This window comes from Paenibacillus sp. FSL A5-0031, from assembly GCF_001956295.1.
Classification (GTDB): domain Bacteria; phylum Bacillota; class Bacilli; order Paenibacillales; family Paenibacillaceae; genus Pristimantibacillus.
In genome coordinates, this window is record NZ_MRTD01000019.1 from 1 (window position 1) to 115,343 (window position 115,343).

105 protein-coding genes and 1 pseudogene (1 of these 106 running past the window's edge) are annotated in these 115,343 nt (G+C 41.4%); 20 read left to right on the forward strand and 86 right to left on the reverse strand.

Annotation, left to right across the window (positions count from 1 at the left end; genetic code table 11):
- Window positions 1–90 precede the first annotated feature (90 nt).
- On the reverse strand, window positions 91–459 hold the full coding sequence (locus BK120_RS26605) for a DUF4180 domain-containing protein (RefSeq protein WP_076270542.1): 369 nt from the start codon (window positions 457–459) through the stop codon (window positions 91–93).
- A gap of 231 nt (window positions 460–690) precedes the next feature.
- On the opposite strand from BK120_RS26605, the gene BK120_RS26610 reads away from it, so the two are divergent.
- Window positions 691–3,729 (forward strand): family 43 glycosylhydrolase, encoded by a 3,039-nt coding sequence (locus BK120_RS26610; protein ID WP_179089901.1) that lies wholly within the window; start codon window positions 691–693, stop codon window positions 3,727–3,729.
- Between the two features lie 84 nt (window positions 3,730–3,813).
- Here BK120_RS26610 and BK120_RS26615 read toward each other — a convergent pair whose 3' ends face one another.
- A complete protein-coding gene (locus tag BK120_RS26615; RefSeq protein ID WP_076270544.1) occupies window positions 3,814–4,122 on the reverse strand; it encodes a hypothetical protein in 309 nt (102 codons plus the stop codon).
- A 105-nt stretch (window positions 4,123–4,227) separates the two neighbouring features.
- On the reverse strand, window positions 4,228–5,106 hold the full coding sequence (locus tag BK120_RS26620) for a helix-turn-helix domain-containing protein (RefSeq protein WP_076270545.1): 879 nt from the start codon (window positions 5,104–5,106) through the stop codon (window positions 4,228–4,230).
- Window positions 5,107–5,222: 116 nt separating this feature from the next.
- Between BK120_RS26620 and BK120_RS26625 the strand changes: the two genes are divergently transcribed.
- Window positions 5,223–6,005 (forward strand): phytanoyl-CoA dioxygenase family protein, encoded by a 783-nt coding sequence (locus tag BK120_RS26625; protein ID WP_076270546.1) that lies wholly within the window; start codon window positions 5,223–5,225, stop codon window positions 6,003–6,005.
- Window positions 6,006–6,092: 87 nt separating this feature from the next.
- Here the strand turns inward: BK120_RS26625 and BK120_RS26630 are convergent, their stop codons facing one another.
- From BK120_RS26630 to BK120_RS26650, 5 genes are all read right to left on the reverse strand, one after another.
- Window positions 6,093–7,535 (reverse strand): serine hydrolase domain-containing protein, encoded by a 1,443-nt coding sequence (locus tag BK120_RS26630; protein ID WP_076270547.1) that lies wholly within the window; start codon window positions 7,533–7,535, stop codon window positions 6,093–6,095.
- Window positions 7,536–7,660: 125 nt separating this feature from the next.
- A complete protein-coding gene (gene coaW / locus BK120_RS26635; RefSeq protein WP_076270548.1) occupies window positions 7,661–8,470 on the reverse strand; it encodes a type II pantothenate kinase in 810 nt (269 codons plus the stop codon).
- A 48-nt stretch (window positions 8,471–8,518) separates the two neighbouring features.
- Entirely contained in the window at window positions 8,519–9,238 is a 720-nt protein-coding gene (locus tag BK120_RS26640; protein ID WP_076270549.1) for an SDR family NAD(P)-dependent oxidoreductase, read from the reverse strand.
- 235 nt (window positions 9,239–9,473) lie between these two features.
- Complete coding sequence (locus BK120_RS26645) at window positions 9,474–10,292, reverse strand: alpha/beta hydrolase (RefSeq protein WP_076270550.1); 819 nt, start codon at window positions 10,290–10,292, stop codon at window positions 9,474–9,476.
- A gap of 44 nt (window positions 10,293–10,336) precedes the next feature.
- Window positions 10,337–11,944 carry an ADP-ribosylglycohydrolase family protein gene (locus tag BK120_RS26650; protein WP_076270551.1) on the reverse strand — a complete coding sequence of 536 codons (1,608 nt, stop codon included), beginning with the start codon at window positions 11,942–11,944 and terminating at the stop codon, window positions 10,337–10,339.
- Between the two features lie 222 nt (window positions 11,945–12,166).
- Between BK120_RS26650 and BK120_RS26655 the strand changes: the two genes are divergently transcribed.
- Window positions 12,167–13,057, forward strand: coding sequence for an AraC family transcriptional regulator (locus BK120_RS26655; RefSeq protein ID WP_076270552.1), 891 nt, complete (start codon window positions 12,167–12,169; stop codon window positions 13,055–13,057).
- A 65-nt stretch (window positions 13,058–13,122) separates the two neighbouring features.
- On the opposite strand, the gene BK120_RS26660 is transcribed toward BK120_RS26655, so the two are convergent.
- The 6 genes from BK120_RS26660 to BK120_RS26685 all read right to left on the reverse strand — a co-directional run bounded on the left by BK120_RS26660 (window position 13,123) and on the right by BK120_RS26685 (window position 22,325).
- Window positions 13,123–15,096, reverse strand: a complete 1,974-nt coding sequence (locus BK120_RS26660; protein ID WP_076270553.1) for a glycosyl hydrolase family 28 protein — start codon at window positions 15,094–15,096, stop codon at window positions 13,123–13,125.
- A 44-nt stretch (window positions 15,097–15,140) separates the two neighbouring features.
- Window positions 15,141–16,037 carry a carbohydrate ABC transporter permease gene (locus BK120_RS26665; protein ID WP_076270554.1) on the reverse strand — a complete coding sequence of 299 codons (897 nt, stop codon included), beginning with the start codon at window positions 16,035–16,037 and terminating at the stop codon, window positions 15,141–15,143.
- Window positions 16,038–16,054: 17 nt separating this feature from the next.
- Entirely contained in the window at window positions 16,055–16,975 is a 921-nt protein-coding gene (locus BK120_RS26670; protein WP_076270555.1) for an ABC transporter permease, read from the reverse strand.
- A gap of 73 nt (window positions 16,976–17,048) precedes the next feature.
- A complete protein-coding gene (locus tag BK120_RS26675; protein WP_076270556.1) occupies window positions 17,049–18,773 on the reverse strand; it encodes an extracellular solute-binding protein in 1,725 nt (574 codons plus the stop codon).
- Window positions 18,774–18,919: 146 nt separating this feature from the next.
- The gene (locus tag BK120_RS26680) at window positions 18,920–20,536 is read right to left on the reverse strand and encodes a response regulator (RefSeq protein WP_076270557.1); all 1,617 of its coding nucleotides are present in this window, start codon (window positions 20,534–20,536) and stop codon (window positions 18,920–18,922) included.
- The gene (locus BK120_RS26685; protein WP_076270558.1) at window positions 20,529–22,325 is read right to left on the reverse strand and encodes a sensor histidine kinase; all 1,797 of its coding nucleotides are present in this window, start codon (window positions 22,323–22,325) and stop codon (window positions 20,529–20,531) included. Before BK120_RS26685 ends, BK120_RS26680 begins: the two co-directional genes overlap by 8 nt.
- A gap of 272 nt (window positions 22,326–22,597) precedes the next feature.
- Here BK120_RS26685 and BK120_RS26690 point away from each other — a divergent pair, with 272 nt between their 5' ends.
- On the forward strand, window positions 22,598–23,176 hold the full coding sequence (locus BK120_RS26690; protein ID WP_076270559.1) for an SGNH/GDSL hydrolase family protein: 579 nt from the start codon (window positions 22,598–22,600) through the stop codon (window positions 23,174–23,176).
- A gap of 99 nt (window positions 23,177–23,275) precedes the next feature.
- Here the strand turns inward: BK120_RS26690 and BK120_RS35550 are convergent, their stop codons facing one another.
- Window positions 23,276–23,428, reverse strand: a complete 153-nt coding sequence (locus BK120_RS35550; protein WP_179089903.1) for a hypothetical protein — start codon at window positions 23,426–23,428, stop codon at window positions 23,276–23,278.
- Between the two features lie 178 nt (window positions 23,429–23,606).
- On the opposite strand from BK120_RS35550, the gene BK120_RS26695 reads away from it, so the two are divergent.
- Entirely contained in the window at window positions 23,607–24,086 is a 480-nt protein-coding gene (locus BK120_RS26695; protein WP_076270560.1) for a GAF domain-containing protein, read from the forward strand.
- Between the two features lie 127 nt (window positions 24,087–24,213).
- On the opposite strand, the gene def is transcribed toward BK120_RS26695, so the two are convergent.
- From def to BK120_RS26725, 6 genes are all read right to left on the reverse strand, one after another.
- The gene (gene def / locus BK120_RS26700; protein WP_076270561.1) at window positions 24,214–24,732 is read right to left on the reverse strand and encodes a peptide deformylase; all 519 of its coding nucleotides are present in this window, start codon (window positions 24,730–24,732) and stop codon (window positions 24,214–24,216) included.
- A gap of 3 nt (window positions 24,733–24,735) precedes the next feature.
- On the reverse strand, window positions 24,736–24,978 hold the full coding sequence (locus tag BK120_RS26705; protein WP_076270562.1) for a helix-turn-helix domain-containing protein: 243 nt from the start codon (window positions 24,976–24,978) through the stop codon (window positions 24,736–24,738).
- A 226-nt stretch (window positions 24,979–25,204) separates the two neighbouring features.
- Window positions 25,205–25,861, reverse strand: coding sequence for a GNAT family N-acetyltransferase (locus tag BK120_RS26710; RefSeq protein ID WP_076270563.1), 657 nt, complete (start codon window positions 25,859–25,861; stop codon window positions 25,205–25,207).
- Between the two features lie 172 nt (window positions 25,862–26,033).
- Window positions 26,034–26,519 (reverse strand): nitroreductase family protein, encoded by a 486-nt coding sequence (locus tag BK120_RS26715; protein ID WP_076270564.1) that lies wholly within the window; start codon window positions 26,517–26,519, stop codon window positions 26,034–26,036.
- A complete protein-coding gene (locus BK120_RS26720; RefSeq protein ID WP_083682507.1) occupies window positions 26,506–26,868 on the reverse strand; it encodes a hypothetical protein in 363 nt (120 codons plus the stop codon). Before BK120_RS26720 ends, BK120_RS26715 begins: the two co-directional genes overlap by 14 nt.
- 127 nt (window positions 26,869–26,995) lie before the next feature.
- Entirely contained in the window at window positions 26,996–27,580 is a 585-nt protein-coding gene (locus BK120_RS26725; protein ID WP_076270565.1) for a GNAT family N-acetyltransferase, read from the reverse strand.
- Between the two features lie 176 nt (window positions 27,581–27,756).
- On the opposite strand from BK120_RS26725, the gene pdxR reads away from it, so the two are divergent.
- Complete coding sequence (gene pdxR, locus BK120_RS35555; RefSeq protein WP_076270566.1) at window positions 27,757–29,262, forward strand: MocR-like pyridoxine biosynthesis transcription factor PdxR; 1,506 nt, start codon at window positions 27,757–27,759, stop codon at window positions 29,260–29,262.
- Window positions 29,263–29,455: 193 nt separating this feature from the next.
- Window positions 29,456–30,802: a VWA domain-containing protein gene (locus tag BK120_RS26735; protein WP_076270567.1), complete on the forward strand. Its 1,347-nt coding sequence runs from the start codon at window positions 29,456–29,458 to the stop codon at window positions 30,800–30,802.
- 52 nt (window positions 30,803–30,854) lie between these two features.
- Here the strand turns inward: BK120_RS26735 and BK120_RS26740 are convergent, their stop codons facing one another.
- The 4 genes from BK120_RS26740 to BK120_RS26755 form a co-directional block, all read right to left on the reverse strand.
- On the reverse strand, window positions 30,855–32,000 hold the full coding sequence (locus tag BK120_RS26740) for a low temperature requirement protein A (RefSeq protein WP_076270568.1): 1,146 nt from the start codon (window positions 31,998–32,000) through the stop codon (window positions 30,855–30,857).
- Between the two features lie 167 nt (window positions 32,001–32,167).
- Window positions 32,168–32,629 (reverse strand): GNAT family N-acetyltransferase, encoded by a 462-nt coding sequence (locus BK120_RS26745; protein WP_076270569.1) that lies wholly within the window; start codon window positions 32,627–32,629, stop codon window positions 32,168–32,170.
- 133 nt (window positions 32,630–32,762) lie between these two features.
- The gene (locus BK120_RS26750; protein ID WP_076270570.1) at window positions 32,763–34,892 is read right to left on the reverse strand and encodes a GMC family oxidoreductase; all 2,130 of its coding nucleotides are present in this window, start codon (window positions 34,890–34,892) and stop codon (window positions 32,763–32,765) included.
- A gap of 472 nt (window positions 34,893–35,364) precedes the next feature.
- Complete coding sequence (locus BK120_RS26755; protein WP_076270571.1) at window positions 35,365–37,959, reverse strand: GH116 family glycosyl-hydrolase; 2,595 nt, start codon at window positions 37,957–37,959, stop codon at window positions 35,365–35,367.
- A 143-nt stretch (window positions 37,960–38,102) separates the two neighbouring features.
- Here BK120_RS26755 and BK120_RS26760 point away from each other — a divergent pair, with 143 nt between their 5' ends.
- Window positions 38,103–38,978, forward strand: coding sequence for an AraC family transcriptional regulator (locus BK120_RS26760; protein WP_076270572.1), 876 nt, complete (start codon window positions 38,103–38,105; stop codon window positions 38,976–38,978).
- Between the two features lie 5 nt (window positions 38,979–38,983).
- Here BK120_RS26760 and BK120_RS26765 read toward each other — a convergent pair whose 3' ends face one another.
- The gene (locus tag BK120_RS26765) at window positions 38,984–39,223 is read right to left on the reverse strand and encodes a hypothetical protein (protein WP_076270573.1); all 240 of its coding nucleotides are present in this window, start codon (window positions 39,221–39,223) and stop codon (window positions 38,984–38,986) included.
- A 37-nt stretch (window positions 39,224–39,260) separates the two neighbouring features.
- Complete coding sequence (locus BK120_RS26770; protein ID WP_076270574.1) at window positions 39,261–39,509, reverse strand: hypothetical protein; 249 nt, start codon at window positions 39,507–39,509, stop codon at window positions 39,261–39,263.
- Between the two features lie 187 nt (window positions 39,510–39,696).
- On the opposite strand from BK120_RS26770, the gene BK120_RS26775 reads away from it, so the two are divergent.
- The 6 genes from BK120_RS26775 (at window position 39,697) to BK120_RS26800 (ending at window position 47,362) form a co-directional block, all read left to right on the forward strand.
- Entirely contained in the window at window positions 39,697–40,653 is a 957-nt protein-coding gene (locus tag BK120_RS26775; protein ID WP_076270575.1) for an ABC transporter permease, read from the forward strand.
- A gap of 12 nt (window positions 40,654–40,665) precedes the next feature.
- Window positions 40,666–41,595, forward strand: coding sequence for a carbohydrate ABC transporter permease (locus BK120_RS26780; protein WP_076270576.1), 930 nt, complete (start codon window positions 40,666–40,668; stop codon window positions 41,593–41,595).
- A gap of 87 nt (window positions 41,596–41,682) precedes the next feature.
- Window positions 41,683–43,176: an ABC transporter substrate-binding protein gene (locus BK120_RS26785; RefSeq protein ID WP_076270577.1), complete on the forward strand. Its 1,494-nt coding sequence runs from the start codon at window positions 41,683–41,685 to the stop codon at window positions 43,174–43,176.
- Between the two features lie 136 nt (window positions 43,177–43,312).
- Window positions 43,313–45,076 (forward strand): sensor histidine kinase, encoded by a 1,764-nt coding sequence (locus tag BK120_RS26790; protein WP_076270666.1) that lies wholly within the window; start codon window positions 43,313–43,315, stop codon window positions 45,074–45,076.
- Entirely contained in the window at window positions 45,051–45,812 is a 762-nt protein-coding gene (locus tag BK120_RS26795) for a response regulator transcription factor (RefSeq protein WP_076270578.1), read from the forward strand. Before BK120_RS26790 ends, BK120_RS26795 begins: the two co-directional genes overlap by 26 nt.
- Before the next feature lie 29 nt (window positions 45,813–45,841).
- Entirely contained in the window at window positions 45,842–47,362 is a 1,521-nt protein-coding gene (locus BK120_RS26800) for an ABC transporter substrate-binding protein (protein ID WP_076270579.1), read from the forward strand.
- 105 nt (window positions 47,363–47,467) lie between these two features.
- Here the strand turns inward: BK120_RS26800 and BK120_RS26805 are convergent, their stop codons facing one another.
- The 15 genes from BK120_RS26805 to BK120_RS26880 form a co-directional block, all read right to left on the reverse strand.
- Complete coding sequence (locus tag BK120_RS26805; RefSeq protein WP_076270580.1) at window positions 47,468–48,469, reverse strand: NADP-dependent oxidoreductase; 1,002 nt, start codon at window positions 48,467–48,469, stop codon at window positions 47,468–47,470.
- Between the two features lie 64 nt (window positions 48,470–48,533).
- Window positions 48,534–48,872: an ArsR/SmtB family transcription factor gene (locus BK120_RS26810; protein WP_076270581.1), complete on the reverse strand. Its 339-nt coding sequence runs from the start codon at window positions 48,870–48,872 to the stop codon at window positions 48,534–48,536.
- Between the two features lie 250 nt (window positions 48,873–49,122).
- Complete coding sequence (locus tag BK120_RS35560; RefSeq protein WP_179089904.1) at window positions 49,123–49,272, reverse strand: hypothetical protein; 150 nt, start codon at window positions 49,270–49,272, stop codon at window positions 49,123–49,125.
- 29 nt (window positions 49,273–49,301) lie between these two features.
- Complete coding sequence (locus BK120_RS26815) at window positions 49,302–49,715, reverse strand: hypothetical protein (protein ID WP_076270582.1); 414 nt, start codon at window positions 49,713–49,715, stop codon at window positions 49,302–49,304.
- A gap of 123 nt (window positions 49,716–49,838) precedes the next feature.
- A complete protein-coding gene (locus tag BK120_RS26820) occupies window positions 49,839–50,432 on the reverse strand; it encodes a YdeI/OmpD-associated family protein (protein WP_076270583.1) in 594 nt (197 codons plus the stop codon).
- Window positions 50,433–51,092: 660 nt separating this feature from the next.
- On the reverse strand, window positions 51,093–51,494 hold the full coding sequence (locus tag BK120_RS26825) for a hypothetical protein (protein ID WP_076270584.1): 402 nt from the start codon (window positions 51,492–51,494) through the stop codon (window positions 51,093–51,095).
- A 661-nt stretch (window positions 51,495–52,155) separates the two neighbouring features.
- Window positions 52,156–52,932, reverse strand: coding sequence for an AraC family transcriptional regulator (locus BK120_RS26835; protein ID WP_076270586.1), 777 nt, complete (start codon window positions 52,930–52,932; stop codon window positions 52,156–52,158).
- 24 nt (window positions 52,933–52,956) lie between these two features.
- Complete coding sequence (locus BK120_RS26840; RefSeq protein ID WP_076270587.1) at window positions 52,957–53,532, reverse strand: LysE family translocator; 576 nt, start codon at window positions 53,530–53,532, stop codon at window positions 52,957–52,959.
- A 96-nt stretch (window positions 53,533–53,628) separates the two neighbouring features.
- Window positions 53,629–54,105 (reverse strand): WapI family immunity protein, encoded by a 477-nt coding sequence (locus BK120_RS26845; RefSeq protein WP_076270588.1) that lies wholly within the window; start codon window positions 54,103–54,105, stop codon window positions 53,629–53,631.
- A gap of 21 nt (window positions 54,106–54,126) precedes the next feature.
- Entirely contained in the window at window positions 54,127–54,717 is a 591-nt protein-coding gene (locus tag BK120_RS26850; RefSeq protein ID WP_076270589.1) for a DUF3885 domain-containing protein, read from the reverse strand.
- 28 nt (window positions 54,718–54,745) lie between these two features.
- Window positions 54,746–55,876 carry a hypothetical protein gene (locus BK120_RS26855; protein WP_076270590.1) on the reverse strand — a complete coding sequence of 377 codons (1,131 nt, stop codon included), beginning with the start codon at window positions 55,874–55,876 and terminating at the stop codon, window positions 54,746–54,748.
- A 153-nt stretch (window positions 55,877–56,029) separates the two neighbouring features.
- A complete protein-coding gene (locus tag BK120_RS26860) occupies window positions 56,030–56,380 on the reverse strand; it encodes a hypothetical protein (protein ID WP_076270591.1) in 351 nt (116 codons plus the stop codon).
- A 587-nt stretch (window positions 56,381–56,967) separates the two neighbouring features.
- Window positions 56,968–57,573 carry a CatB-related O-acetyltransferase gene (locus BK120_RS26870; RefSeq protein ID WP_076270667.1) on the reverse strand — a complete coding sequence of 202 codons (606 nt, stop codon included), beginning with the start codon at window positions 57,571–57,573 and terminating at the stop codon, window positions 56,968–56,970.
- A gap of 140 nt (window positions 57,574–57,713) precedes the next feature.
- Window positions 57,714–58,256 carry a GrpB family protein gene (locus tag BK120_RS26875; RefSeq protein WP_076270593.1) on the reverse strand — a complete coding sequence of 181 codons (543 nt, stop codon included), beginning with the start codon at window positions 58,254–58,256 and terminating at the stop codon, window positions 57,714–57,716.
- A gap of 161 nt (window positions 58,257–58,417) precedes the next feature.
- Complete coding sequence (locus BK120_RS26880) at window positions 58,418–59,311, reverse strand: AraC family transcriptional regulator (protein ID WP_076270594.1); 894 nt, start codon at window positions 59,309–59,311, stop codon at window positions 58,418–58,420.
- A 233-nt stretch (window positions 59,312–59,544) separates the two neighbouring features.
- Between BK120_RS26880 and BK120_RS26885 the strand changes: the two genes are divergently transcribed.
- Together BK120_RS26885 and BK120_RS26890 are read left to right on the forward strand one after the other, a co-directional pair.
- On the forward strand, window positions 59,545–60,396 hold the full coding sequence (locus BK120_RS26885; RefSeq protein WP_076270595.1) for an aldo/keto reductase: 852 nt from the start codon (window positions 59,545–59,547) through the stop codon (window positions 60,394–60,396).
- A gap of 33 nt (window positions 60,397–60,429) precedes the next feature.
- Window positions 60,430–61,638, forward strand: a complete 1,209-nt coding sequence (locus tag BK120_RS26890) for a sugar efflux transporter (RefSeq protein ID WP_076270596.1) — start codon at window positions 60,430–60,432, stop codon at window positions 61,636–61,638.
- A gap of 184 nt (window positions 61,639–61,822) precedes the next feature.
- Here BK120_RS26890 and BK120_RS26895 read toward each other — a convergent pair whose 3' ends face one another.
- The 15 genes from BK120_RS26895 to BK120_RS26970 form a co-directional block, all read right to left on the reverse strand.
- Window positions 61,823–62,716 carry an aminoglycoside phosphotransferase family protein gene (locus tag BK120_RS26895; protein ID WP_076270597.1) on the reverse strand — a complete coding sequence of 298 codons (894 nt, stop codon included), beginning with the start codon at window positions 62,714–62,716 and terminating at the stop codon, window positions 61,823–61,825.
- A 30-nt stretch (window positions 62,717–62,746) separates the two neighbouring features.
- Window positions 62,747–63,334, reverse strand: coding sequence for a GNAT family N-acetyltransferase (locus BK120_RS26900; protein WP_076270598.1), 588 nt, complete (start codon window positions 63,332–63,334; stop codon window positions 62,747–62,749).
- A 192-nt stretch (window positions 63,335–63,526) separates the two neighbouring features.
- Window positions 63,527–63,826: a hypothetical protein gene (locus BK120_RS26905; RefSeq protein WP_076270599.1), complete on the reverse strand. Its 300-nt coding sequence runs from the start codon at window positions 63,824–63,826 to the stop codon at window positions 63,527–63,529.
- 192 nt (window positions 63,827–64,018) lie between these two features.
- On the reverse strand, window positions 64,019–64,816 hold the full coding sequence (locus tag BK120_RS26910) for a GNAT family N-acetyltransferase (RefSeq protein ID WP_076270600.1): 798 nt from the start codon (window positions 64,814–64,816) through the stop codon (window positions 64,019–64,021).
- A gap of 132 nt (window positions 64,817–64,948) precedes the next feature.
- Entirely contained in the window at window positions 64,949–65,407 is a 459-nt protein-coding gene (locus BK120_RS26915) for a hypothetical protein (RefSeq protein ID WP_076270601.1), read from the reverse strand.
- Window positions 65,408–65,890: 483 nt separating this feature from the next.
- On the reverse strand, window positions 65,891–66,412 hold the full coding sequence (locus tag BK120_RS26925) for a hypothetical protein (RefSeq protein ID WP_076270603.1): 522 nt from the start codon (window positions 66,410–66,412) through the stop codon (window positions 65,891–65,893).
- A gap of 104 nt (window positions 66,413–66,516) precedes the next feature.
- Complete coding sequence (locus BK120_RS26930; RefSeq protein ID WP_076270604.1) at window positions 66,517–66,738, reverse strand: DUF7660 family protein; 222 nt, start codon at window positions 66,736–66,738, stop codon at window positions 66,517–66,519.
- 197 nt (window positions 66,739–66,935) lie between these two features.
- Complete coding sequence (locus BK120_RS26935) at window positions 66,936–67,763, reverse strand: NmrA family NAD(P)-binding protein (protein ID WP_076270605.1); 828 nt, start codon at window positions 67,761–67,763, stop codon at window positions 66,936–66,938.
- Between the two features lie 3 nt (window positions 67,764–67,766).
- Window positions 67,767–68,162 (reverse strand): MerR family transcriptional regulator, encoded by a 396-nt coding sequence (locus tag BK120_RS26940; RefSeq protein WP_256711035.1) that lies wholly within the window; start codon window positions 68,160–68,162, stop codon window positions 67,767–67,769.
- A 201-nt stretch (window positions 68,163–68,363) separates the two neighbouring features.
- Window positions 68,364–68,606 (reverse strand): hypothetical protein, encoded by a 243-nt coding sequence (locus BK120_RS26945; protein WP_076270606.1) that lies wholly within the window; start codon window positions 68,604–68,606, stop codon window positions 68,364–68,366.
- Window positions 68,607–69,157: 551 nt separating this feature from the next.
- Window positions 69,158–70,129 (reverse strand): alpha/beta hydrolase fold domain-containing protein, encoded by a 972-nt coding sequence (locus tag BK120_RS26950; protein ID WP_076270607.1) that lies wholly within the window; start codon window positions 70,127–70,129, stop codon window positions 69,158–69,160.
- Between the two features lie 250 nt (window positions 70,130–70,379).
- The gene (locus BK120_RS26955) at window positions 70,380–70,649 is read right to left on the reverse strand and encodes a CD3324 family protein (RefSeq protein ID WP_076270608.1); all 270 of its coding nucleotides are present in this window, start codon (window positions 70,647–70,649) and stop codon (window positions 70,380–70,382) included.
- Between the two features lie 282 nt (window positions 70,650–70,931).
- On the reverse strand, window positions 70,932–71,768 hold the full coding sequence (gene mle / locus BK120_RS26960) for an alpha/beta fold macrolide esterase (RefSeq protein ID WP_076270609.1): 837 nt from the start codon (window positions 71,766–71,768) through the stop codon (window positions 70,932–70,934).
- 993 nt (window positions 71,769–72,761) lie between these two features.
- Window positions 72,762–73,220, reverse strand: coding sequence for a hypothetical protein (locus BK120_RS26965; protein WP_076270610.1), 459 nt, complete (start codon window positions 73,218–73,220; stop codon window positions 72,762–72,764).
- A gap of 168 nt (window positions 73,221–73,388) precedes the next feature.
- Window positions 73,389–73,877, reverse strand: a complete 489-nt coding sequence (locus BK120_RS26970) for an AAA family ATPase (protein ID WP_076270611.1) — start codon at window positions 73,875–73,877, stop codon at window positions 73,389–73,391.
- Between the two features lie 479 nt (window positions 73,878–74,356).
- On the opposite strand from BK120_RS26970, the gene BK120_RS26975 reads away from it, so the two are divergent.
- Both BK120_RS26975 and BK120_RS26980 read left to right on the forward strand, forming a co-directional pair.
- Window positions 74,357–75,277 (forward strand): ABC transporter ATP-binding protein, encoded by a 921-nt coding sequence (locus tag BK120_RS26975; RefSeq protein WP_076270612.1) that lies wholly within the window; start codon window positions 74,357–74,359, stop codon window positions 75,275–75,277.
- Window positions 75,270–76,226: an ABC transporter permease gene (locus BK120_RS26980; protein ID WP_083682513.1), complete on the forward strand. Its 957-nt coding sequence runs from the start codon at window positions 75,270–75,272 to the stop codon at window positions 76,224–76,226. The genes BK120_RS26975 and BK120_RS26980 overlap by 8 nt, the downstream gene beginning before the upstream one ends.
- A 174-nt stretch (window positions 76,227–76,400) precedes the next feature.
- Here BK120_RS26980 and BK120_RS26985 read toward each other — a convergent pair whose 3' ends face one another.
- Together BK120_RS26985 and BK120_RS26990 are read right to left on the reverse strand one after the other, a co-directional pair.
- Window positions 76,401–77,576 (reverse strand): DUF6688 domain-containing protein, encoded by a 1,176-nt coding sequence (locus BK120_RS26985; RefSeq protein ID WP_076270613.1) that lies wholly within the window; start codon window positions 77,574–77,576, stop codon window positions 76,401–76,403.
- A gap of 475 nt (window positions 77,577–78,051) precedes the next feature.
- Complete coding sequence (locus tag BK120_RS26990) at window positions 78,052–79,554, reverse strand: alpha/beta hydrolase family protein (protein WP_076270614.1); 1,503 nt, start codon at window positions 79,552–79,554, stop codon at window positions 78,052–78,054.
- 411 nt (window positions 79,555–79,965) lie between these two features.
- Between BK120_RS26990 and spoVB the strand changes: the two genes are divergently transcribed.
- Window positions 79,966–81,516 carry a stage V sporulation protein B gene (gene spoVB, locus BK120_RS26995; protein ID WP_076270615.1) on the forward strand — a complete coding sequence of 517 codons (1,551 nt, stop codon included), beginning with the start codon at window positions 79,966–79,968 and terminating at the stop codon, window positions 81,514–81,516.
- Window positions 81,517–82,483: 967 nt separating this feature from the next.
- Here spoVB and BK120_RS27000 read toward each other — a convergent pair.
- The 18 genes from BK120_RS27000 to BK120_RS27090 all read right to left on the reverse strand — a co-directional run bounded on the left by BK120_RS27000 (window position 82,484) and on the right by BK120_RS27090 (window position 104,628).
- Window positions 82,484–82,936, reverse strand: coding sequence for an oxidoreductase (locus BK120_RS27000; RefSeq protein WP_076270616.1), 453 nt, complete (start codon window positions 82,934–82,936; stop codon window positions 82,484–82,486).
- A 221-nt stretch (window positions 82,937–83,157) separates the two neighbouring features.
- Window positions 83,158–83,817: a hypothetical protein gene (locus BK120_RS27005; protein ID WP_076270617.1), complete on the reverse strand. Its 660-nt coding sequence runs from the start codon at window positions 83,815–83,817 to the stop codon at window positions 83,158–83,160.
- Between the two features lie 282 nt (window positions 83,818–84,099).
- Window positions 84,100–84,528, reverse strand: coding sequence for a hypothetical protein (locus BK120_RS27010; RefSeq protein ID WP_179089905.1), 429 nt, complete (start codon window positions 84,526–84,528; stop codon window positions 84,100–84,102).
- 1,036 nt (window positions 84,529–85,564) lie between these two features.
- Entirely contained in the window at window positions 85,565–85,687 is a 123-nt protein-coding gene (locus BK120_RS36115; protein WP_256711036.1) for a hypothetical protein, read from the reverse strand.
- 392 nt (window positions 85,688–86,079) lie between these two features.
- Window positions 86,080–86,652 (reverse strand): YdcF family protein, encoded by a 573-nt coding sequence (locus tag BK120_RS27015; protein WP_083682515.1) that lies wholly within the window; start codon window positions 86,650–86,652, stop codon window positions 86,080–86,082.
- A gap of 127 nt (window positions 86,653–86,779) precedes the next feature.
- A complete protein-coding gene (locus BK120_RS27020) occupies window positions 86,780–87,676 on the reverse strand; it encodes an RCC1 domain-containing protein (protein WP_076270619.1) in 897 nt (298 codons plus the stop codon).
- Between the two features lie 649 nt (window positions 87,677–88,325).
- Window positions 88,326–89,195, reverse strand: coding sequence for an AraC family transcriptional regulator (locus BK120_RS27030; RefSeq protein WP_076270621.1), 870 nt, complete (start codon window positions 89,193–89,195; stop codon window positions 88,326–88,328).
- A gap of 374 nt (window positions 89,196–89,569) precedes the next feature.
- The gene (locus BK120_RS27035) at window positions 89,570–90,058 is read right to left on the reverse strand and encodes a GNAT family N-acetyltransferase (RefSeq protein WP_076270622.1); all 489 of its coding nucleotides are present in this window, start codon (window positions 90,056–90,058) and stop codon (window positions 89,570–89,572) included.
- A 1,093-nt stretch (window positions 90,059–91,151) separates the two neighbouring features.
- Window positions 91,152–92,291 carry a glycoside hydrolase family 88 protein gene (locus BK120_RS27045; protein WP_076270624.1) on the reverse strand — a complete coding sequence of 380 codons (1,140 nt, stop codon included), beginning with the start codon at window positions 92,289–92,291 and terminating at the stop codon, window positions 91,152–91,154.
- A 47-nt stretch (window positions 92,292–92,338) separates the two neighbouring features.
- Window positions 92,339–94,288 (reverse strand): alginate lyase family protein, encoded by a 1,950-nt coding sequence (locus BK120_RS27050; protein WP_076270625.1) that lies wholly within the window; start codon window positions 94,286–94,288, stop codon window positions 92,339–92,341.
- A gap of 126 nt (window positions 94,289–94,414) precedes the next feature.
- The gene (locus BK120_RS27055; protein ID WP_179089906.1) at window positions 94,415–96,037 is read right to left on the reverse strand and encodes an extracellular solute-binding protein; all 1,623 of its coding nucleotides are present in this window, start codon (window positions 96,035–96,037) and stop codon (window positions 94,415–94,417) included.
- A 58-nt stretch (window positions 96,038–96,095) separates the two neighbouring features.
- The gene (locus BK120_RS27060; protein ID WP_076270626.1) at window positions 96,096–96,956 is read right to left on the reverse strand and encodes a carbohydrate ABC transporter permease; all 861 of its coding nucleotides are present in this window, start codon (window positions 96,954–96,956) and stop codon (window positions 96,096–96,098) included.
- A 10-nt stretch (window positions 96,957–96,966) separates the two neighbouring features.
- On the reverse strand, window positions 96,967–97,887 hold the full coding sequence (locus BK120_RS27065; protein WP_076270627.1) for an ABC transporter permease: 921 nt from the start codon (window positions 97,885–97,887) through the stop codon (window positions 96,967–96,969).
- A gap of 287 nt (window positions 97,888–98,174) precedes the next feature.
- Window positions 98,175–100,436: a helix-turn-helix domain-containing protein gene (locus BK120_RS27070; RefSeq protein ID WP_076270628.1), complete on the reverse strand. Its 2,262-nt coding sequence runs from the start codon at window positions 100,434–100,436 to the stop codon at window positions 98,175–98,177.
- A gap of 478 nt (window positions 100,437–100,914) precedes the next feature.
- Complete coding sequence (locus BK120_RS27075; RefSeq protein WP_076270629.1) at window positions 100,915–101,358, reverse strand: cell wall hydrolase; 444 nt, start codon at window positions 101,356–101,358, stop codon at window positions 100,915–100,917.
- Window positions 101,359–101,568: 210 nt separating this feature from the next.
- Entirely contained in the window at window positions 101,569–102,165 is a 597-nt protein-coding gene (locus tag BK120_RS27080) for a hypothetical protein (protein ID WP_076270630.1), read from the reverse strand.
- 143 nt (window positions 102,166–102,308) lie between these two features.
- On the reverse strand, window positions 102,309–103,163 hold the full coding sequence (locus BK120_RS27085; protein WP_076270631.1) for a copper amine oxidase N-terminal domain-containing protein: 855 nt from the start codon (window positions 103,161–103,163) through the stop codon (window positions 102,309–102,311).
- Window positions 103,164–104,199: 1,036 nt separating this feature from the next.
- Window positions 104,200–104,628, reverse strand: coding sequence for an NUDIX hydrolase (locus BK120_RS27090; RefSeq protein ID WP_076270632.1), 429 nt, complete (start codon window positions 104,626–104,628; stop codon window positions 104,200–104,202).
- 352 nt (window positions 104,629–104,980) lie between these two features.
- Here BK120_RS27090 and BK120_RS27095 point away from each other — a divergent pair, with 352 nt between their 5' ends.
- The gene (locus tag BK120_RS27095) at window positions 104,981–106,717 is read left to right on the forward strand and encodes an Imm51 family immunity protein (protein WP_076270633.1); all 1,737 of its coding nucleotides are present in this window, start codon (window positions 104,981–104,983) and stop codon (window positions 106,715–106,717) included.
- A 294-nt stretch (window positions 106,718–107,011) separates the two neighbouring features.
- On the opposite strand, the gene BK120_RS27100 is transcribed toward BK120_RS27095, so the two are convergent.
- The 9 genes and pseudogenes from BK120_RS27100 to BK120_RS27150 all read right to left on the reverse strand — a co-directional run.
- Window positions 107,012–108,061: a hypothetical protein gene (locus BK120_RS27100; protein WP_076270634.1), complete on the reverse strand. Its 1,050-nt coding sequence runs from the start codon at window positions 108,059–108,061 to the stop codon at window positions 107,012–107,014.
- A 187-nt stretch (window positions 108,062–108,248) separates the two neighbouring features.
- Window positions 108,249–108,731, reverse strand: a complete 483-nt coding sequence (locus tag BK120_RS27105; RefSeq protein ID WP_144376871.1) for a hypothetical protein — start codon at window positions 108,729–108,731, stop codon at window positions 108,249–108,251.
- Window positions 108,732–108,895: 164 nt separating this feature from the next.
- Window positions 108,896–109,279: a hypothetical protein gene (locus BK120_RS27110; protein ID WP_076270636.1), complete on the reverse strand. Its 384-nt coding sequence runs from the start codon at window positions 109,277–109,279 to the stop codon at window positions 108,896–108,898.
- 524 nt (window positions 109,280–109,803) lie between these two features.
- Window positions 109,804–111,090: an IS110 family RNA-guided transposase gene (locus BK120_RS27115; RefSeq protein WP_076270637.1), complete on the reverse strand. Its 1,287-nt coding sequence runs from the start codon at window positions 111,088–111,090 to the stop codon at window positions 109,804–109,806.
- Window positions 111,091–111,914: 824 nt separating this feature from the next.
- Window positions 111,915–112,316 carry a hypothetical protein gene (locus tag BK120_RS27125; RefSeq protein ID WP_076270639.1) on the reverse strand — a complete coding sequence of 134 codons (402 nt, stop codon included), beginning with the start codon at window positions 112,314–112,316 and terminating at the stop codon, window positions 111,915–111,917.
- Window positions 112,317–112,602: 286 nt separating this feature from the next.
- Complete coding sequence (locus BK120_RS27130) at window positions 112,603–112,866, reverse strand: hypothetical protein (RefSeq protein ID WP_144376872.1); 264 nt, start codon at window positions 112,864–112,866, stop codon at window positions 112,603–112,605.
- A 1,013-nt stretch (window positions 112,867–113,879) separates the two neighbouring features.
- Window positions 113,880–114,293: pseudogene (locus tag BK120_RS27140) on the reverse strand (ankyrin repeat domain-containing protein).
- 89 nt (window positions 114,294–114,382) lie between these two features.
- Complete coding sequence (locus BK120_RS27145) at window positions 114,383–114,940, reverse strand: AAA family ATPase (protein ID WP_076270642.1); 558 nt, start codon at window positions 114,938–114,940, stop codon at window positions 114,383–114,385.
- 207 nt (window positions 114,941–115,147) lie between these two features.
- A protein-coding gene (locus BK120_RS27150; protein ID WP_076270643.1) for a MerR family transcriptional regulator crosses the window boundary here: on the reverse strand, window positions 115,148–115,343 show its final stretch. The gene runs 311 nt beyond the window's last position; only the last 196 of its 507 coding nucleotides appear in the window; its start codon lies beyond the right edge, outside the window — the gene reads right to left on this strand; its stop codon occupies window positions 115,148–115,150.

The window sequence follows — 115,343 nt, forward strand, 5'->3', positions numbered from 1 at the left end:
GAGGTCCTTTTTCTCGATGAAAATAAGTTCTAAGTAGTGCTCAAAAAATCGCAAAATGACTTTTGAGACAGCCCCTTTTTCTTTATAGCATTAATTGACATTGTGCAGTGCGTCGAGTGCAGCTTGTTTATCTTTTAGAAAGAAAACCTGCTTGCCTTTATTGCATTCATAAATAAAATCCTTCAAGCTTTTGCTTTCATAACCATCAAAATCTCCAACGATTGCGATTTTGACTTGATAATTCGTGTACTTCTGCAAAATCTCCCCGGCAAGCTTTGTTTTTAAATCAAAAAATTCCTCTGTTATATTCGCTTTATGGATCAATAGTTTATGGCAGCCATCTGTATAATTCACAGTTGCCATCAAGTCCAGTGCCCCTTGCACGTCGCTTACTACAATTTCTGTGCTCTCTATAATCGCAACTTTGGAATTTCCCTTCTGATCAATCTCTATTTCCATTATTACTCCACCTTTCGCTAATATTCCATACTTTAACACAAACCCTCCATCTGATAAATAAAAGGACAGAAAAACGCAAAAAAAGCCCGTATTTTACAAATCTATAATCGATAAAAAATGGTAAATTTGAAGCAAACAATAGGACGAGAAAAGGAGGTAATTTGAGAAGCAGCTATGGAGCAATACTTCCCTACTTTGCATGATAAGAATGAGAAATCAGGAGGCTTAACGATGAAAAGAGTACTAGGAATACTTTTGGCCATGTTTGTTTTTGCAGGCACGATTGTTATACCCGCAAATGCTCGTGCTGCTGATGCAGCAGTGGACGGTCATGGATTGCTGGGCGAGTTTTTTAAATGTGAAAAGAACCCTAACAATCGTGAAGATATTACTATTTTTAATTTTAATGATTTTCGAGGAGAAAGAGCGGTCTCCAATCTAAACGGCGATTCTTTTGCAAGCATTTTCAATCAGCTCTCAGGAACCCCCGATTTTAATACAGCACGTTTTACAGGTACAATCGTTCCAAAATATTCAGAAGACTACACCTTCCATATGGTTGGTGATGATGGTTTCAGACTATGGGTTAATGGAGCATTGATCATTGACTTCTGGCAGCAAGCATGGGAAAAACCACAAGTTAGCACCTCTATTTCATTAGAAGAAGGCAAGCATTACGATATTAAAGTTGAATACTTGCAAGGCTGGGGAGGCACTTGGCTTAAGATGGAATGGGAAAGCGCTAGCCAAAGCAGAGAGGTCGTGCCAGAATCAGCACTTTATTTGCCTACAGATCGTGTACTCACGACTAAGAAAGCTGATTTGACCGCAGAAATTCAAAAGGTAGATTACTTAACAGAAAACTTTGCAGACAAAGTAGCAGAAAGCGTAGTAAACAACTTAAACGCTGCTAAAATAACTGCGACAGAGCTTCTTACCACTATTGATGACAAAGAAATTAGTGATTTAGATAAGGTTGCTTTGCTCGATGATGCCATTAAGAGCGTATCGATTGCCCGTTCTGACTTTATGAAAGAAATGGGAGTTACTAGCTCCTCCGTATCTGATAAATTTAACAACCCGCTGTATCAAGGACAGGACCCTTTTGTCACGTACAAAGATGGTTTTTATTACTTTGTTTCTTCAAGCAATTTAGACTCCAACAATAAAGTTTATGTATCCAAGTCTCGTACCCTGTTAGACCAAGGCGAAAAAATTATGGTATTCGATTCCCAAGGAACACAAACTCGGATTTTTGCACCTGAACTCTTCTTCTTTGATGGCAAATGGTATATCTATTATTGCGCTGACTTAAAAGAGTTTGATTACAAGCATATGGCAACGGTTTTGGAATCTGTGACTGACGACCCGCAAGGAGCGTACGTAGATAAAGGCGCCATATATGCAGGTGAAAACGGCGTTTATAAACAAGCCAATGATTTCACGGTCTTCGACTACAAAGGACAATTGTATGCGGTTTGGGGCACTTTAGGCTCCGGCGAACCTATTGGCCCGGCAATTGCGCCAATGGATAACCCCTATACAATTACAGCAGACCGCTCCTTCCTGCCAGGCGGCGGAGGTGAAGGCCCTCGTGTATTGCAAAAGGATGGGAAAGTGTTTATTACTATGTCCGAAGGTGATTATGCATCAAATGGTTATCGTTTATCTTATTTTATGAATACCGATGGCGATTTTTTGAACCCGGATTCTTGGACGCGCACAAATGATGTTTTCGTTGCTACAGATGATGTATCCGGCCCTGCCAGAGCAGGTTTTGTCAAATCGGCAGATGGCAAGGAAGATTGGATGATTTATCATTCGCGCGTATATCAAGATACTGGGCGCAACTGGTGGCGTCAGGTCAATATTCAAAAATTTGATTGGAATGCAGATGGAACACCTCATTTCGGTATACCTGTATCGCCATATGAATGGCAAGACTTGCCTTCTGGTGATTTAGGACTCGGAGAAATGTATCAAGCTGAAGATGCTATTCTTTATGGTGATATTACGAAAGACAACAGCCATGTAAATTATCAAGGAACGGGTTATATTAACCTGCCAAAAAAAGCTGGTGCAGAAGCTAGTTTTGTAGTGAATGCGGCTGAAGATGGTGATTACATCGTGGGTGTTAGATACGCATATGGTGTGCAAGTCGATGGGGAATCCACAAATAATCCTACGACACAGTTGCCGGCAAGAGCAAACATCAATGTATATGTAAATGGCATACAAGTAAAAACGATTGGCCCAGATAAAACGGCGATCAGCTGGGATGAATGGTTTACCGCTTCTGAGCGTTTACGCTTAAAGGCTGGCAAAAATGTGATCAGCTATCGTATTGATAATGGTTCGATTGGCAATGTGAATTTGGACTATTTGACGATGTATAAGGCCGATGTTCCTAACCTCAATCCCCCTGCTGAAGACGAATTAACAGGGACACTTGCAGGTGCTTCTCAAAAATCATTAGGTAAAAGCTTCGAAGTAAATTACGGGTTAACGTATGTGTCAACTAAATCGGAAGATGCCATTTATGCTCAGGATCTCACATTTGATTATGATGCCGACAAGCTCGCATTTGTTTCGGCGGAGTCCATAAAGAATGGTCTTATCGTTATTGATTCTAAAACGGACGTCCCCGGACAGATTCGGATTTTGCTTGCTAGTCAAGGTGCAGACCATGCTGTCATCGCCGATGGAGAATTGCTTAAATTAAACTGGAAAGCGATTAAAGAGTCACCTAATACGAGTATTACACTCTCGCAAGCAAAGCTTGCCAATTCAGCAGGCGTGGAGACGACACTTGCTCATGTCACGCATAATGTTAAAATCACGAGCACGAATGAACTGAACAAAGAAGCATTGAATGCCTTAATTGCACAATCAGAGGCAGCTGTTCAAGCAGCTGTAGAAGGCAGTTCGCCAGGACAATACCCTGTTGGTTCCAAAGCAGCTTTGCAAGCAGCCATTAACGCAGCCAAAGCAGCAGCCGATAAAGCTGTTAACCAAGCGGAAATTGATCAAGCGGTTACCGCCTTGAATCAAGCACTGCAAGCATTTAAAAACGCAGTCCATGTCCCAACATCAGGAGACACGAATTCAGACGGAAAAGTGACCGTTGGCGATCTTGGCATTGCAGCAGCCAGCTATGGCAAAAATTCATCTAGCCCTGATTGGAATGCGATCAAAAAAGCAGATATCAACCATGATGGCATTATCGATATTGTTGATCTAGCCTTTATTGCAAAAACGATTGTACAATAAAGTTATCAAATCAATCATCAATTCAAAAAGCCTCCTGCCAGTAAAATTACTTTACTGACCGGAGGCTTTTTTTCATATTGCTTCTTACCCTTCCACCACGTCCGCACCCAATTCGCTCGCAACCTCAATCATCTTAGGGATCACGGCTTCATTCGTTCCGGACACATATATATCTCCCTGATAATGCCTGAACGGGATTGTGATATCGCCATAGCTCCACATAAAAAAATCACCATCAATAGACATCGTGGTTTCCCCTTTTACAGTGAAAACGGATGTATACGAAAAATCAGGTTTGGCAGCAAAATAACTTTTGCACTCTTCCAAAGATATGTTTTGCTCCGAATGGTTCTGCTCTTGCATTGTCCTTGTAATTCTATAGCGTTGACTCATAAAGTTACCTCCACTATTGTTCTTATGCTGATCAGCCAGTTAGTCCAGCATCATTAACCTTACACGCTTGCTTCCAGATATTCAACCAATTCCGCCATAATAACGCTACAAGCCATTGCGGAATTGTCTTGGCGTCATACTCATGTGTTTGCGAAAAATCCGATTGAAGAAGCTGACATCTTGAAATCCAGAACTATATGCGACATGTACAACCTTGTTGCGATGATCCTTCAACAATTCGCAAGCATGCCTGATTTGAAGAGAATGCTTGTAGTCCATGAGGCTCATGCCTGTCGCTTTCTTAAATTTTGCCGTGAAGGATGATACGCTCATGCCGCAGGTTTGGGATAGCTGATTCAACGATAACGGCTGTCGATAATTTTGTTCTACGAAATGCAAAATAGAACTCATCCATTCCTCTTTCGGCAGCGGACTATTATTATTGTTCTCGTTGTTATCCTGATAACGACTTAACAATACCAAACACTCGATCCAATTTGTTTTTATGACGAGCTGATAACCTACCGGCTTTTCATAAAACTCCTTATGAATTTTTTGGAGAAGAAATTCCAAGTGCCCCCGCTGATGCTCGTTCAATGATATATACGGTACAAAAGAGGCGTTTTTCCTTAGAAAAGGAGCGAGATAAAAGAAGTTGATGAAGGCGGGTATTTGCAGCAGGACACCCAATTCCTTCTGAAGCAGTTGCTTCTCAAATAGGAGATTGTATACGATCGTTTCTTCCCCATCGGTGTTAAAGTAGCCATGATAGGTTTGCGGCTCGATGACGAATACATCACCGGTTGCAAGCGGATACCGTTGATCGGCCATTTCATGCAGCGCTCCGCCCTTAACCACATACACAAGCTCAACAAAATCATGTGTATGCGCAGGAATGACCTCACCTTTTTTTATTTGATAGCGCTGTATAAAAAAAGGAAACTCTCTGTCCTCGAAAAAAGCATTTCCATTTAGAATAGACATTTCAAGTCCATCCTCCTTAGCAGATCGTCCTACTTTTTTTGTAGATCATCCAAGAATTCGAACAGCTCCCTGTCGTAAAGTAAACCTAAGAACTTTATATAAAAGGGAGAATGGTTATGTTGAATGATAAGAGGGTTTTAACTGAAAAGCAAATCATTTTTTATCGGGAAAACGGTTTTGTTCAAGTGGATAATGTACTTTCCGAGGACGAGCTGCAAGAACTGAGGACGTATTTGGAAGAAGCAATGCGTGATACTACAGGGCGTTCCATTCAGACGGACCAAGCTGGCGGCTCTTACTTCAAAGTGCTGAATCAGCGTGTAAACACATGGAGAGATCATGGCGGGATGGCCCGGTTCGTGTTAGGCAATCGTTTTGCAGATATGGGCAAGCAGCTTACTGGATTCGAAGGGATCCGTTTATTTCATGATCATGCCCTCTTGAAGATGCCGTATGATTCCAAGCCAACGCCTTGGCATCAAGATTGGCCATATTGGCCGATGCAGGAAAGCGGAGCATTCTCTATTTGGATCGCGCTGGATGATGTGGATGAGAATAACGGCTGTATGATGTTTGTTCCAAAATCGCAAAAAATAAAAAATTTAAAAAGCATCGACTTAGTTGCTCCAAGTGATATATTTGCCGATGCAGGAGCTCAAGACGTGGATAGAAACACTGCGGTGGTCGTGCGTATGAAAGCCGGAAGCTGTACCTTTCATGACGGGTTGACGTTCCATTATGCGAATGCCAATCATACCGATAAACCGCGGCGCGCGCTTGCTATTATTTTCATGCCGGATGGCACCATATTTAGCGGAAAGCCGCACAGCTGTACGGAAGGTTTGGGTCTAGCAGCTGGGGACCGCATACAAGGCGGATTGTTCCCGAAACTAGCATAAAAGATAAATTTCAAACAACTTATCAATAATGTTAAGTTAATCACAGTTATCTCAAAAAAAAAAAGCCGCATTCCATGCGGCTTTTAACTATTTCACTTCCGTTTTCCGTCCACGAATTTCAGACTTTTCAGCTAATACATTTGAGTTTTGACTTAATACAATGTTGTCCCCATCAAATAAAATGTGGACATGAATAGAGAAAGGCGTTTCGATTAACCTCAAGGTCAACTGAAGCGTGTTTTCCTGCTCCCAGGCAAAGCTGCCAACGAAGCGCTGATATTCTCTCTGAAAGAGAGGCGTCGTTCCCTCTACCCAGGCACCTCGACCAAGCTTAATCGTATATTCAATATCCTCCTTGCTCAGAAGGACAACGGCTGTATTAGCCTCGAAGGATATAGAAATGCTTTTCCAAAGCGGTTCGTTTTGTTCGAGCGTATATTCAAAGCCGTCAATGATGGCTTCCAATGGAGAATCCGGCGGCAGCTGCGGCAGCGGTAGCGCTAGCTGCTGCAATTCATACGCAAGCTTCGAATGTGCATCCTGATTTGCAGGAAGTGACGATGATTCCATTGCTGGGAGCAAGTGATCCCATACCGCATCCAGGACACCTTGCAAATCATTTGTACCGCTTGTCATTGCCAGCACCGCATTTTGCTCCGGCATTACGATACAAAATTGACCGAATGCACCGTCACCGCGGTACACTCCGTGCCGACATCGCCAGAACTGGTAGCCATAACCTTGCGCCCAGTCGCTCACTCCACCGTCTCCGTTGGATATTTGTGCTGACTTTGCTTCATCAACCCAATCCTCCTGCAGCAGACGCTGTTCATTCCACACGCCTTTCTGCAAATATAGCTGGCCAAACTTAGCGATATCCTCCGTGGTGACGTTTAGTCCCCAGCCGCCAACATTAATTCCCCGAGGACAAGATTCCCATGTCGCCCCTTCAATGCCAAGCGGTTCAAACAACCGCGGCTGCAAATATGCAAGCAGCGTTTGACCAGTCACCTTCTGCAGTATGGCTGCCAGCATATATGTAGCTCCGCTGTTATAGACAAAATGTGTACCCGGTGCATGCTCAACAGGAGCATCCAGAAACGCCTTGACCCAATTTCCATCTTCACACTGCTGCAGCTTACTTGTTGTGTCCTGATCATGCCCTGTTCCCATCATCAGCAAATGACGGATTTCCATTGCAGCTAAATTAGAATTTATCTCAGCTGGAACATCTTCCGGAAAAAACGATACAACCGCATCGTTTAACGACAATTTCCCTTCTGCAGCTGCGAGACCCATTGCGGTTGAGGTAAAGCTTTTGCTAAGCGAGAACAGCATATGAGGAATATCTGATGCATAAGGCTTCCACCATCCCTCTACTACTACCTGTCCATGTCTAAGCAGCATAAGGCTATGCAGTTCCAGCTTTTTTTCTTTTACAGTATTTAAAAAGGCAATTACAGCAGCGGAGGGTATTCCTTGTGCTTCCGGCTGACTTCTGGGTAAATGAAGAGTTGTCCGTTCCATCATTTCATTCCTCCTTTATACTACTAACTTACTGCAACTTCAGAGGACTGGCAAGCATTTTTGTTAGCGCTATCATAGATGTCTCGTTGAACTATCATTTCCTTGAATACTCTACTTGCTAGCTGCGTTTATTTACTCACATGCAGCAAAGCGCCGATGGCACCTGAATACTCCCCATTTTCGAGAAATATAGGATTTGCCCCTCTAAGCCTCGTATAGCTTTGTACCACTTCTTTAAGAAATTCATTTCGAATAAACGACGAGCCGATGAATACGACAGAGGATACGCCGTATTGTCCAGCCGCAAGAACACTAACGGTCGCCACCGTTTCCCCTACCATTCCAATGACAGAAGCTAGCAGTTCTTCTTTTTCCAAATCAGTTCTAGATACCATGGGGTCAACATTCCCGAAGTTGCTGGCTGTTAAATCTCCTGGTATAGGGGGCACTGTCCCCTTATAAATTTGACTTACCTTCAAATCTATACGATCTCGTATACCTTTAGCTGCTAAAGGTACAATGCTGTCATAGTCAGTTATTCCTGTAAGCAGCTGTGATAGCCCCATCATGGTGCCGCCGCCGACCCCGGTACCGCCGACGCGCTGCTGCTCGCTTTTGTTTATATGGTGAATTGAAGTTCCGGTACCAACATTCGTTAATATGTATGACTCCTCCGTTATTCCACACGTTGCAAGAAGATATCGCACACCACTCGATGTTGCTTCAAATTCAACGATTTGTTCCGCTTTTTGACTTAATAACGATTTCAAAAAAGTAGCTTTACCGCCTGTCGTACAGATCTTAATGTTATCTAATCCGTTTATCCAAGAAGCCACTTGCTCCAAATCAGCAATAGGAAACTTTTCAAATTCGAGCAGGTCATTTTTCATATAGGCGACTTTGATAAGTGTCCCGCCAGCATCAATTCCAATATTCATCTTGATTTGTCATCTCTTTTCTCCCATTACCATGCTTTGTCCGTGCAATCATACACTCGTGCCGAGCATGGCTGGAATATTTATTTCTTTCACACAGGAAGCCCTTGAGAGATTCATCACACATTTAACCAAGGATACAATATCCTGAAGGGGGATCTGTGTCCCATTATAAGCCGATAAAACCTTCTCTATTCCATCTTCATATGGGATCTGAGTTGCAATTTCGCCTGGGTTTATACACGTAACACCTATTCCGTACTTCTTCACATGCTCCCGCAAGGAATTGCTTATTCCACGCAATCCGAATTTCGAGGCAACAAATGAAATTTGTGTACTGTCATTATTTTCAAGACCTGATGTAGATCCGATGAAGAAAATTTTTGCGTTGTTTGATTTTTTTAAATTCGGCAGCAGCTTCTGGACACAAGTGATTGCAGAGGTCACATTTACATTTATAATTTTAACAATTTCGTTAGGATCATCCTTCTCAAAATCGTAGTCATCCATAAATCCTTTGCTTTCCCATATCCCAACATTATATATGAATACGTCTATGACGACATCACGTAATCTACTCGCAATTTTATCGCTTGCTTCTGCTAATGCCAGATCAGCTTCAATCCAATAGCGATGAACACCATCGTTAAGTTCCATACGATTCGGACAGCTTCTAGAAACTATCCATACGTTATCTCCCGCTTCCGGTAATCCTTTAACGAATGCTTCACCGAGTCCTTTACTCGCTCCAAAAATAATAAAGTTTTTCATATGATCCTCCCATGGTTTTATTTCATTATCACTATTATATTCATATACTTTATATATAACAATGTTTAATTAGTGAGAAAATCAAGTCTATAAAAGTAGGCGGTGCGTTCTACAACACCATGATCCTTTTCAAGCTCGGCCACCCTCTATTTGAAATCAACTAAAAACAAGCAACAGCTCCTTATCATCATTCGATAGGAGCTGTTGCTTGTTTTCAACGTTGTAAAAATATTATTTATGGAGCTTTTCCCTCTACGACTCTCCAGCCTCGTTTTTTCAACCATTCCCTGCACAGTAATGTCCACGTTCCGACACTTGCATCGTTCTCGGCTAATCCCATACCATGCGGACCACTCTCGAACATATGCAGTTCACAAGGAACATGATGCCTATTTAATGCCTGTGCGAAGAGAAGGCTGTTCTCCACCGAAACGGCCTCATCGTCTGCCGTATGCCACAAAAAGGCAGGCGGAGTATCCGCGGTGACTTGCAGCTCATTAGATAAGTCGTGTCTCTGCTCCTCCGAAGGAAATTCTCCTAGCAAATTTATCATTGAATGATGATGACGGAACTCACCAAAACTGATAACGGGATAACATAAGATTAGCAAGTCGGGGCGACTGCTTTCCCTCTCAATTGGATCAAGATCCACCATACGCCCTCTGTCGTAATGTGTTCCAACTGTGGACACAAGATGACCTCCTGCGGAAAAACCTATCACACCTACTCGTTCCGCATCAATATTCCAGTCTTTTGCATGATGACGCACATATCGAATGGCACGTTGAGCGTCAAGCATTGGAACAGGATATTTATAGGGCGCGAACCGATACTTCAGCACGAAAGCAGAAATGCCTATACTGTTAAACCAGTGGGCGATCGGCTCACCTTCATGATCTGCCAGCATGCCATAGGCACCGCCTGGACATACAATAATAGCTGCTGTAGGAACAGCACTTTCAACCAAATAAGGAGTTAATGTTGGGTCTCCTTGCGGTTCTCCACTAATAATATGAGGTGCACCTTTTGGCCAAATCACTGTCGGAGTTGTCATTTGTTTAGCCTCCAAGCTGTTTTGGTTATGTTTTAGCAGCTAGATTAAATAACTGACCGGATCATGTGGGCGGCAGGAGCCTTTGAACGATCCTCCACAAGAGATACAATTTCTTCTACGGCAGTTTGAGGCACATTCAATAGAACGATGGGAATTAGCCCCTTCGTAGGCCGTCCAGCCGATGTGATCTCGACGATCAGATCATACCGCGGCTCCTTTAATGCATTAGGCGTTAACTCGAAGAAAAGCTCATTATAGCCAACATTGCAGTGATACTGCTCAAGCGGTACGCTAATATTCGGTCCAGGAGACACGGTCCAACCCTCCGGCAAATGCCATTTGACGTTTAACCACTGCTGTATAAACAGCTGATTGTCCAAGACAAGGCGGAACCGTTTTGGCTGAGCCTCCGATACAAAGGGTTCATTCCGATAATCCAAATAGACCGAAAAGATTTGAAAGTCATAGTGGACCATAAATGGGCTTTGCTTGAATAAATCGGAAGTTTCGCGATAAACCCAGCAGTTTACTCTTTTCGGATGATTATATAAATCCTTATCCTCTTTAGTCTCGATCGTATAACCGCGTTCTGCATTTACATAGTCACAATACTCGCTTCCAAGAAAAATCGGTGTCAGCTTTAAGATCCGATCCGTAAGTTCCGTCACCGTCTTCGGGATCTTTAAGCCTTGATCTCCCAGATTGATGCATAAGGTTTTGATCTCGTCTCCAATAGGCTCCAGCCATTCCGACGGCACACGCTCAGGCTCGCCAATAATCCCCATAATGGCGCCAAGTGTTGCCGCTGTACAATCGGTATCTTCACCGCAATTATTCGCGATACAAATGCTTTTGCCAAAGTCGCCTTCTCCGTAAAGCCAGCCGATGATTGTAATTCCAACGTTGCTTGGCGCATCCCAGCCCATGTCCCCGACAGGAACTTCATCCGTCAACAGTTCCGGAGTCATCCCGATAATACCGAAGCTGCCAGGAAGCTCAGTCAGCACACGAATTCGAGCTTCTTGCCAGCTCATACCCGAACGATAACATTCTATAACTGTCCGAACCGCTTTTGCAGATCCGCAATCATCTGGAAGATATGAAAGTCCGATGTCGATTAACTTATACGTATCGCTCTCTACGAAAGCGGCGCTTTGGATGGCTGCGAAGAACACTTCCGCATAGACACCCTCGTGACTGTGATCGACAACCGCATCTTCAAAAGCATATTTCACAGCGATATCCGGATGGCCGGGTGCGAGACATGCCCATATCTCCGAGCGAATAAAAGCCCCATTGCTGTCACGGAATTTATTGTTTACATAACCGGATAACGGCGGCACGATTCCCATCCGCATATTGTTTTTCCCTGCACCGTATTCGGCCCAGTTAGGAACGATATAAGACAGCCAATATTCGCCCAATATTCGTGAATTAATCATTTTCCCGTGTTTCTCAGCTGCATTTAACCACACCAATTGCAAATCCAAATCATCGTTAGGAAGAACTCCTTGCGTCAGATCATGGGTGTAATAAGTGACATCGAGCACCCCGCGTTTGCATTCAAATGGCGCTCCGAGCGTCCCTCCGACATTTTTCCCGATCCAACATCCGCGCACTTTGTTCTTATACTGGTCTAATGAAATTTTCATCGTTGCACCTCTTATTCTCATAGTGGTTACATCAATGAGTTTATCAACGAAACAGTACGAGAAACATCGACATTGTTAAGGTTTTAAAATAAATAATGTTAAAAAAAACCGTTCCATTTCATCGATTCTATCGGTTCATATCCGTATGCTCATAGTGTTGTCAGAGGTACCATAATCTCCTATAATTAATTGATCATATTTAATAGGTACGGGAGGGATTTCATGTCTTTTTTTACGATGTCGAGGCTCGCGAGCCTTGATGTGAGATGGGCTGGCATACAACAGGGCAATGATAACCTCTATATGATGGAGCATTCCAATCCTTTTTTTGAACTGATGGTCGTTGCCGAAGGGCCCATTTACCTGCAAGTGGAATCCGAACAGCTGGAGCTGAACTCTGGGGACATTTTCATTTTAAAACCGTGGGAGCGGCATTACAGCTGGAAAAAAACGAACCCCAAAGCGAATTTCTTCTGGGTTCAATTTTCCTGCACGCCTTCTCTGAAGGAAGTCGGAGACTTGGCATCTGGCATCGATTATTCGCTGCTGGAGCACCAGGATTTACGTACCTTTGAATATGAGCATGTCGATGAATTGATCCTGCCTAGGCATTTTCAATCCCCCCGTCCCTACGAGCTTCTTTCCCAATTCGAAAAGCTGCTGGAGACCTTCTCTAAGCCAGAGGTATACTTTCGTTTTCGCTCAACGCTGCAATTTGCGCAAATTTTGGAATCCATTGCTTTATCTATTTTAGTCGAATCCAAAAATCAGCGTTACATTCCCGAATCCTTTATCGTTTATCGGAAATTGGTTCGTCTATTAGATGAAGCATACACCGACAACCTATCAAAAGAAGAAATAGAACGCAGCATGGATCGTACGTATGAATATTTGTGTCAAATCTTCAAGAAATATTCAGGTACAAACATCATCAAATATACGAACATGTTAAAAATTCAAAAAGCAAAGTTTTTATTAAAAAGTACAAATCGATCGGTACAAGAAATCTCTCAAGAAGTCGGAATCTCGGACACCTTTTATTTCAGTAAATTATTTAAGCAATATGAGAAAATCAGCCCTACCGCTTTCCGTGAACGCATGCATCCTTCCTGATAGCAAACACAAAAAAACCTGCCCATAACAGGCAGGTCAGCAGCTTATTTTCCGTTTTTTTGATGCTATTTAAATTTTATATCCGAATACTTCCCCTTAAATTCGATAAACTGTTTCATGTTAGTAGAAGACAATAACGTATTGTTTATTTTAAAACGGTTAAATACGATCCCGCTCACATTATGGCTATCGTCAACGCCGCTAATAAGAGATTTTCGCGGAAGCTTGCCGCGGTAGATAATGTTGTTAAAGGAGACGTTGCTCACAGAACCAGGCGCAATTCCAGCAGCCATCTCATCTGTCTTGATTTGAAAAAGCATAGAGTCCCCCGGAGCTTCGAACTCATCGATATGAATATTTTTAAAGGCAATATTGCTTATCTTGTTCCCTCCTGTTGCCCAAATTTGAATCGCACCATTATATTTATTCAGATCCCATACGCCTCGTTGATTCAAAATATAGATATTCTCAAAGTTAACCTTATCGATCGTCGCATTTGGCGTATCTCCCAAGCCTAGCAAAATAGGACGAGCATTATCTGCCCAGAATATAGAATCCTTTACCGTTATATTTGAACTCTCACCATAATGATAAATGACAAAATTATCGTCTGTCGTTCTTATGAATACGCCTGAAACCTGCGCATTTTTGCTGCCTGAGAGGTGAATGCCATCAGCATTAACCATCGAACCGAAAAAATTTATATTTTTAATCGACGTTTGATCCGTAAAGTTCATAACGACTGACCACATCGGATAATCGATCAGTGTAATGCCTTCTACCTTTGAATTAGTGCTTCTCGTAATCCATATCGCCCCGCTTCGTCCCTCAGCGTAATTTCTAGGCCGCAAAAGATCACCACCGTACATGATACCTCGGCCTTTAATTGTAATGTTGCTCAGATCATCTGCAGAAATTGACCCTTTGACAAGCGAGCCTGGTGCCAAATAAACACTCGTATCGCTCTGACTGATATAAAACGCTTCTCCTGCATGCCAATTGCCATAACCGGTAGACGATATATAATGAGTAGAATCATTGCCGTCAGTCATATTAGAGTAACTGGGGAATGCCCCATTTACCGCTTTTCCCTTTGCAATATTTGTAGAATCGTCTCCCTTTTTATAAAGCTTAAATTCGCTTGCCAATGATGTCATTACATAATGACTTGATCCGGTATTACCTAGTAGGACAAGCTTTACATATCTCGCGTTCACATTACTCAATAAATCGGTGACTGTTCCTTCCTTATTATTCTCATACCCATCGTATACTTTTACATACGGGTCGTCTTTTCTCTCCTTGGCCTCAATCACAAATCGTTGGGGTCCTTTTGCAAACCACTGGGAGTCGGTTAGCTGCTGCACCAAATCAAATTTTTCCAGTTGAACGGTTTCCTCGAGATCAAGCTCAACCCACATCCCTTTTGGCAGCTCGTGCTCGCCCGGCTTAAAATAATACGTATCTTTTCCCGTTGGCAAATAAAGCGGGAACGGGTCGCCAGGATTTATAACATAAACGTTTGCGGCATTCTGTGAAGGCGCATCATTCTCAGGCGTGTTTGAAAGGATATGCAAGTTGCCCTCACTCCAGCTGCCATTCACCATAATGGTGGGCTTTAATGGAGCTTTATTATTTTGCGTGAGCGAAAAGGTTAATGTTTTCCCTTCTGTTTTTTTAGCATTAATTCCATAAGCTGAAGGGCGTATTTCATAATCTTTGATTTTTTCCTTGTTATACGTTACCTTAAACTCTGCTGTACCTGAAAAGTCAACGTTAACCATGGCTGCATCCGTTGGCACATCTTGCTCCTTCTGCTCACCGTTTTTTACGTTATAAACATAAAGCTCTTTCCACGTTTTCTGGCCGCTCTCTCTTATCCAAACCGAAAAACTATTGTTTTTTTGCTGCCAAGCAGGCGTATCCCAAGTAACGATTTTTGAAGTGCTCTGCTTATTTTCCTGATTCACAGCATGCGCCTCCCCAACATTCAAAAAAGTTGCTATTAAAAAGAGCACAAGCAACAGCTTCATCTTCATCACAAACCATTCCTCCCGATATGAAGTCATGATAATTCTTGAATCTATCCTTTCACGCTGCCAAGTACGATGCCTTTCATGAAATACTTTTGCAAAAAAGGATAGAGAACAAGCACAGGCAGTGCTGCAAGAAAAATTTGCGAGGCTTTGGTTGTACGGTCTGATACCTCAGCAAGCGCCTTCATATCTTCCGCTGTCAGGTTTCCCCCTGCCGTAAATAATTCCGTACTTACAACAAGTGTCTGCAGATACGTCTGCAACGGATAATTCATAGGCGAGTTCATATAGATCAGTCCATCGAACCAAGAATTCCACTGTCCTACACATGTAAACAACAGAATTGTCGCAAGTGCAGGAATCGATATCGGAACCATCATTTTCCAAAGCAGCTGCCAATGGGTACATCCGTCAACAAGTGCAGCCTCTTGAATTTCTTTTGGTGTACCGCGAAAGAAATTCAGCAGCAGCACGATGTTGAACACCGCCACAGCGCCTGGAAGTATAAGTGCCCAGATCGTATCAAGCATATGGTAATTTCGAATGACCATATAGGTTGGAATTAATCCTCCGCTAAACAGGATTGTGACAAAGAAGAACCACACATAGAAGGTTCGCATCGGAAACTCCGTCCGTTCCTTCGACAACGGATACGCGGAAATAACAACCACCAATAAACTGATAATCGTACCAAGGACAACCCGCACAATAGAAACAAAAAGCGACTGTAAAAATTCCGGTTTGGACAGTGCGTACTTATAGGAGCTCAGCGTAAAATCAACTGGCCATAGCTTGACCGCCCCAGCCGTCGCCGCCGAGCTTGAGCTAAACGACAGAGCCAATATATTAATGAGAGGAAGCAAACAAACAACAGCTAACGTAATAAGGAAAACATTATTGCAGATAAGAAAAACTTTTCTTCCCAGTGAATCATTGAAGTCCATAACGGTCTCTCCTTTCCTTAAAAAATACGGTAACCAGCAATACGATAAGCAAGCCAGTACGATGCTCCTACAAAAATCAAAGAGACCACCGATTTGAACAAGCCGACAGCTGTCGCAACCGCATATTGAGCATCTATAAGACCTAGTCGATACACAAAAGTGTCCAGAATATCTCCCGTACGATAGACAAGCGGGTTATACAAATTGAATACTTGATCGAAGCCAGCATTCAGCACGCCCCCAAGCCCCAGTGTCGCGAGCAGCACGATGATGGGAAGCATCCCTGGCAATGTCACATGAATCGTTTGTTTCCATCTGCCTGCCCCATCCATAATGGCGGCTTCGTATAATGTAGGATTAATGCTTGTAAGCGCAGCGAGATAAACAATCGTGCCAAACCCGAATTCCTTCCACACATCCGTGACAACGAGCACATAAGGAAACAGCTTATCATTGCCAAGAAAAAATAGCGGTTCCATTCCAAACCAGCTAATCACTTCATTCAGTAGTCCCTGTGATGGTGAGAGAATATCGATTAGAATGCCGCCAAGAATGACCCACGATAGGAAATGAGGTAAATAAATAAGAGTCTGCACCGATCTCTTGATCGAAGATTTCCGCACTTCATTAAGCAGCAATGCCGTCACAATAGGGGCAACTTGCCCGAAGATGATTTTCAGAAAAGCAATAAAAATGGTGTTCCACAATACTTGACCAATCCCAGGCATTTGAAGCATAAACTCGAAATTGTTCCAACCCACCCATTTGGAATCGAAGAAGCCTTTAGCAGGAATGAAATTCTGGAAGGCTATGACGATTCCTGCCATAGGGATATAATGAAACATGATTAACAATAGAATTCCGGGCACCAGCATAAGATGCAGAGGTAGATGCTTCTTCCAAGATCGTCTTCTGTTGACGGTCGCCGCTTGCAACATGATCATTCCTTTCTAAGCTGATAGAGTAAGAAAGGAAGCAAGCCATTCGAGCTGCTTCCTCTCCCTTCTCAGGTTATTGTTTAGCTTTATACCATTCGTTTACTTCAGCCGTAATTGCATCTCCGCCAAATTTCTTCCAATCCGCTACAAACTTATCGAACTCGCTTACATCCGATTGCCCCATAATAATTTTCGTGAACACTTCCAGCTTCATTTTATCCAACGTGCTTTTCTTGGCTGTCATCGTCGGCGTGCTCGGTCCCGAATATTCATCGACCAGGTACTTGTTTTCCTTCACATAGTCGCTGACTACATTCATACCGCCACCAGGTCCAGCCCATTTGTAGGATGACCATGCTTGCCCTTCCTCGTTGCTGTCTTTAAATTTGCCCGACAACCACAGCTTGTAGAGGTCATAATGATGTTTTACATCCGCAATCGGATTATCTACATACTTCCCTGCATCCTCCGATGCCTGAACACCTCGGTGAATATTAATGAGCTCCAATGGATCACTAATAATGACTGCTGCAAATGCTGATACATTAATTTCCTTGTTTTCTCCGCCGTACCAATAGGCATCTAGACGACCTTCTGGTCCATACTGCTTCTCTACCGCAAAATTAAGCAGCTTCACGAGCGCTTCCGGATGCTTGAAGCCTTTGCGTACGACATAATAGTTCCCAACCGGAATGCCGCCCGAGGTGCTGGCTGGCTGTTCGTCAAAGGATATAAGCGGATACGGCTTCCAATCCGATTTTTCCTTCTTATAGTGATCCGTAAGCGGCCACCACACGGCGCCTTCGCCTGCATAGAACATGCCCGTTTTGTTGGCGGCAATCAGCTCGTATGCTTTAGCCTGATCTTTGACCGCAAACTCTGGATCGATCAGACCTGCTTTGAACAGATCCTGCAGCTTCTGCAGCGCTGGCTTGAGGCCAGGTTGAATGTCACCGTAGATTAGCTGTCCAGAATCATCTTTGACCCACCGTCCCGGATAAGCATGAAAGCTTTCGAAGAAACCCATTAAGGAGTTCAGATCCTTATGGATTCCGCCCAGCCCTATCGTGTCCTTCTGGTTGTTGCCATCAGGATCTTGATTTGCAAACGCCTCGGCAATGCGATATACGTCTTCCATCGATTTAGGCTCTGGCAAATTAAGCTTCTTCAGCCAATCCTGCCTAATCCATAACATCTGAGCCCCGGTTCCTGTGAAGGTAACACCAGGCAGGGCAAGCAATTTGCCTTCGAAAGTAGAGGCCTTCATTCCGTTGCCTCCATCATTACTAATAACTTGCTTCGTTTTCTCCGAAGCGTATTTCTCAAATACTTCCGTCATGTCCTCGACCATATCGGCATCGACAAGGCGCTTCAGCTCATTAGCTGACACCGTCAAAATATCAGGAATATCGCCAGATGCGATAGTCACATTCATTTTTTGCTGCCACTGTGTCTGTGGAACGCTCCACTTATTGATCAGCTTAATACCCAGCTCATCTTCATAAGAGCGATACCAAATATTGTTGTCTATGCTGTCACCCTTCTCAAACTTGATAGAAGGCGGCAGCCACCTCACCGTTGTTACTTCAATCGCAGGCTCATATTTGCCAACCGGATCAGCGTGAACTGGTTTATTATCCGTATTCCCTGTTCCTTTGCTCTCACCTGTATTTGCACTGTTTTCTTGCTTGCCCTTGTTTCCACTCGCACCGTTATTCGTTGTGCTGCATGCTGATGTTAAGAGAAGCATGACTGCTGTAGCGAGAATTAAATATCGCTTCAAGCTTTTGTGTTGCATGTTCAATCCCCCTTTTGTTGTAAACGCTATCACTTGCATGAATAAAGTATAAGCCCGCTACATCGACTTACGTAACAGGCCATTTCTTTACTTCTGCTTATCTATTTTTTACCTTTGTGCAAAAATTTGCCGAGCAAGCCCATCCATCATCGTTCTTCCAGCGATCGGTAATCCTGTGGGGTATAACCGCTTGCTTTCTTGAAGAATCGTGTAAAATGGGGCGGTGAAATAAAGCCAAGCGCGGCACTTATTTCATGAATTTTCAGATCTGGTTGAAGCAGCATCCGCATCGCTTCTTTCAGCTTAGCCTCATGGATATAAGTGAGCACGTTTGTACCTGTCACCTTTTTGAATGCTCTGGATAAATAAGACGGATTCCATTGTACAATCTCGGATAAACGCACCAAAGATAGATCCTCTCCTAGGTGATTGTGAATATAGCCCTTCACAAGATCAATGGTTCGGTCGCGGCGTTCAGCCTGGTCCTGCTGCTGCATCTCAAAAATCGTCATGGCAAGCCGATAATAATAATCCATATATGATGCCAGATTCACTTGATCAGCTGCCGGCTGCATTAAAACCGACAAATCAATGCGTACCGATAGGCGCTCCTGCAAATTAAATCGATGAATATGGCGCAGGAAAACAAGCGATAGCGCAGAGTAAACCGATTCCATTCGCATGGGCTCAGCTTTGAAGCGATCCCAGGCCGAATCGAATGCTTCGGCTTGGCCGTTTGCTAAATATTCGCCAAACAAATCCGTTTTGCGCAGCATCTTCGTAAGGTAAAGCTCGGTCTCGTCAAATTCAACTTGAACAACACCGTTTCGATCACCGGATTGACGATGATACTCATGCTCCAGCATCGCCCATCGGTCCGCAATGTCATCCCATTCGCAAGGAGACCTGTCCAGCAGAAAAAATAGTGAAATATGGAAAGAGAGCTGAAAGGCAGCCTCTGCATTCTCCGCATATTCCCGAACCGCTAGTCGAGTGTCGCTCCACAAAGCAGAATGTTCAATCGGTTCGTTTAGATGACTGGCTGACGGTTGTATGAACCAGACCATTGTTTCCTTGTCCACAAATATATACTTCATATGCAGGTGGGAATAACCATACTGCTCCTCAATTACCTTCATCCCTGCATGCAGCTGCGCCTTTCCAGCCTGCCGCGATCCAGAATCCAATCCGATCATTTTAGCCATCATGAGGAGGACTGGACGCTTCGGATCGAGCAGAATACCCAGCTCCTCGAATTGATTGAACTTGCTGTGCCTATCAAAGGATTCATCATAGAGCAGTTCGCTTAACAGCTCGTTTTGAAGCAGCGGCAGCGTTTGCTCCATCTGCTGCATCGCTTTGCCCATAAGACCTTCAATCTGCTGTTCTCCGGCGATATCCTCTGCCAGCTTGCCAATCGTATCCAAAATTTTCTCATGGCCCTCCGTCTTAAGAAGATAGCTGGTATTGTCATAATGAATAGCCTCGTATACATAATCGAATTCGCTATGCCCGGTCAAAAAAACAACTTTGCATCTAGGCCATAACCTGCGAATATGCTTGTGAAGCTCCAGACCGCTTAGAACAGGCATTCGAATATCGGTCATTACGATGTCAAATTTGCCCCTCCTTAACCATTCGAGTGCGCTCTTTCCAGAATAAGCCTTATATAATTCGAATTCGATCGGAAAACGTTCCTGCAGAAGCGTATAGAGACCGTCCGCAATATCGGGCTCGTCATCAACAATTAACAATCTAAGCATACTCCTGGTCCTCCTTCCATATGGTCAAACGAACTTCCAATCCTCCAAGGCGGCTGCGCCCCACAACGATTCCGCCTCGCTCCCCGTATTTCATCCGCAACCTTCGGTGTATGTTTAGAAGGCCGGTCGTTTCAATCGTACTTTCATCCGTTCTCAGCAGCTTCTCTAGCGTCTCCAGCCGTTCCTGATCCAATAATAGGCCATTGTCTTCCACACGAATCAACAAACAATCCTCTGCTTCTTCGAAAGTGATTGACAGAAGTCCGCCTTCCTCCACATGATCAAAAACATGCTCGAAAGCGTTTTCGATTAAGGGCTGAAGAATAAGGCGCGGTACCTTAACCTCACGATAAGCGGTTGGAACTTCGCCGCACTTGGCCTTCATCCGCAGACGAAAGCGCCTGCCCTGAATTTCAGCATAAATTGTGGCATGCTTGGCCTCCTCGAAAAGCGGTACTTCATCTGAGGAATTGCGGGTAATGTACTGCAAATAGCTGCCCATCTGGGAAGCGAACTGCTTGGCACTGTCATGATCTTCTACCGCAATCATGTTATACAGCGTGAAATAGCTGTTATATAGAAAATGCGGATTAATTTGTGATTGCAGATGCTTCAGCTCAGCTCGTTGAACTAATATTTTGTGCGTATATACTTGTTCAATCAAATCCCGCATATAACGGGACATTTTATTAAAGCCCTGGAGCAAATATCCGAACTCGCTTCGGCTGTTCTCGGTAATCGTTACGTCCAATTCGCCCTTCTCCATCTTCCTAAATGCGCGCAGAAGCGCAAGCAACGGCCGATGGATCATACGGTACAAGGAAAGACACAAAACAATAATAAAGAAGAGGAATACGGCAATTAACACCCAGAACAGCTGCTGGTAACGATGTAAATTATTGAACAAATGTTTCTCAGGCACAAAATGAATGAGCGAGAACCCGAGAAGCTCAGAGAACCGAGAGGATACGAGCACTCTATCATCTCCCTCGCCGACACTCCTAATATTCTCGTATTCATTCGGTGCACCCGATTTATATTGATCGATGTACTGATCCAAATAGGGATTCTCATAATGATGAGTGCGAATAATAAAATCGCCGTTCGGATCGCTTAAAACGGAGCCGCTATTCTCACTGCTCTCTAAAGAGGAAAGCGATTTGCTTAGCTCATTCGGTGAGAGCTCCACAATAATGGAATACATCGCATTTTCCGCTTCGTACAAACCACGCACCTCGTGAACAAGTACAATATACGGAATATGATTAAGGAAATAAATCGCTTTTCCCGGACTCTTTCTAGCCAGCTCACTAGTAGCATTAAATTGTTCATACATCATTTCGCCCGTTCCCTGCATAGCGGATATCGTACGGTTAAGGGAGGGAATATGTACGGACACATCCGATATATATACGCTGCTGTTTTTTAGTGCAAACAGCCTGTCCTGTACCATTAATATGGCTTGGCTTTTGTCATATTGATTCATGTAGTCTGGAATAACCGCCAACTTGTTCAGCGATTCGTCGTTAATTAATTCAAACTGCAGCAGTTGAATCCGTTCGACTTCCTTCTCCATCGCACGTATATTCGCATCAACCCTCGACTCCATCGAGTTGGATATTTCCCTTCGCAGCAGCTCCCTGCCTCCAGAATAAAAGTTGTTCCCGATCAAGACAATCGGGATCAGCAACAAAGCCAGCAATAAGGCGAAGCGAAGCAACAGTGAGCTTTTTATTCTGCTAAACCCTGTACGGATATGTACCGCCTCCATTTTTGCTAAGATTGCCATGAATCAGCAGCTTAGTCTTGTTTTTTGTTTCCACTTGCAAATGATGCGGCTTCACCGTATACACTTTTTCATTATTTAGAAGATTGTGCTCAAAAGCAATACAAACACTAGTTTAATGTTAAGCGATTTCATGTGCTTTCAACATTGACGTTTTTAACATTTGGACAGAAAAAAGACTAGATAAATCAATAGTTTGATTCATCTAGTCTTCGACTCCATTACATCGGTGTCTTATACTATAGGTATACATAAAATAGAAAGAGGTGCCCGATATGTGGAAACACTTTGTAGCCATAGGTGATAGCTTTACGGAAGGTATTGGTGATGAAGTAGAGGAGACCCCATTAAAGAGCTGGGTACATCACTTCGCCGAGCTGCATGAGCCCACATTAAAATACACCAATTTGGCTAAACGTGGATTGATAACCAAAGAAATTCGCTTAAAGCAGCTGGAAGAGGCTCTAGCACTAGAGCCCGACTTAGTCAGCCTAATCGCAGGCGCAAATGATATTTTAAAAGGACGCTGGAACTTCAATGAGTATAAATCGGAAATGGAGCTCATGATAGATGCGTTAAGCAAGTCAGGTGCTGCTGTTATAATCGGAAATCTTCCCGACTTTACAGCTAGATTGCCTTTGCCTGATGAAAAAAAACGAGTAATAAAAGAACAGCTGCTGCAAGCAAATGAAGTCGTTCGTTCACTTAGCAGCGAGTACAAATTAATGCCTATCGATTTCTGGAATCATCCAATAGCTGAAGACGACACCTTTTGGTCTAAGGATTTGATTCACCCCAACTCCATAGGATACAGAAAAATTGGTGAAATTATATTTAATCGTTGCTCAATTTGAATGATTTTTATGACCGATGACCATCGGTGTAAACAGCAAAAAAAGTCCCTAAAGATAGGGACTTTTTTTCTTCCTGATTTAAATATACGTGCTATTAAATCATTTTTCCGAAAGTTCAATCTCTTGCTTTGTTGCTTCGTCAGCTGGTTGGTCGTTTTTCACATATTCATCTTGGTCACTGCCCCAAACATAATCGTAATTCGTAATGTCTGGCTTGTAGTCTTTTTTCGAATTGTCTTTATTATTTTCCATAACCATCACTCCTTTTTTGTTAGTATGCGTTCTCCCATTGAAAATTAATCCATTTGATTTCCGCTGCTTCATATCCTGGTTATCTCGAAATGTTTAAATCTTATTAGGGAGTATGCTAAAATGTGATGTACAACAAAAAATAATAAACTAATCCCGTTTAAGATAAAGGAGTCGAACGATGTTTCATCCAGAACAATACGAAGGATCAAAGGAGCAAAAATACGATTTGGCCATCCGGCAGCTTCAAGCTTTGCTGGAGGGTGAATCTGATGTAATTGCCAATCTGTCCAATGTATCGGCCTTGCTTAATCAATTTTTAGATCGTATTAATTGGGTTGGATTTTACGTGTATCGGGGCGAAGAACTAGTCCTAGGACCTTTTCAAGGATTACCCGCTTGCGTCCGCATTCCTCTGCATCGAGGCGTTTGCGGGAAAGCTGCCAGCCAAAGAGTAACTGTCAGAGTTGGAAATGTGCATGAGTTCCCGGGACATATCGCATGTGATGCCGCATCCCAATCCGAAATTGTTATTCCAATCATTATAAACGACGAGTTGTTCGGCGTTCTCGACATAGATAGCCCTGAGCTTGATCGTTTTGACGAGGTTGACCAGCTTTACTTGGAAAAGCTCGTTAAGCAACTGATTCAGCACTTGTAATACCAAATAGCCTGTCTTAACGATAACTCGCAACTTGAAGGTCATATCCAAAAAAATAACGAGCCCTAGAATCGCTTCTAGTGGCTCGTTTTAGGTTAAGATAATATTGAATTTTAACAATCCTCTATTACAAATTTGTATAGGATAACTTGCATGCCTCGATAAGATCTGCCCGTTCATTCGTCCCCTCTACAAAAAAAGAATTCTCTTGGATAAGATCAATATAAAGCGTACCATTTAAGTGGTCTACCTCATGTTGTATGCATCTGGCCAGAAAACCCTCTGCTTCAATAACAAGCTCTTCACCTGATCTAGTTAACGTTTTCACTTTCACATGTTGTGACCTTTTAACTATGCCATAATATCCAGGAAGAGATAAACACCCTTCAGAGCCAACTTGTTCACCGCTTTGATATACGATCTCCGGGTTAATCAGTTCAATAAGCCCATCGCCACAATCCATGACAATCACTCTTCTTAGAATGCCTATTTGAGGAGCAGCTAGACCAGCACCATCATTCGAATTATAGAGTGTTTCAGCCAAATCATCCAAAAGCTTTATAATTTTCGGAGTAATGCTTTCAATTGGCTTAGCTTTCTTTCGAAGAACAGGATCACCAAAGGGCAGAATTGCTTTTATAGCCACAAACTAAGCCTCCTTTACTTGTAAAGTTGGGGTATGTACCCATAGATCATTAGGTTTACATTCTAATGCCGTACAAAGTGCATCTAACGTTTCAGCCTTCATTTGCTTCGGTTTACCTGATATTAGAGCACTGATTGAAGGAGCAGAAAGGTTATAGTTAGCCTTATCCTCCAGCAAGCGAGCCAGTGCTGCACCCGTCCATATTCCTCGATCAGCCATCATTTTTCTGAGCATCCATTCAAGCAAGTTAAACACCCCTCGACACCACATTAGGCAGTAACTAAAATAATTAGGTACTGCCTAAATTTAGAGTATCATTAAATGTAAATTTTCTCAACAAATGAACTCACTCTTTTTGTTCAACGCTCTTGACTACATAAAACACAAAAAACCTCTACACCGTGTATCTTCACGCTAGAGAGGTTATATTTTAAAAAATCACTTTTCAATTGAAGATCATTGGAAATGGCCCCTAACGATTTGTGCCTCTTTGAAGACGTTCTTGAAGATTGGCTCGCACCGCTGGCCATTCCTCGGCAAGTATCGAATAATAAGCTGTATCTCTAATACCCCCATCGCTTGCAGGAACATGTGCCCTTCGAATACCTTCAAAAGCAGCACCAAGCCGTAATATCGCTGAACGAGAACGTAAATTGCGAGCATCTGTTTTGAGCGAAACTCTAGTCGCCTTCCACGTTTCAAACGCATGGGTAAGCAGAAGAAGCTTAGACTCTGTATTAACTCCTGAACGAATAACTGAGGCTGCATACCAAGTGCTGCCGATTTCGGCCACGGTTGGCGGTTTCTCATCCGAAGGCGATGGTCCACTCGCAACCCCTGGAGGCCATGGAGGCGGCCATGAGAAAACCTCTAAATCCAGAAATCTTGTGGTTCCAACAATACGCCCTGTTTTAATATGACGGACCACAAATGGCACTGCACGGCCTTTCTCGTAGGACATTAATGCACCCTCTATGTATCGTTCGGTATCCACCCGCCCATTTGGCACATTCGTATACGTATAAAGTGACCGATCTTCCGAGGCGGCGGAGCAGAGAGCATCGACGTGGTCCATCGTCATTGGTTCGAGATGGACTAGATCCCCTCGAAGGGTGACTGGCGTTAGCATGGAATCACAACCTTTATATATTAATTATTTGTTGTTTGAGATTCAATTTGAGGAATTGCTATAAATATAACGTTACGAATTGGTTAGTCAAAGTGAATGATTCTTGCTTTAGATCATTCACTAATGACAAAAAAACTCCCCACAGCCAATCAATCTGTAGAGAGGTTCATTTTTAAGAGAGATACGTAATCTTGGAAGCAATTGATGTTCTTGGCTTAGCATTTGGAAGTTCTGCTGGATAACCAATTCCAAATACACCAATAACATCGTAATCTTCCGGCACATCCAGAATGGTGCGGTTATGAGCCAAAGCCCCCAGAGATGCCCAATACACACCAACACCTGCTTCATGAGCAGCTAATAAGAAGTTCTGTACAAAACATGAGACAGCCATAACATTCTCGTCGCGTTCAAATGAAGTCGAACCTGGTTTAGACAATACTCCAATAACGACAGGCGCTTTGCCAAAGTCCGTTTTATGACTTAATTTGATTCTTGTTTCTGGTCCAATAAACAGGAGCTCCCAAGGTTCATTAAAGCGATGGTTAGGCGCATAGCTGGCAGTCTCTAGCCAAGAAATCAAATCACTTTCGAAAATGGGCTGAGAACTGAATGATTTAATACTTCTACGGGTTCTTATTGCTTCAGTTACTGTCATTTTTCTCATCTTCTCCAATCCTGTTATTGTCGCTTTCAGGAGCTGCTTCGCGAAGCTCAAACGACTGGATAAACTCCTGAATAATCGCATCCGTTGCTTTTAATTCACCACTTATAACTAGTTTGATGGCGTCGTATTCTGGCTGATTGAGTTGATGCAGTAAAGTTGAGCGCTTCGTTTGAAGTCTCTCAAGGAACGCAATCGCTCTTCCTCGGCGAAAGGTTTGAGCGCTTGAAGAACGCTCATGTTTTCTACCGTCGTGTTCATGTCCCCGATCTCTGTGTCCTCTGTGCTCATGATGCCCTATGTGTCCGTGTTGCCCTATATGTCCGTGTCTTCCCTCGCGCATCGTTACTCCCCCTCAAGGTGTATACAATTGTATACAAGTGATTTATGTATACAAATGTATACCGACTCAAGGTGAGCTGTCAAGAAATTATTTGTTTATCTACGAATGAAAAGGTCTAACCCCATTCCTATTCAGAAAGATAAGACTCCAGCCTTGCCTTAACCGACGGCCATTCCTGATTCGTAATGCTGTACATTACTGTATCGCGAATATAGCCGTCACTTAACACACGATGGTTGCGCAGCACCCCTTCTCGAATACCGCCGATGCGCTCAATCGCTGCCTGTGACCTCGTATTACGAAGATCCGCTTTAAGCTGTACTCTGATCATGTTGTGATTCTCGAATGCTTCGCGCAGCAGCAAATATTTGCATTCGGTATTCACCCTTGTCCGCCAAACACTGGGGTTCATCCAGGTATAGCCGATTTCCAAACCGCGATGTTCTGCTGAAATATCGAAAAATCGGGTACTCCCAACGATTTTTTTCTGTACCTGATCCCATATAACAAAAGGAATGCAGGTTCCTGCCGCCTCTTCTTTTTTGGCTAGCCCAATATACTGCTCGACGTCAGCTAACGAAGAAATCCCTTTCAAAGTCACACCCCAAATCGGTGTGTCCTTTGCCGCTTCCAGCAGCATGCCAGCATGATGCTCCTCCAACAAGGTCAGCTTTGCGCGCGTTCCTTGCAATGTGTTTTTTTCTTTATTCATTACCCGTGACCTCCGATTTTATATAAGAATAGTATCTCTGCTATGGTATGGATTCCGTATTGCTTGTTTACTGGAAATGTGAGATTGTTGTCATTATATGATGCATATCGGATTAGTAATAGATCCATTTTCGATTAATTTCATTAGACCACTTTAGAAACGGCAGGTAAGCAAACATGACTATTTATTTAGCTTTAGAGCCGTATAAGGAACGTTACACCACCAAATATGAGATGTTGTACCATGCGCTGCGGGATGCTTTGATGGAAGGCAAGCTTGTCCATGGGGATAAGCTTCCTTCTAGCCGAGAACTAGCGAGGATGTATGGATTTTCACGCGGTACAGTTTCGAATGTACTTGAGGCACTCGCAGCTGAAGGGTATGTGGCTCCCTTGGCCGGCAGCGGAACATACGTTAGTTATCAGACAACGAACCTTTCGTTGCTCCCTTTTGCCAAGAGAGAAATACAATTGTCTGAATGGGGTGAGCGGATTGCAGGCATGGCAGTTCCTATCAGGGAAACAGATACCCACATTCATGGGGCGGATAGCCATCAGACATTAGTAAATGATGGTTCAGAGCATTCAAAATGTTCCGAGAAAATATCCTTTCAACTAGGAATAACCGACATGAGCTCGTTTTCGAAGGAAGACTGGAATCGGTGCCTGTATGATGAAACAAGGAAAATGACAGAAAAAGCTAATATCGATGCACACAAGCCGCTTGGTGTGGAAACTTTGCGCGAAGCCATCGCTAAGCATCTTCAGCGCTATCGGGGTATTGTTGCTGATTCGGCGCAAATTGCGATCGTAAACGGATCAATGCAGGCAATTGCCTTGCTGACACAGCTTTTAGCAGGCTCTGGGGATGCCGTTGTAGCCGAAAGCCCAGGTTATTACGGGATTCGGAAAGCTGTGCTTGCTTCAGAAGCAGTGTTAATTGAAGGTGAAGTTGACGATCAGGGACTAGTTCCGCAACCTTGGAATGCCCAGCTGCTTTTTGTTACACCGAATCGCCAATACCCAACGGGGGCTGTGTTGAACATGGAGCGAAGGCAGCAGCTACTCCAATGGGCCGCTGATCAAAATGCATTTATCGTTGAGGATGAATATGACAGTGAATTCCGCCACCGAGGCAAACCAATTGAGACGCTCAAAAGTTTGGATACTTCAGCTGATCTCGTCATATACACAGGTACATTTTCCAAAACGATGATGACGGATATAAGGCTTGGTTTTGTTGTCCTGCCGAGAGTTTTGGTCGTGCCCTTCGCTAGAGCAAAGGCTTTATATGAGCCGCATCCAAGCGCGATTCTTGAGCAGCGGGCGCTCGCCTCGTTCATGAACAGCGGGCTGTATGAACGGCATTTGAGACGAATGAAGCGAATATACAGCCACAAATTCACTCTTTTGCGCGACGCTTTGAAACGATTGACCATTCCAATTCGCTGGGTTGAGGGAGATGCAGGTTTGCATATTTTCGGTTGGTGGACAGGAGCGCAGGAGGATTATGATGCTTTTGAGAAGGCTTGCCGGGAAGCAGGCGTCGAGTGGGCGAAAGATCGAACGAACCTTAATCGGATTGGCATAAGCCTCGGCTTTTCGCATCTCACAGACGATGATTTGTCAGTCGGGATAGAAAGAATGAGCAAAGCTTGGAAGCTCGTAGAATCAACATCTTAAATTCCAACAGCCAATCCCATTCCACTGCTAAGCAGATTGATTCATAAGCATGGATAATCTATTAAATTACACCCATCTATTAAAATAGTTCTCTATTCAATCCTATGATATAATTCAACCATTACAGTGTAAGGTTTCCATAATATGCAGGTTATCCCTCACATTCTCAGTACGAGACAAGGAGAGTGAACGTATGAGTACTTCTACGATTAAATTAATAACAGGCGCCAATGCTCCACTTGGCGACGCGACCTCGGTGAAGGTTGCCATTTCCTGCAAGCATTCGCCAGCAGAGCTCGATGTCAGCTGCTTTATGGTAGGCTCTGACGGTAAAGTTTCATCCGATGATTATTTCGTATTTTATAACCAGCCTGCCGATCCCGGGCGCATCGTGCAATTCACTCCACAAGACAAATGGAATAGTGAATTTATCATTAATCTTACTGCCCTCCAATCATCGAAGGTTCAAAAATGCGTATTTGCGATCACCCTTGATGGACCGGGAACGTTCGCAGATGTAAAGGGATGCCAAATCACTACCGAAACCTCGTTGAATAAAATTGTATATGAAATAACAGAAGGAAATGCTGAAACCTCGCTAGTGCTCGCCGAGCTGTACCTGCATTCAAGCGGCTTTAAGCTTCGCGCGGTTGGCAAAGGTTTCCACGGTGGTTTGAAACCGCTCGCGGAAGCTCATGGCGTAAACGTTGCTGAGGAAGCAGATACAAGCAGTCCCCCATCCCCAGCAGCTCCGACGATTCAAGCCGATCAGGCACGCTCAAAAGCTGTATCCGAAATCAAAGCTGCACGCTCAGGCGCAGCGAGTTCCTCGGCAAGTACTGCGCCATCTAAAATTAATTTGAACAAAATTGATTTGTTGAAACAAAAAGTGGCCATATCGCTTCGCAAAAAAAATATCGATCAGCAAAAAGCGCGCGTAGCTGTTATATTCGACGCTTCCGGCTCCATGTATGCTCTCTACGAAAAAGGCGTCGTGCAGCGAGCATTTGAGCGGGTACTTGCAGTTGCCGCCAGTATGGATGACGATGGCATGATGGATGTCTGGTTCTTTGCCTCGAAAAGTCAACGAATGAAGAGCGTAAACGAAAATGAATACGAAAATTACGTTAAAAATACATATCCAGCCCCTCGCCTATTTGGTGGCCTCGGTGCTGGTAATAATGAACCTCTCGTTATGGCCGATATAATCAAGAAGTATACGCAAGAAGAGCCTTCAAAAATGCCAACCTATATAGTCTTCTTCAGTGATGGAGGCATCTATGAAACGAAGAAAATTTCGAAGCTGCTTATTGATAGCTCCGGTCAAAATATATTTTGGCAATTTGTCGGCCTCGGTAATGCCGACTTCGGCGTGCTGCGCAAGCTCGATGATTTGAGAGGGCGAGTACTCGATAACGCCGATTTTTTTGCGCTGGATGATTTGGATCAAGTAAGTGACGAAGATCTGTATGATCGACTATTCAATGAATACCCGCAGTGGCTGAAAGACGCACGGGCCAAAGGTATCATCAGCCCGTAGCAAGCAGCAGACAAGTCGATAGTCATGAGCACCGTTCAGCAATGATCCGTGTTCATGGCTTTTTCACGTTTTGAGTTGTTAATTTTGCATATACAACAAAAAACACCATCACTTCTCCGATGATTATGTAATTGGGAAGTACTAGAAACAAATCCACTGTAAAAAAAGCGATCAGCAGCCCTAAGAAAAGCGCTAAATGTGAGATGCCCAATCTTTGATGTTCATGTCTATACTTATGGAAAACTAATGAGGTTGAAAAAAAGTAGAGCAATACAGATCCAAACATATAACCTAACATAAATAAATAATCTAATTGCTTCAAAAATAACAACTGGATCGAAGCTGCGATCATACACATTGATAAATAAATGAATAAATGCCCATAAATGATCGTTTGTCCTGCAGTCTCTATTGATTTGTTTACTTTCTTCTCGACGTTATCAAAATATTGCCACCACATAGCGATGATTAACACAAAAGTAATTAACGCAAATAAGATAGATTGCCACGTCCAGTTGCTGGACTGCAATACGGCTAGTATGCTGATTACGGATTCACCAAGCAGAATAAGGGTAAACAAAGAGAAGCGTTCTAATAAATGATGAGTATTTACCGGGCTTTTCACTAAATATTTTCGACCGATTAAAGGCAGCAATATGTCTACTGCTATTCCTGCATACAAAACGGCATAACGTATCCACGAGTCAAAAAATAATGATGATGCAGATATGACCAAACCAATCCAAAAGCGACTCCCTAAATACTGAGCAGTGATTTTTTTATGTGCTTCTTCTTTCTTATGTACCGCTAAATATTGAATAGCCGTCATAGCTCTTAAACCAATATAGCCTATTAAAAATGAAACATAATATTGATCAAAATCAACCGATAAGCTGGCGGTCATGATTAATACAAAAAATAATTGTAATATCAGAAATATTCTGTGAGACAAGACATCTTGTCCGAAGCGATTTACAAAAAGCGACTGCCCCACCCAAGCCCACCAGATCGGAACAAAAATTAGAACGAATTTCCCTAAGTATTCTACTGGAATGGAGCCATTCTCGACATGCAGCAGCACATGAGCTGCTTTTGAAACTGCCGCTACAAAAAGCAAATCATAAAACAATTCCAGCCAGGTAACCTTCTTTTCAGCAGATCCTTCTTTCTGTTGTAATCCTAATACTTGCTTAATCATGGTTAGTGCTCCTTTTCTATTGGGGTGCTGAACCCCCGCTATCCATCTTTTTGAGTACTAACCCATCTTAGCGGATGTGGACGAATACGAATAGAGAAATTTCACTATTTTTTGAGAGAGCAAAAAAAGAAGAGCAGGCTATCGCAGCTCCTGCTCTTATTATAAAATTAAAAATGCTTTTCCATCGCTTCATCGCAGCGAAAGAAACCATTTTTGGAGTAAAACTGCACACTATTGCTGCTCGGCCAAACCAATAGGAACTCGACTTTATTTTCTTTTGACCAAAGCTCCATGGCCAATTGAATGTCGCTGCCGATTCCTTGATTTCTAAATGCTGGTCGCGTATATACGTTGGTCACGTATCCATAATAAGGGTCCGGGGATTTACCGGGTCTAGGCACTTTATGAATAAGTTGAAGATACATATGTGACACTATGTTTCCTGAATCTTCTGCTACCCAAATATACCAGTCTCCGCTTTTCATTGCTTTAACTAAGAATTCATAACAAGTCTGATGGAACTCCTCGTAGTTTAGTGTACTATCGCTGTTCTCCTCTTCCGAGAACTCCCAGCGCATTCGAACAAGCTCATCGATATCTTCCAGGGTAGCAAGGCGTATAATGGACATGATTACCTCCCTTTTTTCAACTGCACAGATGCAGTTCCTCCACTACGCTTCTCTGATAGCAAAATGACCATCCGAGGTTTTAGCGAGTCTTTTATAATTTATTTTTTTGTTACTATGTTTCTCTAATTTTTCGCTACCCTTGTTTCACGAGGTTCTCTGCAGTACGGAAAGCTAAAGCAATGATCGTCAACACCGGGTTAACACCGCCATTGGTCACGTGCACAGATCCGTCGCTCACCCAGAGATTGTCGTATCCATGTATACGACCTAAGGGATCAGTTACGGAAGTAGAAGGGTCATTGCCCATGCGAAGTGTACCTGCCTGATGTTGTCCGGCGCTAAGCCCGCCACCTGCCCGAGTTTGCCAAACTTCACTTGCCCCAGCTGCCCAGAGCCACTTCTCTGCTTGCTCTCCCAGCATGGCTGAAGCTCGCAGCGACTCAGGATGGACGCTACCCGAGAGCTGAGCTACCGGTATGCCAAAGCGATCCTTTACCGTATTCGATAGCCGCACCCTTGACTCAGCGCTCGGGATCTCTTGGATCGGCCCCTGAATTTGGCTGGTGCGCAAGAAGCTCCGCCGCATGGTTTCCTTGCCTGCGCTCCCCCATCGTGCCGCATTCGGGGCAAGCGCTCGATACCAGTGAATAAGCGGCAACCGAGTGAACTCGTTGGCAAGCAGCCCTCCCCCGATAATGCCCTCGTTACTATGGTCAAAGCGGAAAGTGGCAATGCTCACTCCCGGACCAAGACCGTCTTGAATCGGTTCATCAAAGAGGCCGTATGCACCAGAGTAGACATGGCCTTGAAGGTTTCTTCCTACTTGTCCGCTCCGATTGCCGATTCCATCCGGTTCTGATTCCGTTGCCGAGTTGAGAAGAAGGCGTGCGCTTTCGATAGCTCCGGCGGCAACTACAACATGCCCCGCACGTATGATCCGTCGCTGGATTGAGCCCTCCAATTGCTGCACGAGACGAACCCCGGTAGCATGTTTTCCACCCTCGGTGTCAATGCGCTCCACCGTGGTATCACAGATCAGGTCGCAGTTACCTGTTGCGAGAGCCCTCACTAACATCGTATTATGCCCGCCATTCTTGCTATTGGTCGGGCAGGCAAATCCAACACACTGTCCGCACCGGCCGCAAGCTGGCCGACCGTCCCTATCAACGGAGTTGATGAGCAGCGGCACCGGACCTGCTTCCCATCCCAACTTTTCTGCTGCTCTAGCAAGTCGTTCTGCCTCCAGCGTACGTGACAGCGCTGGCATTGGATAATCCTGTCGTCGTTTCCCGCGTCCAGAATGGGCATTCCCATCACCAGAGACGCCAACTTCCCACTCGGCCCGCATGTAATACGGTTCAAGTTCTTCATAGCTAATCGGCCAATCGCTCAGCGAGCTCCCATCTGGTATTCCATAGCGACTCGCCATGCGGAAGTCATCTGGATGAAATCGCCATGCCTGCGCCCCATAAACTCGTGTCCCTCCACCCAACGTCATTGCATTATTGTGATAGTCCCCATCAATAGGCGATGTAATTCGCTCATCTCCGCCCGCCAATAGAATCGTACGAGGGCTGCCTTCCAATCCTGGTCCTGTGTTATGTCCATACTTGCTAAAGCGATGGTTGCGCAAATGATCACTGCCTACCTGACTGTAACGAAGCCAGCTTCCACGCTCAATGACGAGAACTTGAAGCCCTGATTCAGCTAATACAGCCGCTGCTACAGAACCGCCAGCTCCAGCACCTATGATGACCACATCATATTGGTCGCTAAGCTGGTCGAGGTTTTTTTGCGGTAAATCTATTTCTGGGGCCGCGTCAATGCTTTCGGGGACAGTCCCCGGACGAAATCCGATCATTTCCCATGATCTGCCTTCGCTATTCCCGCCAAGCTCCGGGCTTCCATAGTATCCTTCAACGACCAGACACAATAAATTGTCAAAGAAACGTTTGGATGAAACAGGCCAGCCGTCAAAAGAATCATGCTCGACGTCGCGCAACAATCGATCCTTCTCATGAGGCAACAGTTCCGAAAAAGGTTGGTTATGGAGAGCTAATGCCTCTGCTTCCAATGCACGAAGTCCTGGTTCTATTAGATCCGTCCAGGCAGCGGTATCCTGAGCAGCAATACGTTTCAGGTATGCTATAACTCCTCCATCGGTCGCCGACGGCCATGCATCTCCTGGAATCAGTTGATCTGCAACCGCTTCCAAAATTAAAAGAAGCTCGCTCGAAATATACTCTTGATCGTCAATCCTCATCGAACCTCCACCTCCATTGGCTTTTAACAGCAGCGTCTTGACTCATCCTCATGCACGCTCCTCCCTAATTTGCACAACGATACCTTAACAGCTTGCTTCACGCAGTCCCCAAGTTCTTCATGCATCACTAACCTTACTTTTTAACCTTTTAAAATCACACGAATACATCTATTTAAATATAGCTTCATTTCCATCTTATACTTTTCACTGAGTTGTTCAAGTGTTTTTCATTCTTTGTTCATTCCAAAATAGTAAACAATTATTCCTAATGATCAGATTTCATATCAAACAAAAAACCACCGTTTTGGAAACAGTGGTTTTAAGCTTAAGTTCGCAGATGTTCATAAACTAGAGCTTTTCTGGATGATAAAACGCACATGAAGCATACGTACAAATGCCGCTTTGGCCGAAATTGTTAACTTAAAGAGGTAGGATACGTTCTGTCAGACTGGAAAAAGCTAACCTCTTGCCTCTAAGCATGCTTTATCACAAGCATGTTTCCCTCATCAATGATAATCGGCTGTTCAAAATGAATCCTATCTTCTACGATGATATAAGCCAAACTAGCATCGCCTAATTCGATTTGTTTAATCGTTTCGATTCTATCTTCGGGTAGTCCAATCGATTTTAAGACCAGCTTGCCGCCCAGTAATTGCAACTGCGTCTGTGTCTCGCTTTGCTCGTAGACGCCCCAGCCCATGTCAAGCGACCATAACGTACGAAACTTATCCACATCCGACTGAACAGGTTTGAATCCAATCATGCCTTCGACCATGTCGTATTCGAAGCCGCTGAAGGCTTGCAGCAAGGAGTAACTTGCCAGAGATCTCGCGTAGTTGCTGCCGCATTCGATCTCGTTCCACGGATTGCGTTTCTCGCCGTCGTAACGCTCCCGGATCGCTTGAACAATGGAAACCCCCTCATCGATGAAACCCTCTTGAATCATGTGCGCAGCCGCTTGGTATTCGAAACCGGTCATCGTCTCCGAGTTATATGTGAGCGGAATCACCGGCTTATGACGGCCATCTGGCCAAGTGCAGATCACGAGTCCGCCCTCGTCGTTAAGAGAGTACAAGCGCCAAGTATTCGCTTCCCGCCTCATGCTGGATTTGAAATTATACCGATACAATGACTTCAAAGCTGTACGCATCTGCTCCTTATCGAAAATTTCGCCCAAACCGCATAAATTAGCGTGCCATTGTGCAATAACTTGGTCAATGACGCAGCCTTCCCCAATCTGGTATTTGATCTCCCCTCGTTCATTGTTCCAATATGTGCTGACGGTCTCTGTGTCGAATTTATCGAGCAGCGATTTATCCGATAAATCGATTTGTTGAACGTAGTACTCGCCATTGAACAGATGCTCATCGATCCATCGCTTTCCCGATCGAAACAGGCTGTCAAATTCGTCCGCAGTTTCACTCTCACCCAAGAATGCCGCCATCTCCGCTCCCGCTTTAAGAGCCGCTAAGTAAAATCCGTTCAGCCAAGAATTCGGTCCGTATAGCTCCATGTCAAGAGTGTGATGCTGCCTGCCCGACAATACGCCCGTTTTATCTGGGTCCCATTTGTCCTCGTTAGTATCGGCCCAAGCGTACGTAATGCTTTGCTTAATTTCTGGCCAGACGGATGTAAGCCACTCTGTATTGCCCGATATTTTCCAATCTCGATAAGCTTTAATAACGCCGCCGAATTGACCATCCGCGCAAGCACGGGAATCCATCCGCTCGCGTCCGAGCGGGAGCATTAACCGGAATGACATTCTGCCGTCGTCGCGTTTGTTGTATTTAAAATCTAAATCCCGCATGCTGCGCTCTAATCGTGGGAACAGGAAGGGCAGTGCATAAGCATAATTCCATACATGCGTACAGGAACCTTCGCAACAGCCAGTATCTTCGATGCTGCCTTCAAATCCATAGAAGGAACCGTCGGTTAGACGTAGTGATGTTGCCGTTTTGAGCACGGATAAATTTGCGGACACCGCATCCTTGACGACATCTGGCACCGTCGATGAGAACAACGCATCTTTAAACTTAACGGTCTCGCTGTAAAGACGATCCCAATGGTCAAAAGCATACTTCGCGCATGCGCTGGAATCCTCAAACAGCGTCGCATAATAATTTTTCCAGCTGTTAGAGCCTAGCGGATTGGGATTCCAATAGTTCTCCACGTTTGGAAAGCTCCAGCTGATCGTGAATCGAATCTTTTTCTTCTCTCCGGGCTTCAGCTCAATATGAGCGGCAAGTGATGCCGTGTCTTTGCGAACCGTAGGCGGTTCTGTCACGGGGTACTGCCGATTTTGCAAACGTCCTTGCTGCGTGAAATCATGCCAGAACATCTCGAGATTGTCGCACCAGCCGCCGCGATACCAGAACTCTTGGTAGCTGACATCTGGTGCATCAGTTGACAGGGTGATATCTCCGAACTGCACGTGCGCATCGTCATGCTGATCAGAGCATAGTTTAATCATTTGAATGGATTCGCCTTCGATGCCTTCAATCATGCTGTATTGGTGATTTACCTTTTCCGTCGGAATGGGGTTGCCAGCCGAGAGGCATAACGTGTATGCAATCTTATCAGGATTTGTATTTTCAATTTCCCACTCAAAAAAAGCCGCGGGAAGGCTAGAGTCATCCTCTTGCAGAGGAATGAACGGATTAAAGGCTACTAATTCGACTCGCCCAGGGAAATCGATTTCCTCAAATGACATACCTGCCAACGGGAATTCGCCCCTGAATTCCACCTCCCGAAAATGCGGCATACCCGCCATCGTCTGGCTTTCAGGTCCGAATCCGTATCCGCTATGCAGCGGAGCGCCGCGAAGATGCTCACCGACGTAAGGCGCTTGCAAATCGCCGTTCAACACCCGCGCATCCAGCACTTTTCCCTCCCGCTCCGCCTTTATTGCGAAGTGGCTAAAACCGTTGAAACTCTTCTTGTTCGGACGGTTGAATATTTCCCAGTCCACCAACCGGCCATTGCCTGCAAGACCGATGCTTCCGCTGCCGATTCCTCCAAGCGGAAAACTTATTTCCCTCATTTTAGTACCCTTATACGCCTTTTTCATGCTTATACCCTCCCTTAAGATCATGGTATACTTGAACAACAATCTACCTTCATCTTAATGGAATATAAGCAATATTCCTGTATATATAAGATCTATTTTTTATGTATAAAACGATTATTTTATAATGAAAGAGGCAGATTACGATGAAATTAGAGGACTACGTCATCGCTCCCTATGTTCGCGAATCAGATTATGCGATCCGTCCGCCCTTTTTCCTTGGCGAGCGCAATTTGCTGGATTATATCATTTTTTACGTGCAGGAGGGTTCGTTCGAAATCGAGGTCAACGGTAACGTTCATCTCCTGAATGCAGGAGATCTCTGTTTGCTTCAGCCCGGGGACGTACATTCAATCAAAGGCATTACCGATACGATCAACCCTTACGTGCATCTGGATTTCTTTTATAATTCAGAGAAGGATAAGAGCTTTATCACACGACCAGGACAATTGGACATGTCCCCCTACTCCACTTACTCACAACCTAGATTACATGAATGCGAATCCTTACTCATTCCATTTAAACTTGAAACTCCGCACTCCGTTAAGCTGCGTGACCTCGTCTTCAAGATCATTGAATGCTGGCAGTCACAAACCTATCTAGGCATCATGGAAGCCAATCAGCTGGCTTATGAATTTCTAACCGTGATTTTCAAAAGTTATATGAAGCCACAAGCTGCCTCGTCATCTCGTCGTCCTTTCTTGAACTGGATTACGTCCTATTTAGCGTTTCGCATCTCAGAACCTATCAATGTTAGCGATATGGCCAAAAGAGCAGATCTTTCTCCCTCTCGATTCACAGTACTATTCAAGAAACAATTCAATATGACACCTTATCAATACTTACTGAATTTGCGTATCCAGCATGCTCAGGAGTTGTTGAAGGAAGGCATGTCCCTTCAGCAGACAAGTGAATATTGCGGTTTCACTGACGTTCATCATTTATCCAAAACTTTCAAGTCCATAACTGGAGTCAATCCCGGTTATTTCAAAAGGAACTATGATCAGGAACGAAATCACTAACTGCATTAGCCGCCCGTCTCATTTATAAAAATCGATTCTTTATCCGGTTTTACACCAATAAATACTGGCAAGCTTTTAACCAGCTGGCCTTCCCCAATCTCTCTCGGAAAAAATGCAATGAATAGATCGGATTTGCCCACCCTTTTTCCTGTAAACGAAAGCTGAAACGAATAGCCATTTTGATCAAAACTATCCATCCACTTACGCATGAGGCCTAGCTTGGCAGCTGTCTCTGGATTCATCATCTGTATATAGCCATCGGGAAAGGATATTTCTGGATATTCATAGCGGTATCACTTCATTTGCGTTGCGCAAATGAAGTACCTTCGTATGTTGGATAAAATCTGAATCCGTCTCATAACCCCGCATTGCCGCTTCAGCTGGAATATCCAGCAGCTCCGCCGCCAGCGCCAGCGCGTCTTCAGCAAAGATCCTTTCTTTCTCCCAAATCGCCTTTAGTTCGGCAGGGTTCACACCGGGCGAACAAAACTCAGCCCATTTTGAAGGCAGCCCATTCACGTAATTATCCATTTATTTTAACACATATTGGAATTAAGCCTTGAGTCCATTCTTAAAGTTCTGTAAAACAGAATGATCGAATCTAACGTTTGTTGACTATAGTATCAAGTTTGTTATCTAGAAGCATCAAATCCTCCTATTATACAATGAGCTTAACAAGTGCAACACATCCGAGAAGACACCGAAAGGAGTAAAAGGCATGAAATCGACAGTTGAACTTCAAGATAAAAGAAAGCGCTTACGAATTCGTTGGCACAAGCAGGATACAGAACTCACCCTCTTGGCATTGCCTACAACGATATGGTACATCCTGTTTTGTTTCTTACCTATGTTCGGGATCATTATTGCCTTCAAAAACTTCAAAATTAGCGGCGGGTTTTTGAGCAATGTATTTAATAGTCCTTGGGTAGGCTTCAAAAACTTTGAGTTCTTATTCAAGTCAAATGACGCTTGGATCATTATTCGAAACACCATTGGATACAACATTATTTTTATCGTTCTAGGTATTGTGTTGCCCGTACTCTTCGCTATTATGATCGGGCTGCTCCACAGCCGCAAAGCAAGTAAAGTCTATCAGACGATGATGTTCCTCCCTTATTTCCTATCTTGGGTTGTCGTATCTGCTGTAGGCTGGGCGTTCCTAAGCTTTGATAAAGGGATTCTTAATCAATTGCTCGTCAACATGGGCGGCGATCCTGTTAACTGGTACATGGAGCCGGCTTACTGGCCGTACATTCTAATTCTCTTAAATGTATGGAAAGGCTTAGGTTATGGCATGGTCATTTATTTGGCAACCATCACAAGCCTTGACAGCACTTACTATGAGGCAGCTGTAATTGATGGCGCTTCCATTTGGCAGCAAACACGTTTTATTACATTGCCAATGCTCAAACTCGTTATCGTCATGCTGTTCATTCTATCAGTTGGACGTATATTCTACACCGATTTCGGCTTGTTCTTTCAGGTTACGCGAGATTCCAATTCATTGTTTAACGTGTCTACCACCATCGATGTCATGGTGTATAAACAACTGAAATCCGCCACCTTAGGGATGGCAGCTGCTGCCGCATTCGTACAGTCCGTTCTGGGTTGTGCAACTATTCTAATCGCTAATTGGATTGTTCGCAAAATCGATCCTGATAGCGCGATGATGTAAGGAGGTAAGACCATGTCAACGAGAAGGACTTACGAAACAGGCCTTGAGAAATTCAACCGTACAAGCAACGTAGTAAACCTATTTTTCAACCTGATCTTTATCGTATTGGCGCTGATCTGCGTCATACCCGTAATTGTAGTGCTATCCATTTCACTTTCCAGTGAGGACTCCATACGTGAGACAGGATATCATATATTGCCGGTTGCATTATCAGGCGAAGCATACGCTTATGTGATCAAGCAAGGAACGATGATTTTGCGAGCGCTCGGCGTATCCGCTCTTGTTACGGTGGTTGGTACTGTGCTCGGTATATTTCTTACCACCTCCATGGGTTATGTTCTTTCTCGCCCAAACTACAAACTGAAGGGCTTTCTAACTTGGGTCGTTTTCATTCCTATGATATTCAATGGCGGTCTGGTTTCCAGCTACTTCATTAATACTAACCTATTAGGACTAAAAGACAGCGTCTGGGCACTCATTCTGCCGCTTGCCGTCTCTTCATTTAACGTTATCATTTGTAAAACCTTCTTTAAAAGCACGATTCCTGACGGGCTGATTGAATCTGCTGAAATTGATGGTGCGAGCCAGCTGCGAATCTTTTTCTCCATCATTCTGCCGATTTCCTTGCCTGTCATTGCAACCATTGGACTATTTCTCTGCTTCTCTTATTGGAATGACTGGTTTCAATCGATGTTATACATCAACAACCAGAACCTATATTCTTTGCAGGCACTGCTTAACAGCTTGATGAGCAATGTCGATGCGCTTGCCAAAAACGCTGCAAGTATGGGCGTTAGCTATGCCGTGCTCGTCGCAACGATGCCGAAGGAATCTGCCCGCATGGCTGTAGCGATTATCATTGTTCTGCCTGTAGCCTTCGCCTATCCGTTCTTCCAGAAATATTTCATTTCCGGGTTAACGATTGGCGCAGTTAAAGGATAATCAACGAAATAAACCAAGCCTGCTTGGTTTATGATAGATCACTGTACAACGCTTACGGTGACACAACTTCAATAAGGGGGAAATGAAATGAAGAAATCTTGGAAGTTCATCTCTACGCTTTGTATTCTCACACTACTGGTGAGTGGCTTAGCAGCCTGCTCCGGCTCGAACTCACCTGCTGCAACAAATGCTCCGTCAAAGACAGATGCGCCAAAGGACGGCGAAACACCAAGCAAGGATATTCCGACGCTCATCTGGTGGACGATCGGCGGCCAAGTACCTAATAACTTCGGCAAAGCGATCGATGCTATGAATGAATATACAGCGGAGAAAATTGGTGTAAAAATTGACATCAAAGTAGCCAGCTGGGGTGAATGGGACACCAAAATCAACACAATTGTAAATACTGGCGAACCCTTCGACATTATGTTCACAAACAGCGGTAAATACAGCAAGCAAGTGGCTATGGGAGCTTTTGCCGATATCACTGATTTAGTTCAAAGTGATGCGCCTGACTTATACAAATTGATTCCTGAAAAGGTTTGGGATGGCACGAAAATTGGCGGCAAATATTATTCCGTACCTACTTATAAGGATTCGGCACTAACGCAATATTGGGTGTACGATGATAAATACGTGCAAAAGTACAATATTGATATCAACAACATCAAAACCCTGCAGGACCTTGATCAACCGCTTCACAACATCAAGTCCGGCGAAGGCAAAAGCTTCTACCCATTGCCGATGACGCAAGGTGAAGGCTTGAATGGTTTCTTTAACAATTATGATGATTTAACACTAGGCTTCACTCCGGTTGGCGTAAGAGCTGACGATGCATCACGTACGGTTGTCTCTGTTCTTGAGCAGCCTGATGTTATGGCCGATCTGAAGCTCCTGCATAAATGGTACCAAGATGGCATCATCAACCCAGATGCTCCGACTAAAACAGAGAATGAAAAAGGCAGACCATTCTTTGCAGCTCAGGCATTTCCGGGTGCAGAAGTAAGCTGGCAAATCAATGATGCTGTTGAAAAATATGATATGGTTCAACACTTTGGCCCTATTTATACAACAAGCACGATCCAAGGCTCCTTGAATGCGATTTCTGCGAATTCGAAATATAAGAAAGAAGCACTAAAGTACCTCGAATTAGTCAACACTGATCCAAAACTACGCAATATGCTTGCATTCGGCGAGCTAGACGTAGATTACAAAAATGTGGATGGCGAAAAGGTTATCGAGCGTACTTCTGATACTTGGCCGCTGGCTGCTTACTCCCAAGGTACATTCTTTAATCTAGCAGTTACCAAGGGTGCTCCTGAGGATCAATGGGACCAAGTTAAAAAGCTGAATGACGCAGCGACATCCTCCACTGTGCTAGGTTTCGCATTGGACATCAGCAATCTTCAGACCGAAGTGGCAAATTGCCAATCCGTATGGGACAAATACAAATATGAACTCATTACAGGCGCATCCGATCCGGAGAAAATGATTCCTAAAATTACTGCTGAATTAAAGTCCGCTGGCATGGACACAATTATGAAAGCGGCTCAAGAGCAAATCAATAACTACTTCAAGTAAGTTGAATAAGCATCCCATATTGAGACACTCTGTATGGGATGCTTATTTCTTGCTATCTATGAAGCTTCGCTTAATCATGATAAAGTGGTATGGAAACCACTTGCTTTTAGGCGAGCTGCTGCAATTGAGGTGCCATATGAGCTCTTTTTTACAAATCAAAATTTATCGTTACAAGTTTATTGCCTATGTCGTCTTTGTCGTAACTATCGGACTCGCCCTTGGCATTCTGACCTGTGTCATGCTGCTGAATCAGTGGGTTGGTGATGCTCGTTTAGAGGCTGCAAATGCGTTCGCAGGTGTAGAGAATGAGCTGCAGTACGATGCTGACCGAATTGAGGCTTACATGCAGCGTATATACTCCAATCATAGTCTAATGGAAGATGCTCGCAGCTTTTTGAACAGCAGCGTTGAAGGCTATTTAACCAATAGCCTGCAAAACAGCCAATTCTCACAGCCGTTGGTATCCTTCCCAGAGGATATTAAAACCTACCTGTACAGCTGGGCGCAGGGTGAAATTACGCAGGTTAGTCTGCATACCAATCAGTATAGCAATGTTGTACGCTTTAACGAAAACGGAATTGCAAGCTTCATATTCGGTCTTCCAAATACAGACGAAGCTTTTCACGATACGATTCAAAAAGGCTTCGTATATCGCAAGAAACTATCGGATACATCACAGGGCTCTAAGGAATTAGGGGAGCTGCGCTTCTTGGTCAGCAGCGATCAAGTCTTTAAATCGATACAAAATTATCGTTTGGGAAAAGCTGCTGCAGTCAGTACCTCTGGTGAGGTCTACCTTATCGGCAGCGGACAGGATCAGAATTTAGAGGAATTATCGCGTCTCGCGGCGGCGAATGGACGCAGTCATGGCGTTATTTCGCAGGGCTTGTTCAAGCATATATTTTATATTACCTTTCCATCCACCAAGTTCAATTTCAAGTTCGTTAGCATCGTTGATTTATCCATGCTGATTAAACAGCATGCCAGGATGCTGATTACCATCTTTCTGATCGTATTAACGACCATGATAAGTGTACTACTGCTTATTGTGTATAATATGCGGGATGATTTCCGCTTCCTGCACCGCATTATTCAATCGATTGGGCGCGTGAAATCAGCTAATTTCACACCTAATCGCCCTGCCCGTTATCGTCGAAATGAATACGGCATGATTGCAAGGGAACTAGATGATATGATTGAGAAGTTAGATAAGCATATCCGCAATGAATATTTACTTAAACTAAAGCAGCAAGAAACTGAGATGAAAGCGCTTCAAAATCAAATCAATCCTCATTTCCTTTATAATACTTTAGAGGTCATCCGCTCCACTGCTTTGGTTAATCAGGACAGAGATACCGCTGATGCCATTGCTACCTTAGGGGCGCTCTATCGCGAAATCGTCAAGAAGGAAAATATTATTTCGATTGCAAGTGAGCTGGAATTGCTACAAAAGTATTTAGAAATTATGGAGTTTAAATATCCAGAACGTTTTTTTTATCAAGTCAATGTAGATCCTGCGCTACTCTCAATCCCTACCGTGAAATTCTGGATGCAGCCTTTGGCTGAAAACTTTTTCATCCATGGCTTTAGCGCTAGCAATGAGTTTAACCTGTATATCGTTAATGGCTGGGAAGCTGAAGATTATTATGTATTGGAATTTGTGGATAATGGACGTGGTATTGGGGCGGAGCGTTTAAATGCAGTACGAAGCACACTGTCCAACCAGGATGATACTTCTTCCGAGAGTATCGGTTTACGCAACGTCTATACGAGGCTGCACTTCTTTTACGGGAAAAGCTTTTATATAGAGATTGAAAATAATGAGGAAGCTGGAGTTAAGATTTCTGTACGGATTCCAAAAGAGGTGATTGAACATGTACAAACTGCTGATAATGGATGACGAACCACAGATTTTGGAGGGGATGAAGCGAATCCTCGACTGGAAACAATACGGTTTCAGTCGAATAGATACGTGCGAATCTACGGAAGCCGCCATGTCCAAGGTTGTAGACCTGCTGCCTGATGTCGCTATTTTTGATGTCTGTGTTGGCAAGGATCTTGGTTATGAAACGATTCATAGACTTAATGAGCTCCAAATCCCTACCAAATATGTGATTATGAGCGGCTATAGTGAATTCAAGTATGCCCAAGAAGCCATTCGCTGTGGTGTTAAAGACTATCTGCTCAAGCCATTAGATCGTACAAAGCTGCAGCAAGTGATTGAGAAAATTATTGTTGAAGATCTCCATGGTACGATAGGCAATGCTAGCTGCGAGAGCCTGAACAAGGACCCGGTACTCGGTGTAAGTTATGACAGCTTATCCAAGCTGGTTAACCGCATTTTGCTCATGATCAAGACGGAGTATGCTCAGAATATTACTTTAAAATCAGTGGCAGAACGTTTCCAGATGAACAGTACCTATCTTGGACAATTATTTCTTAAAGAATCCGAAATGAAATTTTCAGAATATCTAATGGCTTACCGTATGCTGCTCGCGCAAGAACGAATTCAATCGACAGATGAGAAGATTTCTTCTATCGCTCTTTCTGTCGGCTACAACAATCTCAATTATTTCTATACACATTTTCAAAGCTTTTTCGGAAAATCTCCCTCTGATCTGCGGGGAAAAGGTTAACAACGAACTCGGCAGAAAGGCGGATATCGATGCAAAAGCGCTCTAGATACAGATATATCTTCATTACATTCAGTGTTATACTGCTGCTCACAGCGTATACAACCGGTTGCTCCCGGCAAGCTAGCAAAAACAACAATGATAAATATCATGGGGACACGGTAAATCTGATCTATTACACAATTGGAGAGCCTGACAAAGATCTGAAGCTCGTAAATGATAAAATTAATGAAATTATGGCTCGTAAAATTGGCGTGACCATCACCTATATTAAGGTGGGTTGGCAGGAGTATGAGGATCGGCTGAACACGCTCATATCCGCAGGAAGCCCGTTCGACATTGCTTTTGCCCCCAACTATGCAACTACCGCTATGCGCGGCGCATGGCTAAAGCTTGATGACTATCTTTTGAGTCTAGGTAAGGATTTGTACGACACGATTGACCCCACCTTCTGGCAAGGGGTTCGAATGAATGATGGAGGCATTTATGGTGTACCGACCAATAAAGAGCTGGCTGTACGTGATCATTGGATGTACCCTGCTTCGATCATAAAGAAGTACAATATTGACATTACCAAATACAATACGCTGGAATCGCTAGAACCATTGCTCCGGATGATTCAGCAGAATGAACCAACCTATATACCAATGGAATTAGATCGGGATTCACAAAATTTTTTCGCTCTCTATGGCTACGAGTATATTTTGAATCATAAAGTTCCGTTAATGGTGAAATCACTGGACCCTAACTCTAAGGTCGTGAATATTTTTGAAACAAAGGAAGCCCGGCAGATATTAGACACATTGCGGCGTTATTATAAAGAGGGCTTCATTAATAAGGATGCTGCACTGCGGGAGCCTGGCGGTCTTAAGCGTGGAGATCAGGTATTCTGGAAATCCTCAGGCGGCGGCCCACTCTCGGATACGAATTGGAGTAAGGATCGCGGGTACAAGGTTGTATCGAATCCCGTAACCCATAGTGTCGTCACTACGGAATCCGTCCGTGGAGGAATCATGGCTATTAATGCCAACACCAAGCATCCTGTTGAGTCCATTAAGTTTCTGAACCTGCTTAATACAGACCCTGAAATACGAAACCTATTTAACTATGGAATTGAAGGTCTGCATTACACGCTAGGTGAACATGGGCAAGCGATCCCCATTCCCGGCAAAGACAGCCAAGGCAACCCGATCCCGGATGCACCAGCGAGCTATGCAGGAGTACAATATACACAGGGTAACTGGTTTATCTTGAAAACTATAGGCGGCGATAACCCGGAACCGCTCGATAAGTGGGATCAATTCCGCAAATACAACGCTGAAGCAATCAAGTCCACCATTCTAGGCTTCACGCCCGATCTATCTAAGCTGACCGCCCAAACCGATAACATCGAGATGATTTGGAAAAAATACTATCCAAGCCTTATGACCGGTACGGTCGATGTTGACACAATCCTCCCAAAATTTAACGAGGAGCTAAAACTAGCAGGTATCGATGAGGTACGGAAAGAAATACAGAAGCAGTTGGATGAGAAGCGAAGCTCAAAGAGGTAAGTGCTATAATGCCTCCCACAGCCTATTATTGAATATGTTCTTGAGCGGAAAAGGCAGCCTATATCGGCTGCCTTTTGTCATTCTACTATTTTCACTTGGTAAAACTTACTTTATTTTAACGACTACCTTTCCTTTAGCCCTTCCGCTTTCAAGGTATTGAAAGGCTAGCCCTGTATCTTTAAAATCAAACACTTTATCAATTACCGGAATAATATGACCCTCTTCTATAAACTTCTTAATGATCTTTAATTGCGCTCCGCTTGGTTTCATAAAGAGGAAATGATATTTTGTACCGCTTTTCTTCTCTAGGGCTGTAATTTTACGGCTCACAATGGATAGAACAGCCGTCTTCAACCAGCCTAATTTTGCTTCTTTGCCGAATCTGGAATTGGGCAGGCCGGAGACTGATACTATTTTACCGTTTGGTTTCAGTACCTGGAATGATTTTTCTAAAGCTGTTCCCCCTAATGTATCGTACACCGCGTCATAGCCTGTAAGCATTTCTTCAAAATTCTCTGTTTTATAATTAATGATTTGATCGGCGCCCAGTGAGTTGACCAAATCATAGCCTTTATCACTTGCTGTTGTAGCGACATATGCGCCCATCAGTTTGGCCAGTTGGATAGCGAAGGTGCCTACCCCTCCAGATCCTGCATGAATCAAAATCTTTTGTCCTTTTTGAAGGTTCAAAATATCGAAAAAGGCTTGGTATGTCGTAAGTCCGACCAGTGGGATCGATGCCGCTTCTTCAAAATTCAGGTTTCGTGGTTTTAGAGAAATATCATCTTCATGAATGGCAATATATTCAGCTAACGTTCCGATCCTGTCTTTGCGTGGTCTTCCATAAACCTCATCACCGGGTTTAAATGCGCTCACGCGTTTACCAACCTTCGTTACTACCCCAGAAAAATCATTTCCGAGAACCAAAGGAAAGTCATACTTTAGCAGTAATTTTACTTTTCCTTCTTTTATTTTGAAATCGATAGGATTTAAGCTCGCCGCATAAATCTCTACTAATACATCATGTTCTCCCATTGTAGGCATTGGTCGTTCCGTCATGATTAAGGGTACATTTTTCCCATATCTCTCTATCGTTATAGCCTTCATTATTATCACCCCTATTATGATTATTCGTTTAAACATATAAACGTATAGAGCAAAAAAATTCAGCTTATTCCGTTGAAGATTGCAATGATCCATTACACTGAGCTTCTATAGCCTCAATTAAAGATTTAATTTGCTCTAAAGGTTTGCGGAGAGTCAGGACATAGTAATTTTCCACACTCTTTTTCTCGTAACTAACATAACCAGACTGTCTTAACACCTTCAAATGATGGGAGACGGCAGGCCGGGACAAGTCAATTTGATCCGCTATAGTATTAACATTAAGTCCAGCTTTATGCTGTGCAAGCAGCAAAATTATGGCTTGACGTTTTTCATCTGTAAGAACATCCAGCAAGGGTATGGAATCTTTAAATTGCTGTACGATCTGTTCAGTATTTTGGCTCATACACTCCACTTCCGTTCATTCGTTTAATTATATAAACCTATTATAACCAACTTTTTGACAAGATCAAATATTTTATACAATACCTATGCTGGCGGAGCAGAACTGGTATCCGTTCTTTATCCATAAAATCAGTTCTCCATCAATTCCGTCAAATTTGCCATTGCATTGTTATGTCTCATCTTCTTGTTACTATTAACTTGGCCACCATCAATAAGTAAACAGCGATTAACAAAGAAACTCCACCCCATAATTAATAGTTAAGGGTAAACATGAACTCAAAATCTTCATCAAATTGCTTAGTACTAAAGGTAATGAGTACGATAACTATTCCCGCTACATAGGCAACTAAAAGACCCAGTGCTGAGCAATTTAAGCTTCTTCTTAATTGCTGTTTTTTCATTAGCCACCCCATTATATTATTCCTTCTAACTACGAAGCCCACGCTTTATATAAGAATGCTTTATTAAATATACAATTATAAAAACGTATGTATTTCAAGGATTCTAAGTTTCTTTTTGCAGTTGGAAATTCCACAATTTGAATGTTAAACAGATCCATAACCGCGAAAACTGCCAAAGCAAACCCGCTGTTCCATAACGCATGAATCCAATTTTCTTCAAACTTCTTCTTACATTCATCAATAATAGTTTGGTTAATAATAATAGGAGTTGTTACAACCATCTCTGAGTAGAGATGATCAGTTAAATCCAACTTATCAACCATCCATTGCAGCCCTGCCAGGATTCCCTTATCATTTTCCAATGTAGCCTTCTGATGTGAGTCAACCCAGTTAAGCAGCTGATTTTTTCGCTCCTGAGTCATCTCCACAGTAACAATGAACATAAAACCACTCTTTTACCGTTTAGTTTAAAAAGCCAATAGACTTCATTATAAGTCCCATTAACTAAATGGTATTTAGCGACTGGGTTCTTCTATTTCTTTTGAACAGGAAAACAAATATACATCCTAATCATTTAAACCCTTTCCATCCAGAATTTGCTGCTTATATTTTTCAACCCTTGACTCGCGAGTTTTGGATTGTTTGGGTTCAGAAAAATAAAAAATGTACGCTCTTTGCCGTCCCGGCGTCAATTTTTCAAATGCAGTTTTCAAGGCAGGCATTTCATCTAATTTATTTTGAAATTCATCAGGAATTGTGTATTCTGTATTCTTTTTAAAAACCACTTCCAAACCGGCTTTTTCAACTTCAATGGCTTCATTAATATAGGACTTCAAGATAGCTTCCATTTCAACTATTTCTTGAACGCTGGTGAACCGAATTTGGCGCGCCGCCTGTACATTTTCTGTTTGTTGGATTAGGATGCCATTCGAATCTTTTAACAAGGCACCTTTGTGAAACAGAAGCGCGCAATATTCTTTAAATCCGTGGATTAAAACTATGTTTTTATTTTGAAATGTGTAACAAGGATGCATCCACTTATATTCTTCGGTCAGCTCACAGTCAAGTACGATATTTCTCAACTTCTTATATTCTTCTTTCCACTTTTTAGATTTACCTATAAATCCATCAACCTTAAGATTCAGTCCACTATTTGTCATCAAGGAATATCCCTCTTCATCAAATTACTATTATATTTTTAATATTAAGCAGATCATTAATAAATCCACTGGATTACTTTCTAAGCTTTCCCTTTTGTGCCCGCTCCAAGCTGATGGACACCGACTAATACCGTGTCATCACTTTTTCATCAGTTTCACATAGGTTCCATTGTACTGCATTTTTATGGATTGTGCAGTTTGCATACAAACTCTATTACAAATTACTTTTTTATCTTAACAATTTCATTGTATACAACCAGATTTCTAGTTATACCCTCACAAGTTATTACCATGCCAGTTGGCTCACTCATGATGGCTACTATTACTTGCTGTTCGCCTCATACTTGTGATTATTGTACTATGGTACTCATTGTTTATGAAATCAGTTGGTTTTTACAGTTTGGCACATTAAACGAACAGAATAAAAGGCCTCCGGAACATTCCGGAAGCCTCTCCATTCATTCCTCTTTTATGCCTAACATCGATTGATCATACTAGCGATATTCATCTTAGTTGATTTTTTCGGCGAACACTGCGATTAGCACCGGATAAGCTGCATATCGCTCCACGATATGCTTAGCCATCGTACGCATACACTCCAGCCACTCATTGTTTTTTTAACTATTTACCCATTAACTCAAACAGTCGTTCATAATTAAACTATCTTTTATTTAAAAGTAGCAGTCTTTTAGCCAAATAATCCTTTTCTATTGTTTTATTCACTAGACCATACTTATTTGTTTCATATAGCTTATCGTTTTCTACTGTAAGGATAGTTATGGGTTTATCTAATGTGGTAATTCCTTGTTGAATACTTATTAATAAATTTGAATGTACTTTGTTTGATTTTCTCAGAGGTTCAGAGTTTGAATGGATGGCTTCTCCCTTAATATTAATTCTCCCTTCCTCATTACGCCACCATCTAAATGTTTCGATTGCGGAGAGTGACCAATTTAGGTATTCTATCCACCCATCTCCGTGTTCTAGAAAATAAATGATCTCATCACTAGGTCCCGGATCAAATAAAGCATCTGCAGACCATTCTCCTACTATTTCATCCATACGTTTAAACCTCCAAAGTTATCGATTTCATCTCAAGTCATTATGTAAGATTAGGAGGGTCAAAAATCATCATGTTTAAACTAAAAAAAAGTATAAAGAATACAAAACTGAACAAAACGAACCGTGATTTTCTTATCTTTACTTTTCTGAAAATTGTTCGATTGCTAAATATTAAAATAGCTAGAAATGAAGCTAATAATAAAAGAGTTATGGGTAGGAGGACGATTATTACATCTTCTTCTCCTCTCATATCAGAACCGTCATGAAAACCCATAAAATAACCTATTACATATATACATGATGCACTGATTTTTATAATGTATGGAAACATCTGCGCTAAAAATGAATTAATGATTCCACCTAGTATCAGATATAATGTTTTCAATTACACACCTCCATAATTTAATAAGAACTCCTTTCTTTAATTTTGACAACCATAACTGTATAGACGTTAGATATCCAAAAATGTTTTAATTTATGGTATATCATCCAAAATAAACATTTTCATCTCAACTAAGCTGCTCGTAAACGCAACGAGGCTGCCAATCTAAGTCGGCAGCCTCGTATAATGTTTATTAAGTTATATTTGATTGAGAATAACAGGCCTAATCCCAGTGGTTATAGATTATCTCACCTACTGTCATAGGCACCTATCGCCCCTCTAATTCAAATATGACATATATTCGAAAGCAGTTGTGCCATATACACTTTTGAAATGTTTATTTAAATGAGTCAAATCCACAAAACCGCATGCAGCAACTGCAGAGTATATATCTCTATTTTTTTCGATCAACTGTTTAGCAAGTTCGATTTTGCAGTTAAGAAAGTATTGATACGGTGAAATTCCAGTATTCTCCTTGAAAAATCGAATAAACTTAAACTTTGATAAATGAAGTTCGTTACAAATCTCATCAAGTTTCAATACCTGTTCCAGATTGGCATGAAGCATATCCTTTGCCTTGTGAATTAGTGCGGTATCCTTCTTGTTGTCCGTCGAGAACTTCGTTTGGACGAGGCTATCGGTGAGGGATACGAATAATTCACTGCAAATGGCCTCGTCTTTTCCGCTCAATATTGCATAGGAAAGGTTTAATATCCCTTGTTTAAGACGATCATCATACACAACAGGTTTAGGAAAACGTACGATATCCTTTTTCTCAATAACCTCCAAAAACAATTGCGGATCAATATAGATCATAACATAATCTAGACCTGTCTTATCCTGCGCCATTCCATCATGAGCCTGTTCAGGATTAAAAAACATAACACCATTCTGGTGGGATAATTGTAAAGTGCCATCCAAATTATATTTTTGGATTCCACGTATAGTTACACCCATTGCATATTCTTGGTGAGCGTGCTTTTTATACGTAAAATCAGTCATATTCGCTGAGAGCACCGTAATACCCGCTGATTTTTGATAAATAAATTTGTTCATTCCATTCACCTCGTCATCACTTGCTTACATCCAGATCATGATTGCAGCGTAAGCGAGAGATAACGCCATCACTACATTAAATGTCTTATTATACTTTTGTAAAAACGCTTTGAAGATCGAACCAAAGAGAACCCATGTCATAAATGCCAAAAAACCAATTAACGTGATAGCTAGAATACTTAATGTGACTGCAGAACTTGTGCTATAGCTAGGCATAATGAAGGTTGGAATCACAGTCAATGTAAATAATACTACCTTTGGATTTAAAAACTGCATAAGAAATCCTGAAAAGAAAGTAGCCGTTTGGCTTAAAGCTCCGTTTGATGCATCCATTTTGTAAATTTGATAAACAAGGTAAAACATATAACCACTTCCAATGATCTGCATCACAATGATTATTTTCGGTATAATCGTTATGAGAATCGTGTTCAGCAAAGCAGAAATTACAAGTAATGAGGCAAAACCAATTGTTGCTCCAAACGAATATTTCATTGCCTTTTTTACACCGAAATTATGCACCGTGGATAATATGACGATATTGGTAGGTCCAGGTGTAAACGTAGCAATCGTACAGTAAATCAAAAAAGATGTAAAATCCATGAGAATACTCCTTTCAAGCTCTTCTCATAGCCTACATCTTAAAATGAAATTCCTATAGTATATTATTGCAGAACTAACGATTATTTCGCTATGGTTCTATGTGGCAAATCTGAAATCGGTATCAGCTTGAAGCTTCGTCACTAAAGAAAACCGTTTTAGATCCTGAATAGTTAAATCGATAAATTCTTGGTTAAAATGAAACTCTCCAGCTAGAGTCGAATTTATATGCCCATTGGAATCGTATCTTGAAGTTGAAAATGAATATGTAACCAATAAGTCTCCTTTGTAATTGATTTGCTCAATTGTCATTTTAAATTCATTCGGAGACATTGATTGTAAACTGCATTTTTTTGAAACTCTCCCACTCTCAACTTGATTAATAAATTGCATCAGCTCGTCTATTGAAAACCATACTTCTGCATTACAACCTGAAAATTTGTAATCAATCACATCAATCGTACAAGCTAAACTAGGAAGACGGTTATGTATGTACTCCACAAGTGTAAAATTAATGTATGATTTTTTGTCGTCAGAATATATCCTAAAGTCATAATCTGTTATAGGTTCAAACATCTATTATCCTCCTAACATGACTTACGATTTGAAGATGGAGTCGATACTCTCTCTATCGTAATCTAATATCCAGTGATTATAATTTATGTAAAGTTCCTGGAGAGGTGCCGTTGTGTTAGAAGCAATATCTAAACCTCTGTCGTCATATAAATAAAAAATCGTATTACGAGTTGTATTCACGAAAAATATTCTATGATACGCGAAGAGAAACATTGCAGGCTTAATATCTGATGTTTTGCAACTCAGTACATAACGGAACCTTACCCATCCATCTTCCTCTTCATCAGATATCGTAATGCTGTTACAATTAAGTTTTTTTAAAATTTCGTTGCTTTTAACGCCTTTTTTAAAAAATTTTATCTTGTAAGGCTTACTCTTCCTTCTAAAACTAAGAAATAAAACAATAAATATTTCATCACTTTCACTGTGCGTTTCTTTAAATAGTTGAGTAGTACGATAGAGAACTTGTTCTCTGTATTTTTCATCAGAAACCAAAGGATCCGGGTCACCGATTTCAAATCGAATGCCTACATCCGCGTTATAAAATAGAGGGGATTCCAATTTTAGTCCTAGAAACTTGTCATTGAGATAACGATCAAGTGATGTTGTCACTCATTTCCCACCCTTTCCCCGAAAAGTACTATAGTATTTGGCTTCTTAGGTTCCAAGACTCTTCTGCCAAATCAAGCAGTATCTGAGCTACTAACAACTGATGACTTGATTTTTCTTTTTGGTTTATTTTATCGTCTACTTCTAAATTACTAAGCATCTTATCAATAACCATGATAAACCTAAGCGATGCGGTCGCAGTAAAACCGAAACGGGCGAGTTTGAAATTCCCGTCCCATCCCTTATCTCTGAGTCCTTGCATATAATTTAGAAATAACTCTTCCTTATACTCTGCTACCTTGTTAACAGGAACTTTCTTTTTTAATAACGCATATCCAAACATTCGACCAAGCTCTTCCCCTACACCTGATATACTTGCAAACTGCCAATCAATCGCTATTAATGAATCATTTCCATTCAATTGCTCTATAAAAATGTTATCCCAGTGTACGTCTTGATGGGCAAATACACGAGGCAGTAATTCTAATGTCTCCAGCAAGCTGTTTACTCGGTCTCTATTGATACGATAAAGCTCCCACATAGAGCTCTTACCATTAAAATCAATCAAGCAAGAATCCCAAATAACTTTTTGCTCCTCAATAGGTTTAGCATAAGCAGCACACACCTCCACCCAAGAACGCATCCAATTATGACATAAAAAAGATTCAGTTGGGAGAGTTGTCCCTGTTATGTATGCGCCATTGTATTTGCCAAGTAAATAGGATATTTTACACATGTGCTTGAATGACCATTCACTTTGGACATTTTCAATAGCTATATCCTCGAGCCAGATCGAGACATTTTCATCCGGATGCTCTTCTACTGTATAGCATAAGGGAGCCTTTATACCAAGTGGCAATTGATTCAGAATCCCTGAACGATAAACCAGAGCTTCGCGTTTCCAGTAGTAGTAGTGATTGATTTGATTACGCATAGGGTCAGGTTTTAATATCTTGAGTATCATTGTATAATTTTGTTTTCTATCGTTGTCCAGAGCTATACAAGATACCCTATAAACCGAACTTTCTTCCTTATTTTCTCCAAGAGGGCTACAATTCCACGATAATAACTGTAAATTTTGAGAAGATACAACTCGCCGTAATAGTGACTGTAAGTAATCAGGGTCAATTTTAATATCTTTTTCCGTTTTTGCGGTTGTCATTATGAATAGACCTCTGTTTCTTCAAAATATATACATTTAAAATACGTGAAACGGGTCCACGATTCCTTCCTGACAATTGCATTAACATCCGGCTAACTTAATGAAAAAAGGAAGCAGTCGCTTTAGCAAACTGCTCCTTAAGAGTGAAACTGTTTAATCAAGCACAAAGAAGTCGTCAAAAGATTGACCTTCTAATGTATAAAGCATTTTATAAATACCTATTTTTTTATTCTTATAGACAATCGGTATATAGGATACGACATAATCGAAACCATATGAGTACCCTTCGCTAACTTTCGTTTCATCCCACGTGTCTATGAATAATGCTACGCTTTTCATTTCTACTGTTAGTAGCTCTGCATCAAAATCATCACCAAATACTTGTCTAAACTCCCCTTGGTTATCTTCTTGTATGTAATTATTAAAGCAAAACCAAAAACCAGCAATGGTTGTTTTTTCAATATCTTTTTTTACAGCCCATTGTCGTAATCCTTGGTCCATCATACTATCACCTCTTTGTTATTGTAGTCCCCTTAACTCAACAAGGCTGCTGATTTATGTCGGCAGTCTCATCATAGTGAATGTTATGTTAAAGATTTTCATGAGTTTAACGACTCAATGTACTCGATTAACATCTTTTCATATAATAAACTGTAAAAAAGGCATCCTCGTTAAAGCCAAATTGCCTGCTTTCAATAACATAGCTGTCATCGAAAATGTCAATGACATCACCAGATATCAAGGTCGGTAATGAAACTTTAGTTTCCTGTTCAAACAAGCATATGTTACCAACAAAGAAACGAGTGATAAAAAATTCAATTGGTGGAAACTCCGTTTTATAATTACTTATCCCCAACATTTGGCACCCCGTAAGATTATAATTAATTCTTTAATTTCTCTTAGACAATTTGTTCTGAAACAGCTTGTTATTTTTCTTCTCCTACCAAATATTCGATTTTAAGAAATTTTAGATAATCAAATATTCAGGACCAGTAACATCTATTAGACTTATCAACAATTCTCAAATTTTTAATATTCGTTATATTCGCGTAATGAACCAAAATATCTTGCCCGTTAGCATATTACCATTCTTATAATGACTTCAGCAGTTCTTTTAAATCATCCGTATTATTGCTTGTCAAAATAGGAATATAATCAGTTATTTTTTCAACATCCCAGTTCCACCACTTCAAAGTATTGAGAATATCAATAGTCTCCTCGTCAAATCTATAACGGATTAATTTTGCTGGGTTACCTCCAACAATGGAATAAGAAGGAACATCTTTAGTTACAACTGCGTTTGTTGCGATTATCGCACCATCACCAATTTGAATCCCCGGCATAATTGTAGCATTATAGCCTATCCAAACATCGTTTCCTATAACTGTATCCCCTTTGAAACCACCACTTAGATTCTTTAAGCCGGCTTCCCACTCTCCTCCAAATGCCCCAAAAGGAAAGGTTGTAAATGAATTTGTATTATGATTCCCACCATTCATAATAAACTTGACGCTTGATGCTATAGCGCAAAATCTTCCGATTTTCAGCTTATCTCCGATAAAGTCAAAATGATAAAGAACGTTTTTCTCAAAGCCTAACGGATCATTATTATCGTCATAATAGGTGTAATCTCCAACTTCAATATTTGGATTAACTACAATGTTTTTAAGAAAACATAAGCTTCTGATATCTTTCATTGGGAAAACACTTTTTATATCTGGACCTATCAATTAGCGACACTCCTAAAATATATTTTTTTTAACTATGTTCATCAATGTACATAATTATCATTCAAGTTAACTTCCCAATTAGTTAAATGATTCTTCAAATCTTTTGTTTAGTTTTTAAAATTTTTAGTTACTCTTAGCTCGAATCCTAAACTGTCCAAAATTGAATTAATAAACTCAGTTTTTTCATCCGCATACAACAGTTTATCTGTCTGGTGTTTCTGGGAGAGTTTCACTTTCAACTCTTGATATTCGTTTAATGCTGCGTTATTTTCCAATAAATAATCTCGAAATGCAAGTTGCTTCTCAAGATACAAACTGCCTGTTTGAAACATATGAATTTGATGAGTTCTTGGCTCACCCTTACTAAAATAATGTCTGTTGGGTAGTATGTTTGTTCCCCCATAAGCATATCCAAGTTTCTCTAAGCCGTTGACACATTTACTCCCATGTTGAAATTCTTTTAATTCAATTCCTATATCAATAATAGGTTTCGCGGATAGGTTTTTAACAGCTGTACTGCCTATATGGTGGACTGCCAAAATAATCTCACCAAATTCATTTTCAATTTGTGTCTTCTCCCATATAAATTCCTTCTCCCACTCTGCCGTCCAAGCCGTAAGAAAGACCTTACCTTTGGGTAGTCCTAACACTCATATCACCTCTGAAAAAACCAATATTTTCATTATATTTCAAATTCGTTGGGTTTGCTGTCCGTTAGCTTAATGAAAAGAGCAGGCTACCACAAGTCAGGATTATGTCTACTTTCTAAGTATTTCCCTACCTATCTGGTTTCGAATTTATTTTTAGCCTTTTATGCTTTCTGCCGTTTTATATCCTGTCTCGGAGGAAAGCCAAACATTCGGGAATACTCACGGCTGAATTGCGAGGGGCTTTCATAGCCTACTCGAAATGCGACATCAGTGGCATCTGTTGATTCGTTTAAAAGCAGGCGACGAGCTTCCTGCAGTCTCAGCTGTTTTTGGAACTGAATTGGACTCATAGCCGTTACTTCTTTAAAATGCCTATGAAACGAGGAGACACTCATATTCGCTATTTCGGCAAGCTCTTCAATACGGAAAGTACGATCATAATGATTCACGATCTGCTCAATAACCTCTCTAATTTGGTGGATTGAGCTGCCCTCCATTACAATTTGTTTTAAAACACTTCCATTCTCACCTTCCAGCACCCTATACAGAATCTCCTTCGTAATTAATGGAGCAAGAACCGGAATATCTTTGGGATTATCTAACATACGAGCTAACCTGAGGACCGCATCCAACAAAGTCGATTCCATCTGGCTGACAAACATTGCCCGATTCGGATCTATTTTCGATTTCACTTGATTTTCAGACTCTTGTAGAACCTCTAAGATTTGGCTTGGTGTAAATTCAAGTTTAAAACCCAGATAAGGCGTGTCGGGAGACGCTTCAGTAACTTGGGCTGTGACCGGCAAGTGAACAGTTGCAACAAGATACTCAGCAGGACTGTATCTATAGCGCTCATCCGCTAGCCATACTTCCTTCGCACCTTGGACAACTATACATAAGGAAGGTTTGTAAACTCCATGCCTGGGTATATTAACATTTGAGATATGGATGAAAAATAAGGATGGAATAGCGGTAGGATGTACACCGTCTTTTCCAGAATAACGCTTAATGATTTCGGCGAGTTCATTCTGCTGTTTCATGATTATTTCAGACATTGGCCCCTCCAACAACGTTATTTTTATAGCTCAATTATAGACCATATGCATTTATTACATAAGCGGTAGTGAGAGGATTAGGCAAACATTTGATACGAATGGGATAACTGTCTCTTTTTAATCCAGTGCATAATAAGGTTGTAATCGGTAAATATACAATGAATCATTTGATAAGGAATTTACTAATTTTTAGCTCCCCTACACTTACACACTAAAATAATGGAGGTCTTACCGTGCAAAAAGTAATTCTAAACAATGGTGTTGAAATGCCTACTCTTGGTTTTGGTGTTTTTCAGATTCCAGATGCAAATGAATGTGAAGAAAGCGTTCATGAAGCTATTAAAGCAGGCTATCGCCTGATTGATACAGCTGCCTCTTATTTAAATGAGGAAGCGGTTGGCAGAGCAATAAAACGGAGTGGCAGAGCGAGAGAAGAGTTATTTATCACTACAAAGCTTTGGGTACAGGATACTGGTTATGAGCGCACAAAGAGGGCATTTGAACGATCACTAACAAGATTGCAGCTTGATTATCTGGATTTATATTTAATTCATCAGCCCTTTGGCGATGTGCATGGCTCTTGGCGCGCTATGGAGGAGCTATATCGTGAAGGAAAGGTCCGTGCAATTGGCGTAAGTAACTTTCACGAGGATCGGCTAATAGATTTGATTATTCATAATGAAGTTGTTCCTGCCGTAAACCAAGTGGAAACACACCCTTTCAACCAGCAAATCGAAAATGCAGCCTTCATGAAAGAGAACAATGTTCAGATCGAGTCTTGGGCGCCATTTGCTGAAGGGAAAAATAACTTGTTTCAAAATGAATTATTGGTAGCTATAGCCGAAAAGCATAATAAATCCGTTGCCCAGGTTGTTTTGCGTTGGCTAACACAAAGAGAAGTCGTTGTCATTCCAAAGTCGGCTCGTAAAGAAAGAATTATCGAAAACTTCAATATCTTTGATTTCGAATTAGACCATAAGGACATGGAGTCAATTGCTGCATTAGATACGAAACAGAGCCAGTTCTTTTCACATCGGGACCCGGAAATGGTGAAATGGATCGGTACAAGGAAACTCGATATCTAACTATCTTCGGGAGGGAAGAAGGAGGATCAGAGATTGCTCGCACGATTTAAAAAATTGTTCGAAATTAAAGGGTATCGTTTATTCGTCATCTGCATGCTGATGATCGGGATCGGAATATCGATTACAACGCCTTATCTAGCTCTCTATTTCACAGAAGATTTAGGAATGAGCACTGGGGCGTTCGGCGTGTTCATGGCAGTAAGTTCGTTAAGCGGTATTTTGGTGAACACGCTCATTGCCAAACGTTCGGATAGCGGTCTAGACCGGAAATGGATATTGATTGCAGCAATGCTTTCGTCTGCTTTGGTGTATGCTGCGTATTTGACATTCGATAATTTCATTATGCTGCTGATTGTGGTCAGTATATTGAGTGGATTTGGGGCTGCCTCCATACCTCAAATTTATGCTTATGCACAGGAATCTGCCAATGAAAGCAAATTCGTTGACAAAACGTTAGCGATGTCTGCATTACGTTCTCTGATCTCTCTAGGTTTTCTAATCGGACCATTGGCAGGGACTCTTCTTTTGGCGGCGATTGGGTACAGCGGTCTCTTTCTGGTGACATCCGCCATCTATCTTACGACAGCATCTCTTATATTCCTGTTTCTTTCAAGCCGGAAAGCAAATCCACAAAAACCTGGGTTGAGCAACACAGTCGGTACCTCTTTGCTCATTAGCAGGCAGATCAGGCTGCCGTTTATCGCTTTTATTCTTCTGTTCACGGTTAACGCGATGAATTTAATCAACACGCCGCTCTTTATTGTGAACGTGCTTCAAGGCACGCATACGGATGTCGGGTTAGTGGTCGGTATTTGTGCCGGCCTTGAAATTCCCATTATGCTGATCTTAGGTGCGTATGGTAGAAAGATATCAAATCATACTCTTTTAATGATTGGCAGCATTATTGCTATTTTCTATTTCGTCACCTTAGGTGTTTCGAACGATCCGATTCAACTGATTATAGCGCAGCTTATGCAGGCAACGTTTGTGGCAATCGTGATGGGCAATGGACTTAGCTATTTCACGAATATGATGCCGGATTCACCGGGGGTAGCTACAACGCTCTATACCAACGCCTCCACCATAGGTAGGCTGGCAGGAACGCTCGGAAGTGGAATCATTGCCCAGTTTACAGGATTTCGATCGGTATATTGGATATGTCTGGTTATTGTGATTTTATCATTAGTCTTGTTATGGCGAACAAAATCAGAAGTAGGAGAAGAAGTTCAGTTATCCATTTGAGACCTACAGCTTGCACTGTTTTGACGTCTGTCCTTATAACTCATAACGCTGAACAATTGAACTAGCTTGTCCGTTATCTTAAGAAAATGAGCGGGCCACCGCAGCGCCTGCTCATTTTAATTCTTACTCATATAAAATAAACTCCACTGCGAAAACCAAAGTCTCTGTTAAATGGAAGCTAAAGTTATTTTTCAATTTTCTCTGATTCGTAGTCGTCTACGATTATATTAATAATTTTATATGATTCGTCTGCAATTGCTTTGTTAGTATACTTATTACCATTGTAGGTTATTAAAGCCTTCCATAACGCCCATCCTCTTGCTCTGTTCCAAGTTCCTTCATCCATATTTAATACACTTTTGAATATCTTTCTACTCTCTTCATCAAAAAACGTCCATGCCATTGCAGCATCACAAGCAGGATCACCAACTCCCAAAATACCGAAATCAATGACTGCATAGAGTTTTCCGTCTTGAATGAGTATATTTCCTGGTGCTATATCACCATGGACCCAAACCGGCTCCATTTCCCATTTAGAATCAAGGGCTGATTCCCAAATTTCTTTTAAGACCTGTTCATTAAAAACATCTTTATTATTCTCAATTGCATATCTTGACTCTTCATCGTATACAGCTATAGATCCGCCTCTATAGAAATTATGCTCCCCGGCTAAAGGACCTTCACTAGCATCAATAGATTGTAATTCAATTAAAAAAGAACCCAAGTCTATTGCAAATTGGTTAAGATCATTTAATTTTTCCAGAGACAATGTCTCTCCTTCCAACCATTTGTTGATTGACCATGGCCATGGATATTCTTCATTAGGATTCCCCTTAGCTAGTGGCATGGAAATGGGTAAAGAAAGTTTTGCGGATAACATTGGCAGCCATTTTTGTTCTTTCTCCACTTGAGGAGCGTAGGATGCTGCACTTGGCAATCTTACACTCATATGTTCACCTAAATGAAATGTTCTATTATCATTCCCACTAAATTTTACAGGTCTGATATCTAGCTCAGACCATTCTGGGAATTGTTCATTTATTAATCTTACAACAACATCAACATTTATATTTTTCATTAATTACCTCTCCAATCACCCAAATTGCGTCTAAATAATATGATGGTCCTTGTGAAGAAAATTCACATACTCATCCTTCGTTAAACCAAACAAGATGGAATCATGATATTTTCCGTTTATGTAGAACACTTGACGCCTGATTCCTTCTTGAACACACCCTACTTTTCTAAGCATACTAGCCGATGGCTCATTTCCTTCAAGAACATAATCATTGAATTTATTTAGTCTACGCTCGAAGAAAGCATATCTTAGGAGCATGTGTACTGCCCTGGTTCCATATCCTTTACCTCGGTAGGGTTTATCAATCACGATGCCTATGCTAAATGTTCCGTTCCTCTCGTCAATGCTATTTAAATTAATACCGCCTACACTTACACCATCCAAGTCTTCAATGGTAAACATAATTCTACTGTTCGTTGATGAAAAGTCCGTATTTTCCTCAACAAATCTTTTTGCTTCAGAAATTGTAGGCGGCAATTCTATTGTACATTCTAACAATCGACGCGCAGGAGTGTCATATCCACTTACAAAACAGCTTTCCCAATCTTCTAGTGAAATTCCACGCAATCGTATAGCTTCGTCTTGCCAAAAGTAAGTGCTGTAGTCTATTTCTTGCATAGAAACACCTCCACTCAATGAATAATTGTTATAATTATAACTAGTAAATTCAATGCGTGGTTAGTAATTTTCGGTTATAACTATTTTGCCCGTTAGCTTAATAAAAAAAGCAGGCCACCGCAGCGCCTGCTCATTTTTTTATGCTATTTAATCACCATATCTGTTAGTTTAACGTGCTAATTATACAAACAACTATTCTTCTCGTTTCACTTTTTTTCGTCGAGAGAGTGATATCCCTCCAAAGCCACTGATGACTGCAATGTAAAAACCTATATCATACCACCAGCCAGAGTTGTAGATTTCATATACTCTAATATCGTGATTGAAAATGCCAATAATAACGGAAATAGGAGCAACCCAGCCATGCCATATTCCCCAGAAAAAGCCTGCAGGATTTTGAGCATTATTTACTCCATCTCCAGGTACACAGCCCGTTAATGAAAGAACAGTAAAAGTCATTAGTACCATTATTAATAAATACCTTTTTTTCATATCTCATCACCATCCAATAACAAGTTTAACGAAGCCAATTTGTAAAATATATAATTTCACTTCTATATTATGGAGACTAATCTCAAAATATTCTACAATTTCTTTTCCCTATATTAAACAAGCAGCCAACCTTTAAATATCTGAGATGTCCTCGCCTTCAAAGCGCTCCCTACGTCAATGGGCCTCGCCACGCTACATGTTATACCAATACATCGGATGCTCTGCGATTAGATCAAATCCAAGTTTATTTGCAAGAGATATCGATGCTTGATTATCTGAATGACAACTCCAGTTTGGTAGTAGTCTTTTACTCCGACATTCATTGATAAACTCGATACCAACTTTTGTCGCGAGTCCTCTACATTTATGTTCCTCAATTGTAATAATATCAATCTCAGCAAAACCTCCACCAACGTAAGGAGATGAACAAACGCTTATGATTTTATTCTCTTTTGTAATAAAATGTCCGATACCGCACTCATTAAAATACTCGTTGGAATCCCACACTAGCTTATAATATGTATAGAAATCCTCGCGATATCTATTTGAGATATCTTCGTTTAGCGCTTCATATTGCAGTCCTTCATCAATGTTTATATGTATGTCTTTACTATTTTCAATAAACTTTTGCTCATTAAATCGGAAATAAATACGTTTTATTTTATTAGCATGTTCTAGTTGATATTTCTGGAAAGTTCTTTCCCATTCGTCTGTGAACAACGCCAGTGCATAGAACCCAATGTGGTTGTCTTTATGATTTAGAAATTTCGCTACAGCGTCATTAAATGTGCAGTCTGAGGCATTACCAACTAAACAATAAAATCCACCGCAACTTGTAAGGAAAGCAGCAGACGGATCTAATCTACTGTTTACAAATATCCTTCCATTTTGCACATGCTCAATAACAGAAAAGGCAAAGACTGCTTTGTTTTGGATTTTTGAAAACATCGGTAATACTTTAGTAAATTCGTTCCTACTCAACTCGAACATAACCCACCTCATTAAATATGCTTTCATTATTATTCGATCATAGATTCAGTTACCATTAGTTTTCTGATCTACCCATTAGCTTAATAAAATGAGCAGGCCATTGAAACGCCTGAGTTAACAAATTTCAGGGAATTAATCCTTATTTCTAAGCTTATTAAAATGATTTATTGTAGATTTCACATCATCTTCATTATTAAAATCAACTAGCTTACGAAGTTTCGTGCTCCAGCAATTTAAATTCAAGGAAGCGCATAACAACTTACATATTCGTAATGCTTCAGTTACACTACCCTCTTCTTTATAAACATTAGTTCTGACAGATATCTCTTCAGCCTTTTCTGATTCGGTGCCTGTATTTAGTTCGATCTCAACTCTGTATATCCCATCATCATATAGAAAATAACACGCATCATTAAATGAGTTCCAAGATTTCAAAGTTGGTTCATTTTTTATATAAGCTGAGTTTTTGAGTAATTCTACTGTTTGGACAAAGTCGAAATTGTTCTGCCCAACAAACTCCATCCCATCTTCAGTAACGGTTGGTTCATTTCCAAATGGAAATAGAATAAACTGATAATCTCCGATAGCCACAGTAATCTCCTCCAAATATGGAAAGTGAACAATTTACAATTGTTGATCGTTCAATCAAGCTAACGAAAAACTTCAATTAGCTTATTCAAAACGATGTATTCCAACACAACTATTCCTATGCAGAAAAGTATAAAAAACTGAAGTCTCGCTGTGTTAATTCTATCCTTCCAATATTCCCCTCTAAAAAATGAAATTATGTTAGGAGTGAAAGTATGCCTAATAGATTCGTTATAATCATTTTCATCCACAAAGAAAATACGGAACAGAAATTTATATATTGGAATATTTAAAAGAAATAAAACAATAATCATAACCAATTCAAGAGTCATATTGTTTTCCTCCAAATATATCTTTACCTTATTTTACAATATATGTTTTTACTCATGCATAACAGACTGATACATCATATGGATCAAGGAACTAGCTGCCGATGTGGGAGTATAATGATACGTACAGTTATTGCTTTCATGAGGTGACATATCGTTAACCTTCTTCTCTGTACGTACCCCAGCCTGATTTTCTATAATGTTTCATTAATGCTTCATTATAGTTTTTAGCACTAAACGAATATATAAGTCCCTTATCTTTATCTATCAATCCTATTAATTTCAGAGCTTTCACATTAGAATAGGATAATAAAACACTATAATTATTAATAATCTCACCTGTGTTTATGGTACAAACATAATAATTATCAAATTTATTTTTTCTTTCAGGCTTAAGTGGTTCTAGCCCCATTTGAATACGATTTCCCCCTTTTTTCCACCAAATCGAATTATGTCCCCAATAAAAGTCTTTAGCCCAAAACTCGGGTGACTCATGATAAGCCATTTCATCATGATTAGTTAATTCAATGAGTCTCCAATTTTGATTTATTAAATCAATCGCTTCTTTAAGACTAATTGGAAATCTTGATATTAGCTCGATTATTATCGACCATATAAAATATCGACCCTCTAAATTCGTACGAAATCGAATATACCGTTTAAGATATGATGTTTTCATTAAATTTCCTTCCATTATAACGTCTTATTTAAAAAGTTTGTGATCATTCTACTAAGGTATTCTCAAAGTGAATAAATCTATTAAAATTGGACTAATAAAAAAAATCACTCGTAGGATTTTCCGGCAGAGAGAATAATTGCGAAAGTACGCCAATCTGGCTCAAGATTAGTCCCTGAATCTTCAAGCCACGCCTTCATCCCATCTAAAAATGATTCCAAATTCGGTTTTTCCCAATCATTTTTATTTGTATTCAAATCGCTCATTAAAGAAGCTACAAATTGAAGCATATCCTCTTTTGTTTTTACCTCATAAGGGTTTAAGCTCATTGTACTGAATCACCTCAGAAAAAGTTCTTAGTTTAACTGTTTTCGTACTCAATTTTAACACATATTGGAACTATCCTGGGCGTTAGCTTAATAACAAATAAGCAAAAAAACTTCCCCGCAGTACCCTGCAGAGAAGTTCTCTCTAATAAAATATCTTTTCATTCCGCTATAGTTGCTGCTTTGTGTAATATCTCAATTCATTGATTTTTAAAATATTGCACATGCTCTGACACCCACTGGGCAAAGGTGCGTGCTGGTCGGCCAGTGACCTGTTCAACGGTAGGAACCACTGTATATGCAGATTTAGGAGGGTTTGCATGCCAGCCTACTACAAAATCAATAACATCCTCTTGGGCTCCCTTATTCCGCATGCGTTCGCGTGCTTGCTCTTCGGTGAGCTCGACGAATTGGATATCCTTCCCGATTGCAGCACTGATCGTGCGAACCTTCTCTGGTATGGTTAGCACTTCAGGTCCGGTCAACGTATAGATTTTACCTGCATGACCGGTGTTGGTCAGTGCGGTTGCAGCGACACTGCCGATGTCGGCCGGGTGAATCATCGCATCCAAAGAATCAGCAAATGGCTCCTTCACAATGCCTTCCGAGCGAATGGACTCTGCCCAGATAAGTGTATTGGACATAAACTCTGGAGGCGGCTGGAGAAAGGTCCACTCCAGGCTGCTCGCTTCCACAGCCTGCTCCACGGGTCCATTCACACCGCTCCACAATACTGTGACTCGCTCTACTCCAGCTTTCTTGGCCAGTTCAACAATTTCGGGTCCAGTCTGCAGCGGGCCAAAACCTTCACTGTTAAACGTAATTAAGTGCATGCTTGTAACGCCTTTCAGCACGGGCACAAGAGACTCTGGAGAAGCAAGATCGCCATATACAACCTCAACCTCTTTGGGGAAATTTGCTTTTGCCGGGTTACGCGTCAACGCACGCACATTATGACCTGTTCGGACGAGTTCTTCAACGATATATCGACCCACATTTCCGGTTGCTCCTGTTACTAAAACCGTCATGGCTCAGCCTCCTTGATTTCTATTATCTTGATGGTTTTTCATTAAATTGATATGCTTTTTCAAGCTTAATTCCGCATCTGCTAAAGCTTTCTGTTGTCGAATAACTTCAACCAGTTTTGTTTCATAGATTTGAAGTAATTCATCACAATACTCGTCTTTTTCGCCGAATTCGTCGTTACCCGGATATTGGCAATACATAATATCTTTTATCTGATCCGTTGTGAGTCCTAAATTAAGATAGAGTTGAATCGTATGAATGACTTCGACAATAGAATCATCAAATTCGCGATAATTATTGTCAAGACGAGAAGCGGTTATCAGCCCTTTTTTCTCATAGTGTCGTAAGGATCGAATACTAATGCCGGTCTGTTTCGCTATTTGACTTATTTTCATTTTCATAGTTCAACCTCCTTTCTTTGTATTCTTAGTTCATCATAAAGTATGACACTAGTGTTATAGTCAAGTCCTTTTTAAGAAAATGAGCAGCCCACCATAGTGTCTGCTCACATTTTTTATAATTCAACTATTGTGTCCCGTTATCTCAACAACCAATATACCCGTAGCCAGCCTCGTTATAAAAATAATTAGAACCCTTCAATACTATTCAGATTGTCGCTCACGTCCCATCGCCTCAAGTACTTCGAGTTTTTGCTCATACTGACGAATTAGGGCTGGATCGGGCCCATCGCGGTGCTTTTCGATGAACGCCTGAAGCGCTTGACGGTATTGCGAAATGAATTTTGAGTTGGTGGAGTTTGTTGCAAGTTTGACTTCGGCTTTTATAATCGGTTTCAAATCCTTATTAATTATCCATTTCTTCCCGTATTCTGACTTATCGCTCATGATGAGGAGATTACGTTCGAAACCTGGAACATACTTGGCGACGAAAACTTCACCCTTAGGCGGAATAAGAATGGCATTACGCAGCGGATAAATACTAATTTTGAGATAAGTACCCTGTTAATTGCACGAGGAAATTCAATGCGTTTTATACCAGAAATCATTTAATTAAACAGCCCTATTCTAATTTATACTATGCCAGCCCTATTGTTGTATTCTAATGCGTTCTTGTTTACCATGACCTTGTTCGATTTTCAGCGGCTTCTTATCTAAAAAATATTCCCACCCATTTGCAATTGCATATTCAAACAATCGTTCACGTTCTTATATATGAGGGTTGAAGTGCCATCTTCCCATCTAAAAAATCTCGATAATAACTAGTAATTTTAAAATTCGTTAGATATACTGAACTATCCTGCTCGTTAGCCTAATAACAAGAATGAGCAAATAAACCTCCCCGCAGCATCCTGCAGAGAGGTTTATTTTCAATTTGAATGGATCAGACTTTTGACTTTTTTGGTTCCCTATTGGCTACGCCAAAAATTCGTTCCGCTTTAAAGTACATTCAGCGCCTTCAGCAAAGCCCATTCACTGGATTTGAATCCTTCTATTGAAAAATGAGCATCTGGAAACATCGGGGACAAATGATGGTACCCAGGGTATACATGTAATTCCACTAACACACCATTAAAGACCAGTTGTTTTGCAAATAATAAGGCTTCATCGATGAATAAATCAATGCTGCCTATACTTATATAAGTGGGCGGCAAACCAGCTAGTGATTTTGCACGCGCAGGCACATAATACTCACTAACCGCTTCATGACCGGGTTCATGGCCTAAAACAGATTTCCAGCCGAAATAGTTACTTCCTTTTGTCCAAACAAACTCACCCGCATAGGGATGTTCTGGCGCAATACTTGTACGGTCATCAAGCATTGGATTACGCAGCCTTAGATGATGAATATCAAATTCCTTTTGGTCACGAATGTAAATGGCAAGACCCGCTGCTAATCCTGCACCGGCACTGCTGCCGGATATGGCCACTTTTTGAGAATCGATCGCTAATTCCTCTGCATGCTCAATACACCATTTTAGACCCGAATAACAATCCTGTAGCTGACTAGGCTGAGCATGCTCTGGTGCCAAGCGATAATACACAGATACACAGCAAAAACCGTGCTGGGATGCAAGTGACGCGTTAGCTGTACGATCACCAACCGGACTTCCCATAACCATACCGCCGCCGTGAATAGAATAAAATAAAGGCAACTTCTTGCGCTTTGGCTGGATTGGTTTAATGATCTCTATGCGAATATCTGGACCTCCAAAATAACTTGGTACTGTTTTTTCTTCAAAAGTAACTGGGAACAACTGCGTAACATCTATTTGCGGCAGCATTTTTGCTTGATTGTTACGTGATTCCATTAACATTGATTCAGAAAGATCCGTTGTTGGAAATAAATCAACTACACTTATAATTTCTTGATCAACTAAATGTCTGCTTCTGTTTTTTTGCTCACTCATGGTTTTTAATTTCCTCGCTTTCTATCTATACACATCATTCATTATGATGTGCTGCTCTTCGTTTTATGCAGTAATTCGAGCCCTTTCTAACTTTCTTTCGTCTGCTAATTTCCAACTATCATGTACACACTCATTTGCTAAACCTATTTTAAATAATGTAGACAGCTATTCATATGTCAACAATGGCTTAGATTCATTGTTAACACAAAAAAGGCACTAATGAGAAATTCTCACCAGTGCCCTTTGTTCTTTATTCATTATGTGAATACACAATTCTCTTAATCGTATCTATGGAGAGGAAATATTCCTTGGAAAGCTGCTCAATACTGCTTTTACTCATAAAAGCATTTCTAATAGCGGCATTTCGTTGATCCAGTAACTGTCTACCACCGCTCAAGCTTCCCCAGTTTTTATATTCCTTTTCTTGCTTAGGAATGTAAAGAGCCTCTCCTTGAACATACTTTTGAATTTCCATAATTAGCTCTTCAGGTAATATCTTTGTTGCATTAATATATTTCAACTTCGCCCGCTCCTTATTTTGACAATTAAAAATAAGGTGCAAAGCCAAAATATTAGAAAAGCTTATTCAGCGCTATAAAATGTTTCGCCCCACGCAAAGTAACGCTTTTCCAATAACAGGCTTTGCATGAGTGGAAGAAGTACCAGATAATCTTAAGAGATTTTCCATCAGTAAGCACCCCCTTTTCCTAACAAGTATAACATAACTTCAAATGGAGAAGATCCGCATAGAGAAAACGTGAACTAAGCCCTTAACCATACGATAAATCGGCTTGTACTAATTTCATATTGATGTGTGCTTGGAAATAGAAGTAATTATTATATCCCAGTCATCATAATGAAGTTCATGTCCAGTACCCTCCAATGTCAGTAAAACCGCATCCGGAATTTCATTAGCAAGATTTTCTCCATGTTTATAAGGGATAATAGGATCTTCAGTACCGTGAACAATCAGAGTGGGAGCAATGGTTTCATTCGTCCTAACCAGATAAGATTCCCCACCTGTCAGTAAGGCGTGATTCCCCATGCTGGCAATATTGTTGCTTCTAACAAATTCTTTTTCCGCCAATGCGCCAATTCTCTTCTCATCAAAAACATGCTTTGAACCGACCAGAATCTTTGATCTATTAATGGCAAATTCGACTACCGACTGTTTGTTCGTCCAATCTACAGCCCCCATATTCGAGAAAAACTCCATAATTCTTTCCTCCATCGGAGGAAGATGCGGAGCAAAATTGGACGTTGAAACGAGGGTAATGGTTTTAACCCTCTCCGGATGCCGCAGAGCGATCATTTGAGTCAACATACCACCCATGGACATGCCTATGATATGAGCTTGCTCAATCTTATAAGCATCCAATACTCTTATTGCATCATCTGCCATATCTTCAAAAGTATAACCCGGTTGACCAGGCTCGTAAGTTGTTGAACGTCCAACATCTCGGTTATCATAACGAATGATAAAACGTCCTGCATCTGCCAAACGCTGACAAAATTCTTCTTCCCACCAAATCAATGAGGATTGTGCACCCATAATTAGCAAGATGGCCGGATGATCTGGCTTTCCGAAACTGTCTGCACATATATTAATCCCATCTACTTTTATTAGTTGTTCGTTCATATGGAACCCTCCAATGTTTCTTGAAAAATAAAAAACACAGGCCATAGGCCTGTGCGCATACTGTAATCGAAAAAGAATTTGAGAATGAACACAATATTATGATTACCCTATGGAAGAGAATCAGTCCAATAACCGGGTAGATCATAAAAAGTTCAATCCATTTCCTTTGTATCTAGTTTATATGGCATGGAGGTAGGGTTACCCCTCTCCCCAATGATATAAAACTAAACTAGGTTACCGTGAAGGCAAACTAATCTTCGATTACGATGCACACAAAATAGTCTTAAACCACAAACCAATTCATTGTGCAAAAAGTATCGAAGAATTAGATCAACACACGTAACCCCTCCGTTCGTATAAGTTAAATTTATGCTAACATATGACAAAGTTATATGTCAAATACTAGGCGGTTTCCTTTGTGTTAAACTTTATCCTAGTTTCATAAAGCTATGCTGCCTCTTCACTTATGTTATTTGAAATTTTCGCGAATTGATTTACATACCCTGCCAGATAAAAAGCACAGCGCCAACAATTGGACGTTTTTATACGCTCAGCATTATTGAACATTTGCTTAGAATAGACCGGTTTCTCAAAACGCTAACCATATTTTCAGCCTGTTTTTTGAAACTTTCCTTTAAGTAACCTAAATATTTTTATTGTTTTTTCCGAGAAACCTTGAAAGAAATCACTTAGATATTTTTGGACAAGGAATCGTACCAAACTAAAGAATAGAGAAATAACTATTATAAACACAAATAGTTTTAATCCTGTTTCTATATATTCCATTTAGATAACGCCCTCCTATTCAATTATCATTATATACTAATAAATCGATTGAACTGGAACATGTCGATAACCGCTATCCATACAGAAACTTTCAATTTCACGTTTGGCCAGACAGTTAGCCATACCTTTTATTAAAGCAGAGCCGATTCCATAGCAATAGCGGTAGCCCTTTGTGAATGAATGCTTATTATCCGAAAGTTTAGAGAATTATTTTCTTTTTATTAATTTATGAATACTTGAAGGCTTTAAACCAGCTTGAATAAGCAATTTAATATTGAAACCCGACTTCCCATAGCTTAAACGATACCAATAGTAATTTATGTATTCTATCACGGAAAAAACATAAATCAACATACCAAAAAATAGGTCTCTTTTATTCTGTGCAAGCATTAACAAGAAAATAACAATTAACAAAGCCAAAAGAAGATTAATTCTTCTAAGCATAATTAGAGTTTTCCGCATTAACAATGATTTCTCTTTACCTAATGATTGAGATCTAAATACCCAATACAGCACACCTTGAATTAACTGCAACACAAGAAATGAAAACGCAAGCAAGCTTGCGAATCCTAAATCTAGATACAGTTTAAATACAACCAAAAAAGAAATAGCCGCTACTAACTCACCAAAAGCTAGATTCAACAAGTGTTTTCTTAGTTTTTTCATAAAACTCCTTATAAAGATCACCAACACCAACTGGTTTATATCAATTAAAGTATTCATTTTACAATATTATCATGTTAAGCATAACTGCCCGTTAGCGTAACGATGAGCTAGCACGCGGCCGCCCTTTCGGTAATTAACTATCGTCTCCCATCCCTTAGTCATATTCGTTCAGGTAAAGTCCAGGTCGTTATTATCTCTTAACCTGATCACTTTCTCTTTGTATTTTTTTAACTTGGCTTCGAAACCGCTTCTATTTTGTTCAAAATCCCTTGTCCATGTATACATCATCTTTAACATCAGGATGTCTGGCTTATAATGACACTTTTCAATACCAAGATTTTGCTTAAGGAATCTCTTTAGGATTCTTATCCTTCGCGTCCACAATGGAGTATCAAGAAATATGATTGTATCGGCCATTTCATACAAACATTGATAGGACTCTCTATCTGTTCCTTCAAATATCCATGTACCGTGTATATCTATTTCCTTTATAACCTCAATTTGTTCTTCTGCTGAACGTTTATGTCGTCCCGTGGATGTTTGATGATGGACTATTGAATCAAGTTCATAACAAGGTACACTAACTTTCTGCGATAAGCGTTTAGCCAATGTCGTCTTACCACTAGCTACAACTCCAATAATGAAGATCTTTTTCATTCCTATTCTAGCTCCCTGCATCGAGCATATTTGACTTTAAATGACTTCTCTATAGACAAGAGAGATTCCTTCTAATGCAATTTTGGCAAGATGTCAGCCCACATTATGGAACGAATACTCATTAGCGTAACCTGAACGTTAGATTAATATAACCAAGGAGCAGCTGCCTTGGCTAAACTGCAACCCGAATGATAGACACTTTAGAAAAAGTGATTTTCTTTTGGGTTGTGTCTAGTTAGGGTAATGATCAGAAAGTGAACCTATACCCTCCAGTTCAAATTCGAGAGTTACCTCATAATGTTGTAAATAATTCTTAGTTGTTTATTAAGCATATTTTTAAATATTTGTTTAAAAAATGCTTGGAAAAACGTTCATACTCGACCTAAGCAGGGGAGAAATCCTGATCAAAGGTCTATTTTATGACAAAGCAACTTCCAGTATAGTTCCATATGTAAGATAATACTAGGAGGTTTTAACGCATGACAGAAGCCGTTTTGAAGCTTCGCAACGTGACCAAATCGATTGGCGGACGTAAGATCGTCGACAATCTTAGTTTCGATATACCCGCAGGCGAAGTATTCGGATTTCTCGGACCGAACGGTGCCGGCAAGACGACAACAATACGGATGATTGTTGGCTTGATATCGATGTCGAAGGGCGAGGCCCTAATTAAAGGCGTATCCGTCCGCGAGCACTTCGAGCTTGCTATGACGCATGTAGGAGCGATCGTCGAAAACCCGGAAATGTATAAATTTTTGACCGGTTATCAAAACCTTGTTCATTTTGCCCGTCGGCATAAAGGCATTACGAAGGAACGGATCAATGAGGTCGTTAAGCTTCTCGGGCTTCAGAACCGTATTCACGAGAAGGTTAAGCGTTACTCTCTCGGCATGAGGCAGCGGCTTGGCGTTGCCCAAGCGATTCTGCATCGTCCATCGTTGCTCATCCTTGATGAGCCGACAAACGGACTCGACCCTGCAGGAATTAGAGAACTGCGCGATTATTTGCGCAAGCTGACGAGAGAAGAAGGCATCTCCGTCATCGTCTCTTCCCATCTTCTGTCCGAAATGGAGCTTATGTGCGACCGGGTTGCGATAATACAAGCCGGCAAGCTCATCGATATTCGCTCGCTGCAGGAAACTCGCGATTCGATACAGTCGAAGGTCGTTATCGAAGTCGGCGATTTACTTGCCGCTCAGCAGCTGCTATCCGCCATCTTCGATGCAACCCGCATTACGGTGAAAGGCAATCAGCTTGAAATTGCGGCTGACAAAGCTGCCATCCCCGATATAACAAGGCTGCTTGTAAGCTCGGAGATTGACGTGCTCGGCATTCAAGCGGCGCAGAAGTCACTAGAAGAACAATTCTTGGAAATTACCGGAGGTGAGATGGTTGTCTAGTCTGTCTAATCTAATTCGAAACGAAAATATGAAAATATATCGTCGTCCTCGTACATGGCTTATGATTGCCTTCCTCGTTTTTACAATTGCATTGATGAGCGGCATCATGAAGTGGGAATCAAGCCAAAATAATACGATCGACTGGCAAAACAACCTGACCGAACGGAATAGCAACATGCAGCAGGAGCTTCAAGAAAACAAAGAGCTCTCGGAAGAGGACAAAACATACTTCGCTAACGAAATCAAACTCAATGAATATTATTTGGAACAAAATACAAATCCTAACGAATTGTCATTGTGGAATTATGTAGATACATCATCATACTTAATTATTTTAGCGACGATTCTAACCGTCATTATCGCTGCCGATATGATTGCGGCCGAATTCACTTGGGGCACGATCAAGCTGCTGCTTGTCGGTCCGGCTTCGCGCACGAAGATTATGATCAGCAAATACATCGCCACGCTTGGGTTCGCGCTTCTGCTGCTCATATTGACATTTGCGTCTGCTTACGCGGCTGGAGGTATTCTCGAAGGCTTCGAAGGAACAAGCCAAGCGAAAATATCGATTACCGATGGCGGAGTTATCCAAGAAAGTTCCTATTTCTTGAATTCGTTGGAGAAATACGCTTTCTCGATCGTATCCATGCTCATGTACGTAACGATGGCTTTCATGATATCATCCGCGTTCCGCAGCTCCTCGATGGCCATAGCTTTCTCGCTTCTGTTCATGCTGGTCGGCAATACGCTATCGGCGCTTCTCAGCGGCTATAGCTGGGTCAAGTATTTGCTCTTCTCCAACATCGACCTGACGCAATATATGCAAGGGGCGTCGCCGCTAAGACCGGAAATGACGTTGACGTTCTCGATTATGATACTTGTCGCCTATTACATCGTATTCCAATTCTTAGCTTGGTTACTATTTACGAGACGCGACGTCGCCGCTTAAGGGCAATAACAATACTAAGAACCTCGGGCTCTGCTTGAAAGAAGCTGTGCCCGAGGTTCTTTTGTTTTAATCCAACTAACGTGTCCCGTTAGTTAAACGATCTATATCCGATCTTTTAATTTTGGACGTGGATAAAAACTTAGAGTATTTCATTCCGACACTTTATTTTCTGCGTTACCGTGTCAATTCGGCGTTCGGTCGACTAATCTTTTTACCGAACCCACTGTATTGCACTTGAATCCGGTCTTCCGGGCGAATGTCGACGGTATACAGAACGAGCAGAAAGAACCATTCCAGCGGCTTCATCGCCACATAGATCACATCCGCTGCTGTCTTCGTGCGAATCTGCCGACTTACCGGATAGCCGTATTTGTCGTATAGTCGGCGAATCGTGCGGTGGGAGGCGGGCATGTACTGTTCCAGCACATTTTCGAACGCGTTAGCGATCATAAGCTGGCGATTCACTGTGATAGACATGCCGTGCCGGATTCCTGGCCTAAGCGGCTTGACTAGGGATCGATGTCCCATAGCGGCGACGGTGCACAAATAATGGCCATCCCCTGACACCACTTCCGGCGGTGGCGCTGGCAGCCTCGACAAGTAGAAGCCGCTCGTATCCAGAAACGCCCGCACTACGCCATCCGGCCGCTGCCCGAACAAGACTAGAAGCAATTGAACAACAAGCTGAACAGGGAATAGCAGTGCCATCCATAGCGCCGGAATTGCCCGGCGACGCATGATGATGAAGCGATGCAGAGGCCGCTGCCAGGCGGGCATCGTCTCCGCATCTTCCTCCTTTGCAAACACCTTCCATACGTCCAATGAACGCTTGAGCTGCGCCAGATACAGCAGGCAAGACGTTAAGCTCCCGGTTTGAAGAAGCAATACGGAGAAGATCTTATTAAAATCGTAATTGGAAAAGCCGGTATGAATGAAATAGACTGCGGTCAGCGAAATGCAAAGAACCAAAAAGACGTTGCAGCAAGTATATACAATTGGAGAAAGCTTCCTATGATAGATTCTCAGCGCCCAATAGGAAAAGAAGCCGAGCAACCAGTCTACGCAAAGTACGGCACTATGCTTGTGGGACAGAGATGCGTATGCATATAATGGCTCTCCGGTTTCTGAGTACATTTTTAACGGCGCACCTCCTGGTACCCCTTTCACATCAAATAAGAAACCAACGATCAGGAGAAACGAGGCGATCGAAAGTAGAATGCCGTCTACGAGCCGGGTTAACGTTAATCCTTCGCCTTGTTCGCTTTCCCCAGCTTTTCGCGCGAACGTAAACACCGCCCGAATGAGGGCCGTGAACGCTAGGAGAAGAAATGGAGTGAACAACAATAGCATTTCTTAATGCTCCTTCCGGTCGATATTGGACAGGACTTGTGCGGCAGGCGCGCTTGTCGTTTCGCCGATACCGGGCTTCTAGCGGTTCGCCACCGCAATCAATAAGGTAGACGTCATCGTTGAATGCCCGATTTCTAAATTTTAAGAAAGCAGTTTTGGAAGCGGCGAATGCTAAAGTCCCTTTGACGCTGTATGATACTGATCCTAAAAAAGGCAGTCTTTTGAGAGGAATCGAAGTCAAACTGCCGCTGTGTTATTAAATGAACGTTTCCGGTTTGCACCTCCGAAGATTTTTTATGATATATGTAAGGAACTGACCATTTATCTAGTCAATGATACTCTGAATTTATAATCCAAAAAAAGAGAAAAATGATCATATGTATTTTCCTATTTATTGGTCCTTACTGCCCGTTAGCGTAGCGTAGGACTGCCATGTGGCAGCCCTTAATGCTTAATATGAGACCTAATATTGAAATTACAGCAGCGAGGTTACGAACTTCACCTCCGGAAAGCGGCTATCCGGTCCTTTCATTAAGATTCCGCCTTGATTTTTTAGATAAATATCGAAGAAATCCAGCATATAGGCATTGATAACGGAGTTCACTCTTTCGGGCGCAATCTTTCCTGTAACTCCCAGCATTTTGAAAATCGGAGAAATGAACTGTACGTCAGTAAAATTCAAATGCTCCGTATTGTCGATATAGAGGAATTGTCCCCCTGCGTCAACCGTTTCGCGCATCCGTTCAAGCTCTATCTTTTTGTCTTCTGTTACTTGATCCATCCACTCTCTTGTGTTGCCCATACGTTTAAGCTCTGCCTCCGTATAGGCGTGGTTATCCTTCACCATTTTTAATCTTTCGAATTCGCTTTGCGAGTTCATGAACAAAAACGGCTTACGCAGACCCTCTCTCTCACGCAGTCGATAAAGCGCTCCATCCAAGTCTATTCCAACCGTAATTCGTGGATCGTAAGTAACGTCATAGGCCGTCGCTCCTCCGATGGAATGACCGAACACCCCGACATGTCCGAGATCAATCCTCCCTTTTAGATGACTTGGAATCTGCCCCGATTGGATGAGCTCGAATTGGTCCAGCGTAAACGCCACATCGTCGGTTAAAACTTTTCCCAACTTGTCGCGATTTCCGCTTTCCATCCGGTAATCATGGTCGGGCGAGAATAAGTCGTTGGTTGTGCTGGTCGTGATTCGACCATCCGGAAACTCGGTTGCAAATGTATTGTAGGTATGGTCGATCACTGCCACGATATATCCATGACTCGCGAGATTTTCGGCTTGCGACGTATGGAGGAACCTGGAAGAGCCGAACCCGGGATTGGCAAGGATCAGCGGGTATGAAGTCTGTGCCGAAGAAACTTCGGCCCCCGAATAAGCATGACTGGATACGTACTTCAGGTGTTGAAGAGTAAACCCGGGAAGGCCATAGTTCCCAGCCATATAACGTAAAATCTGGGGATCAGGAATAAAGGGAGCGTACTGGCCGGTGCCTGCTTGAGCCGGATACCATACCTGAACCATCAATTCTCTCTTACCATCTCTGGCTTCGTCGAAAATCTCTTCTCTCTTTGTATCCACGAAATGAAAAGTTTGCGTTCCTACCTTAAATTCGCCTGTCGGTTCGGGCAGTTTAAATACAGGAAAAGCATACATGAGACCCGCTGTTACGACCAGCATTAGCGCTATAGCGGTATTAGCTGAACCTATCATGAAACGCGGGATTTTTTTTGGGCCGTTTTTTTTAAAATATCGATAACCTGAAATGGCTAAAAAAATGACCGTTATGCAATATGGAAAAAATAGCTGAACTCTGTATCCTTCCACCATCCAATGAATGACCAGTAAAAGTGTGGCGATCCCGCTTGCAACAAATACTGAAATCTTACGCCGTCCTTTTTTTAATAGGACTGATAATGCAAACAAGCCGATGTTTGACAACAAAAGCAACAGTTCAAACAGCCTCATCTCGATTCTCCTTTTAAAAAATTTCTATTTTGTTTATTCCAATATTATCCTGTAAAGCTGGCCCAAGCTATGGCTTTGCCTTACATCTACCTTACAATTTTGTAAGACGCTTATTTAGCACGTAACCATGAAGTGGCAACCATGGTAACCATTCCTGAGACTGATCTTGCAGCCCCCTTTTCTTGTCCAACCTGACCTGATAAACTGCCCGTTAGCTCAACGAGGCTGCCGATTTATTTCGGCAGCCTCGTCCTGGTGATTAATTACTCGTTAGCTTAATTGAGCATCGTCAGCTTAAGACTTCATTTTCTTATGACACCGCTGGCGCCTGGCTAGCATCTTGAGCTTGTTCGCATGCTTTTCAAATTTTTGAATACATTTATGTATTCGATTAACAGGAGGACACAAGTCATGTCACAACTCGGGCAATCGTTTATGAGAGGTACTTTGGTTTTGTCTGTTGCTGCTTTCATCAATCGTATTCTCGGTTTTATCAGCGGCATGTATATAGCTCGCGTACTGGGCGCAGAGGGAATCGGCATCTTGATGATGGCGCATCCGCTTGTTCCGCTCGTCATTACGATTACGGAGCTTGGATTACCGGTGGCAATTTCCAAGTTGGTCGCAGAGGCCCAGGCACGAGGCGAACGGATGAAAGTGAGGCGCATTCTGTATGTCTCGCTCGCAGTTACGGGCGTTTTGAGCGTAGCGCTCACGACCATATCGTTACTTGGATCAGAGTGGATCGCGTCAATTCTGTTAAGCGACCAGCGGGCTTATTACGCCATGCTAGCGATTACACCGATCGCACCGATTATCGCAGTCTCCGCCGTTTTAAAGGGTTATTTTCGGGGCATGCAGCAGATGAAGACCATTGCAGCTTCCGATGTGCTGGAGCATACCGTTCAAATCGCTTGTGTGCTAGCGTTGGTACACCTATTGCTGCCTTACGGAATTGCTTATGCAGCTGCAGGTGCAATGGCTGCCTCTGTCGTCAGCGAAGCGATAAGCCTCTTATTTCTGATGACAAGCTACAAGCTATATGGTGAATCGAAGGTATCGGGCGAGACTTGGGCGAGCCATCTGAAGCAAGGAAGAAGCACACTCGCCGAGCTTCTGCAAATCGGACTTCCGACGACTGGTCATGGTATCATTCATTCGCTATACAACGCTTTCCAGCCGCTTCTTATTACAACCAGCCTGGGCCTGTACGGCATCGGCACAGCTTTAGCCACGAAGCAATTCGGTCTGCTGGCCGGCTATGTGTTTCCGCTATTATTCATGCCAAGCTTTATTACGCAATCCTTATCCACCGCTCTTATTCCCGCGATTGGTGAGGCCACAGTGAACAAAAATAGTTTGCTCATACATGAGCGGATGAATCAAGCTATGATATTGGGACTTCTGATCGGTGCGCCAGCAACCGTTATCCTGTACGAATGGGCAACTCCACTAACGACACAAGTCTATAATGCGCCTGAAGCAGGATTACTTTTAAAAATACTGGCGCCTATGTTTTTTCTACATTATTTCGATGCTCCACTTCATGCGATTCTACTTGGCCTCGGTCGCGCGAAAGCAGCTCTATGGAATTACGTAATAGCTACTGTATTTAAGGGTGTCTCGGTCTTCGTGTTAGGCAGTCAATTAGGAATCGTTGGTGTTGCGTTCGGCATCGGTATTGGCATATTGATACAAACGCTGTTGAACTTTTTTTCCATCTCGAGTTCGATCGGATTTTATGGGAGCATTCGTCCTTATATCAAGGTTGGGATCTGCATGATGCTAATGGCAATCTGCGGACACTTGACCTATAACCAGCTAGTCAGCCACGGTATGCCGCAGTTATGGTGCGTAATCATTTCAATCCTCTGTTCCTTGTTTCTTTATTTCGCTGCTCTAGTCGTGACCGGTTCGTTGAATTGGAAAAGCACGCGTCATAAATTTTCAATTCCATGGTAAGAAAAAGCAGTCATGATTCGATATGTAAAAAGAACATAAAGTATTAGACTGGATGTCTTTATTCCACCCGATTTTTCGAGTTGTCATACCGTTAGTCTCCACAAAATAAGTTTTAGACTGAACTTAGAAATTGAAATAGCGACAACCAAGGACGAGAAAATAAAGAGTCCTAGACTGTCGCTATTTTATAGAACTTACGTGTCCAATTAGTTGAATTCCATTATTGAGCAGACGATGATCAAAAAAGCTCTATCAACACGTTAAAGTATAAGAGCCAGCGAGATTGATACTTCAGTTGCAAAAACTAGTTTCCCTTCCCTCAGTCTAAATATTTCTACTAACTGATGCCTCTCTATAGCCCAATGAATGTGATAAACTCATATTCAATTAACTGTTTTTCAATCCAGTAAATCATCTCATTGATTAATTCACCAATTAAAACCCTATTTTCTAAATAACTATTTAAAAAGCTCTCTGTTTGTGTCATAAAATATGGTTGTATGTATTCTGTGAGTTCAGTCTTTTTTTGATTAAGTAAGTATTCCCTTATTAAGACAAGTCCACTTTTAATCTGATTCCAATATTCCTTTGAAATTTCAAAACGATCGAAACTTTCGAAAGGTTCATATCCGTTTTTAATCGCTGGTCTTAAAAAGATGAATAAGTCATCTTCAATATATACAGACTCAGTATTTCTATAGGCTTTTCATAAAACACCTGAGAATAATTCACGATAATTTTTATTTACCAATTGATTTAATCCTAGTAAATGATTCAAATTAGGATTCCTCCCTTGTGTTTTATATGAACACCCTATACCGCACTCTAAACTTCCCTTTAATTCTTCAATGAATTCAACGACTCCCACTCAATTATCCTGCCAATTAGCTTAACGAGAAAGGAGCAGCTGCCATCCGGCTAACTGCTCTATGGTCCGTTGAACTATTGTTCCCCGTTAGTTCAATGATTAATTAGAATTATCGTCCGTAAGGCCATAAGTATTGTTAATTACCGAGGAATAATTATCCCAATTAAAGTAGAAAGGGCCTATGTCTATTTTTTTATTCTCACCTTCTAATATGAAATCTCTCCAGATGACAATATCCCCCTCTTTATCAATCTTAACTGAAATAAATCCACATTCCTCATCTCCACATAAAGGACAAACTAAAATGGGATACCTATAGTACAAATATTCGTGGGGTTGCCTTAAAAGAAAATAATCAATCATTTGCCGTTGATTATCACTTGTGCCCCAGCCTAATGCAGGGACCATGTTATATTTCCTGAGCCTATTGTATATCGATTTGCCATCAACAATAATGTCAGCAAATTGAGTATTTTTATTCCCATCTTGATTTGAGTCAAGCTCCTCATATCGGCTTGATAGTTTAGTGTCTAAGTGATTTATTATTATCATTTTACCCCCCACTTACTGGACAAACTAATATTTCCACCCAAAATTATAACACTCTTTTTTGACCTGGTGCTTTATTGTATCCTGCCCATTCGTTGAGTCAAGGTTGTCTATCTCATCAGATGTTATCCCAATTGCCCAAGATTAAATCCAACATTATAATCCCGCCGTTGTTTCGGGCATGCTGACAATAAAAGCTCTACAGTAGCATTAAGACTCCTCGCCTACTCCCACTGTATACCAATTTCATCAAATGAAGTTCTACTTTCTTCTAGTCCCGCCTCGTCTACGGATTCAATCATTTGAATTTCATCTTTTGTCATAGTGATGATTTCGGATGGATTACTTAACTTACGCAGAAATAGTTGTCTTAATAAATTAGTTTGTCCCTCTGACATTTCATACTCTTCTTTCCATGTGATTAAAGCATCCTCAATGTCACAGGATTGTCTATCTAAGAGAAAACCACCATGAGCAATTATCTCTTTCATTTCGTCCTGCGAGTAGATTATATCGTCGACTCCCCAAACAGCAGTAGTTATCAAAGGGACATCATTTCCATTGACATCGTCTAGCAGATATTGAAGAGTTTCATTTGCAGCTAATTCCTTCACTTCGTATGGAGCATCTCTAAAATAGTCTTGAGCATTTATGTAGTTGGATAATCTTTTGCTATGGTCATTACGAAATGCAGCAACAAAATAGTTAGAATGGAATGTTATGGTTCCTCTTGTTCCAGAACTATCTTGAACATTGTAATTGAAACCATCCCAAGATTGTTCATTAGCTAATTCAGGATAATGTGCTATGTTTATTGCATGTGCAATAGAAGCTAGCACACTGCCTTGCCAAAGTTTTTCTTTAGTCCATATCATTTTTTCCATCTCGTTATAATTCCTCTCCACATTCATCATTCAGGAATTGTATATTAGCTTGATGAGGTATTTCATTACTTCTTCGTGAAGAAACTTTAATCGCCTTTTATTTAACCTATTAATGGTGAGTGATTAAACTATGCTGCCTGTTAGTTGAACAAAGGGCTAACTCAGGGCAACCCTTTAATTATTGAACTATCGTGTCCCGTTAGCTCCAAGCGGGACTATTGGCTAAAAATACCGAAGCGTGAATATAGTGTTTATAAGAAGATTCTGGTCTCTACAATAAAACTACAAAATCCTCTTGAATTCTACTTCCCTACATATGATAAAAGACTTTCCTAAGATGGTTACTATAGATTCTTCAAGTTTAAGATCAAACTTAAGGACAGATGTATTAAGTCTATTATTCTTTAATACTTTCTCATACACCGTAATAATTGATTTTGGACCTTTAGCCAGAAGCCCTTGTCCTTGCATTAATAGCCATTCTAGATCCCCGATTAAAAAGTGCTGAAATTCTATCCATTTGTCTGTTGCCTTCTGATGTTCAGTTAGTAGTTCCCCAATAACCTTAAACACTTCATTTGATTTGCCTTTGAAATATAACTCATGAGTTGGTTCAAGATAATCAAGTAATAAAGGATGATTTGTTTCAATTTCTATATCTTCAAAAAAATCTAAAGTAATTTTATAATCTCTAACTTGTTTAAATTCCACTTCCCACTTTTGAACGATAGATCCGGTAAAATATAAAAAAACATGGAACTCAATAATAAAATCTTCATCAATTTCTCTAGTCATAACTGGACGAAAATAGACATCATCTTCAAAAATTGCTTCTTTAAACTCCTTTTGAAATATCTGATAAATAGCATTTCACCTTCTTATTGCATTAGAATTATCTATTAACGTCTCTTTTTCGAACTTCATAAATTCTCCGTACTTGAAGTTCTCTTGAAGCGATTAAACGATCCTGCCCTTTAGTTGAGAAAACGACTGCCATTATTTCGGGCCAATTTTTCTTATGTTCATGGGGCTGTCGCGAACCGTTGGTTTTTTCATTAGAAATTAAATAGGATTATTCAAGCTTATCTTTTTAGGGGTTAGCATACAAATCTATATCAAACTCAAATTCGAGGCGAACTTTATCGCGTTCTTATCAAGATATAATGCAGGAGTATGTCCCTCTCGACTGCATGTAGGAAATTAATCAATCTTATAAAATATATATCCTATTAACATAATAAAATTCACTAAAATCAGAGAAATAATAACTCCCTTTCTTTTAAAACTCGAAAAAATCCCTAATCTTAAAGCAACAATTAAATCAACAAGTAAAACAATAAGTATCATTTTCCAAATATTAATTATAATCCCTCTCAATTAATAATCATCTTTTTGTTTATTCTCCAGTTTGCTTCATAAAAAATCCAACTAGTCAGATATTCTCAAATAGCTAATTGCTTGTCTCTTAAAATAGCAATTCTAATGTCAATGTGATCTTGAGTTACTTTATCTTGATAGAGATTGATCGACCATAGCTATAGCCCAAGGAATACGAAATCCATTCATTATTTTGTTAACTTCAAAACACTTTTCTATTGAAGACACCTCACAGTCTCGTTTCCATTTTAATTCTTCGCTATTGTTCCAGTATCCTTAAGAGCAGGATACCGTAGTACCTGCTCTTCAATGTCTATTATTCAACTATCGTGTTCTGTTAGTTTATCAAAGAACAAGTTTTTTTATAAAATCAATGCGTACCATTAAATACTGTTTTATTATCGATATCCTCTAACTCTAATTTTGAAATATCATCGTCTTCTAAATCACCAATAACTGAAATTAACCTCAAGTCTTTTCCTTGCGTACCCAAAAGGATTGCTCTTGATTGAAATGTCTCAAATCCACTTTCTTCTGCAAGATATTCAGTTAAAATGTTAAAATTTCTAAAATATCGTCTTCGTTGAATTTAAAAGTATTTCTTTTATTTTTTGGTTCAAATTCATCCACCTTTTATTCTCTAATTATTTATAATCTTTCTAAAAATTTGTTCATCATTACTACCCATAGGTGAGATAAAGAAAAGGCTACCCATGATTGGCTTTGTCCACGCTAAACTACCAGTCAGCTTAACGTGAAAGGAGCAGCTGCCATTGGCTAACTGCTCTTTGGTCCGTTGAACTATCGGTCGCCGTTAGTTAAAGAGTTGTGAAGCTAATTCCATCCTACTTTAACGCAGGTAAGGTTATCATTTTATTTATATCATTATTTTAAGAGATACTTATAATATGCTGGGAATTCTCGTATCAAGGAGTAAACATCTCTAAACTCAAAGACTTTGGCATGAGCTGAGTACACTTCTTTAATATCCATTTTTCTAAATGCTAATTTTGTTCTAGATACATGAAAATATTGAGTAATAACCATAATAGAGTCTAAATCTAATTGATCCATAATCTTGTTAGTATTTTGGGCCGTCATATATGAGTTGTACCCATTATTATCCTCTATAATTTTATCTTCCGGTAACCCTTTATCTATTAAGTATGATTTCATAACCTTTGCTTCATCGAAACCTTCCTTACCAATACCGCCACTTACAATGATAAAAGTAAAGTAGCCCCTTTTATAAAGCTCTACGGACTTATCTAATCTTGCTTTTAACCGCTCAGAAGGCTGTCCATTAACTTCTACTTTATTTCCTAATACTACAGCGGCGTCAACTGGTTTCAATTCATCATTCAACCCATCTATTATCACGAAAGTAGTGTGAATGATAAACCAGATGCAAAGACTTGCTACTAATATTCCAAATCGTTTAATGAAAATATAGTTCAATCTCTCACCTGCATTCTCTCATATTTCTCCATAATCATACCCAAATTTTATCACACATGGGTGCATGAAACATTCCACGCAGACGTCCCACCGACTTAAATCTCTATATATATTATCATAATTGAAACTAATTGCCCGGCAGCTGAATGCCACGCCAGCTACTTACATCGCATTGGCCATATTCATTATCACCCACAGCAACCACCGTTCCGTCCGATTTAAGACCGAGCGTATGAGCGCAGCCTGCCGCTACCGCCACAATATCGCGCCAGCCACTTACATTGCATTGGCCGTGTTCATTACTACCCAAAGCGACCACCGTGCCGTTAGATTTAAGCCCGATTGTATGATTACTTCCCGCTGCTATCGCCACAATACTGCTCCAGCTGCTTACATTACATTGGTCATGCTTATTCCTACCCACAGCCGTTACTGTGCCGTCCGATTTAAGCCCAACGGTATGAAGGTAACCCGCCGCTGCCGCCACTATGTCGTGCCAGTCGCTTGCATTACATTGGCCATACTGATTATTACCCACAATCATTACCGTACCGTCAGATTTAAGCCCGACGGTATGCCAGTCACCCGCCGATACACCCACCATATCACACCAGCCGTTTACATTGCATTGGCCTTCATTATTTCGACCTACAGCCACCACCGTGCCGTCAGATTTAAGCCCAACGGTACAACGCCATCCCGCCGCAACCGCTACAATATCGCTCCAGCCATCTACATTGCATTGGTCATGCGTATTCCAACCTACAGCCGTCACCGTGCCATCAGATTTAAGCCCGATTGTATGCGCATTACCCGTGTTCTTTGCCATATGAACGTTACCTGCCGCAACCGCCACAATATCACTCCAGCCGCTTACATCACATTGGCCATATTTGTTATCACCCACTGCTGTCACCGTTCCGTCCGATTTAAGACCAACGGTATGACGACGACCCGTCGCTATGGTATCTATAGGCCATCGTTTCACCTTTAACGCCGCTTCAAATGGTGAACTGTAATCCATGTTTTCTCTCCTTGAAACAAGACTTATTTTATAATCAGGTCATGCTCTTTGCGAACTTCGTAAACACCTAACATTTTAAACATTTTGCACAATCAATAAACGATCCTACCCATTAGCACAATTACTTATCTCAGATTCATAGCTTTAATGTCTTAGTTTTCCATACTCGATACAGTCCGACAACTAGAAAGATAAAAGCAATAACTTCTATGATTCTAGGGATGATATTCAGTAATGTGATCATCTCTCCAAATGTCATTCCAAGCGGTAGTGTAGTACGGTTCGCATCATAAGAATTAATGAGTCGACCTATTGTAAAAGGTGCAATAAAATCATAGATCTTCAATAATAAAATAATAAGAAAGAAGTAAAAGCCTGCAATGAAGTGATTTTTCTTGCATTGTATAAGACCAAAAATTAATAAAAATAAGAAGAAAATCGAAAATAGACCTGCAAATATTCCTAATAAAACCACCAAATCACCCCTTTTTTCACAAAAATGATATTAATATCTTACGTTTTCCCTTAGGAATAATTTCACTATCTTGCCCGTTAGAATAATGAAATGAGCAGGCTACCGTAGTACCTGCTCATCACTGTCTATCATTTAATTATAGTTCTCCGTTACTTCATTAAACGCTACCGCTGCTTATTTCTTTATAATGGGTATCCATATTTCACTTTTGAATTGCGGTGATGCTACATCTTTGTGCTCATGCCAGAGCATTTCCGGTCCATTGTTCAGCTCATATTCCGCAGATGGAAACCATTCGGAATAAATACGTCCCCAGGTCTCTTGAAGTGCACTCGGAAATGGTCCGACAACTGTGAATACAGCCCATCCAGAGGCTTGTACCTCCAACTGAGCTAAGCCATTCCCATCTTTCGTTGTGGCTGCCCCAATGTAATGATCGAGCTCTCCTTTCTCCTCAAACCGCCCTTCTCTAAAATTCGTGGAAGCACTGATTAGTCCTGAAGGTTGAACATTCGAAAAACTCTTAATCTTATCAATCATTTCTGGGGTGAGTCCTTCAAACATCGCTGCAATTTCCGGATTCACCCCATGAAATACGATTGGCACTCTTTTTTTGATTCCCACAATGTGAAAAGCCTCTTTGTCTTCAATACGGTAATTCATTTCACTTCCTCCTTTGATAGTCAGTTGAAACGTCATCCGCGGGAAGGCTTTGAGGGACTGTCCATGGATTCGGGCTTCCGAGGGATTAATCCCATGCATGCTTTGGAAAGCCCTAGCAAAGGAATCCGGAGAAGTATATCCGTATTTCATCGCAGCATCGATGATCTTGATGTCACTGTGGCTTAGCTCGAGTGCTGCCAAAGTTAGGCGTCTTCGGCGGATGTATTCCGACAGTGTAATGCCTGCAAGGAATGAGAACATTCGTGTAAAATGATATTCTGAACAGCAGGCAATTTTCGCTGCCTCCTGATAGTCCACATGATCAGTAAGATTCTCCTCAATATAGCTTAAAGCTTTGTTCAGTTTCGCCAGCACATCCATCATATCGCCTCCCCTCGTTACTCAAAGCATAGCAGAGAAGGTAATTCCCTTCCCGACATTTAGTGCACAATAATGTAGGTTCTTTCTCAGCTCGTGAACAGAAGACAAGTCTAGTAGGAAGGCCCCTTGCTCCTTTGTTGTCTCGTTGAAATTGAATGGCAAATTCGTAGGATTGAGTACATGGAAAACTTACCGTAGAGTAACAAAAAAAACAATGAGCAGTTGCTGCGGCAGGCTACTCATTGTTTTCACGCTAACGTGTTCCAATAGCTGAATCACTTTTTTTATTTTAAATTAATTAAATCTGGAAGTTCATTGAACTATCGTTCTAAAAATCTCCAACCAGGTGCTAACATCACCTTCGGGATAATGCACTAATCCATAATTGATAACTCTTTTATAAACCAAGCGTCTGTAGCATTATGCTCTGAACCATTTAATGGTCTTTCAAGTTGTTGGAAACCTAATTTAATGTAGAGGAGATTTGCTGCTTGAAGTTTCTTCAATGTTTCTAAATAACAATGTGTATAGTATTCCTTGGCGAAGTCGAGCGCTACTTTCATAAGATCATTTGACAGACCCCTGCCTTGAGCTTCGGGTGTAATGTATAGCTTTTGCAACTCGCAAATTCCCAATTCCTGCCCAAAAGGTGCGATCCCCACACCGCCTACCACTTCGTTTTGTTCATTCACTACAACCCAGTACTTTGAATTTGGTTGTTCCTTGTAATATTGTGCCAGATTGCTGAGTTGAGGGTCAAAATATGCTGTTCCCGGTATGTTTAGGTTAAATGATTCCAATGAGCTTCTAATTATTCGCTCTATGGTTTGATTGTCCTTTTCTTCAATTTCACGAATTTGCATTGTTGCATTCTCCAATATCTAAGTAATTTTAATTTTTTAATTCTAATACTATTCGCCAAATGATTCAAATTCAAGTATCCTGCACGTAGCTTAATGAAGAAGAGAGCAGCTACCATAGCAATCCGCTCTAGCGTTGCACAACTATCATGTTCCATTTGTTAAAAGACTTATAACAATTTATCAATAGGATTCGTCTATTATGAGCCCTTCCTTTTCGAAATTCCCTTTTTTTCTTCTGAATCTCATATACTCATTCCAGTTCCACGATAACTGATATGTATCAATAACCAGCCATTTACATTCTTCACTTTTGAACCCTTTACTCTTCTGCAAATGGTCGTTAACTATTTCCTCAAGTATTTTCTCTCCATCACATGATTCCTTTAAACAGCTTTCTAACGTGATGTAATAACTCGGTTCAATATACTTCCACAAATTCTAATCACCTCTTGATAATTATATGTTTTCCGTTAATAGAGCCTACTCATCCATATGTTAATCAACTATCGATCCCCGTTAACATAAGCGATTTCCTGAGGATTTCGAAAAAATGCAGAATTACTTTTCACAAATAAATCAATTAGGAAAGGTAATATTTAATGTCTTATCATCTTCCGTCACCCAAGTAAACTCGAAATTTTCGGCTAACAGTGTCTTGCTATCATTTTTAATTCTTTCTTCAATATAAGATCGTAAATGTCCATCCTGTCCTCATAGCATTTACCTCATTTAGGAAGCTGCTAGGACATTATATTTCATTTACTTTTATTCAAAAAGTGTAACTTTCAGGTGTTCTATTTCATGTTTTCGATTTAGCCATTTCTACGCTAAACCGAAACTGCCCGTTAGTCTGACAACATCAGCAGGCAAAAAGAAAAGCCTCCCCGCATCACCCTGCAGAGAGGCCCAACCCTATTAAAATATCTTCTTAATCCGTTTATCCTTAAGTATCTCTACCGTTTCCCGAAACCGCAGTGAACGCACAATCTCCTGCTCCCGCGATATTTCAAGCTATCCAGCAGATCTAGCATTTCAACTTTCTTAGTACAATTTATTGGCAAGGATGATATTCTCGTTGGTACTCATCGTTTTACTACCACAAAAACAACTCGTTCCCTTTTAGCTTGAAAACAGCTTCCATGAAATAATAGTCGCCATAAATGATTGAAATATGATTGTCATGATGATGATACGCCGCTGAACCATTGATCAGCAGATGGTCGGAATCCGTCGTCCAGTCGCAGCGAGAAACGTCCAACGTTTTCAACAATTTCAGTGCGGCCTTCAGATAGACTTCCTTTTCGTACTCGCCAACTGCTTTGGCGATTTCAATCAGTCCGCAAGCCGCGATTGCCGCTGCCGTGGAATCTTCGTAAGCGGGCTCGTTCGGTTGACGGAAATCGATCGGAATAATGCCGTTATCCGGAATATTTGCCATAAAATAATGCGCCACGCGTTTGGCTGCCTGCAAATATTCCTGCTTCCCTGTATGCTTATAACTGATCATAAAGCCGTACAAAGCCCACGTCTGCCCACGAGTCCAGGACGAGCCTTCCTCAAATCCTTGACCGCCATAAGTTCGGACAACGCTTCCTTTGAATGGGTCGAACTCCACGATATGATTCACGGAACCGTCCGGCCTAATAAAAGCATCGAGAGCGGTGTCAGCGTGCTTCATCGCGATTTGAGCATATCGCGGATCTTTGGTCTCTTCACTCGCCCAATACAGAAGAGGAAGATTCATCATGCAATCCACGATCGCCCATCCTCTCGTATCTTCGCTGGTTGTATCATCGTTCCAAGCGCGGATAAACCCGCCCACCAAGTTTAATCGTCCGGCAAGCAAGTTGGCGGCATGCATCGCCCTCTTGCGGGATTCCAGATTTCCGGTAACTTTATAATTGGCCACACTCGTAGGCAGCCACATAAAACCGACATCATGGTGCAGACCGTAGAATTGATGGAGACAAGCATCCAGAGCATCTTCCGTAAAATTGGCGATTTCCTTGTACTTCTGAGTCCCGGTTTCATGGTACATAAGCCACATCATGCCGCCCCAGAATCCATTAGTCCACCAGTTGATATCTTTCTCGATCTGGTTATCGTGCTCACCGTTACTTGTGGTATATGGAATTTTGCTGTTTGATCTTTCACTTACCGCGCCCATTTTGGCTGTTATTTTGGAAATAACATTTTCAACCCAAATTTGATCGTCAGTCTGTAGGTTCAACATCTTTTCACTCCTATTCTTATCTTTCTACGGGTTTCGCCATTGCAAGCCTATTTGGATATGTGCATATCTCTTTCGTGTATCGAAACAAAGTATCGCTCTTCAAGCTCGAAGTTAAATACACCATCCGCTGTTTTAACAATCTGAACGGCAGGCTGCTGCCCCCCTTGAAAAGGAATAAGCACCGTCAAGAAAGTAACCGTACCGCTGAATCTATCTTGGAAGCGTACCCTTGTCGAAGGCCTTGAGAGATCGGTCTCATCAGACAACCTTCCTTGTAGAAAATCCAATTCCCCTATATGGCTTGTCGCAATCGCCAGATTCGCATTTTCGCTTGTCGCAATCACGCCGCCCAGGTTCTCCTTCACCTCGACAAAATCCAGATGGAAATAGCGCTGAACGCTATGGTCATTCAGCCCTTCCACAAGGTCCGCAATAAGAACGAACCGATTATCGACCAGTGAAATATGCCGGTGATGAATCACCGGTTCGTAATTTGTATGGCAGGCGCTGGCGAGCCGGTAGAAACCTCTATCCTCTACATTGTAGATTCCGCCGGGTTTTTGCGGTCCGTATTGAAAGGGGCGAATATACTCGAAATGATCTCGCTCATCGATTAGCAGCGTAGAGTGATAATTTGAACTCTTGAACTGCTTGCGGTCCTCATCATCTCGATAACAAAAAAATCCGGGATCGCAAATCATGTCTTTTCCGAGCGCAGTAAAATCAAAGCTCATCAAATCAATGTGGGCATGGGCATTCTGAACAGGGCTTTTACATGTAAACAAAAAACTGAGAGCCTTTGAATCCCAGCCGCTGCGGATAATCGCTTGATGCAACGTTCGATTCCAAAATGTCGTCGGCTTATCTAGTACAAACTGTCTGCCCTGCAGGGAGTAAAGCTCTTCCACGAATTTGCTGACATCGAGCGCCCTCCATACATGCTTGCTTGCTTCCCGTACCACCTCGTTCACATCGATCAAATTTGTTGCAAGTCCGAGCCAGGACACATCCTCCAATGCAAAATACCCATAGACGCCGGACATTACAGCAAGGGGATTCGCATAGGAATCGCCGACAGGCACACATTTACCGGTCGGTCTTAACGAGTAGATTGAGTAATCCAAATTTTTTCTAAACCGCTCCATGTACGCAGGTGAGAACTGAAAGTGGAAACGTTTAGCCAGAACCACAGCTAGCCCGAACCAGAACATGCAGCCATTATGGTACGATGGGCAACCCTCGATTTGACCGCCGTCCTCCGTCAACTGCGCTATGCTGCACTTTTCGATGCCATCGATCGCAAAAGCCTTCCATTCTTCCGCTTCTTTCAGCTCGGGAAAATATAGGGCCGTCGTCAGAAGACCCAAACACTCCATTAAATAATGATTATGATCCGCTTTAGGCCACAGCTGAGGCGACACGTTGCGCAGAGCTTTTATTTGCTTGTAAATGACTGTTAAATACTGCTCCAACACTGCCTCCGTAAACAGCTCCGAGTGACCTAGATGCTCCAGGATAAGCGGCCAAATTTTGTAGGCTCGAATACCAATCTCCAAAACCCTCAGCGGATGGCATTTCGTAAAATAGTCAATCGGCTTATCGAGTAAGTCCTCGGGAATAGTGACTAACTCGATCCAGTTCATCATTTCATCGACGACCTTATGACCGTACTTCACATCCTTAGTGAGAGAATAGGCTTCCAGCAAGTCCTGCCAATGAGTCATGCGATTCAGCTGCCATAAATATTCATTATCATTATGTCTGCGCTCCAGCCAGTTAGGCGGGTTCCCTACAAACTCTCTTACTCCCCCCGTACCTGGAAGCATGATCATCCCTTGATAAGCGAGTTCTGCATTCGCGATCGTCTCGCGCACATGATCAGGCATATGGGCTGCTATATAGGCGGCTTTATCTTCCATCGGCTCTAGCCTCGAACGCAAGTTAGCTAGCAGCTCTGTTGTACTTATCGGTTCAATCAACAATGATTGCAGATTCATTTCTTCATCTCCAATAAATAATTTTTGTTTCGTTACGAAGTTCTCTATCACATTTTCGATAACCTTTACAATCCAGAGGGAATACTCCCCCCAAAATCATCACGGCTCCGGAGGGAGGGATTCCAACTATTTCATGTAACGGTCGTATGCAACTTGCTCTAGTTCAAGCAATTGCTTGATGCCTAAGTCTTCCAACTCCTTAATATACTTGCTGAATGTCTCATCGTTGATCGGTTCTACGCCGAGCACCCATCTCTGCAGCTTTTCCTCGACATAGGTCAATACGCCCGCATTCAGCTCCTCAAATTTGGTCCGTTCCTCATCCGTATATGAGATCGGTGGGTAGGCCTGCATAATATAACCATTGTCAATGTATTCCTTGATACCTTTCAACGCAGTCGCGTTTGTCCATTGTTCTTCGTAAGCATAGTCTTGCTGGAAGGCCAGCTCGATCTGAGCTCCCTCTTCCTGAAGCTGTTGAATAACTGTCTTTTCTTTATTTTTCAATACGGAGTCTTTAAACTTCGGCTTGCCGTCCACGAGGTCATAGTCCTTTCCTTCGATGCCAAAGTTCATCAGTCTCCGACCCTCCTCGGAGAACCAGAAATCCATATATTTGATCGCTTCGACGGGATGCTTGGTACTCGCTGAGATTCCCCATCCGCTCGCATGCGTCCCTTTACGGGAACTCTCTTCGACGACTTTGCCCTCGGTATTCACTGGGGGCGTCATCGGAACAAAGGAGAAGCTAGGAATCTTAGACGCAAGAATATCATTGAAATTAGCCGTGCTGGCGAACCAATCGTGCGTCATGCCGCCGACATTGTCTCCGAGCAAAATGTCACGCGCTTTCGCTCCGCGGGTGAAAATTTCTTTATCAATTAAGCCTTCCTTGTACCACTTCGCAATATTCTCGATTGCCGTCTTATATCCTGGCTCATACATGCCGTACTTGACGACACCGTTGTCCGCGTAAAATCCACGTTTGGCCGCATCGGCCCCGCCCTGCACACCCCACTGGATGAGCAGGTCGTAAATTCCATCTAGCTTCGACCTGCTGAAATATGGAATTTCATCCTTTGCTCCGTTGCCGTTCGGATCCTTTTCTTTGAATGCTTTCAATAGTGCATACAGCTCATCTACCGTTTTGGGTTGCTCAAGTCCCAGTTTTTCCAGCCAATCCTGGCGTACAAACCAGCCCCTGGCAGCCGGTCCATCCGGAGTAAAGTTAAGGAAATACGTTTTGCCGTTATAGGCTTTCATATATTTGGCTGCATCAGGATGTTCAGAAAAGAACTTTTTAATGTTCGGAGCATGTTCTTCAATCAGTCCATCTAGCTCAAGAAAGGCTCCTTCAACCCCAAGGCTGTCGTACTGCTCCTTAATTTGATGATGAACCAGATCGGGAATTTTCCCGGAAGCCATCATTGTATTGAACAGTTCTTTACTATTCGTTGAGGCTTTAGATGCCGTTCCTTTCAACTTAATATTGGTCATCGCTGCCGCTTCTTTGAAGATAGGCCAATTATCGTCGAAAATAAACTTGTCTGAGTAATGCATATGGATCGTCAGCTCAAGCGGGTCTTTTGCGATCAGTTGCCCAAATAGCTGCTTTGTATCCGTTTCTTTTGAATCAACCGCCGAACTTCCACTATTTTGCGGCACATTATTGTTGCTACAGCCCGCTAGCAGCATACCGACTGTCACCATGATTAATGCAGATGCTTTTATCCTTTTTTTGTTACCCACATTTATGACCTCCCAATATTGGTTTCTTGAATTCATAATAAAAAGATTGAAGCAGCCACTAGCCCTTGACCGAGCCGATCATAGTGCCTTTGACAAAGTATTTCTGAATGAAGGGATACGCTGCAACAATTGGAATAATGGAGACGATAATAGTTGCATAAATAATTGTTTCCTTTGAATATACCGCCATATTGCCCATCTCGTCGCTCACGTTCATCTCTACGATGAGTTTCTTTAGCAGCACTTGCAGCGGTACCTTGCCCTCGTCGCTTAGGAGGATCATCGTCCAGAAATAGCCATTCCAACGGTGTACCGCATAGAACAATCCGATTGTCACAAGCGAAGCTTTGGACAGCGGCAGATACACTTTCCATAAGATCGTAAGATCATTTGCACCGTCAACCTTTGCCGCTTCCTCGAGTTCCTCCGGAATGCTCTGGAAGAACGTTCTCATGAGGAAGACATAGAAAGTCGTAATCGCGAAACCGATAATAATCGTAAATCTACTGTCGAGCATGTTCAAATCTCGGAAATTAAGATAGGTCGGAATCATACCTGGTTGAAACCACATCGTCAACGCGATAAAGAAGCTGATGGCTGTGCGCCCCATAACCCGTTTCTTGGACAAGGCATAGGCACCACAAATGGTGAGAATTAAATTGACGATTACACCGAATATGGTGTAATAAAACGTGTTTAAATAGGCAATCCAAATTCCCTTTTCCGATAGTACCTTTGCATAAGAGTCAAAGTTAATATCGTGCGGCAGCAAGATTACCTTGCCTGTAACGACCGATTGGGAGGAGCTCATAGATGCAGATAAGACATAGACAAAAGGGTACAACGCAAGCAATGCTATAATTCCAAGAAATACACAATTAAAAATATAAAACAGCTTTTCGCCTCTGGTTTTTTTCATCTTCCATCACCTACCATAATCCAGTCTCCGTTAACTTCTTGCTCATCTTGTTGGCAAATACGACGAGAATAAATCCAACGACGGCATTGAACAGTCCCACCGCTGTTGCCAGGTCGTAACGTGCATCCTGAAGACCGGAACGGTAAACGTAGGTGTTAATAACGTCGGCTGCCTCATAGGTTGCCGGCTGATATAGAAGAATGATTGCTTCATATCCAACTTCCAGCATGGAACCCACCTTCATGACAAGCATGATTGCGATCGTCGGAATGATGGCGGGAAGCGTGATGTACCATGTTTGCTTCCATCTATTAGCTCCATCGATAACCGCTGCTTCGTACAATGCAGGATTGACACCAGACAAAGCGGCTAAATAGATGATGGTACCAAATCCCGCTTCCTTCCAAATATCCATGGAACCGATAAATATTGTTCGGAAATAATCGGGATTGGTCAGAAAGTATTGCTTTTCGCCCCCTACCATCTCAATCAGGATATTAATAATACCGTTGCTAGGAGCCAAAAAGTTGGTAACAATCCCAGCTACGACAACAACCGAAATAAAATGGGGCAAATACGTAAAAGTCTGCACCGTTGCTTTGAAAATCCCGCTCTTCAATTCGTTTAGTAACAAAGCGAGGATAATCGGCACAGGAAACGCGAACAGCAATTGATAAAAACTGAGCAATACGGTGTTTTTTAATAGCCGCCAAAAATACGGACTTTTAAAGAACGTCTCGAAGTGTTCAAACCCAACCCAAGGACTCGCTTCGATTCCTTTATATACACTGAAATCCTTAAAGGCGATTTGCAAGCCATACATCGGCTTATATGCAAAAATGATATACCAAGCCAGGAACGGAATCAGGAGCAGATAAAGGTAACGGTCCCTGATCAGGTTGGCTTTTATTTGTTTAAAGTTAAGCAGCACGAATCCTCTTCTCCTCTCGCAATGATGTTTAGCTGATTTCCTTAGGAGCGCTCCCATTTGAAAGGTCAGCGTTGCAATTCAAACTATAGATACGAATGAAAGCGCTGTCTATCGCCATTATTTCATCTAGCATCAACTCTTTATGTCGTAGTCCATAATGTGCATTATTTCATGTATCAACAATTTCCCTTCATTTAGAAAAGTGTCAGTCGAACATACAAAAGCCGCCTGGCACTTAGGCTAGGCGGCTTTTTATGAATCAACAATTCTCATTGTATGAAGCCTTATTACTTCTCGCTAAGCTTCTTTGCGTACTGGCCGGGAGCTAATCCTTCATACTTGCGGAACATTCGAATAAACGTGTTTGCATTGTTGCAACCGACCATCAGTGCCAAATCGCCAATCTTAATATCTTTCTGCTGGCGCATCATTTCTTTGGCTTGCTGCACGCGATAAAAATTCAAATAATCTTTAAAATTTTCGCCGGAATGATTTTTGAACGCGATGCTGACGTAACCGGGAGAGAAGTTAAACTCCTCCGCTATCATGCTAAGCGATAAATCCCTGTTGTAGTTTTCATGAATATATTCGATCATACGTTGGACTGTGCTGTTATCCATCATCTCATTCTGCTGATCAATCGTATCAATCATGGCGCTAAACAGGGTCGTGATGGCCGAAACCATTCGCTCCTTCGATTCGCCGTGCTGAACGATGTCCAAAGATTCCTTGTGGGCTTGAACAAATTCTTCGAAGGACATGTTCAGTTGCTGGATAATTCGACTCAGTGTAGCTAATACAAGCAAACAGAACTGGTCGAGCTGCTGCGGCGTTAACTGTCTTTGCTCCAAATTTTCCGATAAGAGGAGGTTTAGTGTATGCAATGCATTTTCCCGCTTGCCGCGAATCACATAGCTGATCAGCTCTCGTTCCGTATCGATAGGATAATAATAGCTGACCATCTGAACTTGACTGAGCTGTTTATAAGTAATGACGGAAGTCTTATCAACTGCGGATTTCCTCTTTAGGGTATCAAGTGCCTGGATAAAAGAGCGGTCAATTTCGCCAGCAGAGGCTACGGGCCTGCCGACAGCTGCAGTCAATCCGTACGCATGTGCGTCCTCGATTTGAGCCATCGCTTTCATGAGCTTCTTCTGAATGGATTCCGTATCTGATTCCTTGATTATGAAGACAAATTTAGTGAAATCGTGATCAAGCAGCTCGCAAGGGAAATGAGCTTTCAATTGTTCATGAATGATCAAGGAAGTCTTTGATTTTATTGTAAGAATTGCGTCTTTCGAATATTGCTCCTCCAATTCGTTATCGTTCGAGAATGAAATTACGCAAACGCTTAAGGCGGTAGTTAGGCCTTGCAGTTGATGTGAATTTAGCAGGTCATCGACCTTGTCAGGAGGAACGAGTCCATAGAGCAAGTCCCGCAGAAACTTGTCTCTCATTGAAAGCCTGTGCTCATGCAATGCGGATTTCATCTGTTCATTAGCCTTACTTATACTCGTCACTGTCTCATTCAGAAAGGCGAATTCGTCTGCTCCCGTAGGTTCCCCGTAGCTTTTGAACAATCCGACGAGATGACCGACAGGCCGGTACATACGCTTGGAAACCATATAGGCGAATGCTAGTCCCACAAAAATTAGAATGGCTAATAAAAGCACAGCCCCTTTCAAATTCGGTGAAAAGGAATCTACCAACGAGTAGTTCTGTGTAACATACATATACGACCATTGTGGCATCGTTTTCGAGCGAATCAAATGGAAATCGAATTCATTATTGAATAGCGTCGTATAATCCCCGGTTGCCTGTTCATCAAGTTGTGCCAGTGGATAGGCAAGCAATTGCTTCTCCCGTTTATCATCAAAGCTTGATTTGAGCGTAACGTATCGACCATTCTCAATAATAGCAAAAGCTTCTTGCGTATCAGGTGACAAGGACGGTAGCAGCAATTGTTCAAAGAATGAGACAACAAAAAACAATGAATTTCCTATTCCTACCCGTTCCGGATTAACGATTATTATCGATGCGTTTTCATCGCTCTTCGTAATTACATTTTGGCTGCTCGATAGCGTTATGGTTGGGCTCGTGCTGTCTGTTCCTAATTGTGCAAGATCCTCATTCGTCATTCCCATATCTTCCATATAGCGTCTTCTATCCGACGAAATTTGCGGCGTAATGACCAAATCGTCGTTAGTCTTCATTAAATCGATGCTATAGCCGAATTCAGAGAATGCGTCTATATGATTTTGCAGTGCATAAGAAGTTTGTGTGATCTCATAGTAATTACGATCTTTTTCAGCGAATTTAACAACATGCTCATCTAATCTCAATTGTGCGATTAAGTTGAAAGAAACGCCGAGTTTGGTGTCAATATTGTCGCGAGATTGCATGAGAAAATTTTGCTGGTTTTGACTCAATTCCGATCGCACTTTTTGGCTGTCCTTAAAGAAAGACAGGCAGACCGCAATCATCGTGTAAGCGAATACAATAATAAGATAAGCGATAAGTAGTTTTGTGAAAAAAGACTTTCTAAGCAATTTTATCTCCCCTTGGCAGTTCCTTCTGAGCTGAAAATAACTTAATAAGAAAGCATGTTTCCTCATTGGGTGATCGCATACGCTTACATTCTTCGAATCATAACTCTCACTATATATGAATGTGAAAATACCGTCTATCACCAAAACTCGCAAAGCGGTTCTAACCCAATGCTGCTTTTTATAATTGAGTCATTCTATATGACCTATTGTCTAATTGTAGAGAAAATAATGGTACTCATCCATGTATATTCATATGTGTTACATGTATAATCGTACAAAAACGACAGCTTTGTCTTTGTTAATTTCAGGCTATAGTTATCCGTTAGTTTAATCGCTAACCCGACAACAACATTATTCCACTAAACACAAAAAAGCCGCGATTTACGCGGCACTTAATGAGATAAAGTTGTTGTCAACCGACACATGGTTGTGACAAGTCAGGTTATGAGATACTAATGAGCTCTTTGCATTTATAAAATTAAAACGTATTATAGATATTTTCACATTCCTCCCCGGTCGGTTCATAAAAGCAGTGCTTCTTCCAACGTCCTGCGAGCGGCTGATTATACCAGGTTGGCGGACATGGACCGGGATTTTCGAACGATCCTGGACGGAAATACCATAGGGAGAATTTGGCTGGCCAATTCCGCTCCCCATTCACTGCCCGTTGCGCCAGACGGCGTTCCCTGTCTCTTGCATTTTGATAGTACAAACTATGTTGCAACGCTTCGAACGCATGCTCCTGGTTGATCATTTGGGGAATTGTCCGGATATCTTTGAAATCGGAGCAATTCCCTCTGATTCGGTTAATGCCAACATTTCCAACAAGGAGCATTCCCATTTCGCCTTCGGTCTCCGCTTCAGCTCGAAGCAACCTTGCCAACATGTTAATATCCTGTTGCCTTGCTTTTACGACTGCCATTGACTCACCTCTTTAGATTTCTAGACTCATCATATTGTAGGTGAAGCGAATGTGTTACTCTGGCATAAGAAAGAGCGATAATAAATAACCGTTCCATCACACTCTTCTGCCTGTTAGTTTAATGAAATTTTAGTTGCTTGTTAAGATCTACAGTCCACTGATTATTAAAAGGATTACGTTCATTTCCAAAAGGTCCAGATTGGCTGACATTCACTTTTTTAAACGCAATCCGTCCAGTAAACTGATGAATTGTTTTTTGGTCGATGCCTCTTTATCATGCTTCGTGAATTCCAATACAAATATTATTTTGTCTTGAATAGGTATGACTGCGAAATAGACGTCATGCGTGCCGGTTAGGCCTGAGGCGGCCGTACCGTTGTCCGCGTCGAGCGTATACAGCTTGCCGCTTCCGATGGAAGTATCAATTTCTTCTTCATGTGTAATTTCGCTATGGTTCGGCTTATACATGTTAAAGCTGAAATCGTCAGTATACGGGTACGTGACAACACTTCCGAGATTGATTCCATTCTCGTCGGCGAGGGATGTGCCAAATTGATTTTCCGTATTCAGATTCCATCCCTTCGGCAGGGTCAATTCCAAATTGGAGATGCCGTTTTCGATCATTGAATTTGGTTGGCTTGATTTCGAATGTTCCCCAGAATCAATGGTGTTGTCGATATTCTGGTTTCGCGAAACAGATAGATTAGTTTGGTTATTCTTTGGGGCGATATCCTCCTGGTTAACTGAACAACCGGCAAGAACAAAAATCAGCAGTTGAACAACCAGTAGCAGTTGAGCTTTAGTCATTCTTAGACTCCTTTAGTTATTGAATTCAAATTAGAAGTAGAGATGGCTGGTAACAGATACTAGGATAACACTCACCTGCTCAACAATAAGTATTATTCAACTATCATTCTCCGATAGCAAAACAAGAATAGAGTTTTATCTTTCTATGCGACTGTGTTACTGATAATCGTTAGAAAACCGTTCGTTGACGCGGTATCAATTAATTGATTAATAGATTGGCTTGCCGTATAGCTAAACAAATACCATTGTTTTTCCGTATCGTCATACAACAAAACCTTTGGGGAGTTTGTCAAAGGTCCAGGTGGATAAGATTCCATTAATGAGTAAATATCAAAACGTTTGATGCTTTTCCCTTTTTGATCTAAAAAATCATATTGCGCATTTTTATAATATGCTCCAGCTTGGACAAGCTGAATCTGCCACGAGTAATCAACTGGAGCTTCGACCTTGCTGCCTTTGTTTTCTACAAAAATATTATAAATTGCTTCGAAATAAGCATTCACTTTGATTTGTTGCTCTACGCCACCCATAGTCATGTGGTATTCCTGCTGCAATGCTTTCACTTTTATACCATCTATGATTAATGGCTCGGTATCAACGGTTACGATGGAGTTTTTGTAATTGACTGTGCAGCCAAATGCTTCTGAAATAAAGCGAAGTGGAACGATTGTGTGATTATTTTTTATATATGGTTTTACATCAAGCAGTACCGTTTTACCGTTTATGACTGCTGTACTGCTATTTAGTCTTAATGTTACATTTATTTTGCTTTTAGTAAGTGTAATTTCAGAATTCGACCAATTGACCTTAGCTCCCAAATTTTCGCTGATAATACGTAACGGCACCATTATACGATTGTTCTTAATTTCGGGTTTCACTACGGATGCAATAACAAAACCGTCAACTTTTATTTTGAAGTCTGTATCTGCTGCATATGTAGTCGACGTTGTAATAATTAGAATCAATGCCATGACGAATCCTGATAATACCTTTTTCATTTTAAAAGCTCCTTTTATCAAAAGAAAATGTGGTAGCTATTTAATCCCAACATTTTTTATTTGAGCACTCCTTTCCAAAAAAAAACGTCAAAACAGGTATTAACTCCCTGTACTGGAGATCATTGTTCTCGTGAATATAGACGCACATCGATAATAAAAGGTTCCTTTTTTATAAAGTTCAATATTAAGCTGTACTGCCCTTTATTTGAGTAACCGCTTGCGCTCCCCATTAGCACAATGATTTTCTAAAATCGAAGTTTGATCTATACTTCTCCCCAAAATATTTCAGTTTCATAATCGAACAGAACAAAACCATTCTGATTATTTCTATCAAATAGATTTCGCAGTTCCGTCATCATCGGTTTGTAATTGGGATGACGGGTACATGGCTGTAGGAAGATGATAGCAACCGGCCTCTCAAGCCCTCGAAATCAAACTCCTGGCTCATTCTGAATCGCACCTCATGCATCGTACCTTCCTTGAAAAAAGAGAGAAGCATCGACTGAGAAATGTTTTTATGATTAACTTTTACGTAGTCGGTTCCGTATGTATGGAGCAGTTGATCATACCCTTCACGAAATGTAGTACCGCTTGTAAGACGGGAATTCCAAATTAGTATTATTCTACCGCCCGGCTGTAGAATTCTACGGAACTCGGTTTGCGCTGCTAGCCGATCAAACCAGTGAAACGCTTGTGAGCAGACTATAATCTAAACCGACTGATCAGGTAATCCAGTAGATTCTGCAGAACCTGATATACTCTGAAAGTTCGAATTGCTTTCTAACATTTGCTCGGCGGCTACTCGCAATGCCTGATTCGGCTCGACCGCAATCACATAGCTTCCGCGTACCAGAAGTAGTTTTGAAAAGATGCCTGTAGTCTTCTAATTTCATGTTTTTGATTTGATCATTTTCCCGCTAATTATCCGTTAGCTTAATAAAACCAAGGAGCAGCTACCGTAGTAACTGCTCCTTGCGCTGTTAAACTATCGTTCTCCGTTAGCTGTCGCTGTCCGAAGAAATAAACTTATGTCACTCTAGCAATCCTTAAGCGGAATGGAAAATTCAATATAAAAGGGATGAAGTTCTTCATTCAAGCAAAGCTCAATTCTTTGCTTAAAATTTCCCCAATTCACCATCTCTAATGCTGTTTCGACCGGAAAATAACCTACTTCTAAAGACTCAGCGGTAGTTGTTAATTCTCCTCCGACTGGTCTGCCTAAAAATAAAGTGTTACAAATACTACTACTTACATTTTGAAAAATACCACAAAACTTTGTCACTTCTATATCTATACCGCTCTCTTCCTTTGTTTCCCTTATCGCTGCATCTTTCAATGATTCACCTTCTTCAACCTGTCCTCCTGGCATTTCCCAACCTCGTTTAGGTCCTTTTATCAATAATATTTCGTTACGCTCATTAACTACAATTGTTGCCGCAGAAATTATATGTTTTGGAGCCACTATATCGTCCTCCCCTTTTTTAAATTAACAAAACTAGATTACCACTAATTTCCTATTACTGTATACTGCCTTTTAGATGAGAAGACAGCGATCAGTTTTCGTCGGCTGCCTCCTCGCTTTAATCGTTCCACTCTCGTTCTTCAGTTCGTTTAATCTTGAACGAGTTAACTATTTATAATAGGGGCAGTCTGTTCAAAAGGAATTAGAAACTTATATAAGCTATGCCTTGGTGGCTCTGTTAAACGATGGGGCAGACCTACGCAGACTGCGTATTGACGCTAAACATTTCCATTCATAGCTTTCTCTCTGGTAAAATAGAGAAAATCATATTTTACTTAGGAGGCAGGCGGCAACGATGGAACATGAGCTAAGCGCACAGATATTGCAGTGGCACGAGGATGACGAACACCAGCAGATCGTAGACACTCTGATGAAGATTCCTCCAGCGGACAGAGATTACGATATGATCAGCAGCATAGGTCGGGCTTATAACAATCTGAGTTTGTATAAAAAAGCACTGGAACAGTTTGCTATCATTGCTGAGCAGGGAAAAAATGATCCGTTGTGGTATTTTCGCGTAGGCTATTCCTACTATTATATGAAGCGGTATGAGGAAGCAGTAGGTGTGTTAAGCACCGCGTTAGAGCTAGATCCTGACGATCGGCATTCAGCCAGATTTCTAGACTGGAGCCAAAGCAAATGGCAAAAACAACAAAAGGCTGAATCCCTGCGCACACTCAGCAAACAAAAGAAAGACCAGGGAGCAATCCCTTTTGAAGGTATGGATCTCGACAGCTTCTGGCAAGACAGTAACTATGCTAGAGAACAATATGTCTCTGATCCGCCTACAGATGAGCTGATTGCTTCTGTAGAAGAAGAACTCGGCTATAAGCTACCGGCAGCCTACATCGCTCTGATGAAGCATCAGAACGGTGGCATTCCCCATAATACATCCTTTCCGACAGATGAAGCTACCTCTTGGGCTGAGGATCATATTGCTATAACAGGAATTATGGGGATCGGACGCGACAAAAGCTACTCTATCTGCGGTGATCTCGGCAGTCCGTTCATGATTGAAGAATGGGGATATCCGGATATCGGCGTGGTAATTTGTGACTGCCCTTCGGCAGGGCACGATGTTGTGATGCTGGATTACCGTCGCTGTGGGAAGGACGGCGAACCTGAAGTCATTCATGTCGATCAGGAAGATGATTACGAAATAACATTCCTGGCACCGAACTTCGAGTCGTTCATCCGCGGTCTGGTGAATGATGAGGATTACGACACTACTGAAGAAGATAAAGAGAACGATCTGCGCAAAGTGGCTGAAGGAAAATTCTCTCCACTACTCACAGAACTCTGCGGTCAGGCCTCTGAGGTTGAAGGACTGGAGTCCAAAATACGCAGTGTCTGTACCCGGATCGTACAGGAGAAGAACCATTTCTCATTTCATGCGGACGAGAGGTCTCATCTCATGTACGATGTGCAGTTCTGGCTATACACCAACGCTTACCCGACTACCAGCCGTCAGCAGTATCTGGATACCTATGAGCAAATGATCGCTTTCGGCGGTGAATTCGGCCAAGGCGGGTACGCTCCTGGCTTCATCAGCGATTGGCTGGATGGGCGGATCGCGGAAGGCCTTATCGTTGAGGAGAACAGGGTTCTCCGCTTCACGGACGAGGCACGCAGTGCGGTTATAGCAAAGCTTTCAGCGGAAGCAGAAGCTGCACAGTCATTGTCAGCTGCAGGAGGCACGAAGGATGTGGCACCCTTTACCATCGTGAAACAAAATAATGGTGGCAAATCTGTCATTCTGACGGTCGGTAGCTATTTGACCGAACTCTTCGACACCCGGGCAGACGAAGGGTTCGAAGGCAACGGTTACGACTGGGCTTCACTGGCGGCGGTATTCTTGAATGAGCGGATGCCGGAACTCGCGGAAACGATTCATTTTGACCCAGAAGCAGATATGTTCTGTGCCTACTCGAGTAATGGAGCCGCATTAGAACAGTTCGCATGTGCGTTCAAATTCGCCTGTGAGGATGAGGTGCTTATTTACGATCTGTTCACTCGCGCAGAGTTGGACTGAGCTAATCATCCGAACTTAAACTGTAGACAACACGAATCATACGTCGTATGTATTTTTGTTCATAAAGCTCCATCAGATCTTCTAATAATAAAATATAATAATCCATAGCTACAGTTTCTTCTGTAAAAAAGAACAATATATTTTACTATACTGCCAGTTAGCTCAACGAGGCTGTCGTTCTATGCAGCAGCCTCGTCATGATGGTTATTGAGCTATGTGTCCCGCTACTTCAACAATTCCTCGTTTGCTATAAATTCCGGAACATCTTTCATTTAGCTATATAGATTTTAGCAATTAGCTGCAGTTACATTCTTCTTCGATTAACTTATAGATCAGTATTTTTTCGTTATCAAAACCAATAAACTCTTTAGATTTATGATGATAGTTATATGGATTTATTTTCTCGTCTTCGAACAGTACAATTCCACTATTTATATCATATATTTTCATTCCTGTTTCCTTTAAACAAGAGAACAAATATGTATCCATAAAAATATTACCTGACGATATAGGAAACTCCTTAACTACATTTCCTGTCTCCAGATTAATCGCTCTGAAAATCCACCCATGTGGCTCATCCTCATCAATGAAATCATAATTGTTTCTACCTACTAATCCAATCTCGTTATCGCTTACCCAACATAATGGATCGTTCCAATCCTCTTTTCCACTCCAGAGATTTTTTTTGCTCATTCCATCTTCCGATTCCCATCGATTTTCTATCCATTCAAGAATGCTCCAACCTGTCACACACCCCGCAGGGTGCCACACCCATCCATTATCAACAATCCATTTATTATCAGGTGAAACTACGAGTTGGCCATGAAAATAATCTAAATAATGTTCTGAATTAATTGATTTGCTTTCCGTTAGTTCAAATTCCGGATCATTTCTATCAGTTAGCACTAGATTATCGATTGGATTTGTAATATCCAGTCGATTCCACTTTGTACCATGAATTAATAAAAGTTGAGCATTATAATTGACAAATGCAACCGGAAAAATGGTTTGTTCATTATAATAATCATCACGATTAAATCGCATTATGGTCTTCATTGAAGTAATATCTATTACAATTCCCTGTCTGCCAAAAGTATTATATACAGCAATTAACTCAGCTTTTGGCGAGACAAGTAGAGACACTTTCTCTTCAAATATGATTTCTTCATTATCAAAAATAAATAGCTCTTTAAACACATTCTCATTTGTATCCAATTCGATAATTTTTCTGGTTGTAGTAAGAATCAGAAATTTGTTACGTTCATTATTTATTGGTTGTATGTCAATAATAAGTTCTTCATTTCCTTGTATTGTTTTTGTTTCAAATTGAAATGTTTTTGTCATTGGGTTCACCCTACTATAATTTATTTAAATTCAGCTAACGTCATATTTACGAACTTCGAGAACGTTCCATATATAACATATTCGAGAATTTCATTAAACTAACCTGCCCGTTAGCGTAACGGCGAAGGGCTGCCACGCGGCAGCCCTTTTGGTTTTCAACTATCGTTACCCGTTAGTTCAACTAATTTTAACTCCTAAACTCAATCGATTTATTGTTTTTGTCAAAATACTGAATACCGCCAGTTCCTGTAGGGAATATAAAGCACTTCTGATTTGGTTCTTTTGTAAAGGTTTTTTTTGTAAAGGTACCTGTTCTGGTTGTAAATGTGATTATTTGATTTAAAATGTTCTCATCGATGATATATTCAACTAAGTATTTGTCAGAAAACCCTCCAATGAATCGCTGTGGAATTTTTGTTCCCTCTACATTCTCCCAATGTTTCGAAAACGTTCCACTACCTGATTGGTCCAAGTAGAAACCTACCTCTGTATCGTTCTTATATGCAATTGCTGTGTACTCCTTGTACTTCACCAACTCCATAACGTTAATGTTATTGTCACTGATAAAGGCATCAATAACTTTATCATCTGGTCTGACTGGTTGTGACATACATCCAATAACAAGGGTAGCAACGACTATCATTGTTAGAGTTAATTTTATAGGAGACATTTTACACACCACCCAAAAGATTTGTATTTGACCTTTAATTCTCATCAACAATTGTATCATAGCCATCACTCTGATTATGGATAACTGCCCGTTAGCTTAATGATGTATGTGATCAGATGGATTATCCATTACTGATTTGTCAGCCATACGAAGTCTTCGTCTTCTTAGAATTGCCACCAAATTTGATCTTCTTCTTTCTCTCTCTTGCCCTGATATAATATCTGTCCGTCTTTTTGAGATTTAATATCAAATTTTATTGAATAAGTTTTTTTGAAAAGTTCCAGATCAGTGATGTTCTTATCAATTTCATTAAAAAAGTCATTAACCAAGCCTTTAGCCTGTTCATTATTAATTCTATCTTTAATCAAAATTCTAAAATTAATAATTTTTGACTGTGAACTTGTTGCTGTTGTAATAACTAAGTCTTTATCATTCATTACTCTTTCAGCATTTACTAATGATTCTGATACATTATCAAAGTCTGGCTTAGCCTCATTGCATCCGACTAACACGAGGGTAAGAAGTAGGAGTAATATAAAATGTCTCATAAAAGCTCCTTTATTATTAATCTTTACGGGGATTTCGTATATATAACGGCTATTCTGCGAGCTTCCGCGAAAATTCCATTACTTAGAGTATTCGCGAAGTGATTAAACTATCCTCCCTCTATGGAGAATCACTTTTCTCTTAAATACTCACGTTATCTTAGTATATTGACCATGTTTGCTCATTACAGATAACACTTCAGTGGAACGAAGTTGTAGATGAAGAAATTTATGGGATTGGTAAAAGTGCAAAAAAGTCTCCACCTAGACCACTTGCTGTAAAAAGTGGTTTCTCCGGTAAAGTTTGGTTGCACCTTTGGATCTCCACATGAGCTCATGGCGGTCAACCCTCCCACATCTCGCAGAGTCTACGCTCTCACATTCCTTCATTCAACCTGTCCATGAGGTGGAGGGCAGATATGCTGCCCGGCAGGATCTTCGTCCGTATGGATTGTGCCGTTCCGACTCATCCGTGCTACTTGTTATCTATCTTTTGGTTTAGGTCGTTATCTTTGGAAAACGTTCTGTTAAGCCGCTTGTGGTAATTCTATACATCGAGGGATATCCTGCATCATCTTTTCTTCCCTGAACTCATGTCCCTTTTTCAATATGCCGAATAGGATGCGTATGAGTTTGTTACACAACGCGATGAGAGACTGCATTTTCTTCAGCGGATTTCTCGACCGTTTGGTATAATACTCGTGCAAAGCTCGGAAGGCTGCGTTTTTTGCGACCAACGGCATCATCACTCTAAAGAGTAAGGCACGAAGGCGTTTCCTACCTCTCTTCGTTATCCTAGTCTGTCCGGTATGTGTGCCTGATGAATTTGTTTTCAAATTCAATCCAGCGAGCTTCGTGATCTGTTTGGGATGTCGGTACTGACTAATATCGCCTACCTCAGCTAGAAAGCCCGCGATGGTGTCTCTTCCAATCCCTTTCATGGCCAACACTTGTTGTACATGTGGGATCTGCTTGAGTAATTCGTCCAATTTTGTTTTCAGTTCTTCCAGTTTTCTATGAAGCCATTCGTACTGGTTCAGCAGCACCTTCAACTCCATTTTAGCCAACTCTGAACCTTGCTGGATACCAACAGAACGGCTGGCTGCTGCCTTCAGATTCTTGATACGGCCTAGACCAAGCCCACGCTTTGCAGCTTCTCTCAGATGCTGCAGCAAGATCTCCTCTGGTACGGAAACAAGCTCATGTGGCAGTAGATAGAGACTTAGCATTTGGATGGCTGACTTGCATTCCCAATCCTTAAATACCGTCAGAAACTCGGGGAAATACCGATCTAGCCAGTTATGGACACGTGCTTGCACAACGCAAAGGTCAGTTGTCAGGTGTTCGCGAATTTTCATGGCTTCCCGCAGTTCAGCATAAACGCCCTGTGGAAGGCTAGGTACAGCGTATCTCCCATCTTTGACCAACTGTGCAATCACTTTAGCATCCTTGATGTCATTCTTCGTCGGAGAATTGTCATCAAGCTCTTTGCTTTTCTTCACGTGTAGTGGGTTTACAACACCATATTTAACTTGTTGCTCTCTAAGATAATGAGCTAAGTTTAACCAGTAGTGACCAGTCGGCTCCATGCCGACAATAACGTCCTGAAGCCCTTGTTCCGCAACAATCTTTTGGAACCAACTAATGAATAATTCAAAACCTTCTCGATTGTTTTCAAACGTGATCGATTTACCGAGCTCGACTCCGCGGTAGTCTTGTGCCCTGGCCACATGTTTGAATTTAGCAATGTCGACTCCGACAATTAAAGTAGAAGAAGTGATTTGATTAATTCGTTCATTTTGAGTAGAATGCATCTTGTAGTCTCCTTGGTTTGTATTTGGATCCAGCAGCCAGCCAGCATTATGGACCATTAACATCATACCAAGGAGTCTTTTTATTTCTCAAACCTCGTATTTCTTCATAATAGGAATGCTGCCCGTTAGTTGAACAAAAGGCTGCCAAGCGGCAGCCCTTTCAGTATTGAACTATCTTGTCCCGTTAGCGTAACAGCTGTATTAGATCGTACGCTCGTTGTATCTCTCTTTCTATCTTGGAAACTGAATTTTTTTTATAATCGTATCAATCAACCATAAACCTGTTGCGGCAATAAAAACTGAGTACACAAAAACACTGGCGTACTTAAAAAGAAAAAGGAAGCCTTCTGATTCGGTAAGAGAAAACAAATACAAACTAATCACTGCAAATATTAGATGTGAGGCTAACCCCATGAGCATGCCCAGCAATTTTTTTATTACCTTCATTTTTAAAATAAATATGTCAGTAATTAATGCACACGGTACGCCTATTATTAAGCAACCGATGAATGAGTACATAAAATAGATGAAAAACGGGGCATAACCATGAAATTCCACAAGAATTAACGAAAAAACTACTGTTGTGATTATACTAGAAATTATCTTCCTACTAATATCAATTTTTGTTAAAATTGTAACACCCCCTTGTCACTGGATGATTAATAAACAAAACTCCCATTATTTCAGTGATGGATTCCATGAAGATTTTAAACATATCTGCCCGATATTTGAAAGGCTACCATGGTGCTGGTAGCCTATTGTCATGGTGCTATCGTCTCACGTTAGCGTAATGAATTTTTCCGTTCTGACTGAACTCTCACTTGTCACCAAATTTTCCACCAAGGTTTGTTTAATTTCTTAATTTCATTAATATCTAATTCAAAACCATCGAACTTTGTATTCGTATCAACTGCGGAAATCATCAATATATCAACTAGTTCTTCTAATACTTCATTACTCATTCTGCAAACTGGAGTTATTAGTTCTATTATGTACTTTGAGCCCTCATCTTGTTTGATTATGGTTATCTCAAAATCAGTTTTAAATTGTGCCTCCAACCCTTTTGCTTGTTCATACAAATTAGAAACTAAATATGCCCTAATACGTCCTTTATCTCCTTTTCTGACTCCCTTATCACAAAGAGTCTGCCAAAGTTTTTTTGTAATTTCATGCTGTTTTCGTCTTTCAAGCAGGTCGATTTTCTCGATTCCAACGTAAACACTCACTAAGAATTCCCCCTAGTCTATATTTATTAAACAACTATATCCGAACTTATTGTTATTCGTGAGAAGACTCTGCTATCCTGACCGTTAGCTTAATAAAGAAATTTAGCAACTGCCATAGCAAGATGCCCCTTGTATGTTCAACTATCGTTCCCCGTTAGCGTAATGAACCTGCTAATCAATTCATTTTTATAAATTAGAAAGAGCCACCAGCAAAAGCCCTCTTACGTTCTTGCATACTGAAGAGGGCTTTTACAAGGAGTGATGAAGCTTTACCGTTATGCAGATACTAGAGCTTCTGTAGAACATACCATACTGTGTACAATGCAAAAGCAAATATGGAAAAGAATACTGCAAGCAGCGCCCCTCTGACAACCCTCTGCCACCCGATACGGATCAACCCGTAACATCCACCATACACAATCATTCCGGCAGCAGCTCCCTCCAAAAAGACGCTCGGTGCCCGCAGGAGAACAATATAAAACAAAACGCTTATCCCTAACAAAAAGTAATTCATCCACAGAAACGCAATTCTGCCTTGCTTTTGCATCAAGCTTATCCCCCTCCATACAGTCTGCCGCGTCATGCGCACAGTCTGTATGTCTTCTAGATACGAGGATTCATTTCCTTCTATTTCCTTTGGTAGCGCAGTGTGTTTCAATCTGAGAAATTTAATCCCAGTCTAGAAAAGAACAAACTCGTCACCGCCTCTAATTGTTCACGTCGGCCCTTCGTGTATCGAACTCCAACCGAAATTGAAGGACCAAATGCACATACTCTACAGACTGTTATTTTTTTAACAACAGCCAGTCGACTGCAATTCTAAGTAAAGTACTAGAGAATACAAAGGGAATAGCAAGGATCTGGAAAGTGAGTTGGAAATAACTTCTTACTTCCTCTAAATTAGTATCATTTTTGAAATCAGGAATCATTTGAGTAAATAAGCTAAAGTCATTAATAAGTTTTCCAGTTACAGCGCTTATTGTTACAATGACCACAAAAATGAATCTGATTATATCCAATGCGATCTTAGAGTGATCAAGGAATTCTTTACGAGAATGCTTCCTGTTAATAAAATACAACATGAAGAAGAATATAATCGTAGTCAAAAAAGTGAAAATTAAAAATAGGGGTATTGAAATACGTAGTTGTAATCCGATTAAGAAGTTTAAGCTAAAGGGTACTGTGAAATAAGTGAAAAAAGCCATAAACAAAATTTGATTACTTTTAAGAAGTAATTTTGGCTTCACAATAAGTGTGAAAGGTAAAATTATCAGGTAGAGAAAGAAATACATAGGTTGTTTATCTTTAATAATAGAGTAGGCAAACACTGTTAAAAGAATAAGGTTAAATGAAAGTAATAAGTGTTTGTGAAAAATAAAATACTCGATTTTTGAAGGGAATCGAAGCACCCTTATTAATAGGTCAGACATTAAGTACTCCTTTGAATCATTTAATTCACATATATTTTGTATCGGCAAAAGTTGTGGTGTATTATATACTTTTTTCAATATTTCCGTTTCTAACTCCTATACTGCCGCTGTTTTATTGAGCTAACGTTTCCCGTTAGTTTAATAACAGGTCTTCATTTTCTATTGACTTGAGAATACTAACTACAGCTGTTGCTTCGCCTGTTCCGGCATGATTAATTAAAGGGATTTGATGTGGTCCTAAATTATGTTTTAAGGCAGAGTCATTAGAGATTATTGCTTTTACAATTTCGACCTTATCTAACATTGCAGCTGCAACTAAATCAATCCGCGCTCCCTTATCAAGTAAATAATTTTCAATATCTTTTCTTCCCATATGTGCAGCAGCACCAAGTGCAGTTTCCTAATCACCGTTGCCTCAATCCTATGAAGCATTTAAAAGACCTGATTCTTGTTCTATTAATTCTTGTACCTTTTGAAAATCTCCATGGGCTTGACCCACGAAAAGCTGAACTAACTCGGGACTAATATTATTATCCAACACAATCATCCCCTCTAAATAGTAATTTGTATAATTATTCCACACAATGTATTCGCTTAGTAATGGAATTATCCTTCCCGTTAGTCTAACAAGAATCGTTATAAAGCGAATCTATTTTTTATGATTTCAGCAACTTCACGAGCGTTGATTTTCGTATTGTTTATTCTCAAATAGTTTTCTTTTTTGATTTCTCCCTCTAACGAGTTCAATCGATGTTGCTCCATTGTCTGTTTTAGATCCTGTTCAGAGAATGTGATATCTCTCTTTGTCGGTTTATGTTCAAGTCTATGGGGAGTCTTGTTACGCTCTATTCTCTCCTCAAGATCGGCTTCAAGCTCAACAAAATAGATATCCGCACCTTGATCCTCAAATATTTCACAAATTTTATCGACGTAATCCCAATCGCTCTGCAAATCGAATCCCCATACATATGTGAATATCATTCCATACATATTACTGGCGGCGGACGCTTCAAATATATCCTGACGGAATTTATCCGATAATCCCCACATTTCACTACTGAAGTCAAAATAAGGAGCCAGCAATTCTATCGTCATATGGTTGTGGAACAATTTTAAATCAGATATCATTTCCAGTTCATGCCCCACTGTCATTTTACCTACTGCCTGAGGACCAAATATCAAAACAAATTTCATGATATCACCACTTTTCGAAGTTATTTTAAGAATAATACCACAATTGGTCAAGTTTTATTGCACTAAACTGCCCATTAGCTTAATAAGAAGAGCAGGCCACCGTAGCACCTGCTCATCATGTGTGTTATTCAACTATCGTTACCAGTTAGCTCAATGGACTACAGCAGTTTATGTGGGGAAGTAACCTCTCCTCTTGTTATGGCGAGCTTATCTTACGGAAGCATGTGACTTGCCCACTTTGGCCGATACGGAAAAATACCTCATCTCGCCGGGTGAGACAGGCTTTGTTTTCGGTTCACCCAACATTTTCTCTGGTACGCCGTCTAGACCTTCATCCGTGCAGTCCCGTCTATATCTCCCCTCCTCCAACTTCATGTCGATAAAATCAACAACTTGCTGCAAT

Coding starts and splice junctions, on each gene's coding strand:
- BK120_RS26605 (WP_076270542.1), bottom strand. CDS start 459: ATGGAAATAGAGATTGATCAGAAGGGAAATTCCAAAGTTGCGATTATA.
- BK120_RS26610 (WP_179089901.1), top strand. CDS start 691: ATGAAAAGAGTACTAGGAATACTTTTGGCCATGTTTGTTTTTGCAGGC.
- BK120_RS26615 (WP_076270544.1), bottom strand. CDS start 4,122: ATGAGTCAACGCTATAGAATTACAAGGACAATGCAAGAGCAGAACCAT.
- BK120_RS26620 (WP_076270545.1), bottom strand. CDS start 5,106: ATGTCTATTCTAAATGGAAATGCTTTTTTCGAGGACAGAGAGTTTCCT.
- BK120_RS26625 (WP_076270546.1), top strand. CDS start 5,223: ATGTTGAATGATAAGAGGGTTTTAACTGAAAAGCAAATCATTTTTTAT.
- BK120_RS26630 (WP_076270547.1), bottom strand. CDS start 7,535: ATGATGGAACGGACAACTCTTCATTTACCCAGAAGTCAGCCGGAAGCA.
- coaW (WP_076270548.1), bottom strand. CDS start 8,470: ATGAATATTGGAATTGATGCTGGCGGGACACTTATCAAAGTCGCCTAT.
- BK120_RS26640 (WP_076270549.1), bottom strand. CDS start 9,238: ATGAAAAACTTTATTATTTTTGGAGCGAGTAAAGGACTCGGTGAAGCA.
- BK120_RS26645 (WP_076270550.1), bottom strand. CDS start 10,292: ATGACAACTCCGACAGTGATTTGGCCAAAAGGTGCACCTCATATTATT.
- BK120_RS26650 (WP_076270551.1), bottom strand. CDS start 11,944: ATGAAAATTTCATTAGACCAGTATAAGAACAAAGTGCGCGGATGTTGG.
- BK120_RS26655 (WP_076270552.1), top strand. CDS start 12,167: ATGTCTTTTTTTACGATGTCGAGGCTCGCGAGCCTTGATGTGAGATGG.
- BK120_RS26660 (WP_076270553.1), bottom strand. CDS start 15,096: ATGAAGATGAAGCTGTTGCTTGTGCTCTTTTTAATAGCAACTTTTTTG.
- BK120_RS26665 (WP_076270554.1), bottom strand. CDS start 16,037: ATGGACTTCAATGATTCACTGGGAAGAAAAGTTTTTCTTATCTGCAAT.
- BK120_RS26670 (WP_076270555.1), bottom strand. CDS start 16,975: ATGTTGCAAGCGGCGACCGTCAACAGAAGACGATCTTGGAAGAAGCAT.
- BK120_RS26675 (WP_076270556.1), bottom strand. CDS start 18,773: ATGCAACACAAAAGCTTGAAGCGATATTTAATTCTCGCTACAGCAGTC.
- BK120_RS26680 (WP_076270557.1), bottom strand. CDS start 20,536: ATGCTTAGATTGTTAATTGTTGATGACGAGCCCGATATTGCGGACGGT.
- BK120_RS26685 (WP_076270558.1), bottom strand. CDS start 22,325: ATGGCAATCTTAGCAAAAATGGAGGCGGTACATATCCGTACAGGGTTT.
- BK120_RS26690 (WP_076270559.1), top strand. CDS start 22,598: ATGTGGAAACACTTTGTAGCCATAGGTGATAGCTTTACGGAAGGTATT.
- BK120_RS35550 (WP_179089903.1), bottom strand. CDS start 23,428: ATGGAAAATAATAAAGACAATTCGAAAAAAGACTACAAGCCAGACATT.
- BK120_RS26695 (WP_076270560.1), top strand. CDS start 23,607: ATGTTTCATCCAGAACAATACGAAGGATCAAAGGAGCAAAAATACGAT.
- BK120_RS26710 (WP_076270563.1), bottom strand. CDS start 25,861: ATGCTAACGCCAGTCACCCTTCGAGGGGATCTAGTCCATCTCGAACCA.
- BK120_RS26715 (WP_076270564.1), bottom strand. CDS start 26,519: ATGACAGTAACTGAAGCAATAAGAACCCGTAGAAGTATTAAATCATTC.
- BK120_RS26720 (WP_083682507.1), bottom strand. CDS start 26,868: ATGCGCGAGGGAAGACACGGACATATAGGGCAACACGGACACATAGGG.
- BK120_RS26725 (WP_076270565.1), bottom strand. CDS start 27,580: ATGAATAAAGAAAAAAACACATTGCAAGGAACGCGCGCAAAGCTGACC.
- pdxR (WP_076270566.1), top strand. CDS start 27,757: ATGACTATTTATTTAGCTTTAGAGCCGTATAAGGAACGTTACACCACC.
- BK120_RS26735 (WP_076270567.1), top strand. CDS start 29,456: ATGAGTACTTCTACGATTAAATTAATAACAGGCGCCAATGCTCCACTT.
- BK120_RS26740 (WP_076270568.1), bottom strand. CDS start 32,000: ATGATTAAGCAAGTATTAGGATTACAACAGAAAGAAGGATCTGCTGAA.
- BK120_RS26745 (WP_076270569.1), bottom strand. CDS start 32,629: ATGTCCATTATACGCCTTGCTACCCTGGAAGATATCGATGAGCTTGTT.
- BK120_RS26750 (WP_076270570.1), bottom strand. CDS start 34,892: ATGAGGATTGACGATCAAGAGTATATTTCGAGCGAGCTTCTTTTAATT.
- BK120_RS26755 (WP_076270571.1), bottom strand. CDS start 37,959: ATGAAAAAGGCGTATAAGGGTACTAAAATGAGGGAAATAAGTTTTCCG.
- BK120_RS26760 (WP_076270572.1), top strand. CDS start 38,103: ATGAAATTAGAGGACTACGTCATCGCTCCCTATGTTCGCGAATCAGAT.
- BK120_RS26765 (WP_076270573.1), bottom strand. CDS start 39,223: ATGATGAATCCAGAGACAGCTGCCAAGCTAGGCCTCATGCGTAAGTGG.
- BK120_RS26770 (WP_076270574.1), bottom strand. CDS start 39,509: ATGGATAATTACGTGAATGGGCTGCCTTCAAAATGGGCTGAGTTTTGT.
- BK120_RS26775 (WP_076270575.1), top strand. CDS start 39,697: ATGAAATCGACAGTTGAACTTCAAGATAAAAGAAAGCGCTTACGAATT.
- BK120_RS26780 (WP_076270576.1), top strand. CDS start 40,666: ATGTCAACGAGAAGGACTTACGAAACAGGCCTTGAGAAATTCAACCGT.
- BK120_RS26785 (WP_076270577.1), top strand. CDS start 41,683: ATGAAGAAATCTTGGAAGTTCATCTCTACGCTTTGTATTCTCACACTA.
- BK120_RS26790 (WP_076270666.1), top strand. CDS start 43,313: ATGAGCTCTTTTTTACAAATCAAAATTTATCGTTACAAGTTTATTGCC.
- BK120_RS26795 (WP_076270578.1), top strand. CDS start 45,051: ATGTACAAACTGCTGATAATGGATGACGAACCACAGATTTTGGAGGGG.
- BK120_RS26800 (WP_076270579.1), top strand. CDS start 45,842: ATGCAAAAGCGCTCTAGATACAGATATATCTTCATTACATTCAGTGTT.
- BK120_RS26805 (WP_076270580.1), bottom strand. CDS start 48,469: ATGAAGGCTATAACGATAGAGAGATATGGGAAAAATGTACCCTTAATC.
- BK120_RS26810 (WP_076270581.1), bottom strand. CDS start 48,872: ATGAGCCAAAATACTGAACAGATCGTACAGCAATTTAAAGATTCCATA.
- BK120_RS35560 (WP_179089904.1), bottom strand. CDS start 49,272: ATGAAAAAACAGCAATTAAGAAGAAGCTTAAATTGCTCAGCACTGGGT.
- BK120_RS26815 (WP_076270582.1), bottom strand. CDS start 49,715: ATGTTCATTGTTACTGTGGAGATGACTCAGGAGCGAAAAAATCAGCTG.
- BK120_RS26820 (WP_076270583.1), bottom strand. CDS start 50,432: ATGACAAATAGTGGACTGAATCTTAAGGTTGATGGATTTATAGGTAAA.
- BK120_RS26825 (WP_076270584.1), bottom strand. CDS start 51,494: ATGGATGAAATAGTAGGAGAATGGTCTGCAGATGCTTTATTTGATCCG.
- BK120_RS26835 (WP_076270586.1), bottom strand. CDS start 52,932: ATGAACAAATTTATTTATCAAAAATCAGCGGGTATTACGGTGCTCTCA.
- BK120_RS26840 (WP_076270587.1), bottom strand. CDS start 53,532: ATGGATTTTACATCTTTTTTGATTTACTGTACGATTGCTACGTTTACA.
- BK120_RS26845 (WP_076270588.1), bottom strand. CDS start 54,105: ATGTTTGAACCTATAACAGATTATGACTTTAGGATATATTCTGACGAC.
- BK120_RS26855 (WP_076270590.1), bottom strand. CDS start 55,876: ATGACAACCGCAAAAACGGAAAAAGATATTAAAATTGACCCTGATTAC.
- BK120_RS26860 (WP_076270591.1), bottom strand. CDS start 56,380: ATGATGGACCAAGGATTACGACAATGGGCTGTAAAAAAAGATATTGAA.
- BK120_RS26870 (WP_076270667.1), bottom strand. CDS start 57,573: ATGAAAGATATCAGAAGCTTATGTTTTCTTAAAAACATTGTAGTTAAT.
- BK120_RS26880 (WP_076270594.1), bottom strand. CDS start 59,311: ATGTCTGAAATAATCATGAAACAGCAGAATGAACTCGCCGAAATCATT.
- BK120_RS26895 (WP_076270597.1), bottom strand. CDS start 62,716: ATGAAAAATATAAATGTTGATGTTGTTGTAAGATTAATAAATGAACAA.
- BK120_RS26900 (WP_076270598.1), bottom strand. CDS start 63,334: ATGCAAGAAATAGACTACAGCACTTACTTTTGGCAAGACGAAGCTATA.
- BK120_RS26905 (WP_076270599.1), bottom strand. CDS start 63,826: ATGAAAAAAAGGTATTTATTAATAATGGTACTAATGACTTTTACTGTT.
- BK120_RS26910 (WP_076270600.1), bottom strand. CDS start 64,816: ATGTTCGAGTTGAGTAGGAACGAATTTACTAAAGTATTACCGATGTTT.
- BK120_RS26925 (WP_076270603.1), bottom strand. CDS start 66,412: ATGAAAACATCATATCTTAAACGGTATATTCGATTTCGTACGAATTTA.
- BK120_RS26930 (WP_076270604.1), bottom strand. CDS start 66,738: ATGAGCTTAAACCCTTATGAGGTAAAAACAAAAGAGGATATGCTTCAA.
- BK120_RS26935 (WP_076270605.1), bottom strand. CDS start 67,763: ATGACGGTTTTAGTAACAGGAGCAACCGGAAATGTGGGTCGATATATC.
- BK120_RS26940 (WP_256711035.1), bottom strand. CDS start 68,162: ATGAAAATGAAAATAAGTCAAATAGCGAAACAGACCGGCATTAGTATT.
- BK120_RS26945 (WP_076270606.1), bottom strand. CDS start 68,606: ATGAGCGATAAGTCAGAATACGGGAAGAAATGGATAATTAATAAGGAT.
- BK120_RS26950 (WP_076270607.1), bottom strand. CDS start 70,129: ATGAGTGAGCAAAAAAACAGAAGCAGACATTTAGTTGATCAAGAAATT.
- mle (WP_076270609.1), bottom strand. CDS start 71,768: ATGAACGAACAACTAATAAAAGTAGATGGGATTAATATATGTGCAGAC.
- BK120_RS26965 (WP_076270610.1), bottom strand. CDS start 73,220: ATGAAAAAACTAAGAAAACACTTGTTGAATCTAGCTTTTGGTGAGTTA.
- BK120_RS26970 (WP_076270611.1), bottom strand. CDS start 73,877: ATGAAAAAGATCTTCATTATTGGAGTTGTAGCTAGTGGTAAGACGACA.
- BK120_RS26975 (WP_076270612.1), top strand. CDS start 74,357: ATGACAGAAGCCGTTTTGAAGCTTCGCAACGTGACCAAATCGATTGGC.
- BK120_RS26985 (WP_076270613.1), bottom strand. CDS start 77,576: ATGCTATTGTTGTTCACTCCATTTCTTCTCCTAGCGTTCACGGCCCTC.
- BK120_RS26990 (WP_076270614.1), bottom strand. CDS start 79,554: ATGAGGCTGTTTGAACTGTTGCTTTTGTTGTCAAACATCGGCTTGTTT.
- spoVB (WP_076270615.1), top strand. CDS start 79,966: ATGTCACAACTCGGGCAATCGTTTATGAGAGGTACTTTGGTTTTGTCT.
- BK120_RS27000 (WP_076270616.1), bottom strand. CDS start 82,936: ATGATAATAATAAATCACTTAGACACTAAACTATCAAGCCGATATGAG.
- BK120_RS27005 (WP_076270617.1), bottom strand. CDS start 83,817: ATGGAAAAAATGATATGGACTAAAGAAAAACTTTGGCAAGGCAGTGTG.
- BK120_RS27020 (WP_076270619.1), bottom strand. CDS start 87,676: ATGGATTACAGTTCACCATTTGAAGCGGCGTTAAAGGTGAAACGATGG.
- BK120_RS27030 (WP_076270621.1), bottom strand. CDS start 89,195: ATGGATGTGCTGGCGAAACTGAACAAAGCTTTAAGCTATATTGAGGAG.
- BK120_RS27035 (WP_076270622.1), bottom strand. CDS start 90,058: ATGCAAATTCGTGAAATTGAAGAAAAGGACAATCAAACCATAGAGCGA.
- BK120_RS27045 (WP_076270624.1), bottom strand. CDS start 92,291: ATGTTGAACCTACAGACTGACGATCAAATTTGGGTTGAAAATGTTATT.
- BK120_RS27050 (WP_076270625.1), bottom strand. CDS start 94,288: ATGAATCTGCAATCATTGTTGATTGAACCGATAAGTACAACAGAGCTG.
- BK120_RS27060 (WP_076270626.1), bottom strand. CDS start 96,956: ATGAAAAAAACCAGAGGCGAAAAGCTGTTTTATATTTTTAATTGTGTA.
- BK120_RS27075 (WP_076270629.1), bottom strand. CDS start 101,358: ATGGCAGTCGTAAAAGCAAGGCAACAGGATATTAACATGTTGGCAAGG.
- BK120_RS27080 (WP_076270630.1), bottom strand. CDS start 102,165: ATGACTAAAGCTCAACTGCTACTGGTTGTTCAACTGCTGATTTTTGTT.
- BK120_RS27085 (WP_076270631.1), bottom strand. CDS start 103,163: ATGAAAAAGGTATTATCAGGATTCGTCATGGCATTGATTCTAATTATT.
- BK120_RS27095 (WP_076270633.1), top strand. CDS start 104,981: ATGGAACATGAGCTAAGCGCACAGATATTGCAGTGGCACGAGGATGAC.
- BK120_RS27100 (WP_076270634.1), bottom strand. CDS start 108,061: ATGACAAAAACATTTCAATTTGAAACAAAAACAATACAAGGAAATGAA.
- BK120_RS27105 (WP_144376871.1), bottom strand. CDS start 108,731: ATGTCTCCTATAAAATTAACTCTAACAATGATAGTCGTTGCTACCCTT.
- BK120_RS27110 (WP_076270636.1), bottom strand. CDS start 109,279: ATGAGACATTTTATATTACTCCTACTTCTTACCCTCGTGTTAGTCGGA.
- BK120_RS27115 (WP_076270637.1), bottom strand. CDS start 111,090: ATGCATTCTACTCAAAATGAACGAATTAATCAAATCACTTCTTCTACT.
- BK120_RS27145 (WP_076270642.1), bottom strand. CDS start 114,940: ATGAAATTTGTTTTGATATTTGGTCCTCAGGCAGTAGGTAAAATGACA.